At 42.9% G+C, this 115343-nt stretch carries 114 protein-coding genes (2 of these 114 cut by a window edge); 26 read left to right on the top strand and 88 right to left on the bottom strand.

Annotation, left to right across the window (positions count from 1 at the left end):
* The 17 genes from murC to mdh all read right to left on the bottom strand — a co-directional run.
* On the bottom strand, positions 1-12 hold the start of the coding sequence (murC, locus tag B6K83_RS08440) for a UDP-N-acetylmuramate--L-alanine ligase (RefSeq protein WP_085284479.1). The gene continues 1461 nt to the left of window position 1, outside the view; only the first 12 of its 1473 coding nucleotides appear in the window; it begins with the start codon at positions 10-12; its stop codon lies beyond the left edge, outside the window.
* Positions 9-1115, bottom strand: coding sequence for an undecaprenyldiphospho-muramoylpentapeptide beta-N-acetylglucosaminyltransferase (gene murG / locus B6K83_RS08435; protein WP_085284478.1), 1107 nt, complete (start codon positions 1113-1115; stop codon positions 9-11). Before murG ends, murC begins: the two co-directional genes overlap by 4 nt.
* A complete protein-coding gene (gene ftsW / locus B6K83_RS08430; protein WP_085284477.1) occupies positions 1108-2370 on the bottom strand; it encodes a cell division protein FtsW in 1263 nt (420 codons plus the stop codon). The genes murG and ftsW overlap by 8 nt, the downstream gene beginning before the upstream one ends.
* Positions 2370-3764, bottom strand: a complete 1395-nt coding sequence (gene murD, locus B6K83_RS08425; protein WP_233143863.1) for a UDP-N-acetylmuramoyl-L-alanine--D-glutamate ligase — start codon at positions 3762-3764, stop codon at positions 2370-2372. The genes ftsW and murD overlap by 1 nt, the downstream gene beginning before the upstream one ends.
* Positions 3765-3774: 10 nt before the next feature.
* Complete coding sequence (gene mraY / locus B6K83_RS08420) at positions 3775-4857, bottom strand: phospho-N-acetylmuramoyl-pentapeptide-transferase (RefSeq protein WP_085284476.1); 1083 nt, start codon at positions 4855-4857, stop codon at positions 3775-3777.
* Positions 4857-6257, bottom strand: a complete 1401-nt coding sequence (locus B6K83_RS08415) for a UDP-N-acetylmuramoyl-tripeptide--D-alanyl-D-alanine ligase (RefSeq protein WP_085284475.1) — start codon at positions 6255-6257, stop codon at positions 4857-4859. The genes mraY and B6K83_RS08415 overlap by 1 nt, the downstream gene beginning before the upstream one ends.
* Positions 6254-7843 carry a UDP-N-acetylmuramoyl-L-alanyl-D-glutamate--2,6-diaminopimelate ligase gene (locus B6K83_RS08410; RefSeq protein ID WP_085284474.1) on the bottom strand — a complete coding sequence of 530 codons (1590 nt, stop codon included), beginning with the start codon at positions 7841-7843 and terminating at the stop codon, positions 6254-6256. The genes B6K83_RS08415 and B6K83_RS08410 overlap by 4 nt, the downstream gene beginning before the upstream one ends.
* On the bottom strand, positions 7836-9590 hold the full coding sequence (locus B6K83_RS08405; protein ID WP_085284473.1) for a penicillin-binding transpeptidase domain-containing protein: 1755 nt from the start codon (positions 9588-9590) through the stop codon (positions 7836-7838). Before B6K83_RS08405 ends, B6K83_RS08410 begins: the two co-directional genes overlap by 8 nt.
* 21 nt (positions 9591-9611) lie before the next feature.
* The gene (ftsL, locus tag B6K83_RS08400) at positions 9612-9926 is read right to left on the bottom strand and encodes a cell division protein FtsL (RefSeq protein ID WP_085284472.1); all 315 of its coding nucleotides are present in this window, start codon (positions 9924-9926) and stop codon (positions 9612-9614) included.
* A gap of 15 nt (positions 9927-9941) precedes the next feature.
* The gene (gene rsmH, locus B6K83_RS08395) at positions 9942-10883 is read right to left on the bottom strand and encodes a 16S rRNA (cytosine(1402)-N(4))-methyltransferase RsmH (protein WP_085284471.1); all 942 of its coding nucleotides are present in this window, start codon (positions 10881-10883) and stop codon (positions 9942-9944) included.
* 50 nt (positions 10884-10933) lie between these two features.
* Positions 10934-11392, bottom strand: coding sequence for a division/cell wall cluster transcriptional repressor MraZ (mraZ, locus tag B6K83_RS08390; protein ID WP_085284470.1), 459 nt, complete (start codon positions 11390-11392; stop codon positions 10934-10936).
* Positions 11393-11677: 285 nt separating this feature from the next.
* The gene (locus B6K83_RS08385) at positions 11678-12790 is read right to left on the bottom strand and encodes an ABC transporter ATP-binding protein (RefSeq protein ID WP_085284469.1); all 1113 of its coding nucleotides are present in this window, start codon (positions 12788-12790) and stop codon (positions 11678-11680) included.
* Positions 12787-14334 (bottom strand): ABC transporter permease, encoded by a 1548-nt coding sequence (locus B6K83_RS08380; RefSeq protein WP_085284468.1) that lies wholly within the window; start codon positions 14332-14334, stop codon positions 12787-12789. Before B6K83_RS08380 ends, B6K83_RS08385 begins: the two co-directional genes overlap by 4 nt.
* Positions 14335-14439: 105 nt before the next feature.
* The gene (locus B6K83_RS08375; protein WP_085284467.1) at positions 14440-15453 is read right to left on the bottom strand and encodes a Fe(3+) ABC transporter substrate-binding protein; all 1014 of its coding nucleotides are present in this window, start codon (positions 15451-15453) and stop codon (positions 14440-14442) included.
* A 268-nt stretch (positions 15454-15721) separates the two neighbouring features.
* A complete protein-coding gene (locus B6K83_RS08370; RefSeq protein WP_085284466.1) occupies positions 15722-16201 on the bottom strand; it encodes a YcxB family protein in 480 nt (159 codons plus the stop codon).
* Between the two features lie 100 nt (positions 16202-16301).
* Positions 16302-17234: a collagenase gene (locus tag B6K83_RS08365; protein WP_233143860.1), complete on the bottom strand. Its 933-nt coding sequence runs from the start codon at positions 17232-17234 to the stop codon at positions 16302-16304.
* Positions 17235-17405: 171 nt separating this feature from the next.
* Positions 17406-18341: a malate dehydrogenase gene (gene mdh, locus B6K83_RS08360; RefSeq protein ID WP_085284465.1), complete on the bottom strand. Its 936-nt coding sequence runs from the start codon at positions 18339-18341 to the stop codon at positions 17406-17408.
* Between the two features lie 296 nt (positions 18342-18637).
* Between mdh and argR the strand changes: the two genes are divergently transcribed.
* Positions 18638-19111, top strand: a complete 474-nt coding sequence (gene argR, locus B6K83_RS08355) for a transcriptional regulator ArgR (RefSeq protein WP_085284464.1) — start codon at positions 18638-18640, stop codon at positions 19109-19111.
* A 19-nt stretch (positions 19112-19130) separates the two neighbouring features.
* Here argR and B6K83_RS08350 read toward each other — a convergent pair whose 3' ends face one another.
* The 5 genes from B6K83_RS08350 to B6K83_RS08330 form a co-directional block, all read right to left on the bottom strand.
* Positions 19131-20054 (bottom strand): Dyp-type peroxidase, encoded by a 924-nt coding sequence (locus tag B6K83_RS08350; protein ID WP_085284536.1) that lies wholly within the window; start codon positions 20052-20054, stop codon positions 19131-19133.
* 180 nt (positions 20055-20234) lie between these two features.
* Positions 20235-21500: an ammonium transporter gene (locus B6K83_RS08345; protein WP_085284463.1), complete on the bottom strand. Its 1266-nt coding sequence runs from the start codon at positions 21498-21500 to the stop codon at positions 20235-20237.
* Positions 21501-21510: 10 nt separating this feature from the next.
* Positions 21511-21849: a P-II family nitrogen regulator gene (locus tag B6K83_RS08340; protein WP_085284462.1), complete on the bottom strand. Its 339-nt coding sequence runs from the start codon at positions 21847-21849 to the stop codon at positions 21511-21513.
* A gap of 571 nt (positions 21850-22420) precedes the next feature.
* Positions 22421-23269 carry an HDOD domain-containing protein gene (locus tag B6K83_RS08335; protein WP_233143858.1) on the bottom strand — a complete coding sequence of 283 codons (849 nt, stop codon included), beginning with the start codon at positions 23267-23269 and terminating at the stop codon, positions 22421-22423.
* A gap of 229 nt (positions 23270-23498) precedes the next feature.
* Positions 23499-24257, bottom strand: coding sequence for a DUF2797 domain-containing protein (locus B6K83_RS08330; RefSeq protein WP_408607201.1), 759 nt, complete (start codon positions 24255-24257; stop codon positions 23499-23501).
* A gap of 176 nt (positions 24258-24433) precedes the next feature.
* Between B6K83_RS08330 and B6K83_RS08325 the strand changes: the two genes are divergently transcribed.
* Positions 24434-24739, top strand: coding sequence for a GIY-YIG nuclease family protein (locus B6K83_RS08325; protein ID WP_233143857.1), 306 nt, complete (start codon positions 24434-24436; stop codon positions 24737-24739).
* 128 nt (positions 24740-24867) lie between these two features.
* The gene (locus B6K83_RS08320; RefSeq protein WP_085284459.1) at positions 24868-25584 is read left to right on the top strand and encodes a DUF3581 family protein; all 717 of its coding nucleotides are present in this window, start codon (positions 24868-24870) and stop codon (positions 25582-25584) included.
* A gap of 146 nt (positions 25585-25730) precedes the next feature.
* Here B6K83_RS08320 and B6K83_RS08315 read toward each other — a convergent pair whose 3' ends face one another.
* Positions 25731-25985, bottom strand: coding sequence for a PGPGW domain-containing protein (locus tag B6K83_RS08315; RefSeq protein WP_085284458.1), 255 nt, complete (start codon positions 25983-25985; stop codon positions 25731-25733).
* A 189-nt stretch (positions 25986-26174) separates the two neighbouring features.
* A complete protein-coding gene (locus tag B6K83_RS08310) occupies positions 26175-26714 on the bottom strand; it encodes a hypothetical protein (RefSeq protein WP_085284457.1) in 540 nt (179 codons plus the stop codon).
* 228 nt (positions 26715-26942) lie between these two features.
* Between B6K83_RS08310 and B6K83_RS08305 the strand changes: the two genes are divergently transcribed.
* A complete protein-coding gene (locus tag B6K83_RS08305) occupies positions 26943-27812 on the top strand; it encodes a DNA ligase (RefSeq protein WP_085284456.1) in 870 nt (289 codons plus the stop codon).
* A 27-nt stretch (positions 27813-27839) separates the two neighbouring features.
* The gene (locus B6K83_RS08300; protein WP_085284455.1) at positions 27840-28454 is read left to right on the top strand and encodes a LysE family translocator; all 615 of its coding nucleotides are present in this window, start codon (positions 27840-27842) and stop codon (positions 28452-28454) included.
* A 63-nt stretch (positions 28455-28517) separates the two neighbouring features.
* On the opposite strand, the gene B6K83_RS08295 is transcribed toward B6K83_RS08300, so the two are convergent.
* The 7 genes from B6K83_RS08295 to B6K83_RS08265 all read right to left on the bottom strand — a co-directional run bounded on the left by B6K83_RS08295 (position 28518) and on the right by B6K83_RS08265 (position 37574).
* Complete coding sequence (locus B6K83_RS08295) at positions 28518-29417, bottom strand: class I SAM-dependent methyltransferase (RefSeq protein WP_085284454.1); 900 nt, start codon at positions 29415-29417, stop codon at positions 28518-28520.
* A 74-nt stretch (positions 29418-29491) separates the two neighbouring features.
* Entirely contained in the window at positions 29492-30916 is a 1425-nt protein-coding gene (locus B6K83_RS08290) for a sodium-dependent transporter (RefSeq protein WP_085284453.1), read from the bottom strand.
* Positions 30917-31132: 216 nt separating this feature from the next.
* Positions 31133-31972: an HDOD domain-containing protein gene (locus tag B6K83_RS08285; protein ID WP_085284452.1), complete on the bottom strand. Its 840-nt coding sequence runs from the start codon at positions 31970-31972 to the stop codon at positions 31133-31135.
* A gap of 72 nt (positions 31973-32044) precedes the next feature.
* A complete protein-coding gene (locus B6K83_RS08280) occupies positions 32045-33739 on the bottom strand; it encodes a M28 family metallopeptidase (RefSeq protein WP_085284451.1) in 1695 nt (564 codons plus the stop codon).
* 240 nt (positions 33740-33979) lie between these two features.
* The gene (locus B6K83_RS08275) at positions 33980-34459 is read right to left on the bottom strand and encodes a winged helix-turn-helix transcriptional regulator (RefSeq protein WP_085284450.1); all 480 of its coding nucleotides are present in this window, start codon (positions 34457-34459) and stop codon (positions 33980-33982) included.
* Between the two features lie 154 nt (positions 34460-34613).
* Positions 34614-37175 carry an EAL domain-containing protein gene (locus B6K83_RS08270; RefSeq protein ID WP_233143856.1) on the bottom strand — a complete coding sequence of 854 codons (2562 nt, stop codon included), beginning with the start codon at positions 37173-37175 and terminating at the stop codon, positions 34614-34616.
* 117 nt (positions 37176-37292) lie between these two features.
* A complete protein-coding gene (locus B6K83_RS08265) occupies positions 37293-37574 on the bottom strand; it encodes a hypothetical protein (protein WP_233143855.1) in 282 nt (93 codons plus the stop codon).
* 346 nt (positions 37575-37920) lie between these two features.
* On the opposite strand from B6K83_RS08265, the gene B6K83_RS08260 reads away from it, so the two are divergent.
* On the top strand, positions 37921-38760 hold the full coding sequence (locus B6K83_RS08260) for a 2OG-Fe(II) oxygenase family protein (RefSeq protein ID WP_085284532.1): 840 nt from the start codon (positions 37921-37923) through the stop codon (positions 38758-38760).
* Between the two features lie 91 nt (positions 38761-38851).
* Here the strand turns inward: B6K83_RS08260 and B6K83_RS08255 are convergent, their stop codons facing one another.
* Together B6K83_RS08255 and B6K83_RS08250 are read right to left on the bottom strand one after the other, a co-directional pair.
* Positions 38852-42046 (bottom strand): efflux RND transporter permease subunit, encoded by a 3195-nt coding sequence (locus B6K83_RS08255; RefSeq protein ID WP_085284449.1) that lies wholly within the window; start codon positions 42044-42046, stop codon positions 38852-38854.
* Positions 42043-43260, bottom strand: a complete 1218-nt coding sequence (locus tag B6K83_RS08250; RefSeq protein WP_092251257.1) for an efflux RND transporter periplasmic adaptor subunit — start codon at positions 43258-43260, stop codon at positions 42043-42045. Before B6K83_RS08250 ends, B6K83_RS08255 begins: the two co-directional genes overlap by 4 nt.
* 406 nt (positions 43261-43666) lie before the next feature.
* On the opposite strand from B6K83_RS08250, the gene B6K83_RS08245 reads away from it, so the two are divergent.
* Together B6K83_RS08245 and B6K83_RS08240 are read left to right on the top strand one after the other, a co-directional pair.
* Positions 43667-44113: a tellurite resistance TerB family protein gene (locus B6K83_RS08245; protein ID WP_085284448.1), complete on the top strand. Its 447-nt coding sequence runs from the start codon at positions 43667-43669 to the stop codon at positions 44111-44113.
* 82 nt (positions 44114-44195) lie between these two features.
* On the top strand, positions 44196-45026 hold the full coding sequence (locus tag B6K83_RS08240; protein WP_085284447.1) for a CvfB family protein: 831 nt from the start codon (positions 44196-44198) through the stop codon (positions 45024-45026).
* A 175-nt stretch (positions 45027-45201) separates the two neighbouring features.
* On the opposite strand, the gene tldD is transcribed toward B6K83_RS08240, so the two are convergent.
* From tldD to B6K83_RS08100, 28 genes are all read right to left on the bottom strand, one after another.
* The gene (gene tldD / locus B6K83_RS08235; RefSeq protein ID WP_085284446.1) at positions 45202-46650 is read right to left on the bottom strand and encodes a metalloprotease TldD; all 1449 of its coding nucleotides are present in this window, start codon (positions 46648-46650) and stop codon (positions 45202-45204) included.
* Positions 46643-47491 carry a carbon-nitrogen hydrolase family protein gene (locus B6K83_RS08230; protein ID WP_085284445.1) on the bottom strand — a complete coding sequence of 283 codons (849 nt, stop codon included), beginning with the start codon at positions 47489-47491 and terminating at the stop codon, positions 46643-46645. The genes tldD and B6K83_RS08230 overlap by 8 nt, the downstream gene beginning before the upstream one ends.
* The gene (locus tag B6K83_RS08225) at positions 47481-51482 is read right to left on the bottom strand and encodes a YhdP family protein (protein ID WP_085284444.1); all 4002 of its coding nucleotides are present in this window, start codon (positions 51480-51482) and stop codon (positions 47481-47483) included. The genes B6K83_RS08230 and B6K83_RS08225 overlap by 11 nt, the downstream gene beginning before the upstream one ends.
* Positions 51483-51715: 233 nt before the next feature.
* Entirely contained in the window at positions 51716-53179 is a 1464-nt protein-coding gene (gene rng / locus B6K83_RS08220; RefSeq protein WP_085284443.1) for a ribonuclease G, read from the bottom strand.
* 12 nt (positions 53180-53191) lie between these two features.
* Complete coding sequence (locus B6K83_RS08215; protein WP_085284442.1) at positions 53192-53779, bottom strand: Maf family protein; 588 nt, start codon at positions 53777-53779, stop codon at positions 53192-53194.
* A gap of 1 nt (position 53780) precedes the next feature.
* Positions 53781-54254 (bottom strand): rod shape-determining protein MreD, encoded by a 474-nt coding sequence (gene mreD, locus B6K83_RS08210; protein ID WP_085284441.1) that lies wholly within the window; start codon positions 54252-54254, stop codon positions 53781-53783.
* Positions 54251-55120, bottom strand: a complete 870-nt coding sequence (gene mreC, locus B6K83_RS08205; RefSeq protein ID WP_085284440.1) for a rod shape-determining protein MreC — start codon at positions 55118-55120, stop codon at positions 54251-54253. The genes mreD and mreC overlap by 4 nt, the downstream gene beginning before the upstream one ends.
* A gap of 15 nt (positions 55121-55135) precedes the next feature.
* A complete protein-coding gene (locus B6K83_RS08200) occupies positions 55136-56179 on the bottom strand; it encodes a rod shape-determining protein (protein ID WP_085284439.1) in 1044 nt (347 codons plus the stop codon).
* 258 nt (positions 56180-56437) lie between these two features.
* Positions 56438-61273, bottom strand: a complete 4836-nt coding sequence (locus B6K83_RS08195; protein ID WP_085284438.1) for a LamG domain-containing protein — start codon at positions 61271-61273, stop codon at positions 56438-56440.
* Between the two features lie 177 nt (positions 61274-61450).
* Entirely contained in the window at positions 61451-62008 is a 558-nt protein-coding gene (locus B6K83_RS08190) for a PEP-CTERM sorting domain-containing protein (RefSeq protein WP_085284437.1), read from the bottom strand.
* A 202-nt stretch (positions 62009-62210) separates the two neighbouring features.
* The gene (locus B6K83_RS08185) at positions 62211-62684 is read right to left on the bottom strand and encodes a PilX N-terminal domain-containing pilus assembly protein (protein ID WP_085284436.1); all 474 of its coding nucleotides are present in this window, start codon (positions 62682-62684) and stop codon (positions 62211-62213) included.
* On the bottom strand, positions 62674-63495 hold the full coding sequence (locus tag B6K83_RS08180; RefSeq protein WP_085284435.1) for a PulJ/GspJ family protein: 822 nt from the start codon (positions 63493-63495) through the stop codon (positions 62674-62676). Before B6K83_RS08180 ends, B6K83_RS08185 begins: the two co-directional genes overlap by 11 nt.
* A complete protein-coding gene (locus tag B6K83_RS08175) occupies positions 63495-64097 on the bottom strand; it encodes a prepilin-type N-terminal cleavage/methylation domain-containing protein (protein ID WP_085284434.1) in 603 nt (200 codons plus the stop codon). The genes B6K83_RS08180 and B6K83_RS08175 overlap by 1 nt, the downstream gene beginning before the upstream one ends.
* Complete coding sequence (locus tag B6K83_RS18645) at positions 64087-64557, bottom strand: type II secretion system protein (RefSeq protein WP_085284433.1); 471 nt, start codon at positions 64555-64557, stop codon at positions 64087-64089. Before B6K83_RS18645 ends, B6K83_RS08175 begins: the two co-directional genes overlap by 11 nt.
* A 43-nt stretch (positions 64558-64600) precedes the next feature.
* Positions 64601-65092, bottom strand: a complete 492-nt coding sequence (locus B6K83_RS08165; protein ID WP_085284432.1) for a type II secretion system protein — start codon at positions 65090-65092, stop codon at positions 64601-64603.
* A gap of 218 nt (positions 65093-65310) precedes the next feature.
* On the bottom strand, positions 65311-65823 hold the full coding sequence (locus tag B6K83_RS18640) for a pilus assembly FimT family protein (RefSeq protein ID WP_085284431.1): 513 nt from the start codon (positions 65821-65823) through the stop codon (positions 65311-65313).
* Between the two features lie 31 nt (positions 65824-65854).
* Positions 65855-66472 (bottom strand): type II secretion system protein, encoded by a 618-nt coding sequence (locus B6K83_RS18635; RefSeq protein ID WP_085284430.1) that lies wholly within the window; start codon positions 66470-66472, stop codon positions 65855-65857.
* 131 nt (positions 66473-66603) lie between these two features.
* Entirely contained in the window at positions 66604-67113 is a 510-nt protein-coding gene (locus B6K83_RS08150) for a hypothetical protein (protein ID WP_085284429.1), read from the bottom strand.
* A 23-nt stretch (positions 67114-67136) separates the two neighbouring features.
* Positions 67137-68375, bottom strand: coding sequence for a type II secretion system F family protein (locus B6K83_RS08145; RefSeq protein WP_085284428.1), 1239 nt, complete (start codon positions 68373-68375; stop codon positions 67137-67139).
* 11 nt (positions 68376-68386) lie between these two features.
* Positions 68387-70102, bottom strand: coding sequence for a GspE/PulE family protein (locus B6K83_RS08140; RefSeq protein WP_085284427.1), 1716 nt, complete (start codon positions 70100-70102; stop codon positions 68387-68389).
* 1 nt (position 70103) lies between these two features.
* Positions 70104-71261 (bottom strand): tetratricopeptide repeat protein, encoded by a 1158-nt coding sequence (locus B6K83_RS08135; protein ID WP_085284426.1) that lies wholly within the window; start codon positions 71259-71261, stop codon positions 70104-70106.
* Positions 71258-72166, bottom strand: a complete 909-nt coding sequence (locus B6K83_RS08130) for an ExeA family protein (RefSeq protein ID WP_085284425.1) — start codon at positions 72164-72166, stop codon at positions 71258-71260. Before B6K83_RS08130 ends, B6K83_RS08135 begins: the two co-directional genes overlap by 4 nt.
* Before the next feature lie 11 nt (positions 72167-72177).
* Positions 72178-73869 (bottom strand): pilus (MSHA type) biogenesis protein MshL, encoded by a 1692-nt coding sequence (gene mshL / locus B6K83_RS08125; RefSeq protein ID WP_233143854.1) that lies wholly within the window; start codon positions 73867-73869, stop codon positions 72178-72180.
* Between the two features lie 2 nt (positions 73870-73871).
* A complete protein-coding gene (locus tag B6K83_RS08120) occupies positions 73872-74183 on the bottom strand; it encodes a hypothetical protein (protein ID WP_085284424.1) in 312 nt (103 codons plus the stop codon).
* On the bottom strand, positions 74176-74880 hold the full coding sequence (locus tag B6K83_RS08115; protein WP_085284423.1) for a hypothetical protein: 705 nt from the start codon (positions 74878-74880) through the stop codon (positions 74176-74178). The genes B6K83_RS08120 and B6K83_RS08115 overlap by 8 nt, the downstream gene beginning before the upstream one ends.
* Before the next feature lie 3 nt (positions 74881-74883).
* Entirely contained in the window at positions 74884-75120 is a 237-nt protein-coding gene (locus tag B6K83_RS08110) for a PilN domain-containing protein (protein ID WP_085284422.1), read from the bottom strand.
* A 37-nt stretch (positions 75121-75157) separates the two neighbouring features.
* Positions 75158-75460, bottom strand: coding sequence for a hypothetical protein (locus B6K83_RS08105; RefSeq protein ID WP_085284421.1), 303 nt, complete (start codon positions 75458-75460; stop codon positions 75158-75160).
* Entirely contained in the window at positions 75453-76361 is a 909-nt protein-coding gene (locus B6K83_RS08100) for a hypothetical protein (protein WP_085284420.1), read from the bottom strand. The genes B6K83_RS08105 and B6K83_RS08100 overlap by 8 nt, the downstream gene beginning before the upstream one ends.
* A 119-nt stretch (positions 76362-76480) precedes the next feature.
* On the opposite strand from B6K83_RS08100, the gene B6K83_RS08095 reads away from it, so the two are divergent.
* Positions 76481-77440, top strand: coding sequence for a 1-aminocyclopropane-1-carboxylate deaminase/D-cysteine desulfhydrase (locus tag B6K83_RS08095; RefSeq protein WP_085284419.1), 960 nt, complete (start codon positions 76481-76483; stop codon positions 77438-77440).
* Between the two features lie 111 nt (positions 77441-77551).
* On the opposite strand, the gene rplI is transcribed toward B6K83_RS08095, so the two are convergent.
* The 8 genes from rplI to B6K83_RS08055 all read right to left on the bottom strand — a co-directional run bounded on the left by rplI (position 77552) and on the right by B6K83_RS08055 (position 84418).
* Positions 77552-78004 (bottom strand): 50S ribosomal protein L9, encoded by a 453-nt coding sequence (rplI, locus tag B6K83_RS08090; protein ID WP_085284418.1) that lies wholly within the window; start codon positions 78002-78004, stop codon positions 77552-77554.
* A 20-nt stretch (positions 78005-78024) separates the two neighbouring features.
* The gene (gene rpsR / locus B6K83_RS08085) at positions 78025-78252 is read right to left on the bottom strand and encodes a 30S ribosomal protein S18 (protein ID WP_077283912.1); all 228 of its coding nucleotides are present in this window, start codon (positions 78250-78252) and stop codon (positions 78025-78027) included.
* A 63-nt stretch (positions 78253-78315) separates the two neighbouring features.
* Positions 78316-78603: a primosomal replication protein N gene (priB, locus tag B6K83_RS08080; RefSeq protein ID WP_408607196.1), complete on the bottom strand. Its 288-nt coding sequence runs from the start codon at positions 78601-78603 to the stop codon at positions 78316-78318.
* Positions 78604-78654: 51 nt separating this feature from the next.
* On the bottom strand, positions 78655-79071 hold the full coding sequence (gene rpsF, locus B6K83_RS08075; protein ID WP_085284416.1) for a 30S ribosomal protein S6: 417 nt from the start codon (positions 79069-79071) through the stop codon (positions 78655-78657).
* Between the two features lie 263 nt (positions 79072-79334).
* Entirely contained in the window at positions 79335-80198 is an 864-nt protein-coding gene (locus B6K83_RS08070) for a universal stress protein (RefSeq protein WP_085284415.1), read from the bottom strand.
* A gap of 139 nt (positions 80199-80337) precedes the next feature.
* Positions 80338-81096: a 23S rRNA (guanosine(2251)-2'-O)-methyltransferase RlmB gene (gene rlmB / locus B6K83_RS08065; RefSeq protein ID WP_085284414.1), complete on the bottom strand. Its 759-nt coding sequence runs from the start codon at positions 81094-81096 to the stop codon at positions 80338-80340.
* Between the two features lie 170 nt (positions 81097-81266).
* Positions 81267-83687: a ribonuclease R gene (gene rnr, locus B6K83_RS08060; protein WP_085284413.1), complete on the bottom strand. Its 2421-nt coding sequence runs from the start codon at positions 83685-83687 to the stop codon at positions 81267-81269.
* Positions 83688-83800: 113 nt separating this feature from the next.
* Complete coding sequence (locus B6K83_RS08055; RefSeq protein ID WP_085284412.1) at positions 83801-84418, bottom strand: tetratricopeptide repeat protein; 618 nt, start codon at positions 84416-84418, stop codon at positions 83801-83803.
* Between the two features lie 250 nt (positions 84419-84668).
* On the opposite strand from B6K83_RS08055, the gene B6K83_RS08050 reads away from it, so the two are divergent.
* Together B6K83_RS08050 and B6K83_RS08045 are read left to right on the top strand one after the other, a co-directional pair.
* The gene (locus B6K83_RS08050; RefSeq protein ID WP_085284411.1) at positions 84669-85691 is read left to right on the top strand and encodes a sensor domain-containing diguanylate cyclase; all 1023 of its coding nucleotides are present in this window, start codon (positions 84669-84671) and stop codon (positions 85689-85691) included.
* A gap of 49 nt (positions 85692-85740) precedes the next feature.
* A complete protein-coding gene (locus B6K83_RS08045; RefSeq protein ID WP_085284410.1) occupies positions 85741-86910 on the top strand; it encodes an HD-GYP domain-containing protein in 1170 nt (389 codons plus the stop codon).
* Between the two features lie 104 nt (positions 86911-87014).
* On the opposite strand, the gene B6K83_RS08040 is transcribed toward B6K83_RS08045, so the two are convergent.
* The 4 genes from B6K83_RS08040 to B6K83_RS08025 all read right to left on the bottom strand — a co-directional run bounded on the left by B6K83_RS08040 (position 87015) and on the right by B6K83_RS08025 (position 90640).
* Positions 87015-88424: a M20/M25/M40 family metallo-hydrolase gene (locus B6K83_RS08040; protein WP_085284409.1), complete on the bottom strand. Its 1410-nt coding sequence runs from the start codon at positions 88422-88424 to the stop codon at positions 87015-87017.
* 112 nt (positions 88425-88536) lie between these two features.
* Positions 88537-89352, bottom strand: a complete 816-nt coding sequence (locus B6K83_RS08035) for a hypothetical protein (RefSeq protein ID WP_085284408.1) — start codon at positions 89350-89352, stop codon at positions 88537-88539.
* 89 nt (positions 89353-89441) lie between these two features.
* Positions 89442-89783 (bottom strand): iron-sulfur cluster insertion protein ErpA, encoded by a 342-nt coding sequence (erpA, locus tag B6K83_RS08030; RefSeq protein ID WP_085284407.1) that lies wholly within the window; start codon positions 89781-89783, stop codon positions 89442-89444.
* Between the two features lie 113 nt (positions 89784-89896).
* A complete protein-coding gene (locus B6K83_RS08025) occupies positions 89897-90640 on the bottom strand; it encodes a DUF6776 family protein (RefSeq protein ID WP_085284406.1) in 744 nt (247 codons plus the stop codon).
* Between the two features lie 56 nt (positions 90641-90696).
* Between B6K83_RS08025 and B6K83_RS08020 the strand changes: the two genes are divergently transcribed.
* The 4 genes from B6K83_RS08020 to hemL all read left to right on the top strand — a co-directional run bounded on the left by B6K83_RS08020 (position 90697) and on the right by hemL (position 95474).
* The gene (locus B6K83_RS08020; RefSeq protein ID WP_085284405.1) at positions 90697-92385 is read left to right on the top strand and encodes a chloride channel protein; all 1689 of its coding nucleotides are present in this window, start codon (positions 90697-90699) and stop codon (positions 92383-92385) included.
* Positions 92382-92813 (top strand): protoporphyrinogen oxidase HemJ, encoded by a 432-nt coding sequence (hemJ, locus tag B6K83_RS08015; RefSeq protein WP_085284404.1) that lies wholly within the window; start codon positions 92382-92384, stop codon positions 92811-92813. The genes B6K83_RS08020 and hemJ overlap by 4 nt, the downstream gene beginning before the upstream one ends.
* A 318-nt stretch (positions 92814-93131) precedes the next feature.
* Positions 93132-94142 (top strand): aspartate carbamoyltransferase, encoded by a 1011-nt coding sequence (locus B6K83_RS08010; protein WP_092251261.1) that lies wholly within the window; start codon positions 93132-93134, stop codon positions 94140-94142.
* A gap of 48 nt (positions 94143-94190) precedes the next feature.
* Entirely contained in the window at positions 94191-95474 is a 1284-nt protein-coding gene (hemL, locus tag B6K83_RS08005) for a glutamate-1-semialdehyde 2,1-aminomutase (RefSeq protein ID WP_085284403.1), read from the top strand.
* A 100-nt stretch (positions 95475-95574) separates the two neighbouring features.
* Here hemL and B6K83_RS08000 read toward each other — a convergent pair whose 3' ends face one another.
* From B6K83_RS08000 to zapE, 8 genes are all read right to left on the bottom strand, one after another.
* Positions 95575-96057, bottom strand: coding sequence for a ClpXP protease specificity-enhancing factor (locus tag B6K83_RS08000; RefSeq protein WP_233143853.1), 483 nt, complete (start codon positions 96055-96057; stop codon positions 95575-95577).
* A 9-nt stretch (positions 96058-96066) separates the two neighbouring features.
* Entirely contained in the window at positions 96067-96708 is a 642-nt protein-coding gene (gene sspA / locus B6K83_RS07995) for a stringent starvation protein SspA (protein WP_085284402.1), read from the bottom strand.
* A 93-nt stretch (positions 96709-96801) separates the two neighbouring features.
* A complete protein-coding gene (locus B6K83_RS07990) occupies positions 96802-97500 on the bottom strand; it encodes a cytochrome c1 (protein ID WP_085284401.1) in 699 nt (232 codons plus the stop codon).
* On the bottom strand, positions 97500-98765 hold the full coding sequence (locus B6K83_RS07985) for a cytochrome b (protein ID WP_085284400.1): 1266 nt from the start codon (positions 98763-98765) through the stop codon (positions 97500-97502). Before B6K83_RS07985 ends, B6K83_RS07990 begins: the two co-directional genes overlap by 1 nt.
* Entirely contained in the window at positions 98765-99355 is a 591-nt protein-coding gene (gene petA, locus B6K83_RS07980) for a ubiquinol-cytochrome c reductase iron-sulfur subunit (RefSeq protein WP_085284399.1), read from the bottom strand. Before petA ends, B6K83_RS07985 begins: the two co-directional genes overlap by 1 nt.
* Positions 99356-99736: 381 nt before the next feature.
* Positions 99737-100129, bottom strand: coding sequence for a 30S ribosomal protein S9 (gene rpsI, locus B6K83_RS07975; RefSeq protein WP_085284398.1), 393 nt, complete (start codon positions 100127-100129; stop codon positions 99737-99739).
* A 3-nt stretch (positions 100130-100132) separates the two neighbouring features.
* Positions 100133-100561, bottom strand: coding sequence for a 50S ribosomal protein L13 (rplM, locus tag B6K83_RS07970; protein WP_085284397.1), 429 nt, complete (start codon positions 100559-100561; stop codon positions 100133-100135).
* 318 nt (positions 100562-100879) lie between these two features.
* The gene (gene zapE / locus B6K83_RS07965) at positions 100880-101995 is read right to left on the bottom strand and encodes a cell division protein ZapE (RefSeq protein WP_085284396.1); all 1116 of its coding nucleotides are present in this window, start codon (positions 101993-101995) and stop codon (positions 100880-100882) included.
* 180 nt (positions 101996-102175) lie between these two features.
* On the opposite strand from zapE, the gene B6K83_RS07960 reads away from it, so the two are divergent.
* From B6K83_RS07960 to B6K83_RS07945, 4 genes are all read left to right on the top strand, one after another.
* Entirely contained in the window at positions 102176-102640 is a 465-nt protein-coding gene (locus B6K83_RS07960) for a YhcB family protein (RefSeq protein ID WP_085284395.1), read from the top strand.
* Positions 102641-102706: 66 nt separating this feature from the next.
* Positions 102707-104062: a Do family serine endopeptidase gene (locus B6K83_RS07955; protein ID WP_085284394.1), complete on the top strand. Its 1356-nt coding sequence runs from the start codon at positions 102707-102709 to the stop codon at positions 104060-104062.
* 201 nt (positions 104063-104263) lie between these two features.
* The gene (locus tag B6K83_RS07950; RefSeq protein WP_085284393.1) at positions 104264-104530 is read left to right on the top strand and encodes a DksA/TraR family C4-type zinc finger protein; all 267 of its coding nucleotides are present in this window, start codon (positions 104264-104266) and stop codon (positions 104528-104530) included.
* Between the two features lie 149 nt (positions 104531-104679).
* Entirely contained in the window at positions 104680-105741 is a 1062-nt protein-coding gene (locus tag B6K83_RS07945) for a trypsin-like peptidase domain-containing protein (RefSeq protein WP_332888833.1), read from the top strand.
* A gap of 66 nt (positions 105742-105807) precedes the next feature.
* Here B6K83_RS07945 and murA read toward each other — a convergent pair whose 3' ends face one another.
* From murA to mlaF, 7 genes are all read right to left on the bottom strand, one after another.
* The gene (gene murA, locus B6K83_RS07940) at positions 105808-107070 is read right to left on the bottom strand and encodes a UDP-N-acetylglucosamine 1-carboxyvinyltransferase (RefSeq protein ID WP_085284391.1); all 1263 of its coding nucleotides are present in this window, start codon (positions 107068-107070) and stop codon (positions 105808-105810) included.
* Between the two features lie 27 nt (positions 107071-107097).
* A complete protein-coding gene (locus B6K83_RS07935) occupies positions 107098-107355 on the bottom strand; it encodes a BolA family protein (RefSeq protein ID WP_085284390.1) in 258 nt (85 codons plus the stop codon).
* 25 nt (positions 107356-107380) lie between these two features.
* Positions 107381-107677, bottom strand: a complete 297-nt coding sequence (locus B6K83_RS07930; protein WP_085284389.1) for an STAS domain-containing protein — start codon at positions 107675-107677, stop codon at positions 107381-107383.
* 66 nt (positions 107678-107743) lie between these two features.
* Positions 107744-108388: an ABC transporter substrate-binding protein gene (locus B6K83_RS07925; RefSeq protein WP_085284388.1), complete on the bottom strand. Its 645-nt coding sequence runs from the start codon at positions 108386-108388 to the stop codon at positions 107744-107746.
* Positions 108388-108858 (bottom strand): outer membrane lipid asymmetry maintenance protein MlaD, encoded by a 471-nt coding sequence (mlaD, locus tag B6K83_RS07920; protein WP_085284387.1) that lies wholly within the window; start codon positions 108856-108858, stop codon positions 108388-108390. Before mlaD ends, B6K83_RS07925 begins: the two co-directional genes overlap by 1 nt.
* A gap of 46 nt (positions 108859-108904) precedes the next feature.
* A complete protein-coding gene (gene mlaE, locus B6K83_RS07915; protein ID WP_085284386.1) occupies positions 108905-109681 on the bottom strand; it encodes a lipid asymmetry maintenance ABC transporter permease subunit MlaE in 777 nt (258 codons plus the stop codon).
* Positions 109678-110487, bottom strand: coding sequence for a phospholipid ABC transporter ATP-binding protein MlaF (gene mlaF / locus B6K83_RS07910; RefSeq protein ID WP_085284385.1), 810 nt, complete (start codon positions 110485-110487; stop codon positions 109678-109680). Before mlaF ends, mlaE begins: the two co-directional genes overlap by 4 nt.
* A 436-nt stretch (positions 110488-110923) precedes the next feature.
* Between mlaF and B6K83_RS07905 the strand changes: the two genes are divergently transcribed.
* The 7 genes in view from B6K83_RS07905 to B6K83_RS07875 are tightly spaced (at most 60 nt apart) and all read left to right on the top strand, a layout consistent with a single transcriptional unit that may run on beyond the window.
* Complete coding sequence (locus B6K83_RS07905) at positions 110924-111904, top strand: calcium/sodium antiporter (protein ID WP_085284384.1); 981 nt, start codon at positions 110924-110926, stop codon at positions 111902-111904.
* Between the two features lie 11 nt (positions 111905-111915).
* A complete protein-coding gene (locus B6K83_RS07900; protein ID WP_408607200.1) occupies positions 111916-112887 on the top strand; it encodes a KpsF/GutQ family sugar-phosphate isomerase in 972 nt (323 codons plus the stop codon).
* 2 nt (positions 112888-112889) lie between these two features.
* The gene (kdsC, locus tag B6K83_RS07895; protein WP_085284527.1) at positions 112890-113435 is read left to right on the top strand and encodes a 3-deoxy-manno-octulosonate-8-phosphatase KdsC; all 546 of its coding nucleotides are present in this window, start codon (positions 112890-112892) and stop codon (positions 113433-113435) included.
* Positions 113432-113998, top strand: a complete 567-nt coding sequence (lptC, locus tag B6K83_RS07890; protein ID WP_085284382.1) for an LPS export ABC transporter periplasmic protein LptC — start codon at positions 113432-113434, stop codon at positions 113996-113998. The genes kdsC and lptC overlap by 4 nt, the downstream gene beginning before the upstream one ends.
* On the top strand, positions 113964-114503 hold the full coding sequence (lptA, locus tag B6K83_RS07885; RefSeq protein WP_085284381.1) for a lipopolysaccharide transport periplasmic protein LptA: 540 nt from the start codon (positions 113964-113966) through the stop codon (positions 114501-114503). The genes lptC and lptA overlap by 35 nt, the downstream gene beginning before the upstream one ends.
* A complete protein-coding gene (gene lptB, locus B6K83_RS07880) occupies positions 114504-115235 on the top strand; it encodes an LPS export ABC transporter ATP-binding protein (RefSeq protein WP_175474820.1) in 732 nt (243 codons plus the stop codon).
* A 60-nt stretch (positions 115236-115295) separates the two neighbouring features.
* A protein-coding gene (locus tag B6K83_RS07875; RefSeq protein WP_085284380.1) for an RNA polymerase factor sigma-54 crosses the window boundary here: on the top strand, positions 115296-115343 show its 5' portion. It continues 1461 nt past the right edge of the window; the window shows 48 of its 1509 coding nt (coding positions 1-48); the start codon lies at positions 115296-115298; its stop codon lies beyond the right edge, outside the window.

The following is a 115343-nucleotide window of genomic DNA, read 5'->3' as shown; positions in this document are numbered from 1 at the left end:
ATCTTTACTCATACTTGTGCCGCCTCAATACAAACCGCAGCTACACGCTTGGTGGCGTCGGCATGCGCGGCATTATGTGCCGCCTTTGACATCTGTTGCACGACTTTATCTGAAATAAAAAGGCTGTTTAGTGTTTGCCCTAAGGTGGTTCCGTTGAACTCTTGTTGGGCAATCAGTTTTGCTGCACCGCACTCAACAAGGTACATGGCATTACGGGTTTGATGGTCATCTACCGCATGAGGTAGCGGTACAAATATCGCTGGCTTTGCCGCCATGGCTAATTCAGAAACCGTTAACGCGCCGGCGCGGCAAATCACGACATCTGCCCATTGATAAGCAGAGGCCATGTCGTCAATAAACTCTGTCACTTTCACCTTGTCTTCTGGCAAACCATAATCTTGATAGCTTTTCAGCACAGCTTGCTCATTACCCGCACCGGTTTGATGCCATACATCAATACTTTGCACTTTAATTTGCTTCATGGCTTGTGGCACAACATCATTCAATATTTTCGCCCCTAAGCTACCGCCAACAACCAGCACTTTTTTACTAGTAGCCGGTTGTTCTGGAATCACATTTTTGATGGCAATAATATCACTACGCAGCGGGTTACCCACCACTTCGGGCGTTACTCTTTTGCTAAACGCACCAGGAAAGGCACTTAAGGTTTTACTGGCCAAGTGCGACAGAAATCGATTGCTCATACCCGCAACCGCATTTTGCTCATGTAACACTAAAGGAATACTCAATAACCAAGCGGCGACACCGCCTGGCGCACTAGCGTAACCGCCCATGCCTAACACCACATCCGGCTTAACCTCTCGCAGAATACGCACCGACTGCAGAATCGACTGCATGACTTTAAAAGGCGTTTTTAGCCAAGTTTGCCAACCTTTATTACGAATACCACTGATATTGATAAACGAAATTGGGTAGCCACTTTTCGGCACTATTTCGGCTTCCATGCGCTCAGCAGTGCCCAGCCAATGTATGTTCCAGCCTTGCTGGCTTAACGCATCCGCAACCGCAATACCCGGAAAGATATGACCACCTGTGCCACCCGCCATTACTAACAATGTTGGGCGCTTTACGTCATGACTTAGTTCTTCAGTCATTATCACCCTCGTTTAACTTTGTTTTTTTCACTTTACTTTTAGTCTTTTTGTTACTTTTATTCACCGCCGACAGGCGACTGGTCGCTTGCATACTTTGCAAGCGTATTTCGTGATCAATGCGAATTAAAATAACCACGGCTAGGGTCATAATAATCATTGAGCTGCCACCATAACTGATCAAGGGCATGGTTAACCCTTTGGTGGGTACAATACCGGCACTGGCGCCAATATTTACCGCGGCTTGAAAGCAAAACCAAATGCCGATGGCATAAGCAAAAAAACCTTCAAAGTACTTTTCTTGCTTAACCGCTTTTTTGCCGAGTAGTAGCGCTTTAATCACTAAAGTCATGCTGAGTATTAAAATGGCGCTAATACCAATAAAGCCCAACTCTTCAGCCAAAACTGCCATCACAAAGTCAGTATGTGCTTCTGGTAAATACTCTAATTTTTGCACACTATTACCTAGTCCTTGGCCTAAGGTTTCACCACGGCCGTATGCCATCAATGACTGCGTCAGCTGATAACCACTACCAAAGGGGTCTTTCCATGGGTCAAGAAAACTGGTAACTCGCGCCCAACGATAAGGTGATAAATAGGCCAACATCGACAATAAACTGACCCCAACACCAGCAATGGCGATAAATTGCCATAGCTTAGCGCCCGCTAAAAATAATAAGCCAAACGTGGTGACAAACATCACGATGATGGTGCCTAAGTCGGGTTGCAAAAGTAACAAGCCGCCAAGTACCGCAAAAACTACTAATGGTTTGGCAAAGCCTTTAACGTTTTCCATCACTTCGTCGCGACGTCTTACCAAATACGCTGATAAGTAACAGAAGAAAAACAATTTTGCCGGCTCAGCTGCTTGAATGGTAATAGGTCCGAGGGCAATCCAACGTGTCGAGCCATTAACATTACGACCCACAACCAATACCACCATCAGTAAAAATATACCCAACAACAATAAGGTACCGCTCGATTGATGCCATCGACTCATGGGAATATGTAAAGCAACACCAGCCACGGCAATACTCAACACGATATAGATCATATGGCGGATAATAAAATGAAACGGATTATCAAATAACCGCTCCGCTATTGGCATCGACGAACTCGCCACCATTATCAAACCTATGGTATACATACAAAGGGCGAGAATAAGGTAGCTGCGATCAAAAGTAGTGGCAGTTTTGTTTTCTATTGGTAACCAGTTCGGCCACGTCAGTTGCGATAATTGAGCAAAAGATAACGACATTAACTGTGCTCCTTTTGCAACAAGACAGATTTAATAAAGACCACGCCTCGCTCAACATAGTTGGCAAACATATCCAAACTGGCACAAGCGGGCGACAATAACACCATATCACCTGGCTGGGCACGTTTTCTGGCCCAAGTTACTGCCTCTGCCAAAGAACTCACATGGGTAGTGCACTCTACTTGGCTGGCTAAACGCAAGTCAGCTATTGCTTGTCCATCTTTTCCTAGGGTGATTAAGTAATCAACTTGCGTTTGTATCGCTTGGGCTAATGGTTGAAAGTCGGCGCCCTTGCCATCGCCACCAGCAATTAAAAACAGTTGCTTACCTTGCAAACTTGGTGCTAAACCTTGAATTGCCGCTAATGTTGCCCCAACATTTGTCGCTTTAGAGTCATTGATCCAACGAATACCATCATTACTCGCAATTAGCTCACAGCGATGCGCTAAGCCTTTAAAGCTTTTTAAAGCGCTTAACATCGCCGTTATATCCCAGCCCGCACAGTGACCTAAGGCTAAAACGGCTAAATAGTTCAAGGCATTATGAATACCCTGTAGCGGTAAGTCTGCCAACGCACATAGCACACGTTTTCCGTGCATAAGCTGCAAGTCACCATTAATAACAGCTAAACCTAAGTTTTCCGACGTTGGCTGATCAGCACCGAAACTTAACATTTGGCTGGCCTGATAGTTTGCTGTTGGCGTCGTTGCCTGATCTTGGCGGTTATAGACAGCATAGGTTGCATTTTTATAAATACGCTGCTTTATCGCGCTATAATTGGCAAGGCTCTTATGTCGATCTAAGTGATCATCGCTAACGTTCAAGACAGTTGCAGCCAGTGGTTTCATACTGCGAATGGTCTCTAGTTGAAAACTCGACAGTTCTAGTATCATCACATCTACCGCATCTTGAGCGATTTGATCCAATACCGGCAAACCAATATTGCCACCAAGTTGCACCTGATAGTTTAAGGCTTTACCTAAATAATTTAGCATCGAGACCACAGTAGACTTACCATTAGAGCCCGTGACGGCAATAATTGGCGTGTCACTTAAGCGACAAAAGAGTTCAATATCACCGATAACATCACAATCTACTGAAATAGCATCGTTAATTTCTGGTGTCGCCAAATCAATACCGGGGCTGACAATTAACACTTCTGCTTGCGCAATTAGTGCCGAATCCCAATGCCCTAACACTAAGCGATTATCAGCAAACTGTTGCTTAAAATCACCCGGAGAAATTGGCATAGCACGGCTGTCATTAACGGCAAAAGGCAGTTGATGACCATGTAAAAAGCGCGCACACGACAAGCCTGTGATACCTATGCCTAAGATCACAATACGTTTATTGGCTAATTGTGTCGTTACCGACTGTGACAGTAATGTCTTCACGCCGCTCTCTTTACCTTAACTTTAAGGTGGCTAATCCCACCAACACTAATACCAGCGAAATAATCCAAAAGCGCACGATAACCCGCGGCTCTGGCCAACCTTTTAATTCATAATGATGATGGATAGGCGCCATTCTAAAAATACGCTGACCGCGCAGTTTATAAGAGCCCACTTGTAATATTACTGACATGGTTTCCATCACAAAAACACCGCCCATAATAAATAGCACTAATTCTTGGCGCACTAAAACCGCAATCACCCCAAGCGCTGCACCTAAGGCAAGTGATCCCACATCGCCCATAAAAACCTGCGCTGGGTAGGTGTTAAACCAGAGAAAACCCAGCCCTGCGCCCACCATAGCGGTACAAACCACCACTAATTCACTGGCTAGAGCTATGTGCGGAATATGCAAATATTCTGAGAAATTAGCATTACCTGTCATATAGGCAAAAATAGCAAAAGCACCGGCGACCATAATAGTGGGCACAATTGCTAAACCGTCGAGTCCATCGGTTAAATTCACCGCGTTACTGGTACCGACAATGACAAAATAAACTAAGGCAATATAAAGTAAGCCCAACTGAGGTAACACGTTCTTAACAAAAGGAATGAGCAACGAGGTTTCAGCAGGGTTTTGTGCAAAAGCATAGAGAAAAATTGCCGTAGCCAAGCCGATCACGGTTTGCCAAAAATACTTCCAACGGGCAATTAAGCCATTGGAGTCTTTACGAATGACTTTACGATAGTCGTCAACAAATCCGATCAAACCAAAGCTAACCAAAACAAATAACACCACCCAAACATAGCTGTTACTTAAGTTCGCCCATAGCAGAACACTGGCAACAATGGCCGCTAATATCAAGATACCGCCCATGGTTGGCGTTCCTGATTTTGACAGGTGACTTTCTGGACCATCGTCTCTAACCGTCTGACCAATCTGCATTTTTTGTAACGCTCGGATCAGTTTAGGGCCAAAGTATAACGAAATAGCCAAGGCGGTTAGCGTTGAAACAATTGCCCGAAACGTTAAATAGGAAAAAACGTTGAAAAATGAATAAAACTGGGTGAGATACTCACCTAACCAAAGTAACATTATATCTGCTCCTGCAGTGTTAGACTGTTATGCCATTGAATAATATCAGCCACTACGTCTTCCATATGAGCACTGCGTGAACCTTTCACTAAAATGGTTACTTGCTGACCTTCACCCTGAAGTAAGTCTTGTAACTGTGAAACTAATTTTTCTTTACTATTGAAATGATTGCTCTGATCGCTAGTAACGGCATAAAAGCCATTAGCTGTGTGTTGACTTAACACCCCTAAAGTCAGTAAATCATCGATAGCTTTACTTTTAACATATTCGCCCACCTCTTGATGATAGCGGCGCGCTTCACTGCCTAATTCTCCCATATCACCAAGGATCAAAATCCGACGCCCAGGATAGCTTGCCAATAGGTCGGTGGCGGCTTTGATCGACTCCACATTAGCGTTATAGCTATCATCAATCACTTTAATATTGTTGCGTAATTGATGTAAGTTCAACCGCCCTTTCGCGCCGGCCATTGCTGCTAACCCTAAACGAATGTCGGCTAAACTGGCGCCAAACTCTAACGCTATAGTGGCTGCGGCAACCGCATTACAGACGTTATGTTGGCCGGGCACAGTTAATTCAATATAAGTACTGCCTTTCGGTGTTACCAACTTAAAGCTTGCGCAGCCATTATCATCTAATACTTGCTGTTGGCTGTAACAATCGGCACTGTCTTGACAAGAAAAACGGCGAATTTCTTTGTCACTCAAACGCCATTGCCACTTACTCAGCCAACGACTATTTTGCTCAAATATTGCGACACCACCAGCAACCAAGCCGGAAAAAATCTCACCTTTGGCGCGTGCAACACCAGCTAAGTCACCAAAGCCTTCTAAGTGTGCGGCGGCAATGTTGTTAATCAATGCTACATCTGGCTTTACTAGCGCAGAGGTATAGGCAATCTCACCTAAATGATTAGCACCAAGCTCAACCACAGCAAAGTCGTGATCAGCCTCGAGTCGCAATAAGGTTAGCGGTACACCTATGTCGTTGTTAAAGTTACCTTGGGTCGCTAACACCTTGCCTAAGCGCTTTAAAATCGCCGCCACCATTTCTTTTACTGTGGTTTTACCACTGCTGCCGGTGATAGCGACAGTTTTCGGCGCCACTTTTGCTTTTACATAAGCAGCGATAGTGCCTAATGCTTGATGCGTATCTGCCACTACAATTTGTGCAATATCCAGCTCAGCGCTGGCGTGTTGCACTATCACCGCACTGCAGCCTTGCGCACTTGCTTGTTTGACAAACTTATGACCATCAAAATTTGGGCCTTTAAGCGCCAAAAAAACATCGCCAGTGCTGAGTGAGCGACTATCGGTGCTAATGGCTTGAACACTTCTATCTGCACCGATCAACTCTCCGTTGATCGCGCTGGCAAGTTCGGTCAACGATAATGTGATCATAATTGTGCCTCGCCATGAAAAAACTCATTTACCAAGGCACGTTCATCATAATGATGTTTTTCATTGGCAACGATAATGTAGTCTTCGTGACCTTTACCGGCGCATAGCACCACATCATCGACATGCGCATGAGTGAGCGCTGTTAACACTGCGCTACGTCTATCTAATATTGTTTCAACCTGCGCGCTATGGCTAAAGCCTGCCATAATGTCACGGGCTATCGCCTCTGGGCTTTCGCTACGCGGGTTGTCATTGGTAATAATAATTTGATCTGCCTTAGCTTCTGCTACTTGCGCCATTAACGGGCGCTTACCAACATCACGATCACCACCACAACCAAACACCAACCATAATTTGCCCTGACAATGTAGGCGGCAAGCATCTAAAGCGCTGGCAAGTGCCTCTGGGGTATGGGCGTAATCAATTACCGCCGTGGTTTTACTCGGTGCATTAAAGGCTTCCATGCGACCCATTATTGGCTCGAGCTGTTTAATGGCTTGAGCTATGGTTGCTAGGGTAAAGCCTTCAACGATTAGTACCGCAATAGCTGCAAGCAAGTTTTCAACATTAAAATCCCCCAATAGTGCACTGCGAATATGACATTGACCCTGCTCGGTATGCAGTTGGAAACTTACGCCATTAGTATGATGCTGCACTGCTAACGCTTGAGCAAAGCGCGAGTAATGTGCAATGTCTTCGCCACGACCATAAACCACCACAGGTTGAGATTTTGGCCAGCTTTGCAGCCATTTTTGTGCTTGCTGATCATCACCATTAATCACGGCCATTTGCGTTGCTTGCGCGCTGAATATTTGTTTCTTTGCTTGCGCGTAGGCACTCATGGTTTGGTGGTAATCTAAATGGTCACGGGATAAATTGGTAAATACGGCAGTAGAAAATAATGTGCCATGAACGCGCTTTTGCGCTAACGCATGCGAAGATACTTCCATCGCAACATGGCTAATGTTTTGCTTGGCAAAGCCGCAAAACAAGTGCTGTAGCTCTGTAGCACCTGGCGTGGTGTTTTCAATGCTGTGTAAATGGCCAAGCTTGCCGGCGCCATTGGTACCAATAACGGCAGCATTTTGCTGACAATGATCCAACAAACTTGCAATAATTTGACTAGTACTGGTTTTGCCATTAGTGCCGGTAATACCAATAACCTTGATGTGTTGACTTGGCGCACCATAAAATGCGCTTGCCAGTGCGAATAAATTGTCATTCAGTTGCCAGCTCTTTATTAGCGCTATGGATTGCCCCGCGTTATTTTGCTGCCAATTCAATTGTCCATGTAGCTTTTCGTCTTTTGTTTCCTCAAAAATCAGCCCGCAATTGGCCGCTAAAGCTTGCGCAACATAAGCTCGGCCATCGCGTAGACTACCAATAACAGCACAAAAAACATCACCAGCATGAATAGCCCGGGTATCATTGACCAAAGCAACTGTTTTATTTGGCTGTAGACTAAAGTGTCGCTGAATTTTCGCTAAGTCTTCACCAGCAAGCTTAATACCAGCCGAGTGCAATGCCGCCTCAATAGCAGCAAAACTCTCAGGTTGGCTATAAACGTATAAAGCGTGATCAGACATGGTCACGCTCCTTATTGGTTAATTCAGCTGTTGTTGCTTGTACGCTTGATATCTGGGTACTCGCATCGGGTGGAATATTGAGTAGCCGTAGCGTGCCTTTCATAATGCGAGAAAACACGGGTGCTGCTACCTCGCCGCCATGATATAAATCGCCACCTGGGTCATCAATGACGACAACTACGGCAATTTCTGGATCTGAGATTGGCGCTACGCCAGCAAATAACCCGACATAATCACTACCATATCCGCCGGCAAAAGCTTTGATGGCGGTACCACTTTTGCCGCCAATTCGGTAGCCTTCAATTTTTGCAACCGTATGCTGTTTATTGACGACATGCTCAAGCAATTCAACAACATTTTGACTATGCTGCGCTGAAAATATGCGCTCATACGCTTGTTTTTGCTGTGTTTGTGGATCTTGCTTTAAAATCGTTAAGGGGACTTTAACACCGCCATTGCCCAAGATACTGTAAAAACGCGCAAGTTGAATGGGAGTTATGGCAACGCCATGCCCCCAAGATAAAGTTGCCAGTTCAAAATCAGACCAACGCGCCCGATCATGCATCATGCCGGAGCTTTCACCAATTAAGCCTGTCCCTGTCTCTTCGGAAAAGCCAGCATCAAAAAATTTGTCAATTAAATAGCTTTTCGGTACTGACAATGCCAATTTTGTCGTGCCCATATTTGACGAGTGGATCAGCAACTCAGCTAAACTGATTTTGCCTAAATAACGCGGATCAGAAACACGGCTACCTCCTAAACGCATCCAGCCTGGATAGGTGTCGATAATACTGTCTTTTTCGGCACTACCAAACTCTAATGCCGTCAGCACAGTCAGGGGCTTCATGGTTGATGCCGGCTCGTAAATATCTGTGATGGCACGATTACGAAAGCGGTGTACGGCGACACCAGCACGATTATTGGGGTTATATGATGGGCTATTAACTAATGCTAAAACCTCGCCGGTATTAACATTGGTCACCACAGCAGAGCCTGAGGTTGCTTTAAACGCTTTAACTGCCCCTTTTAGCTCTCGATATGCTAAGGCTTGAATGCGTTGATCTATACTCAGCTCAATATTTTTCGGGGGCGTAGAAGCCTTGACTGATAATATTTCAATTTTTCTACCTTTTGCGTCTTTACGGTATTTTTTTTCGCCATTCTCACCGGTAAGCAACTGATCAAAAACCCGCTCTATACCTTCAATACCTTTATCATCAACATTGGTAAAGCCAACCACATGGGCGCTTATTTCACCTGCAGGGTAAAAGCGCTTTGACTCCTTGCGTAAATAAATACCCGGGATTTTTAACTCACGAATATAACTTGCCATGGCGGGTGCAACTTTGCGTTCAATATAGACAAAGCGCTTAGTCGGGTTTTTGGTGATTCTTACCTTTAACTTTTTTACGTCTTGGCCCAGCACATCTGCCAACGCTTGCCAATGCTTTTTCATGGCTAAAGCGTTGCTTTCAAATATAATTTTCGGATCTGCCCAGACAGTTTCTACTGGCACGCTGATCGCAAGCTCATGACCGTTGCGATCCACAATTGAGCCACGTTGCACGGTTTTAGTATTGACGCGCAGCGAGCGATTATCCCCTTGCTTTTTTAGCATATCGGGTTCAAACACTTGAATATAGGCGGTACGCGCCATCAAGCCAGCATAAATGAGCACAACAGTACCTAACACAACGTAAAAACGCCATGTCACTGTGTTTGGTTTATATTGTGCGGTTTTTCTCATGGTCCTACTCGTGCTATTTCGTTATAGCAATTTAATAATAATTTCTGAGTTGGCATCAGGCCGAGTCATATCAAGCTGCTTTTCAGCATTGCTTTCGATACTGCTGTGCTCAGCTAAACTATTTTGTTCTAACAGCAAATTTAACCATTCATTCTCTAAAGCATCTCGCTCGCTCAATAGCACCTCTATGGTGCTAGTGGTTTGGCGATTTAAATGGGTAAAATAAATTACCGAAAACGCTGACACTAACACCAAACACAAAATGGCATACACCAATAAATGGCGTCGGATGTCATGCCAGATATCAAGGGTTAAAACCACTTTCTTGGTTGTCATAATGTTGCGCCAACGTTAGCGCGCTAGCCTTTGTGCCACCCTAAGCACTGAGCTACGCGAACGTACATTTTCCGCCACTTCATCTTTACTGGGTTTGAGCTTACGACCCACCAAACTTAAGCTTTTACCTTTATTCAGCTCCGCTTCACTGATGGGCATGCCGCGCGGCACTTTGACGCCCTGCGAATGCTTTTTCATAAACTGTTTGACCAAGCGATCTTCTAAAGAATGAAAGCTAATCACCACTAAGCGACCGCCAGTAGCTAGTATCTTCAGTGCTGCCGCTAGCGCTTGTTCAATTTGCTCTAACTCACTATTGATATACATGCGAATCGCTTGAAAACTGCGTGTTGCAGGATGCTTTTTTATTTCTCTTTGTGGCGCGGTTTGCTTTATTAATTGTGCTAATTGTCCGGTACGAGTTATCGGTTGTTGCTCTCGCTCCGCCACAATGGCATTTGCAATACGCCAGGCATGCTTTTCTTCGCCAAAGGTACGCAAAACCCAAGTTATATCTTCAACGTCGGCCACGGCTAACCATTCGGCAGCGGTTTGCCCACGTGTGGTATCCATGCGCATATCCAGTGGCCCATCTTTCATAAAGCTAAAGCCGCGTTCAGCTTCATCAAGTTGCGGCGAAGATACCCCTAAGTCCAACAAGATACCGTCAACTTTTTCATTTAGCTGATGTTTATCAGCAATTTTTGCCAACTCGGCAAAGCCATGGTGCTCAATAATAAAGCGCTCATCTTGGGCAAACTTTTCTGCCGCGGCAATTGCACTAGGATCACGATCAATCGCTATCAAGCGCCCCTGAGCTGACAAGTGTTGCAAAATCAACCCCGAATGCCCGCCACGCCCAAAGGTACAGTCGATATAAGTACCGTCTGGTTTTATTGCCAGGCCTGCTATCGACTCTTCCAGCAGAACAGAAATATGTGCATTATCGTGTTGCATTAGTTGTTTATCAACGCCATTTAATTGTCATTATTGTCGGTGGCGATTTATCATAAAGATAAATCGAGTAATCGTTCAGTCAGCTCTATTTCACCTGACTGGATCTGGGCAATTCCTTGTTGCATTTGTGCTTGCCAAGCACTTTCACTCCAGATCTCAAATTTCTTTAATTGCCCAACTAACATCAGGTTTTTCTCTAAACCGGCATGTTGTCGAAGTGGCCCATTAATTAATAAACGACCACTTTTATCTATGTCGCAATCTGAAGCATTCCCTAATAATACCTGCTGTAATATACGCTCTTGTGGGTTCATACTTGATAATCCACACAGCTTTAACTCTATTTCTTCCCATTCAGGGAGTGGGTATAACAATAAACACGGGTGTTGAATATCTAGCGTACACACCATTTTTCCTTGGCAATCAGCAAATAGCTCCTCGCGATACCGAGTTGGTATCGTGATTCTATTTTTACTATCGAGCGTAATTGCGCTAGTGCCTCTAAACATAATCCGTTTTATTATTTTGGGATCTTTGAAGATCCACTAATTCCCACTTTTTCCCACATTGATACAGTTTAGTGAGTAAAGCAAACTTATGTCAAGCAAAGTTTTGCTAATTTGATTGCGCTGAACGCCTATAAAATAAAGGCTTTGCGGGAAGTTAATGATATTGTGGACTTTTGTGGATCTGAGGCCCAATTGCGTGGGAAAATTTATTATTTTCTGGGTATAAAGTGGTTTGGGTGTCATAGATAAGCGACAAAGCCTGCCATGGTTAGCGATTGTCGCCCTTTACTCTGCGTTGCGAGTTTCATTAGCCGCTTGATATAACAGCAAGTGTTCTGCTGTTATCTTGATCGCTAATTCTGTGCCAAGCGCAAACAGCTCTCGACTGTTAAAGCTAAGCTGCCTAAACGCTAAGGGACTGTCTTGGATAATACTGCGCAGTAAATAATGATAACCTTGCTCGGTAACGCTAATATGTTCAACGATAACATTGTTGCTTGTTGTCGGTGACAAGCTCATTGCATTTGCTTGCACAAGTACTTGCAAGTGACGGCTGTCATCAAGCAGCGAAACATTGCCAACATTGATCAGTTGTTGTTCAAGATTGCCAAGCAAACTGGTTATACTCGGTGCTGGCCCATTGCTCAGCAACGCCACCGGCAACCAACTCCCCAATTGCAGAAAATCGGCAACTTGCCAACTATTCGGTTGTTGACAGACTTCAGCCGGCGTGCCGACTTGCAATACTTTACCGCTGTCCATCACCGCGATTTTATCGGCAAAAGTAAACACTTCATCTTTATTGTGAGTAACAAAAATGGCGGTCATGTTTAAACGTTTCAATAACTGCCGTATTTCTAGCATCAGTTCGTGACGTAAACGTGCATCAATGTTGGAAAAAGGCTCGTCGAGTAATAGCAGACTCGGCTGCGGCGCTAATGCGCGAGCAATGGCAACGCGTTGCTGCTGACCACCCGACAACTGGTGCGGGTAACGGTGGGCAAAGTCAGCTAACTCCAGCAAATTAAGCAGCTCTTGGCAGCGTTTTTCTTGCACAGTTTTAGCCAATTTTTTCAAGCCAAAGCGAATGTTGTCACTAACACTTAGATGCGGAAACAAGGCATAATCTTGAAAGATCATACCGATATTGCGTTGCTCAGCGGGCAGCATATTATCAACACTGATATTAATTGCTTTAGCATCAGTATTAATGGTTATCGTTCCTGCGTTTTGGTCAATAAAGCCAGCTAAGGTATTAAGCAGAGTTGTCTTGCCACAACCACTAGGACCAACTAAGCCTAAAATCTCTCCTTTGGCGAGCGATAAGTTCACTTGCGATAAAATCACTTTCTGTTGTAACTCAACCGCTAAATTTTTAATCTTGATCAGTGGCGTCACTGGCTGTCCTTCTGGCGATTCAGCAAAATAATAGGTAACAAACCAAACAAAACAATTAACACAGCACCGAGTGCACCTTGCTCTAATCGTTCGTCAGAAATTAATTGAAACACTTGCGTACTTAAGGTTTCAAAATTAAATGGTCGCAATAAGAGTACTGCCGGTAGCTCTTTCATGGCTTCGACAAACACCAGCAGCCAAGCCACCAAGATGGATGACTTTAGCAGCGGTAAATGCACGCGAAATATTGCTGGCACCATAGCCACACCTAAACTGGCGGGCGCAAAATCAAGCGACTTGGGTATTTGCCCTATACCCGCATTAATAGTGCCATTAGCAATCGCCGAAAAACGTACCACAAACGCAAACACTATGGCAAAGACGGTACCCGATAGCAGTAAGCCTGGAGCTTTAAGGTCTAACGCTTTTGCCAGATCATTGATCAAGTGATCAATGGGCCCAAATGTCGCCAGCATTGCCATCGCCAATACGGTACCTGGCACAGCATAACCAAAACTTGTTATTTGCAGTGGTATTTTGCGACTACGACTTTGGTGTAAGCGCTGAAACAACGCTAAAAACAAGGCAATTATAGTTGCTATCGTCGCGCTATAAAAGGCAATTTCAATACTGTTCTTGCCGGTACTAAGCAAGGCAATAAATTGTGAGTAATCTGCGTAATCTACCACCATAATCAGTAATAATACTAAGGGAAGTAAAAAGCCTGCTAGCACTAAAAACCAACAAAACAGGCTAGCCGTTAGTTGTTGCATGATAGAAAGCTGTTTACGTTGTTGCTGGTTATTGGGCCGACTTGACTGATGCCGTTGCCCGGCACGCGCCCTTTGCTCTGCCACCACCACAAAAAGAATAAACAGTAACAATACGCTGGCTAAAGCATTGGCTGCAGCAAGGTCACTATAACCGAGCCAAGTATCATATACCGCTGTTGTTAACGTATTCACGGCAAAATATTGCACTGTGGCAAAATCTGCTAACGTTTCCATGACCACTAAAGTTAACGACACCGCAATTGCTGGTCGTGCTAATGGTAAGGCTATTTGATAAAAACTTTGTCTTTGATCACACCCCAGTAATCGGCTTGCGCGCAACAAATTACGATCTTGTTGCTCAAAAGCAGTACGCGTTAACATATAAACGTAGGGAAATAAGACTAAGGCGATAACGATCGCGGCGCCGCCAATCGTTCTAATATCGAAAAAGTAATAATCATCAGGTGATTGCCAGCCAAACCATGCACGCAATGAACGTTGCACTGGACCTGCATAATCAAATAAGTCGGTATATAAATAGGCAACTAAATAGGCCGGCATCGCCAAGGGTAGCATTAATAGCCAGCGTAATTGTTTTGCCATGACAAGATTAGTTTGACTGACTAAAGCCGCTGCCGGAACACCAAAACATAAGGTTAATAGCGCAACTAGTAGGGCCAGCAACAAGGTATTAGTGATATATTCGGGCAATACCGTGGCCCACAAATGGCTAAATAGCTCATTGGAGGCATTAAGACTAGCCAATAGCATAACTACTATTGGTGTCAGTAAGACAATAGCACAGCACCAGCTGAATACTTTCCAGCTAGTGCTTTTATTTCCGCTGTTCACAAGTGCAATACTTAACGCCTATATTTAGAGATCAAACTTTGCTTTATCAAGCAGCTTTAATGCCGATTTACGATGGGCAGCTAACGCTTCCAAAGGTAAGTCATCGGCTTTAAACTCGCCCCAAGAGGCAACAAGCTTTGACGGTTGAACACCGGGACGCACAGGGTATTCCATATTGGTTTCTGCATACATATGCTGGGCTGGCTCAGACACTAAAAAGTTCATCAAGGCTAAGGCATTGGCTTTATTGGGGGCGTATTTTGCCATCGCCATGCCTGAAATATTGACATGTGCGCCGCGGTTATTTTGGTTAGGAAAATTGATATAAACCGCATCAGCCCACACTTTTTGCTTGGCATCTTTGAGCATATTACCAAAGTAATAACTATTACCTAAAGAGACATCACATAGTTGCTGATGAATCGCTTGCACTTGCGCGCGATCACTACCTTGGGGCTTACGCGCTAGATTTGCTTTTAATTGCTGTAACCAAGTTAATGTTTTCGCTTCACCATGCTCTGCAATCATAGCGGCAACCAGTGCAACATTATACGGATGCTTACCACTGCGCGTACACACTTTACCGCGCCATTTTTCATCTGCTAAATCTTCATAATTAAAATCAATTTTGCCTAAGCGCTTAGCGGAATAAATATTTCGTACGCGGGTGGTTAAGCCATACCAAGTATTGTCTGAAGCTTTAAATTGTGCAGGAATGGCTTCACTTAATTCAGGTGAACTAGCCGGTTGTAAAAGCCCCATATCGTGTAACTCAATTAATCGACTAATATCTGTGGTTAATAAAATATCAGCAGGGCTATATTCGCCTTCGCGGGCCAAGCGTTCCGCCATGCCTTTTTTAGCAAAGACAACCTGAACTTTAATGCCGGTTTGTTCTGTAAATTTATCAAACAAGGGCTGAACTAAAAACGGTTGACGATAAGAGTAAACATTAACTTCCTCAGTCGCTGCAACATTCATACTGGTGGCAAAAAGAGCCAGTAAAAGTAAGGTATAAAAGCCAATTCTATTAAACATGAAGACCGCCTAAATAATCAGTATTTAGATTAGAGATAGATTAGAAAATTTTCCGCCAGACTAATGAAGATACCGCTGGCTGTCAAGGCTTTTGAGAATTATTCTCATTTAACTTTGATCTAGCTTTAGTTTTTATGCCTGCTTCGCTAAAGCTGCATCATCAGGCACTTAGTGGTATTACAACTGCCGCTCTAGGGTCGTAATGCTAGCAACAGTAGCGGCTATTGCAGAGACATTATAAGGCTCAGAGCTAGCTTGATAAGACAGTTTAGCCATTGGCCTGAGATTGTAAAAATGCTTGCGCTTGTGCTGACAGGCAGCGATTAGCAACATAATGTTTAACGGAATTATGATAAATTAGCCAACCTCGTTTGGTGGCGTCAATTCGCTCAATATCGGCAAAACGCATCTGATGATCATGATAAAATGAGTGAATATGCAACCCGTCTTGATTGATGCTCAGCTTAACTTCTGCTTTCGCAACCTTGCTTAACATTTGCCGTGCAACCCACCATGGCTTTTGATAGTAACTACTCACTAGCTCAAGCACACCCAATGAAAAAATAAACCAAGCAGCATAAGGGTTTAACTCGGTGAATAACACCAATAGTGCACCAAGTAATAGCAAAATTGCGCCTTTAGCATAGCGGCGTTGCCAAGGCAAAACGGGCACCGACTCTTCATAACATTCAATAAAGTGGGATTTATCAAGAATAAAGCTTGTTTGATAGTTAAAAGGCTGATTCATAGCGCATGCAAAGCGGTAAACATAAGCCTAGTTTACCGCCTTCGAATCATAATTGCTATTTATAGCCAGCGTTTTAGCTATCCTTTCGCCAAACAATCCATTAAGAGGCAGTGCTATTTTTTGGCGCGTTTAAGGTCATTAACCATTGATTAAAGTCTGCATCAAATTGCTGCCCCCAAGATTTTACCAGGCGCTGATAACCCAACCAGTCACCACTGCGCGTTCGCTCAAGCATGGCGTCAATTTGTCCGCGATGGTTTTCCATCATATAGCGTACCGCTAAATATCCCCAACGATAGACGCGATCGGCACCCGTATTTTCATTACTGCTGGTATTAAATAACTCACTTAAGCTAAAGTTTTGCGTGGCAGCCAATGCCACAGCTTTAGGGTTGCTTTTCCCCCAGGCAAGATACTCGGCTAAACCTTCCGCCCACCAAACAATATGCGGATAAGGTAAGTTGGGGCTAGGGCAAAATTCAGGACCAGCATGATCATCATGTAAGCCATTACAATAGTCGCCATATTTATTAAAACGGCCATCGAGATAATGAATATATTCATGGGCTAAATTCCAAATTTTACCGTCACGCTGATAAGCGACAAACTCCGCTTGGTTGCCTGGACGATCGGGGTAGCCCTCAAGATACATGCCGCCATTATCTGTTGGCATATTAAAATGCGCACCAGCATACTTAACAAAGTCATCGCGACTTGCATAAACATTCGCACGCATTTTTAGGTTATGATCATCTGCAACCGGCTTTGCTCGAGTCGCAAATACCTGATGAAAGTTATCTTCTTGAGCGATTAATGTTTGACAGGCTTTGGCGAGTTGTTGTGCGGTTAAGGCTTGTGAACGAATAACGATTGTGGCATTACAGTCAGTAACTTGCGCTAATACTTTATCAACAGCGGCCAGTTGTGTTTGATGCGCAAATGCACTATGGCTAAATGCAGCTAGCGCAACAAATGCGGTACTTGCTTTAAGTAGTTGTTGCTTTTTATGGCGGTATAATGAAGAAATGGTCACGACAGTTCCTGTTAGTCATTAATAATTTGCATACAATATACTATAGTTTTTATTAACTCATTTAAACATTCTGGAATGCCTTTGCTAGCACGACAATTATCACAAAAAAAACCGCGAATATTTTCATATCGCGGCTTTCATGAAAAAGCAAAGATTAAAAACGACTAGCGACTAACCGTTAATAAAGTCTACACCTTCCTGAATGTCAGCATTTAAAGTGGCTAGCATGTCATTTTTTGCTTTTTCTTCAAAAGCACTTAACTCACCGTAAGGTAATACTTCGGCTATACCGTTCACGCCAAGACGTACCGGATGAGCAAAATATGGCGCATCACCGTTTTCTACATCAACGTAGGCATAGTCAACAACATCTTCACCTTGCAAACCTTTCACTAACGATAAACAAAAACGCGCTGCTGCTGCACCCATTGATAAGGTCGCCGAGCCGCCGCCAGCTTTGGCGTTAACCACTTCTGTACCGGCATTTTGAATACGCGGCGTTAAAGCAGCAACTTCTTCTTCCGAGAAAGTCACGCCTTCAACTTGTGAAAGTAACGGTAAAATTGTCGTACCTGAATGACCACCAATGACTGGCACTTTTACGCTATTAACATCAACGCCTTTTAATTCAGCAATAAAAGCTTCAGAGCGGATCACATCAAGCGTAGTTACACCAAATACACGATTTTTATCATAGGTACCCGCTTTTTTAAACACTTCAGCGACAATAGGTACAGTGCCGTTAACTGGGTTAGTAATAATGCCCACTAACGCTTTAGGGCAATTCGCTACTATGCCTTCGGCTAAGGTTTTAATAATGCCAGCATTAACGGCAAATAAATCTGCACGGTCCATGCCTGGCTTGCGTGGCATACCAGCTGGGATAATAACAATGTCGGCACCCGAAAGTGCTGCGGCTAAGTCGTCGGCACCAAAGCCTTTAACATTAACTGCCGTTGGGATATGAGATAAATCAACCGCAACGCCCGGTACTACAGGGGCAACGTCATATAAAGATAACTCAGAGCCCGCAGGTAATTGAGTTTTTAAGAGTAAAGATAACGCTTGGCCGATACCACCAGCAGCGCCTAGCACAGCAACTTTCATTTCATGTCTCCGAAAATTTGAGTAAATACGTAATTATTTGTTGTTCAAAAGATATAGTATAAGCAGCCAAAAAACAATAAATATAGCGATTCTGACGCTGAATTAATCCACTAAATCAGTGTTCGATATCGCAACTTATGATTAATCACCTGTAATGGCATATAAGGATAACGTATAATGCAATTTATGAAATAATACTTAGGTATGAGATAGTAGTGTATCGATACTAGGTGAGTAATTGCCTTGGCTATTTAACAACCTGCGCACGTGAAATATTAACGAGATAGCGAACCTTTATGAGTGGACAACAAAAACAAGCAGCCTTAGTACAGGCATTTAAAGCGTTATTAAAACAAGAGCAATTTAGCTCGCAAGGCGATATTGCAGACGCATTGAAAGCGCAAGGTTTTGACAATATTAGTCAATCCAAAGTATCACGCATGTTAAGCAAGTTTGGTGCTGTTCGTACCCGAAATGCGCGTCAAGAAATGGTGTATTGTTTGCCCGCAGAATTAGGTGTACCTACGGCGAAAAGCCCACTAAAGCAGCTGGTTTTAGATATCGAACATAACGATGTCATGGTGATCGTGCGAACTAGCCCTGGCGCGGCGCAGTTAATTGCACGCTTACTTGACAGCTTAAGCAAAAGTGATGGCGTTTTAGGGACTATCGCTGGCGACGATACTATTTTTATCGCGCCAACTGACGTACAAAATATCAAGTTTACAATAGCAAAACTTGAAGCGCTGTTTTTGAAAAATTTAAGCTAAAGAGCACAAGCTAACAACATTATTCGCCCATCTGCGCCAACACATTTAAGCTTGGCGCAAAAAATGCCGCGCCAGTTTCTGCTTGTGTGAATTTTAGCAAGTGATCGCTGTGCCCATGGGCATCACCGGCAATCATACTTTCAAGCATAAGCTCGAACGGCTCAGGAGAGTGACAATAGGCAACAAAAAGTAAGCCTTGAACTTTCATATCGCCGTAGGGCATGCTCTGTCTGAGGATCTCAATACTCTTACCTTCACTGTCTTTTAGGTTGACACGCTTAATATGTGCTGTCGCGGCTTTATTTTCTTCAGAATATTCCTCATTATTAACTTTGGTGCGAGCAAAAATATCCTCTTGATCTTTAACTTCCATAGAATTCCACAAGTTAAGGTTGTGGCGATAACGCTGAATATGTAAGTAACTGCCCGCGGAAAATTCAGGATCTTGCTGTTCGTTAACTAGAGCAACACGGCGGCGATTATGCCCTTGTGGGTTTTCTGTACCATCAACAAAACCGGTTAGGTCTCGCCCGTCAAGAAAACGAAATGCTCTTACTTGCTCAACTAACTCCACGCTATCCGCCAAGAGTTGGCAGACTTTAGTGGCCACTATGTGATTAACATCTGCGCGGTCGCTGCGAATTTCAATATAAAGATCATAACTATTGGACGGGGCGATACGGTCTTCTACCGCCATTTCTGGAAACTGTCGTAAATGTTTGGGACGCGCTTGCGGATAAATTTCATCCCAAAAGTTTGCGCCAATTGCTACAACACCGGCTAAGTTTGCCTCAGAAAAACGTTCTGCGTATTTATCAAACAACGCCGGAACTCGAGAAAGGGCTTTGCGTAAAAATAACGTATTATCGTCTAGGGCGTTAAAAAATAAAAAATATCCGTGCAGACTAGGCTCCGCGCATACGCCAAACTGTTCTCTTGCCATGTAACAACCCACTTTAAAGCTATTGACTAATAGCCTAATTTTACACATTTTATCGCGAATATCAGTAAAACTTTGACAAATATTTTTTGCGACTTTCGTGACCGCTCGGCCACGCCATTGCCACGCACTACGCACCTAGCTAATTCTATAAGCGACTAGGTGCGCATCTACGGCAACTGATCAGCCTAAGGTAAATTCAGGGTAGGCTTCCATTCCGCAATCAGATTTATCAACGCCTTCGTACTCTTCTTCGGCGCTCACACGAATCCCCACCAGTTTTTTCAACGCAAACCACACCAAGAAGCTGCTACTAAACACCCAAACAAAAATTGTACCGGCACCAATGAGCTGTCCGATCAATGTTGAACTAGAGTTCGTCAATGGCACTAATAACAAGCCTAATAGCCCAACCACGCCGTGCACAGATATAGCACCAACAGGATCGTCAATACGAAGCTTATCTAAATAGGTAATGGACAACACTACAACAACGCCGGCGAGCGCACCAAACAGAGTCGCTTGCAAGGGGGTTGGTGTTGACGGCTCAGCCGTGATCACCACTAAGCCGGCTAAGGCGCCATTTAATACCATAGTTAAGTCGGCTTTTTTAAAGCGTATTTTTGCAAAAATCAAAGCAGAAAACGCACCCGCTGCAGCCGCGGCATTGGTATTTAAAAATACCATAGCAACTGAATGTGAGCTGCTAATGTCACCTAGCTTTAATACTGAACCACCATTAAAACCAAACCAACCCATCCACAAGATAAAAGTACCTAAAGTGGCTAGCGGTAAGTTGGAACCAGGAATCGCATTAATTCTGCCATCTGCACTATATTTACCCTGCCGTGGCCCTAATAACAGCACACCGGCTAGTGCCGCTGCAGCGCCTGCCATATGCACAATACCTGAGCCAGCAAAATCAGAAAAACCTAACTCTGATAGCGTATAAAGGCCAAATACCGCATCACCACCCCACGTCCAACTGCCTTCCATCGGGTAGATAATGCCGGTTAATAGCACAGCAAAGGTTAAAAACGCCCACAACTTCATACGCTCTGCTACCGCGCCCGAAACGATTGACATAGCTGTTGCAACAAACACCACCTGAAAAAAGAAGTCAGCAGCCGCTGAATATATTGCCGCGCCGTTAAAGCCACCTTCACGCGCAGAAAAATCAGCTAACACTTGTTCGGGTGCCAAGGTTTCAATGCCAGAAAGGAAGACACCACCGTCATACATAATGTCATAACCTATAAATAAATACATCATGCAGGCAATCGCATAAAGTGCGACATTTTTGGTTAATATCTCTGTGGTGTTTTTCGCCCGAACTAAGCCGGCTTCTAACATGGAAAATCCAGCGGCCATCCACATCACTAGGGCGCCACAAATTAAAAAATAGAAAGTATCCATCGCAAACTGTAATTGAAAAATATTCTGTTCCATGCTTTTGCTCCTATATCGCTTCTGCGTCTTGCTCACCGGTTCGTATCCGCACCGCATATTCCAAGTCATATACAAAGATTTTACCGTCACCGATTTTTCCGGTATGCGCGGCTGTGCTGATCGCGTCAATTAAGCGCTGAACTAGCTCATCGTTGGTGGCAATTTCCAACTTAACTTTAGGTAAAAAGTCCACTTGATATTCAGCGCCCCGATATAACTCGGTATGACCTTTTTGACGACCAAAACCTTTGACTTCACTTACCGTCAACCCATCGACACCGACTTCAGAAATTGCCTCTCTTACACTATCGAGCTTGAACGGCTTTATTATGGCTGTGACTAGCTTCATATTGCTCTCCCTTAATTATTGATAACTAATGCAATTCAAAGCCCATGCCAAATAATAAATACATTTAAAACAAAGGGTTACGATATATAGATAACTTTTTATGCACCAAGTTTGTGCGTTAGATAAGCCATTGCGAAATTGTGGTGCAAGACATTGATTGATATCAGCTGCCGCGAGTACTGATACCTTGATGCTTAATCAGTGTCTGACTTAGAGGCTATAAAAGAAAGGCTGAGCTTGCTCTAGGGCAACTGGCACTATCATCTGGTAAGCTATTGGCCAACTCTTCGTCAATCACTAACCCAAAATAATAAGCGCTGTTTGGTTGCAATGAACTGGATTATCAGGGCTACGCTTGACTTATCTTGCATTACGCTCAGCCGATGCGCAAAGCACGGCCGCACAATAATGGCTAACACTAGCAGATGTGACATTTTAAGAAAGTGCTTTAGTGGCGACGACTAAGCAAGGTATTAGCGGCGCTAATATTAACAGCCATTAATGAACAAAAAAGCCGCCAAAGCAAGGCTTGGCGGCTATGTCTAAAACTTAAAAGTATGCAAAAATCGTTTTAATATACCATGGCGGCGCCAGGATTTAAGATAGCTAAAACCGCTAAGCGCTCAAAATCACAAAACTCATTGGCACCTTTGATCATATTATCCGTGATCGGAAACAACTGCATAACTTCAGGGCTTAACATTAATTCATCAGGGTGCGAGTTACATTCATATTGCATAAGCATGATTCGTTTCGCAATATACAACAATTTAGTTTCATCTGTGCTGTAGCTAAAGTCTGTTTCATCTTGCTGGCGAATCGGCTCGATGATATTAAAGGGCAATTGCCACTGTTTTAATAACTCTGCAGAGCACTCTGCATAGCTAAAGCCCAACTGCTGCACCTGCGCTTGCCAAGGGAGTTCTGGTGCGGCATATTTATTGGCAACATTACCTTTTTCAGGCGCAAGCTGCTGGATGACAAGCTCACCTAAATTATGCAACAAGCCAAGAATAAATAAACGTTCAGCATTGGCAACGTCAAGCTGCTCTCCGATATATTTAAGAATTAATGCACAGTCGACACTTTTGCACCAAAAATCATCGAGATAATCTGAGTCGAGTGCTAACGCTTTAAAGGCTTTTTTGGTAAAAAAAGCGATAACTAAATTATACACTTCAGTGATACCTAAAACTAACAATGCCTTAGATACCGTATCTATTTTCCCCGGGTAATTAAAAAAAGAACTATTGGCTAACTTTAAGATACTGCCGGTCAGCGCAGGGTCCAGTAGAATTATTTCGGCGATATCATCTATGGTTGAGCTTTCATCATCAATCAACTCTTTGATACGAACAAATGAGTCCGACAAAATAAATATTTCACTGGCTTGTTGCGCATAATCATTCGCATTCATCATAATGTTCCTAGAAAATTTACTGTCTATTCCCTTACTCACTAAGCGCCACCACAGTTGTGTTACAGATAAAAGCTATAAGTCAAAAGTTGGCGCTATTGGCAACAAGTGCACACCTAAAATAAGCAGTATAACAGAGTTTGCTAATGGCTTATCAGCGGCTTTCCTTTAAATTTTTGCGCTAACTATTTCTTTAGTGTAGCTTAAATTCAACAGAGAAACTTTGATCCACTTAGGCAACGTGCAAACTTACATGATACGAGGTGAATTTTCGTAAATTAATCACACCTGTTTCAAAAATCAAATACTGCCCTTTTATGCCCACTAAGATACCAGAAACTTCTGGTGTTTTATCAAAATTGAAAGATGATATTTTGCTTAAATACTGCGTTACTGGGAAATGTAAATCGATCACCTCCTCATCTAACTCAGTGACAGCATCCGTACCGTACTTTAGCCTAACGCTTGCCAGCTTTTCGGCAATTTTCGGTTTTAACGCTTGTGCCAAGGCTTTTAAATCTAACGGCTCGGCATTGCCTTTTAACATGGTTCGCCAGTTGGTTTTGTCGGCAATAAATTCTGCAAGTGCTACTTCAACCAACCCTGACTGTAAGCGAGTACTTACCTTAAATATTGGCAAGGCTTGGCTAGCGCCTTGATCAATCCAACGGGTGGGTATTTGCGTATGGCGCGTAATACCAACTTTTAAACCTGAGGTATTCGCAAGATAAACATAATGTGGGATCATGCAATGACGCTCTCCCCACTCTGGCTCACGACAAGTGCCTTGCTCAAAATGACATTTTTCAGGCTTCATAATACACATATCGCATTGCGCGAGTTTTTGCATGCAGGGAAAACAAAAGCCTTGAGCGTAGCTTTTCTTGGTTTTTCTACCACAATGCTGACAATCAATATGGCCACTATATTGTAGCGTTATCTGTTTGCCGATAAGTGTATTTAACTCCAATTCTTGCTCGCCGATCACCATGCGATAGTTAACGCTGCCATCAGCGGCTAAATCAGCACGCATTTTACGCAGCGCGCCTGTTTCTATGTCTAGCATATACCCATCCGTTATTCGTTCTTGAGGCCATCATATAAAAATCGCCTACTAGCAGCTAGTAATAATTCATTTTTCCCTCGATAAGCGGCGAGAAAATTGCGATGATAGCCCTAAAGATTCATGTAAATGCGGCTGAAAAAATGTGGTTTGTCTATTTTCTTCGTTGTGCAGATAATAGCTTGTATGCTGGCATCACAACCTCGCTCGAGCGACGTTTAGCAGAGCACAATAATTGTAATAAAAAAGCAGCGAAATACACGCGCGTGCGCCGGCCTGTAGCACTGGCTTATGCTGAGACCTTAAACAATCGTCAACAGGCAAGCCAGCGTGAGTATCAACTCAAGCAATTAAGTAAGCGCCATAAAGAGCAATTAGTGGCTGATTACTTACAACAACAAGCTCGCTAATGATTTGGCTATAGCCCTTATATTTACTGGTCTGCTTTCTAAATTATCCAACAATAAACTTCGATTTTAAGCCATCATACTGATAGAATAGCGCCGATTTTAGTAGCCACAAGTGACGACAACCATTTATGTTTTTAGAAAAATATTGCCATATTTCCAATGATAAGGTGAGTTTCACACGCCAACAGGCCAGTGACTTTGCAAAGCAAATTGCAGATGACTTTAACCCTTTACATAACATAGACGCGAAGCGCTTTTGTGTGCCCGGTGATTTACTCTTTGCGTTACTTTTAGAGCGCGTCGGATTACACCAAGAAATGAGTTTTAAGTTTTCAGGTATGGTTACCGATACCACGACTTTGACACTGCCTCGTGAAGTAAAGCAAAATACGCGTATTGTCGATGATAACCAAAAAGAATACTTATCTATGTCGGCGAGCGGTGATCACACCCAAAGTAGCCAAGCTATTGAGGCGTTAACCCGTGCTTATGTTGAGTTTTCTGGTCACACTTTTCCGCATATTTTAGTGGCGCTTATGCAAGAGCATAAGGTTATGATCAACCCAGCTCGCCCAATGATAATGTACGAAAGCATGGCAATTGAGCTCGACAGACTTGATTTTGAGGATATTTCATTACGACTCTCCTCTACTACCCTAACAATTGAAGGCAAGCGTGGTAATGCCTGTTTATCATTTGATTTAATCGCTCAAGGTGAAGTGATTGGCCATGGCAAAAAGTATATGCTATTGAGCGGTTTACGCGATTATTGCCAAGACACAATCGATAACATTGTCAGTCAATATAACGACAGCAAAGCACAGTACCTAGTTGCGCAAAGTTAAGTAGAAGTAACAGCATAAGCTTAACAAATTTACGTTAGGCTTTTTACTTAACCACACCTTACTTACCCCCTGACTAGCCATTATCATCAGAGTCCCGTTTTATTCTGTCGGTTAACAGTGTCTGTCATTAATTAACGCCACTGACCTTAACGAGTCAGCTTTTTTCTTAACCAGTAAAGGCTTTGATCGGCTTTTACGGCGGCAGCGCGAAAATAGCTTTGGCATTTCCTGAGCCATATTTTCGCCCAGTCATATTCTAAACTTAGCAGAGCTAACCCTAACGGAATAAAAATTACCGCAGGGCCAGGCAATAAAATAAATATCATACCAAGCAGTAACAGTATGCCACCAACAACTGACACTATTAAACGTTTAAACTTTTTACCTGCTAGAAGTTTCATCTCTTGTCCTTTTTCTGGTCGCTATATGAGTTTGTCATGTGCGCACAAAGCCAGCACTTTTTAATGCGCATAAAAATAAACTAACGCCAATAAAGCAAAAGATATTCCAAGTAAACTTTAAGTATACTTATCAACCACTTAGTTTTTTGTGCTTTTACTTTTGCGCCATAATATGCTTAAAAGCACCACCTATTTAGTGGTTTTTTCAAATATTGATTGTTGCCGACGCCTATCTTCAACACAACGACTAAATACGGCTAATGTTTTAGGTTTTGCACAGAATTTTTGCGGCCGATAAAACGCCAACCAAGCCTGCAATTTTTCACCTTGATACGGTGCCCGCACAACCACAGCACCTTGACTAGCAAAGGGCACTAATTTTCGCTGAGTGTTATGGGCAGTATTTGACCGTAACTTCACTGGCGCTGACTTGCGCGCTAATGCATAGGTATGCTTTTGTTTGCCATTTCGCTGCTTTTTTTGCTTGGTTTTCTGCTGAGTTTTTGCCTTCAGTTTTCCGGTTTCACAGCGCCACCAGGTATCACGGGCTTTTGACTCTCGACGCGACAAGCTATTGCTGCGTTTAAGCGAGTTTGCCTGTCGTTGCAAGGCTTGCACATTGTCCAACTTCTTGCGGTATTTTTGGCATTGTTTTTTGCCCGCCAGTGTCGAAAATGCGGTAAATAATAGCAGCATAGTTAACATTAAAAGCAAAATCCGTTTCATCATTATGTTTCCATTCACAGTCCTTTAACTGCCAAGTGTAGTCAATAGTATTGATGTTTCGCCAATAAATTCAGCGCTCGCTTTGACTTAAACTTAAGAGCTTGCACACAAAAAATTGTAAATACCGCTATACTCGAGTCATTGTCGCTTAGCTGTTCTGGCACTTGCTCGATATTTTTGCTAAGCGCGAATAATTGCCTTTTATCAATAAACACCACAAGGATGTGTTAAATGAGTAATAATAAATACGCCATTGTGCGCTACATATTATGCTGCCTTATTAGCTGTATTATCGTTCAACCTGCAAGCTATGCTACTAATGAACAAATAAAGCCCAAATTACAACATGCCAGTTTTTATCAGCAAGACATCGCTATTAACAACTACTGGGTCAGTGAGAAATTAGATGGTGTACGCGGATATTGGGATGGTACACACTTGATGACACGCCGTGGCAACATCTTATCGGCGCCTTCATGGTTTACTGAGCATTGGCCGAATTTTGCTATGGATGGTGAATTGTGGAGCAGTCAAGGTGAGTTTGATAAAATCAGTGGTTGTGTACGGCGTAAAACCGGCTCGGGCAGCTGCTGGAAAAACCTTAAACTGATGATTTTTGACCTACCACAGCATTCTGGTGACTTCACCACTCGCATACATGCTATGCAAAAGTTAGTCAGCAATAACCGCTCAACTTACCTTGAAATGGTTCCGCAACGTCGGCTATCCGATAACCAAGCGTTACAGGCATTATTAAGTGATATTGTTCATAATAACGGCGAAGGGTTAATGCTACACCTTGCCAGCGCAACGCACCAAAGTGGTCGCAGTAAAAACCTGTTAAAATTAAAACAGTATCAAGATGCCGAGGCTAAAGTTATTGCTCATACTCGGGGCAAAGGTAAATATTTAGGTTTGCTTGGCGCAATTAAAGTCGCGACACCAGAGGGCATCATTTTTAAAATAGGCACAGGGTTTTCAAAACAAGATCGCCAGCACCCGCCCGCCATTGGCAGTATAATAACCTATAAATACCTTGGCAAAACCCCACGCGGTGTGCCAAGATTTGTTAGTTTTCTGCGCAGCAAAATTGATCATTAATCAAAACTTTCTAAGGCCGTTTATTTTATGGAATTTCACTTATGGTTATCACTTGTTGTTATATGCATCTTAGGTGCGCTATCGCCTGGACCTAGTTTAGCTTTAGTGATTCAAAACAGCTTAAATGGCGGCGCTTCGCAGGGCTACGCTACTGCCATCAGTCATGGTATCGGCGTTGCTTTGTATGCAGCCATAACTGCGACCGGTATTGGTTTACTCATCATACAGTCACCTGCTTTATTTAGTATCATAAAATATGCCGGCGCAGCTTTTCTTTTGTATTTAGGTATTAAAGCATTACTGAGCAAGCAACAGCATTTACAACTTCAGCCCTCAGCCGAGCACCAAAAGCGCACTATTAATGGTTGGCGCGATGGTTTTCTTATTGCTTTTTTAAATCCTAAGTTAGCGATTTTCTTTTTGGCATTATTTAGCCAGTTTGTCGTTCCAGGTGCCGGTTGGCAACAAAAAATGATCATGACAGTGACAGTCGGCATCATTGATATGTCATGGTATCTGATCATCGCGTTTACTATCTCGCGCGGCCCTATCATAGCTAAGTTAAGACAAAATAGTCATATCGTTGATAAAGTCACCGGCAGCTTTTTAATTGTTTTAGCTGCGCGCGTGGTATTAAATTAATTGCCAACCTGTTCGCCACGCAAGTAATGAAAAGCTGTAATACGCCAATAAAGCACATTTCAATTAAGATGTGGGTTTATAAATAAAATATAAACACTTCAACCCTTTGCCTAAATGTGCCTCTTTAAAAACACTGGGTGTCTCAATTTGGTACTGAAATTCACACGCTGGACACTCTCGGGCAACTTCCGCTAACAAAAACGCGTCACTTAACTCTGGCGAATTTAAACACAGCAATATATCACCCTGATCTGACATTAACTCTGGTAAACGACGAATGATTTTTTTGTAATCCTTAGCAATATCAACACTGCCTTTTTGAAATGATGGAGGATCGGCGATTAACAGCTGATAAGGACCATGTTTTTTTAAGCGTCCATATGACTTAAATATATCTACGCCTTCAAAAGCCACTTTATTGAGATCTTGTTGGTTTAAACGATGATTTTCACGGCCCTTGCTTAGTGAGCTTTTACTCATATCAACATTCACCACTTTACTGGCACCGCCGGCAATAGCGGCAACAGAAAATGCACAGGTATAAGCAAATAAATTTAATACCCGTTTATTGTCACTGTGCGTTTGCACCCACTGGCGACCATTGCGCATATCGAGAAACAAACCAGAGTTTTGCGCCTTACCTAATTGAATATGATATTTTAAACCATGCTCAACGGCGGTTAGGTGAGTAATTTCTTTGCCCCATAACAGCTGACAAGGCGCAAACTTACGACAACGATACTGCACTTGAATGGATTGACATTTATCGGTCAGTTTTTGTAATTGTGCCACTTGCTCTGTAAGCCAGTCAGCAGAAACTTCTTGATAAAGTGTGATTAATATTACAGGCGCAAGCCAGTCAACATTAACATGGGATAACGCGGGATAGGCATGGCCGCGACCATGAAAAAGTCGTTGGCTTTCATTAAAGTCAAGGGTGTTGGTGGCAATATACTCAATCATGGGTTTAACATCGGCAAAAAAATAAGGCGAGATAATAACAAATTATCTCGCCTTAGGTATGAACGCAATCGCAGTTATCCTGCAAAAATATTATAGCCAAAAAACTTTTGCGCTACGGTATTAATGAAGATACTGAAAACAATTAATGGAATAAAGGTACTTAATGAAAAATTAATATATTTTTCCATCCACGAACCTTGATAGCTGTCATTACCTAGGGCGATTTCTTTTGACAACTGCAACCTTTTCCAACGGTAGCTAACAAAAACACAAAGTAAAAAGCCATTCAAAGGTAAAATTGTGTCGTAGAAAATATCGTACACCACATCAAAAAATGAGCGTACTCCCCCCGCGTAACTCGTAAATTCGGTAAAGAATGACACCATGCCAAATGAAAGCGTCGCGAAAACCGTTAAAATACCGGCAGTCATTAAGAGTATCGACAAGGCTTTTTTGCGACTGTGTTTTTTCTCTGTAACCAAATATGACACTGGCACTTCTAAAATAGAAACCAAGGAGGTAATAGCGGCAAAGAACACTAATAAAAAGAAGAACGCCGCCACCGCGCTCGCACCAAAATAGCCAATCGAACTCTGCAGTGCGAGAAATATCTTCGGCAAAAAGGTAAAAATTAACGATACCGAACTATCACTTAACTCAGCAGGGTTGACGTTAGGGTTAAAAGAGAACACGGCGGGTAAAATCATTAAACCGGCGGTGAATGCCACCGCAGTATCGGTTAATGCTACCAATTTGGCTGAGCCAACAATATCGGTTTTACGATTGATGTAAGAGCCATAGGTGATCAAGATACCCATGCCTAACGACAAGGAGAAAAACGCTTGCGATAAGGCGCCATTAATAACGGCTGGCGTTAACTTGGTAAAGTCGGGGATTAAGAAGAATTTCACACCGGCAAAGGCATTATCTAAAGTTAAAACATAAAACACCATGGCCAACAACATAATAAATAGCGTTGGCATCAGTATTTTTGACGCGCGTTCAATACCGTTTTTCACGCCGGCAACCAAAATAAAGTTGACGATGGCTGCAACCACTACCATACCGGCGAAAATATACGGGCTTTCTACAAAGGCGCTAAAGCCATTACTGCTAGCAAGGTAATCTAGGTTACCGGTTAGGGTTAAGGCAATATAACCAAAGATCCACACCGTCAATACCATATAAAAAACCGCAATCATAAACGGGGTCAGCACGCCAAGAAAGCCGGCGGCTCCCCATGCTCGACTGCCGCCACTTAAGGTCTTGTAGGCACCGACAGGCTCTTTAGCGGTTTTTCGTCCGACCGCCATTTCAGCAATCATCACCGGCAAACAAATAAGAAAAACAAATATGGCGTACATTAATAAAAATGCTCCACCACCATTTTTCGCGGCATTAACGGGAAAACCAACTAAATTTCCTATCCCCACTGCAGAGCCGGCAGCCGCTAATATAAACCCTAATCGGGAGCTAAAATTTTCTCTATCTGTACTCATAAACGCCCTTCGTTGTCTTTGTAATGGGACTCTTTTTATCATTGTTGTTACCGAATGAGTTGCCTACTAAGACAGCACAGGTAAACTTGCCCATTTTATTATTATAATCTCTGATAGTTCAGAGCATCGATGCTAGCAGGCTTTAAAGCCAATGTCTTCTATTGGTCGTCGACAGTGGCTAGCAAAGTGTATACTATATTGAACTGATATTAGCCATTAACCATAAAACTTCGCATTCATAATATTGAGAATATTATCACTTTCTTGACTGGCAAACTGTGCTGCGTTTTCTAGCTCAGTACTGGTAATGCCTAATGACTGACATAAGGCGCTATCAATACTGTCATCATAGTGAAATTGCTCTGGATGACATGCGACTAACGCTAATCTTGACGCTAAGTACAATACTTTTACATCTTTATTGATTTGAATATTTTCAGCATTGTTGTAATGTCGGATCGGTAAAATGATTTTCTCTGGGATCTGCCAAATTTTCAGTAACTCAGCACTAACTTCAGTATAAGTCAAACCAAGCACTTGCTGCTGTAATTGCCAAGGCAATAAGTCTTGATGGTAATTTTCGCACTGTTTTGCCAACTCAGGCGTTACTTTAGCGACAATTAGCTCACCAAAGTTTTGTAGCAAGCCGGCAACAAAAAGTCGCTCAATATCCCTAATACCAGCACTAATCGCTAAGTTTTTTGTTGCTAAACCACAAAACACACTCATTTTCCAAAAACGTTTTAAATCAATTGCTTGATTAGAAAAGTGCTTAAAAGCTGTGGCGGCAACATCCACTAACATCATATTATAAATGGCCTGCGTGCCTATGATGGTAATGGCTCGCGAAATGGTGCTTATTTCGCCTGGAAAACTATAAATAGCACTGTTGGCTATTTGCAATAAGCGTGATGTCATTGAGGGATCAACACTGATCACATTGGCAAAGTCTTCTATAGTCGAGTCGTTATCTTCCATCAAGGCTTTTACTTTAAAGCAAGCATCAGGCAGCGCGAAAGAGCCATTCGCTTGCATGGCATAGTCAAGTGCATTCATCGTTTAAACTATCCTTATTTGAAAGCTAGGTTATAGCTAAGTTTAGGTAACAGGCCTATATGATAGCCAATGTTATTGCGCAAAAGTTACACCAAAAAAATCACCTTCATGCCATTGCGGGCGCGTTGACTGATTAGCAATTTCTAAGCCTATCATCATATTCACTAAGGCAAAGCTAGCGGCGGCGTCATAATTAATCGGCAAGGTAATTTCATCGCTGTGCTGGTGATAGTGATTTTTGAGAAAATCTGCAAAGATTGCCGCACCATCTAGGCTATCATCGGTTGATTTAAAACCTGTCATTAAAAATACCGAGGGAATACCCGCTTTCACAAAGCTGTAATGATCACTACGAGTAAACAAAGCTTGCTCTGGCATGGGATCTTCACTCAGTGAAATATCGACCTTGCCAGCAGCATTTGCCACAATTTCACCTAAGGTTGAATGAGTTGAGCCAAAAGCAATGACATCGGCAAAGGGATATAAAATTAATGGCATATCTAAATTAACGTTTGCCACCAACTTTGTTGCAGGAACGGTTGGGTTATTGGCAAAATAGCTCGAACCTAGCAAACCTTTTTCTTCACCCGTTACCACTACAAACAGCACAGAGCGTTTGGGTTTAGTTGGCATCTCAGCTAATAGCCTTGCTGTTTCAAGTAAAATAGCAACACCTGAAGCATTATCGAGTGCGCCGTTATTAATGGTATCTTGTTCATCACCGTGAGCATTAACGCCAATATGGTCTAGGTGCGCACTATAAACGACATATTCATGCTTAAGTTGAGCATCGCTACCCGGTAGCGTTGCGATTATATTAGGGCTGCTAATTTCTTCGAAGCGCGCGCGGTTTTTCAAGGTCACTCGGTGAGGAAGTAAAAAGCCGGCAATAGCCGTATTATTCATGTCACTAGCATAAAGCTCTGCTAACGAGCGTTCAGCACCAGCAAACAATGACTTAGCGGCATCATGGTGCACATAGGCACTGGCAATGATGTCCGTTTGCACGCCAAACGGCAGGTCATCTTTGGTTAACCAATGTAACCGTGGTGTATCTGCATATTTAGCAGACTTAACAAAACTACGTATTTTTTCGCGTTTAGGAGTATGAATGGTGATCAGCCCAACCGCGCCGTGCTCAGCGGCATGACGTCTTTTTTCAGCGCCTGAGCCAATATGAGCGCCCTCTTCTGACGGTAAATCGTCGGGACGTCCGGTTAACACAACAACAATTTTACCCTTTACATCAATATCTTGATAATCATTGTAGCCAAACTCTTCTGATATCACCCCATAGCCAGCAAATACTGTCTCTGCGGTAATAACACTTTCATTACGAACACTGGAGGCCGACGTCAAAAATTCGCTTTTAAAAGCTAAAGCTATGTCGCCTTGGCTGCTGTGGATAATGGCTTGAGCAGAGTCTTCAACGAGGTAGCTTCTGCGAAAACGTACCGGTTGCTCAAAGCCAACCTCTAGGTTGGCAGTTTGCGCGCCTTTAGCTGTTAATCCTATTTGCTTGAAGTAAGATTTTACATAGTTGGCGGCAATTTGATAACCATGACTACCGGTATCTCTTCCTTGCAAGGTGTCATCGGCGAGAAACTCGATATGGGCTCGGATGTTTTCCGCCTTAACTTCATTAGGCATATGCGCACTATTTGCTTGAACTGACGCAGATGATTGTTGATCACAGGCGGATAAAAACAGGCTAGACAAGGCTATAAAGCTGAACGCCTTAATAACCGTAGTTGGATTTAATTTCATAACTTCTCAATAACTTATGGCAAACGCTAACATTAACCGTTAATACTTAACGAATTAAAAAAATAGCCATTAACAATTTTTTAGCTGCAAAATCAAGACACTTCATAAAGTTTCTGCGCTTGTTTTACAAATTTAAGCAACACTATATCGGCTGTCCTCGCAAAAAACTAGCCTACTGAGCCTAGCGATAATCAGCCGATCGTATTGTAAGTGTTGCATAAACTTTGCAAGCAGACTGGCTTATTCGAATATAGGGACACCAGAGTGGCGTTTGACATGCTCGGTGACAATATAAGTATGGGTTTGCGATATGCCCGGCAATTCCACAATTGTGCCTAATAACACCCGGTAAGCGGCCATATCCTTAAAGCGAATTTTTAACAAATAATCAAAGCCACCAGCAACCATATGGCATTCTGCAACTTCTTTTATTTCAATTACTTGAGCTCTAAATTTATTAAAGATATCGGCAGTGGTGCGATCTAAGGTAACTTGAATAAATGCCGTCATACCGTACTTTAATTTACTGGCATTTAAAAATGCACCATATCGCTCAATATAGCCGTCTTGCTCAAGACGTTTTACCCGTTCAAGGCAAGGACTTGCACTTAAATTAACATGTTGTGCTAAGGCATGATTGGAGATGCGACCATTTTTTTGTAATATATCTAAAATGGTTAAGTCTATGCGATCTAATACTCTAGGCTTGCTGGTTGTCATCTTGCTGTCAATTTATCGTTAATGGCTCTTGGCAAGTCTACTAAGTTTTATTACCGGCCGCGAGTATAAAACGCTAGCTATCTTTGAATTAACAGCCAAACTTAACGCAATGGCATCATAAAACAGCCAATAAATTAACGTTTCGTTAGGGCTGTTAAACGTTACTCGCTAAGATTTCGGCAACTTCTTTACTTGGCAGGGGTTTGAAGTAATAAAAGCCTTGCGCATACATACAGCCCATCGCTTCTAGTAATTGCGCATCAGCTAAGTTTTCAATGCCCTCGGCAACAGTTTCCATTTGTAAATTACTAGCTAAATCTATAATGGTTTTGATAATGGCTTGATGATTATCGCGATCGTGCACACTTTCAATAAACGAGCGGTCAATTTTCAATACATCCATTGGAAAACGATGCAAATAGCTTAAGCTTGAGTAACCTGTGCCAAAATCATCTAACAATATTTTTACACCCATTTTTTTCAAGGCATGCATATTTTTCAGCACGACATCACTATTTTCTAATAACGCCCGTTCAGTGATCTCAACCCGCACTTGCTGCGGACTCACACCTGTTTTATCAATAATGGCTTGAATATCTTGCGGTAAGCTTAAGCTAAAAAAATGATTACAATAGAAATTACAACTTACATATAAATGTTGATAACCAAAGCGTTGCTGCCAAGCTTTAAGTTGTTGGCATGATTTTTCTAAGATTTGTAAATCGATAGCCATCACTAGATTGGTTTCTTCAGCTAATGGAATAAATTCACTGGGCAATACAAAACCACGTTGCTCATTATGCCAACGCGCCAAGGCTTCAAAGCCGACCACCTTGCCGCTCGTCATGGATATAATTGGCTGAAAGTAAGGGACAAACTCTTGTTCAGCTATGGCAGTTCGAATATCGGCTTCTAACGACAGCGCGTTTTGTACTTTTTTATGCATACTGGCATCAAATACTTCATAGCAGCCTTTGCCTTTATCTTTAGCGTGGTACATAGCTGTATCAGCGTCTCTAAGCATGTTGTCAGCACTGGTATAGCGGGCATTATTAAATAATACGCCAATACTGGTACCAATAAAGATTGACTGATTATCAATATAAAAAGGTGCTGATAATAACTCAGTTATGCGACTAGCAATTTCATGTGCTACCTCATCACTTTCAAGATCTTCAACCAAGATAACAAACTCATCGCCCCCTAAGCGCGCCACGGTATCGGTATCGCGGATCACCTGCATCAGTGCAATTGCGATTTCTTTTAACAGCATATCGCCCGCATGATGACCTAGGCTGTCGTTAACAACTTTAAAACGATCTAAATCCAGAAATAACACTGCAAACTTAAATGATGGCCGGCGTTTACTGCGTGCAATGGCATGGTTTAATAAGTCAATAAATACCGCACGATTGGGTAAGCCAGTTAAAATATCATGACAGGCGGCATGCTGAAGTTTTTCTTCAGCTATTTTTCTTTGCTTAATTTCATCTTCTAGTGCTGCGGTTCTTAGCTTCACTTGGTGCTCAAGTAATTCATGCGCTTTGCGTTTATAGTCCGCGACTTCTCGGCGCTGCATGGCAGAGGCAACATGACGAGAAACAAAGCGCAATAATTCGGCGTCTTGCTCAGTAAAACGGGTAGCACTATGGTAACTTTGCAACACCATAGCCCCTACGAGCTCACCTGAATCTATCAGTGGCACACCTAACCAAGACTCTACTTCCGGCTCTGGCTTAATGGTTTTGCCTTGCTCGTGTAGCGCTAACATGTCTTGTTGACTCAATAAGACTGTTTCGCCACTGCGGATCACCAGTTCGGTAAAGCGATTTGACAATTTTCTTTTTTTAAAGAATTGATGGCTATTAACACCCTTTTGATCTTGTACATAGGCAAAATCAAGCTCGTCGTTACTGGCGTTGTACTTAGCAATATAAAAATTTTCCGCGTTAATTAATTGGCCAATAATGTTGTGCACTTGCCGATAAAAGGTGTCAATAACGAGGTCAGGATCATTGGTCAGTTCAGAGATGCGATACAAAGACTCTTGTAATAACTCAGACTTTTCACGATCGCGAATTTGCTGCATTAATTCGCGCGTGCGGGCATCTACCGCCGCTTGTAGTCGTTTTCGATCTTGCAAACGCGTGATAGCGGTGACGATATGCTGTGCGGTAAATTCTAATAAATCTCGCTCAGATTCTTGGTAGCGTGTATCAGCAGAATATCTTTGCACCACCATCACGCCAATAACAAAGCCATCATGCATTAACGGCACACCCAACCAATCAATCCCTGACGTGCCAACGGCTGTTATTTTATTAGCTTCCTCTAAAGATTTAATCACTTCAGGTGTCGCCAGTAATGCCTTACCCGTTGCAATAACATAGTTGGTCATTGAACCGGCAAATTTACTTAACGGGTATACGCCAAGTGCCATGTGATCTTTTTCATCAACATGGTAAACCAGATCTAAGGTTGACAGCGTTTGATCATAGAGCACAATATAAAAGTTATCAGCACTCATAACCGCCGCAATGGCGCGATGAACTTGTGTAAACAGTTTACTTAAATCGGCACAATCTGAGGTAAGCTGATTTAGCTTAAGTAAGGCAGTATAGCGATCTTGCAGTTGCTGATATTGATGCAATAAGGCAATGGATTCTTTTGCCAAGTCTGCGTTAGCATCTGATAATGGCTCTAATGAATCAGTCAATTTTCCACCTTACTACACATAAAAAGTTTCAACTTGGAAAGCAACTCTATTGCTCTCTGGTAATTTTGATCCGATAACGTATCAAAAAACAACCACTTTGTCACTTTAAGTTCTCGTTTATTTTTGCACTTGTTGTGCTTCAGCAAGTGCACCTTTATTCCCACAAACGCCAGCCTGCTTGTCATCGCGATAATAGCGGATATCAACACAGTCTTGTTGATACCTGCGCTCAAGTTCAGTGCGGATCAAAGGTTTGTTTTTGGCGTTGCTGATTTGTTTTTGTAGTGCTTGGCATTGCTGTATTTGCTCTGATGCTAGCCGAACGTCTTCACAGCTAACATTGCTACTACAAGCAGAAAACAATACAACACTACCTGCTATGATTAAAAGCTGCCTCATTATTTTGTACCCCATGTTAATTATAAAAATTTATCAACTGCGCCTTAAGCTTAATACTCAGCTATTTTCGGGTGTTTTTTTTTCTCACTAGCTCAATCTTAACGTTAGCACACCTTGCTGGAATAATTAGCTTTATTTCTAATACTGTCACACATTTAGCGGTAATTTTTTACCTGTAATGACCGAGAATAACTTGGCTTGCTCAGCCGATTTTTACGGTCGAAAATAATAACTCTATTGATATTTTTTACCACATCAGCGCGTGTTATCGGTGTGAATTCATCCACATCCCCTGACTTTGCGTATATACTAGCTAAAAATTAAAATGATAGTGCTAGAGGAAGCTATGCAAGTTCAAGTTGTTGACTACCGTGCTGAAGATGCCGCCAAGAAGTTTGTTGAGAGTTTGCGCCACACCGGATTTGGTGTGTTAACAAACCACCCCATTCAACAAGCGTTAGTCGAAAAAATATATCGCGATTGGTATGAATTTTTTTGTCATGGTGACACGCAAGCGTTTGCCTTCGATCCAGAAAAACAAGATGGCTATTTTGCCCCGGAAATCTCCGAAACCGCAAAAGGTCATAGCAAAAAAGACATTAAAGAATACTACCACGTCTACCCGTGGGGGCGCATTCCAGCACAACTAAAAAATGATATTTTACGCTATTATGATATGGCATCTGAATTGGCAAGCGAATTACTTGATTGGGTTGAGCAGTATAGCCCAGCAGAAGTAGCCAAACATTACGCTGAGCCACTTTCTAATATGATTAAGGATACCCCCAATACCTTATTGCGTATTCTCCATTATCCGCCTTTTACTGGCAGTGAAGAGCCCGGCGCTATTCGGGCAGCGGCGCACGAAGACATTAACTTACTCACCATATTACCCGCCGCTAATGAGCCTGGTTTACAAGTGCAAGCAAAAGATGGTGCCTGGCTAGATGTGCCTAGTGATTTTGGTCACTTGATTGTCAACATAGGTGATATGCTGCAAGAGGCTTCCCAAGGCTATTTCCCATCAACCAGTCATAGGGTGATTAACCCTACCGGCGAAAGTAGTAATAAATCACGCATCTCCTTACCGTTATTTTTACACCCGCGTAGTGAGGTGGTGTTGTCAGAAAAACATACCCAAGCCAGCTACTTATTAGAAAGGCTGAAAGAGCTTGGGGTAAAATAGCGTTCAATAACAAAAAGCCACCACAAACAAAAAGCCATCACAGTGTGATGGCTTTTATTTTTGTTATGCGTTTACCTGCACTAAGTAATTATCAGGCTTCACTATTAAGTGCTTCTTGCGGTTGTACTTGAGTCGCTAGTTTTTTTCGTGAAAACAATTGTTTGATATCTTCTATCACTAGGTACAGACAAGGAATAAGTACCAAGGTCACTATAGTAGCAAACAACACCCCAAAGGATAATGATACCGCCATGGGGATCACTATTTTAGCCTGGGCACTCACTTCAAAAAAGATAATAGGCACTAAGCCAATAAAAGTGGTGATTGACGTTAATAAAATAGCCCGAAAACGCTTGGTACCGGCATGCATTACCGCATCTTTTAAGGCTACGCCGCGTCTTCTGGCATTATTAACGTAATCCACCATAACTAATGAGTCGTTAACTACCACCCCAGCTGCCGCGAGAATCCCCATCACAGATAAGGCACTGAGATCCATACCTAGGATAAAGTGCCCAATTACTGCACCTATAATACCAAACGGTATTACTATCATGATCATAGTCGCTTGCGCGTACGACTTTAACGGTATCGCAAGTAACGAGAAGATAATTAACGAAGAAATCACAAAGTCACGTAATTGATTATCCGCATTTTCCATTTCTTCTTGAATACTGCCGGTAACTTCACTTTTGACTTGTGGGTATTTGCGTAATAGTTCAGGAATAAAGTTATCACGAATATCATTAGCGACTTTAAATGGCTCGGCTTGCTCGGCATCAACACTTGCCCAAACATTGATGGTTCGATTACCATTTTCTCGACGTATGCGTGTCACGCCGTCTTGTAGTGATATTTCGGCAAGCTCCGACAAGGGTAGCTCGGCGCCATTAGGGGCTTGGATCATCACATCTTCAACATGCCCCACTGAACTACGCTCCGCAAGCGGATAGCGAACCATCACTTTGATCTCTTCGCTGTCGCGTAAAATTCGCTGTGCCTCTAAGCCATAAAAGCTATAACTAACTTGTGAAGCTATGTCGGCTAAAGTCAGGTTTAAACTGTAAGCTAGCGGCTTTAATTCAAACTGTACTTCTTGGGCGCTGGTTTGACGACTATCATTAACGTCACCTATGCCTTTTAAAGTATTCAGTTTCGCTTTTAGCTCTTTCGCTGCGGCTAATAACTCTTGATCATTTTTACTTTCTAGACGAAAGGCAATATCGCCATCATCACGACCACCGCCAAATAAATTATCACCAATTGTAAATGACTTAACGCCAGGATAGTTAGGAATGGCTTCACGCCATAAGTCAGCTAATTCAAAGGTATTTAGCGGTCGCAACTCAGGTAACACCAACTTCACCATAATTTGACCACTGGTTCTGCTGCGTAAATCTACCTGCATATCTGAAATCATTGAGTTGCCATACTTTTCTTCAATGTCTTTATCAATACCATTAATAACACCTTGAATATTCAGCAAGGTTTCTAACGTCGCTTGTTCCGAAGCGTCAACATGCATTTCAACCACTACCCGTGGAAAATCATGCGGAATTTTCGGTTGACCAACAAAGCGAACCAAGCCACCACTAAACATACCAGCACTGATTAACATCAAACTGATAAAAAACATCAGCACGGCATAGCGATAATGAATAAAGATGGCCAATGCTGGGCGATAAACTTGCTCGATAAAGGTTTTCAGTTTGTTATCAACCCAAGCGCGTAATCTATCTATGGGGTTTTTCGGGTTAAAAGCTTTCATTTTCATTTTAACCAAGTGCGCGGGTAAAATGAGTTTTGATTCAATCAAAGAGAAAATTAAACACAGAATCACCACCGAGCCTATGGCTTTACTAAATGCAGAAGACGGACCTTCACCAAAAAGAAACGGCAAAAATACGGCGATGGTGGTCAGTACCCCAAAGGTTGCCGGCATTGCAACTCGCTTAACGCCACGAATAACATTATCGGTACTGTGTCCGTGTTGCTCGATTTCCTCATGGGCGCTTTCTCCCATAACAATAGCATCATCAACAACAATCCCTAACACCAAAATAAACGCAAATAGGCTAATGACATTGATAGTGACATTAACAAACTCAAGCGGCATGATTAATAAAGTACCTAAAAAACACACCGGCAAGCCCATCATAACCCAGAACGCTAACCGCACCCGTAAAAACAGCGCCAGCATTAAAAATACCAATACAGCACCGCTTTTCATGTTATCTATCATCATGTTTAAGCGGCCTTCAAGGTAGTAGGTCATATCAACCCAAGTTTCTAGCTTCACACCAGCTGGCAGTGCCGCTGATTTTTTCTCAACATAGTCTTTCACCACGCTAGCTATGCTAGTGATGCTTTGGTTATCTGCAGCACCAATAAACAAAGTGACCGAGTTTTTACCATTAAACTTAGAATACTGTAGACCTTCTTCGAAGCCATCAATAATAGTGGCTATTTCGCCAAGCAACACCCGCGTACCATCAGCACGCGTCATGACTGGCAGTTGCTCAAACTCATGGCCACGATAGGCTTGTTTTTCAACGCGCAAATTAATGTAGCCATTTTCCGCACGAATTTGCCCTGCCGACATATTGCGTGAATAGCTGCGCACCGCATTAGCTATGTCATTAAAGCTCAAACCATATTCGCGTAATTTGTCTTTACTGACTTCAATTGAAATTTCATAGTTTAAGCCACTGTATAGCTCAGAAATGTTAATCAGTGGCAATTGTTGAATTTCATTGTGAATCTTGCGACCTAAGTCTTTTAATTCTGCATTGCTTAAATCACCGTATAGACTGATATACATGACTTCTTGACGGAACTTATCTCGCTCAACTTTTATGCGCTCCATGCCATCGGGAAAGCTTGAGATCGAGTCAATAGCAGATTTAACTTCTTCGAGCACGACTTGTGGATCATAATCTAACTCGACTTCAAACCAACCATTAGAATAGTTACGGTTTGAATAGGTGATCACCCGTTTAAGACCTTGAACCGCCTCTAGCGCCTCTTCAATTTTAATGGTTATTCCTTCTTCCACTTCCTGTGGCGCAGCGCCGGGGTAAGGTGCGGCATATTTTATCCAGTTGATTTTAACCTGTGGAAACATTTGCTTGTTGATGGTTTGAATGGTCAAAAAACCACCGACAAGAATGAAAATCATCAACAAATTTGCTGCGACACTGTTGCGAGCAAACCAAGCAATAATGCCACTATGAGTATCAATACTGTGATCTATTTCAGCTTTTTTATCTGTGCTGTTGTGACTCATGACTTGTCCTCGGCGCCACTATCATTGAGTGCCACTTGGCTGTCTGCTTCATCAGCACTGGTATCAATAGCTTCTTCGTCCGCTTGACTATTTAACGCTAACTTCATGCCAGCGATAGGGTAGTCAAGCGCCGAAACAATGATTTGGTCGCCTTCTGCTAAGCCACTTGCAATAATAACATCGCGCCCTTGCTGACGAACAATATCTACTGAGGCATAGCGCAATGTCGAGTCACTGTTTAACAGAGCAACTCGACTATTATCAACTAAGTAGCGAGGCACTTTTGTTGCACTGGCTAACTCTTTACCTAATATTTCAGCTTTAACATATGAGCCAAAGCGAATAGGCTCTTGCTGCTTGTTTGCTAGCAAGGCATAAGGATCTTTTACTTCAGCGACTAAATAACTCATGCGACTGGTGCTATCAATCACCCCTTCACTACGAACAATTTTTGCCGACCAGACAATATCACGGCCAGCAAAATTGCCTGCCAAGTTAACCTCGGCATCTTTACCTTGCGCAATTAGAAACGCTAATTGGTTATCAGCAACCGGTAATCTTACTTCCGCAATGGCAGTACCCAGTACTTTACCCACACTTGTTCCGGTTGTTACAAAGGCGCCTAAGCCAACATTTCGGCTATCAATCATGGCATCATAGGGGGCCCTAATTTCGGTACGCTCTAAATTACGCTTTGCTCGTAAAACCGCAGCTTGCGCCGCCTTGACTCGCGCTAACTCTTGCGCTAATTGGGGTTTACGCAAGCTTAACTCTGTTGGAGAGGTATCGGTAATGCGTTGCCATTCTTGTTCAGCAACCTGTCCTTGTGCGCGCTCAGTTTCTAACGCGGCACGCGCAGAGGCCATGGTAGCTTCCGCTTCGATCAAAGCCGCTTGATAATCATTCGGGTCAACACGGGCTAATAGCTGCCCCTGTTGCACAAAACCACCACGAACAAAGGCTGGTGATAATTCAACAATTTGCCCGCTCACTTGCACAACAAGTTCAGTTTCATATTTGGGTTTCACAACACCGTATGAGTCTACCGTTAATGTTAAGGGAGCAACCGAAATGCGCTCAACCGCCACAATTGGCGTATCATCTATAACTTCTTTTTCTGCGGGTGGTTTTTTCATGCTTGAAAACAAAGCGAAAATTAAAATACCCGCGAGTAAAATGACAATAGGTATTAATATTTGTTTTTTCCGTGTCACGATATGTCCTCGTAATGCCAAAATTTGCGAATTATTAGTTTTGTTGTGTATAGGATACAGAAATCTAGCGCTACAAAAACTAACAAAGTTGTAAATGCTTGTTACAATATTTGCGCCGATTTTTAAATGCTTGCCAATTTAATTTTAACCCTTTGAATAATATTGGTTTAATTTACATTTGACGCTTAGAGCAACAGGTTTGTAACAGATAAATTGATTGACATTAGTCGTTTTCACTAACTTATTAGACGTTTACAATATTTTTTCGTCGATATCACCACCTGAACAACATAAGTTGTTAGCTCGGCTTGTGTTTAGCATGCTTGCCTTTAGCAAAAATGCGTTAAACTCAACCCTTATATGATGGCTCATGTCACTTAATAATGAATAAAGCAATGAGGTTTTTATGTTATCTAAAATAAGTACATTTTTTCAATCGCTAGGCACAGCTGCTGAGCAAAGTGAGAAGGACATCAGTTTAGAGTTAGCTTGTAGCGTATTATTGTGTGAAGTGATGCTTGCTGACGGCAAACAAGGCCCTGATGAGCAACAAAAACTTAGCGAATTACTGCAACAGCAATTTCACCTTTCCAATCAACAAACTCACGAGATCATCAGCTTAGCATTGTCCTTGTGTGAAAATGCCACTGACTTTTATCAATTCACCAAAACAATCAATGAAAACTACAGCCTGCAACAGCGCATAACAATGGTGGATTTATTATGGAAAATGGCTTATGCCGACGGGGAGCTCGCGAGTATAGAGGAGCATATTATTCGCAAAATTGCCGACTTATTACATTTACGGCACAGCGAGTTTATCCAAACAAAATTACATAACCGCGCAAAATAGCCGCCACAAACCTAAAAGTTATAGTTAACTTGCGGGTAAATCGGTTATTATACGCCTAAGTTAACTGACCTAAACGATATACATGGCAAACATCGGAACATATAACACCCTGACGGTAACAGCAGTAACAGATAGTGGCGCTTACCTAGATGCAAACGATTTAGGCGAAATATTATTGCCCAATCGTTTTGTGCCTGAAAACTGTCAGCCAGGTCAGGCTATTAAGGTATTTATCTATGTTGATAGCGCCGAAAGAGTGGTAGCAACCACAGAAAAGCCTTTCGCTGAAGTTGACCAGTTTGCATCGTTAAAAGTGACTCAGGTTAATAAAATGGGGGCATTTCTTGACTGGGGCTTACCCAAAGATCTTTTAGTACCCTACAACCAGCAACATAGCCCAATGGAAGCAGGAAAATATTACCTAGTGCGTATTTTTCTTGACCTAAAAACTAACCGTTTAGTGGCCTCAAGTAAGTTAGATAAATTTATTAATATCTGGCCGGCAGAGTACCAAAAATGGGATAAAGTCAACTTAACCATCGCCAGTAAAACCGATCTTGGCTTTAAAGCCATTATTAATGAACTGCACTGGGGCTTGCTGTACGAAAATGAAATATTTCAACCACTGCGTAGCGGCAAAAAAGTCACCGGTTATATTAAGCAAGTTCGTCAAGATGGCCGCATTGACCTATCACTTACGCGTCCCGGTGAAGGTAAGGTAAAAGATTTTAGTGACACATTGCTAGCACATATTGCTGAGCAAGGCGGCTTTAGTCCATTACATGATAAAAGTGATCCTGAGCTCATCAAGCGTACCTTAGGCGTCAGTAAAAAAACCTTCAAAGCAACGGTGGGCAACCTGCTAAAAAACGGGAAAATCGTCCTTGAAGCGAACGGCATTCGCTTAAAGTAACACTAATAACACTGGTTAGGCTAAATCACTCGTTTGAGCAACTCAATGCCACTACACTAGACATAACCTAGCGCGCAACTCAGGTGTCAATTTAAGTGTAATTAAGATATTTATTAAGAAGTGAGCATGATAATGGCCCGCCAAGCCGGCTTATCATGCTCGTTCCGTTGAACGCTTATTGGGTACCACCGACCGTCATTTCATCAATTTTTAACGTCGGTTGTCCAACACCAACCGGCACACTTTGACCATCTTTACCGCACACGCCAACGCCAGCATCAAGTTTAAGATCATTACCCACCATACTGACTTTTTGCATGGCTTCTGGGCCACTGCCAATTAAGGTTGCCCCTTTAACCGGAGCCGTAATTTCGCCATTTTCAATTAAGTAAGCTTCTGAACTGGTAAAAACAAATTTACCTGACGTAATATCTACTTGCCCACCCGCAAAATTCGGTGCGTAAATCCCTTTTTTAACGGTTTTAATAATATCGTCTGGGTTATGCTCCCCGGCCAACATATAGGTATTTGTCATACGCGGCATAGGTAAATGCGCATAAGACTCGCGGCGACCATTGCCGGTCGGTTTAACCCCCATTAGCTTGGCATTATGCTTATCTTGCATATAACCTTTTAGTACACCGTTTTCGATCAGCACATTATATTGACCGGGTGTGCCTTCGTCATCAATGCTCAGTGAGCCGCGACGATTAGCTAAGGTACCGTCATCCACTATGGTGCAAAACTCTGACGTCACCTGTTGCCCTACTTTACCGGAAAACGCTGATGCGCCTTTACGGTTAAAGTCACCTTCTAAACCATGACCTACCGCTTCGTGCAACAACACGCCAGGCCAACCCGCACCTAGTACTACCGGCAACAGCCCAGCAGGCGAGTCAATCGCCACTAAATTAACCAAGGCTTGTCGTACGGCTTCTTCTGCATAGCTCAAATAACGGGGCTTATTGTCAACAACTTCAAAAAAATAGCTATAATCGGTACGCGCACCACCACCGGCACTTGCCCGCTCGCGCTTACCATTTTCTTCAACGAGCACTGAACAATTAAGTCGCACTAGCGGCCGGATATCCGTTGCATAAGTGCCATCACTTGCCGCCACTAATATTTTTTCATAAACACCCGTCAGGTTTACTATCACTTGTTTGACACGTTTATCAACACTTCTGGCATGGGCTTCTACTTCATGCAAGAGCGTAATTTTTTGCTCTTGCGCCAAACTCATTAACGGGTCTTGCGCTTGATAAAGCGCCGCTGCTTGTTGACTATACTTGCCATCAAATACTTGCACTCGCCCTGAGCGCTCGGCTTGGGCTATGCCTTTTGCAGCATCAGCCGCTTTGCTTAAAGCGGCTGGCGAAATGTCATCAGAATAGGCAAAGCCGGTTTTTTCACCTGAAATGGCGCGTACGCCGACGCCGCGCTCTAGGTTAAAAGAGCCTTCTTTTACAATACCGTCTTCGAGCATCCAAGATTCGTGGCTACTGGCTTGAAAATATAAATCGGCTAAATCTATTTTATGCTGGTAAATACTGTCCAGCGTCGCAATTAGCAGGTCTTTATCTATCTGACTATCTGCTAACAGCACTTGTTCAACTTTATTCATTCGACATCAACTTATTTTTAAAACGATTATGAGTAGCTACCGGCATAGCGTGACGTATTTTGGCTAACACATTGGCTTGGTAATCAGCAGTAATTATGCCTTTTCCGGTATCCTGCTGAGCCAATATTTCTCCCCACGGGTTAATGATCATGCTGTGCCCCCAAGTTTCTCGACCATTGGCATGCACACCTTCTTGTCCAGCGGCAACAATATAAACTTGGTTTTCAATGGCCCGTGCTTGTAATAATGTTTGCCAATGTGCCGCGCCTGTAACTCGAGTAAAGGCACTAGGTACAGTGATAATTTTTGCACCTTGCTGGCATAATTGACGAAATAACTCTGGAAAGCGCAGATCATAACAGATTGACAAACCGACTTCGACGCCAGCAACCGAAATAACGCTAACACGATCGCCCGCTTGGGCATAGCGTGATTCACAATATTGCTTGGCATTATCCGCCACCGCAACATCAAACAAGTGCAATTTATCATAACGGCCTAACGCTTCACCGTCGGGAGAAAAAACAAAACAACTATTAGTAAATTTTTGCTGATTTGGCACCGGCACCGGAATACTGCCGGCAACGAGGAAAACATTATATTCTTGGGCTAACTTGGCTAGTCGGTGTGTTAGTGTTTGTGTGCCCTGACTTGCAAGCGCTAACGAGAGTTGCGCGTTATATTGTCCACCGAAATACAAACAGCACTCGGGTAGCAAAACCATTTGTTGCTGTGCAGGTTCTAAAGTCGCTAGTTGCGCAGCTATATCGGCAATATTCTCATCTAGGTTAATACCCGATGACATTTGAATGGCACAAAGTTGTAGTGGTTTATGACTCATTATCGTTAGCTTTCAAATTCTGCTCTATGCTTGCCGGCGGTTGTTTTGTTATCGGCTTGGCAAGGCTCGCGCCTTCTGGCACGGTTTCAACTATTTTCGGCGGTGAAGAGCGGCCAACACTGATATTTTGGTTTTTCCGACTCACTTGTTTAAATTGCGGGTCGGCTAAATTGCCGGTGACTTCAAAGTTAATTTCGGCGATCACCGTAGATGTGATAACTTCGTCCAGTGCGACCCCTGCTAAAAACGTCACTGGGTTCAAGGTCGCTATCCAAGCTAACACAGGCAAGCTGGAGGTTAAATTGGGTTTATAAGACATGCGATAATCAAGATCACCATTATTTAAGTTGGTGTTACCGACTATGCTTAAATCACCAGCCGTGCCTTTCATAAGCACATTGTCGGTATAAGCAACGCCATCTTTGACGGTAAAACTGCCCGTTAACTCTCGATAAAACATGCCATCACTAAAAATATCTCGAAAGTCAAAGCTGAGTTTGCGCACTAAAGATTGCAGGCTTAACAATGATAAGATTCGTACTCCTTTATCATCAACATCTGCCAGATAACCGTCATCAAAGGCCGCCGCGAGCTCACCGTTAAAAGTAGCGGTGCTGAAGTTGTGTGGGCCACCTTGCCACTGCACGTCGTAACTTAACTTTGCACCACTGTCCTTGATAATTGAAACATAACCTAGATTTTCAACTTCGCGCGCGACGTCGCTCGTAACTAGAGTTCCCGTTAATGTGGTTTTCGAGTCTAACTCATCAAGTTGCCATTGTCCCTGAAATGCCAAGCTATTTTTGCCTCTTTGCGCGACAAAGTCTTGCATGACTAGACGATTGTCATCCTTGCGGGTCAGTGAAAACTCCACCTGTCCAAGATCATAGTGTCCATAGCGACAACTTGCACACTGCACCTGTAAAGGCGGCATAAAAGCAAAAATTTCTGCATTTTGCCGGTGATCAATCTCACTGTTGTTTTCGGTCTCTGGGCTTTGTTGGGCTTCAGCTGTCTGCGGTTCAGCACCACGAATATCTTCGTTTAACGGTGGCGCTAAATGAATAAAGTCAGCATTAATCGCTATGCCTTGTTGATGCCAGTCATGATAAATGTTGGCCGAGCCTCTTAATTCTTTAGCATTAACATTAAGCAGCCAATGATCGGTTTGTGGACTCAGAGAAAAGTCCAGCTGTTGGATATGCTCACCATAAACATTAACCTGACCTAACTTGCCATGTATTTTATTTGGCGCGTTGAGTAAACTCGGGGTTGCTGCTTGCGCATTGTGTTGGCTAGTTTCGGCTTCATCAAGCGCTGTTAGAATATCGGCAATCAATGGCTGCCATTGCTCAAAGTTGGCTTCGGCGACATCTGCAGTTATATGAAAGCCAGTAGTTGGTAACCATAATTGCTGCTGACCTAGCACTAAGTGCGCTAACGAAAACTGCGCTTGTTGGTGATCAAGCGAACCATAAAAGTCAATATTATCGCCAATATCTCCAGTGATGGTACTGCTACTTTGATCACCAAAAGCATGAATATTGAACAATCGCGGCTCACCGGCAAGCTTACTAAAAGGCGATGGTAGCGCTAAGGCAAGCTCATTCAAGGTCGAATTAATTTGATAATCGTAGCTAAAATTTTCCGCGCTAATATTGAGCGCTAAATCTCCTTGCCAAGTCAGTGCTCCCTGACCATATTTACGCAATACTTTGGGTATTTGCGCTTGCCAAAGTTGCGGTTGCCACTGCCCGACAGTATTGATATTAACGCGATATTGCTCGCTATTTTGCTTCGCCTCAACATTAACGGTTATTGGCATGTCTCGCCAGGTTAACTTAAGGTCAGTCGCCGTGATGAGATCGTTCTCATAACTTAACCGCCCTTGAATATTACTAAAATCTAGCCTGGGCGATTGTAGCGCTAGGTTATTATTTTTAAAGTCGACAAAACCTTTGGCTAACACAGCGTCAGGGTTGTTTAAGGGCAGTATCAAGCTAAACTTACCGTCAATAGGCCCACTAACAACTGCTTTCTCGAGTGTAACACCTACCGTGCTTTGCATCGGGCTAGCCGCCATTAATTGACTAACTAATGGTGGTGATAAATGATTAAAATTGGCGTCAACTTTCAGCACTTGTTTATCGGCCAAGTCATCTATTGTTGCAATCACACCGGTGACATCGATACCCGAAAGCAACCCAGCACGACCAGTAATACGCATACTATTGTTAGTGAAATTTAAGTTTGCCGCAAAGTGATCTATCGCTGGCCACTGCGCATCAAACTTAAAGCGACTGTTTGTTAGCTCAGCATCTACAACAAAAACCCCTTCGTCTTGATGAAAGGGAAAAGCATTGAATGGGCCATTAAACAAGACTAATGCTTGTTCAACATCACCTTTAATTATCGCGCCATTTAAATAGTTTACTAAGTCTTCCCCCATTAATAAGTGCGGATAAAAATACTCGGCAAATTGAGCATCGCCTTGCTTAACACTGGCCAGCAAAGCCATGCTAGGCGCTTGAGCTTTGTTACTAGCAACACTTAAATCTGCATTTAGCTGCAGCTGTGGCGATGTTAAGGCTATGTTTTCAGCCGAGAATTGCCAAGCATCTGCAGAAAACCTTGCATTAACCAAAGCACTTAAGTGCGTATACGGGATCGGGAATTTAAAGTGCTTGTCAAAGTTAAGTGCGCCATCATTAGCGGTTAACGCGATTTGTAATTGATTATTTAGGTAGATTAACTCGCCACTGACCTGATCAATACCCGGTATGCCATGGCTAAAGTGACTGTTCACATTATTAAACTTTGCCGTCACTGCCTGTTGATTTGGCTTGACGCGAAAATGTATATCTTCAATGCGCCCAGTTGCGTCTAAGTCCAGTAATAAGTTCTCTAATGCGGTATTATCCAGCAGTAGTGGCGATATGCCCTCAAAACTGGCCAATTCTAGGCCGTCTATATAACCCTCAATGGTGTCTCCAAGGGTATGCATTGCCAACGATAAGCGATTGGTTTCTGCGTTATTTCGCTTAATGGTTAAGGGTGAAGTCGCCAAGGTGTAAGCTAATTGATTTTCAGCTTTAATGACAATATCGCCGCCATTGATCTCAAAACTTTGCGTTTGCCCTAAGTGCTGCCAAGTAATTTCATTATTGCCCAGTGCCAATTGGATATATTCAGCATGGCCTGAGGTAATGGTTAACCAAGCATTAAAATTAATGGCTGAGTGAGTTTTGGCATCTTTAATGGCTAACACACGCCCTAACCAAGGAGTGATATCGATTTCATTGGCTTGCAAATACGCTTGCCCACTGAGATCTTTGAATGACTTGCCTTGAAAATCTAATAATAGCTTTAAATTATTCGAGCTTAAGCCATCAACAATAACGCTACCATTGGCTTGGTGGCGATCGTCTGCATTAAGCCAAAACATTTCACTGATGGTAAAGGCACGCACCCCAGTGGCGGTGTGATACAGTACATGACTATCGCGTATTGAAAAGCGCGAAATTTGCTCTAGCAGTATGGTGGACAAGGTTTGTATCAAATTGCTGCTTTTATCTTCTGGCGCTTTCACTTCATCGGCAGAGTTTGCCAATGTCGCTTGTTCAAACTCTAATTCTGCCCCTGTGATGACAAAATCTTTGGTCACTATTTGTCCGGTTTGTAAGCTACGCCAAAAATCCAACTCGACTTCTAAACGATCAAGATAAATTTTATTGTCGGTGCTTGATAACAGTTTAACCTGCTCTGTGATTAGCGTTGGTCCAGACTTGCTCCAGCCCATACTAAGACTACCAATAGAAATATTGCTATGGTATTGGCCATTGAGGTAGTCTTCGACATCTTGACGATAATTATGGGCATAGGGTAAAAACAGCCGTAACGTACTAATGAGAACAGCAAAAACCACTAGCAGTATTGCTAGTAATTTATACAGACGCTTCAGCCATCTATTTAATACTGTGGAGACACTCATTGCTACTTTACCAAGACTCGCTAGGGTCTGTTATGCTTTCCGTTATTGACGCCGATTGGTTTAGGGTTTTGCTCAGCACTAGGCTAACTCATGCTGTTATTAAACGAGGCAACAGTTTATAACACCGCAAGTTAAGGGCTACTATCAAAGTTTGACCGAGCTTTATTGACAAAGTTCGCGCGACTAGCGCTAACACCTTGTACATGGACATGGCAAAATTTGCCATGAGCCTGCTACATCATCACCACGTCAAACTGCTCTTGATTATACATGATTTCAGTTTGCACTTTAATTTGTTTACCAATGAAAACCTCGAGTTCGGCAAGGTTGTGATACTCATCATTAAGCAAGGACTCACTGACTGACGATGAGGTATAGACAATAAATTTATCGGCATCATAGGCACGGTTGACGCGCACAATCTCGCGTAATATTTCAAAACAAACGGTTTCTACGGTTTTGACATAACCTCGGCCATGACATACGGCGCATTCATCACAGAGGATATGCTCAAGGCTTTCACGGGTGCGTTTACGAGTCATTTCCACTAAACCTAGCGCAGAAAACCCCGATAAACTGTATTTAACATTATCGCGGGCCATTGCAGCATCTAAGCTGTGTAATACACGACGTTGATGGTCTTTATTACTCATATCGATAAAATCGACAATAATAATGCCACCTAGGTTACGCAGCCTGAGTTGTCGGGCAATCGCTTGTGTTGCTTCTATGTTGGTATTAAAAATGGTTTCTTCTAAGTTTCTGTGCCCAACAAAGGCCCCGGTATTGATGTCTATGGTAGTCATCGCCTCAGTTTGATCTATGATCAAGCTGCCGCCAGACTTCAGCTCAATTTTACGATGCAGCGCGCGCTGTATTTCATTTTCCACATCAAATAAATCAAAAATGGGCCGTTCACCAGGATAATACTCCAGCACTGGCGCTAAATTGGGGACAAATTCACTGGTAAATTCCACCAGCTGTTCATAAGTTAATTTTGAGTCAATTCGTATGCGCTCAAGTGAAATTCCGACAAAGTCACGCAGTACCCGAAATGCTAACGATAAATCTTGATAGATAGGATCTTTGGTTTGTCTTCGCGCTTTGCGCTCTAGCACTTTTGCCCAAACGCGGCGTAAAAACTCGGCATCATGTTGCAGCTCTTCAATGCCGGCACCTTCTGCCGCCGTGCGGACAATAAAGCCGTGCTCTTCGCCACAATAGGGCGTAACAATAGATTTTAGCCGATTACGCTCTTGTGGGTCTTCTATGCGTTGTGAAATACCCGCGTGATTGGCATCTGGCATTAACACCAAATAACGTGCTGCTATGGTAATGTCGGTTGTCAGCCTTGCGCCTTTGGTCCCCATTGGGTCTTTGACCACTTGCACAACAATATATTGTCCTTCATGCACTAAATTGCGAATATCCGGTACTTGATCACCGGTATTTTCTTCATTTAAGATCAGTCGCGAGTTGATATCTGATGCGTGTAAAAATGCGGCTTTGCCCAAGTTGATATCAACAAACGCGGCTTGCATCCCCGGTAAAACTCGAATAATTTTACCCAAATAAATATTACCAACTAACCCGCGCCGAGCCTCGCGCTCTACATGCACTTCTTGCAACGAACCATTTTCAATTAAAGCAACCCGAGTTTCACTCGGGGTAACATTGATCAGTAACTCACCGCTCATATCGACTCCTGTTTAATCCATTGTCATTGATGATGTTACACCAAATGCCGTTAATAAGCGGGCGGTTTCATAAAGCGGTAAGCCTACTACCGCTGAGTAACTGCCCTGTATTTGAGTTACAAACTGACCGCCAATGCCTTGAATGCCATAAGCACCTGCTTTATCTTGTGGTTCGCCCGTTTGCCAATAACGCGTTATTTCTTGCTCACTTAGCGGTTTAAAGTCTACTGCTGTTTTCACTAAAACCACTTCACTTTGCTGATCTTTGACCGCAGCAATCGCCGTGATCACCTGATGAGTGTTGCCCGACAGCATAGTTAACATACGCTGACAATCAACAAAAGAGTCGGGTTTACCTAAAATATGTTCGGCAAACACAACACTGGTATCTGAGCCAAGCACAACCGTATTTACAGGGCTTTGTTTGGCAACGGCTTGAGCTTTGGCGAGCGCAAGGCGCGCAACATAAGGCTCAGGGCATTCGCCCGCCAGCACGCTTTCATCTATATCGGCTGGCATGCAAGTAAAGTTATAGCCAAGCTGCTGTAGTAGCGCTTTTCGGCGTGGCGATTGTGACGCCAATATCAAAGTATGAGACATATTAGCTTATGCGAAAATTTCGTCTTATTTTTCGTAACAGTAAGAAAGCCCATGGCCACAAGATAATCGTGGTAAACACTGGGTATAAATAGCTAGGGAGAAAGACCGCATCGGTTAAAAAGCGTTGTAACCAAAATACAATCAAGTGATACAAGGCAGAGAGTACGCCTACAATCAGCGCTTGTTGCCAGACTGAAAAGTTGCGTATTTTCTGGTAATTACCAGCGACAATATACACGGCAACCGCCATCGCACCAGCATGCACCCCTAAGGTTGAGCCAAGCAGCACATCAAGGATAAAACCTAGCACACCGGCTGAAATCACATTCACACGCGCCGGCAAAGCTAAGCACCAGTATAAAAGTACCACTAAAACCCAGTCAGGGCGAAAGGCGTCAACACTCAAAGGCAACGGCATAATGCTGGCCATTAACGCCACTAAAAAGGTTAACAAAATAATTAAACGACTAGTCATTCATTAACCGCCTTGTTATCAAGTTTGGCAGTTGCTGGGGCACGCTCTTGCTCTGGCCATAGCAATAACACATACCGTAAACGGTCAATTTTCGCCACAGGTTGGCTTTGTATTTGTGAAAATGCTCGCGATTCATCTTGGCGCACAACACTGACTTTCGCCACGGGATAGCCTTCGGGAAACTTTCCGCCTAAGCCAGAGCTAACCAGGGTATCACCGACGCGTATATCCGTGCTATGCGGCACATGGTTATGGGTTAAGGTGTCAATCACACCAACCCCACTGGCAATTAGCCTAACGCCATTTCGGCTAATTCGTACCGGTACCGCATGTGTGACATCTGTGATCAATAACACACGACTACTGGTGGTGCCAACATGTAAGATTTGTCCAACAATGCCCTCATCGTCGATCACCGCTTGACCTTCATATACACCGTCATTGGCGCCACGATTGATCACCACTTGATGGGTATAAGGGTCACTGTCTACCGCCAAAATTTCTGCCACCATTTTTTTCGCATCGGCGCGTAACGGTGATGCCAATAAGGCTCTTAACCTGTCATTTTCACGTTTAATGATGGCTAATTGCAGTGCTTGTTCATGAAAAGTAAGTTCATTGATTTTATATTGCTCATTATCGGCGATCAGTTGTCGACGAGTTACCATATTTTCCGCCGCCCAGTTCATTAATTGTTTGGGCGCGGTCGCTAAATATTGTAATGGGCTCACCATAGACTGAAGAAAGCCTCGCGCTGACTCGAAGCTATTCATTTTATGGTCAAAAAATATTAACAATGCAGAACAAAACAGCACCAAAATTAATCGGTGCTGTGGAGAAGGGCCATGCTTAAATATCGGATTCATTGCCTGAGCTAGCCGTTATTCGTATGAAAACAGATCGCCACCGTGCATATCAATCATTTCAATGGCTTTGCCGCCACCGCGCGCTACACAAGTTAGCGGGTCGTCAGCAACTACGACAGGAATACCGGTTTCTTCCATCAGTAAACGGTCTAAGTCTTTGAGTAACGCGCCACCACCCGTTAAGATCATGCCACGCTCAGAAATATCGGCTGCCAACTCCGGCGGTGATTGTTCAAGTGCCACCATAATAGCACTGACAATACCTGTTAACGGCTCTTGTAATGCTTCTAAAATCTCATTGCTGTTTAAGGTAAAGCTTCGTGGGACACCTTCTGCTAAATTACGGCCGCGTACTTCAATTTCAACCAACTCTTCACCAGGGTATGCTGAGCCGATTTCATGCTTAATGCGTTCTGCGGTTGCTTCACCAATTAAACTGCCAAAATTGCGACGAACATAGTTAATAATGGCGTCATCAAATTTATCGCCACCAATACGCACTGAAGACGAGTAAACCACACCATTTAAAGAAATAATGCCAACTTCCGTGGTACCCCCCCCAATATCAACCACCATTGAACCGGTTGCTTCAGATACTGGCATGCCAGCGCCAATCGCCGCAGCCATGGGCTCATCAATTAAATAAACTTCACGCGCACCTGCACCCAATGCCGATTCACGAATGGCACGACGCTCAACTTGTGTTGAACCACAAGGGACACACACCAGTACTCTTGGGCTAGGGCGCAAAAAGTTGTTACTGTGCACTTGCTTAATAAAATACTGCAGCATTTTTTCGGTCACAAAAAAGTTGGCTATAACGCCATCTTTCATGGGTCGGATCGCTTCAATATTACCAGGTGTTCTCCCTAACATTTGTTTCGCTGCAGTACCGACGGCGGCAACACTTTTTGATCCGCCAGATCTGTCTTGTCGAATGGCAACAACTGATGGCTCGTTTAACACTATGCCTTGGTCTTTGACATAAATCAGGGTATTTGCTGTTCCTAAATCAATGGATAAATCATTAGAAAACATGCCGCGTAATTTCTTAAACATAGGGTAGAAATGTCCTTTAAACATCAGCTAGGCAACAAGGTGCCAGAATTTTAGGGTCTAAATTTGCGAGCTTGAACTTAGCTGACAAATGCACTCAGGTTTTATTAACACGCTATCATACCGTAGACTTTGGCAATTGTGTTGCTTCTTTGGTAAAAAAATTAACAAAAATTGCCATTCTTTTTCGTAATTAAGCCAAGCTCAGGTGTACAGCGCGCTATCATTTTATAGCTAACGCTTGCTCAGCAAAAAATCTATTTAATTACTGACTTCGCGCCATGAAATAATACGATCATTTCCACGGTAAACGCCAAAATTTAGCAGGGCACTTGGGTTGTCATCGTAATAGTTGCCATCACTATTGTTATCTATGGTATCCCACTTAAACTTTAACCAACTCGGCACTTCATATTCCCATTCGAGCAGCCCTTGTTTTCCAGGCGCACTAAACAACAAGCGATTTTGAATGCCGGCCTTAAAAGTACCCGCGACGCTTGCTTGTGTATCGCCCACTTGTATAGCGTCACTATTAATATCAATTAACCGATACTCCCAAAGATTCATATTGCCCGAGTATTTTGCCCCTGATTTTTTTGCCCCCATTTGCGGCGTTAAACAGCTTTCTTGGTCATGAACCGTAAAGTTCGTGCCATCAAAAACCTCAATCGCGGCTTGGGCACGTAACTGCGCATTTTCTGAGCCATAAGAGTTCGCTAACACCATACGGCCAAAATGTATTTTAACGCCTTCGGTGACCAACTTTTCAGTGGCCTCTGGCAAGACAAGGCTAGTTACAGCATCGGCTTGTAAACTAATGCCATCTTGGTCAGTAATTTGTTTGGTTAAAAATGGAATATTTGCAGCAAACGGGGCTAATAAAGCCGTGTCATCATGGACATAGCTAAAATGATCGTCGGCGTCAAACGTATATAGCCACTCGCCTGCTAACAAGCTATTATCTGCTGCTCGACTCTCGCTTAAGCTGCCTGTGGACATGGTCGCGGTTAACGCAACAAAGTCACCGGCGACATTACCGACTTGTAATTGCACATCATCATGGCTTGGCAAGGTAATTTCCACACCACTGGCCTGCAACTTCATAAAGCCCTCTGGCTCACCTAAGGTATAATTTTTCGTGATTTGACCTTGTGTGTTATATGAGGTTATGGTGATTTTCGGCTCAAGACTATAGCTAATGGCACCTTTGCCACCGGTTGTAAGCTGTCCACTATAAGCCCAATCAGCTATGGCACAACTGGCCACCGCGCTATGGTATGCATCTAGTCGCCCTTGGTGTTCGGCCTTTACCGTTTGCTTAAAGTACGCAGGGGTAAAGCGGCCTATGGTTAAATCTGCTGCCGACACTAGCCCCTTGTTAGCTCCCAAACCACCATAATTGATATCTTGTACATCAACTTGTATTACCCCGACCTCATTATACTGAGCCTGGCCATAGCTTGACTTGCCTTTTTCAGCAGCACTAAAGCTACTTAAACTGACATCTTGAAAAGCCGCCGCCGTTGACGTGGTTAGCGTTTGACCGCTAGCAAAGTTAAATTGGCCATCAATGGCATTACCTAACGGCGCGACACGCGCAACTTTTAACTGTAATTGACCATCACTTTGACGATAGTTTTGCGTTATGTCGCCATGAGCATTCACAGCGCTGACGCTAAAGTTAAAGTCTGCTCCAGCTTTATGGGTAACCGCACTTAACGCATTACTGCCAGTTAAGTCACCACTCGCATTGCTTGCTTGCATGATAAAACGCTCCGGTTTGACCCAGAAGTCATTCGAGCTACCGACAAGATTAATATTAGCATTGGCATATTTGGCGTGTAAGCGAATTTGCCCCGCATCTAAATAGCTTATATTCGGGATCACTGCCGTGCTGTCTTGGGAAAACGTCAAATTGATATTGTCGGTAAATGCCGGATATTTTGCGATATTAGTACCACTTGCTTGCAGTGCTAAGCCAGCATTATAGGCGAGGTTAGGACTGACATTCTGCTGTGCTAAACTGACCGAAACACTCCCCGCAAATATACCTTCACAAACGCCATTATTATTTTTCACCGCCTGCAATTTAACAACCTCAGCAAATACCTTACCGGCGCTTTGATGATCGATAGTTTCACTGTTGTTATCCCCATAAAGAAACCTAAAACCGGCATCGGTAAATGTCATATCACAGCTTGCACCCGCGCCTGTGCATTTTATTGGATGGGTTGCGGTAATTGTCGCGCCGTTAATGGATAAAGAGACCAGTTCAGCGGTACTATGATTAAAGCTAACATTGGTACTGCCGGTAAATGTTGGCGATGCTTTAATGACATTCCCTGCGGTAGCACTGCTGAGCGTGAAGTCTAAGCTAACAGGTTCCGTGCTTAGGGTGGAGCAGCTACTATTTGTACACGCTTTTATGGTAATAGGCTCAGCCGCACAAGTTAGGCCATTACCATCATGCACTATTTCATAATGATGAATGGCAGGCTCTGCACATGCATGGCGCTTGTTGTAGATGTCGTTTACTTCACTTGCGCTAAGCGCACCATCATAGATATGCACTTCATCTATAAAGCCTGCAAAAAATCGTGATGCTATACCTTGATCTTGTCCTATTTGTAAAGGGTCATCATTTAAGATTAACTCACCGGTAAAATTTCTCGTGCCTTTAGCCACGCCATTAACATAAATAACTTGTCGACCATTTTCATAGGTTATGGCAATGTGATACCAGTTGCCGGCGGTGATATTTGCGCCTGAGGTTGAAAACGAATGTGTTTGCCACCACCAATGTATTTCACCAGACTGCAGTAGGTGAAATTCGTAGTTTTCATCTTTTGAAATGATGGTTTTCAGTCCGGAACTTGGTAAAGCGGTTGGATTTATCCAAACACTGACCGACAGTGCCTTGGGTAAATCTAACAGAAAGTTATTGGCACCGGTATCGGGCACTTCAATATAATCATCAACACCATCAAAGCTACCATAACGGCAAGTCCCAGGATTGCCGGTTAAGGCTGGAGTTGTATTGGCGGTAACAGCACTCAATGCTTGACCGTTAAAGCGACCGGTCTCATCAATAACTTCGCCTTGGCTACCTTGCCATAAAACTGACTCCATGGAGTATTGTGCAACTAAGGCACTGGGACAGGAAATTTGTTCGCCATTGAGCCCTAGCCCATTGTTTTGATAATTATAAATTTGGTTTATTTTATCTTGGTCAATAACCCCGTCAAAAATCACTAATTCATCGAGTAAGCCATTAAATGCTTGCGAGGCATCAAATCGATTGCCGACACTATCTTGCTCTTGCCCAAGTATCAGGCTTTGTATGTCCAATAGGTTTGTTGCTTGATTCAAGCACCCTTGCGCTACGGTATCAATAAACAAGCAGCTTTGATTATTACCCTGAGTCCACACTAAGTGACGCCAAGTGTCTCCGGCAATAGTAGTAATGGGTAGCGTACCATTTTGACTATTTTGTAGAAAAGGCCGGAACTTAGTGTGACTAGTAAACCACATAATAAGCTCGTTATGACTGCCAGCGCTTGCACCAGAGACTATGCTCTGCGCATCCGTTTTAGCGGTTTTTGCCCACAATGAAATACTAAATTCCGATTGATTATCTAACGCCCCTGCATCTAAGATGACATAATCTTTTGTGCCACTTGCAGTTAAGTCTAATGCTCGACACACTTTACCTGGCGCAGTTTGTGCATTTTTGGCCTGACCATGATATGTGCCTATGCTATCAAGCACTTCATTAGCAACATCTGCATAAGATAATTCATCAAACTTAAAATTTGCGATTGCCATGGCGCAAGAGGTTATTGCTCGCGCGCTACCATCATAATTGTTGCCACTATTTTGCTGCGCATAAATCGAAGATATTTCGGCCGCACTGAGCTCACCACTAAACACCATAAACTCATCTAAGGGTGCGCGAAATCCCTGTGGGTTAGCACTGGCTACATCATCAAATGACGTGCCGATAAATTTTAAGGTACCAGATGGCGCTAAATTAATGGTTTCGATAAAACCACCATTTATGTATAAGCTTGTGGTATTGTTGCTGTAAACCAACACCATATGGTGCCAATCGTTATTGAGGTTATTAAAGCTGTAATTACCGTTGCGCACTGTTGACGAGCTACCTTCATAAACGCCCCAACGCCAATCATTATTACGATCTAAGTACAGTAGGTCGCCACCATTTTCCATGGCACCTAAAATAAAATATCGATTACCGTTCGTATCAGTCGGTTTTTTAAACCAAGTCGATACGCTATAACTGGCGGGTAGTGGAATACGCGTTTGCACATGCTGTTGTCCGTTACTGATATTTAACGCTTTAACAATTTTGGCATTGGTTGATGTGTTGACATTATTATGGCTGCTGCCAGAGTAATTACCTGACTGATCAATCACCTCGCTTGCTGCGCCAGTATAGGCACATTCGTCAAACTGAAAATTTGCTAATATGCTTGCCGGATCACTACGGGTATGGGTTATTGTCACCCTAAAATAATCCGTGCCAATTTGGTTAGACTTTTTTCCGCTCGTTTTATCTTCGGACACTAGGTAGACAATAATTTCATTATTATTGCCGACATAATTGGCTAAATTACTGGTTAATGAATGACTTAAACTTACTTCTGCGCTTGAGCTAGCAGATGTTGCTAATTCATAACGATTGCGATCAAAATTCCAAATATACAGGCGCGCGCCATCAGTGCGCCCATTGTTAGCATTTACCGCACGGCCATTCCAAAAAATCTCTATCTCTTGGAGCTTACTGGCATTCTCATCGATGTGTACTTGAAAGCGTAATGCTGGATAGCTGTTATTACGTTTGTTATTTAGCCGATGAAAAGTATTATCGTTTGCTGCAATATCACTATAGTCTGCTGTTGAAAATAGGTTTGATGGCGTGTTATTCGTCGTGGCTAACTGTGTGCCACTAATACCGTAATAGGCAAATATGTCATGGCCTGGCGAGCGATTAGCAAAGTCATAATCTGTGCTACTGGTAGCAGCACTCACCAATAGAGGCATTAACAGAAATATCAGAAAAACGAAACGCATCATAGCTGATTGACCCACCTTGGATAGAAATAGTGCCACGCTAAAGCTTCATACTGAGTTTATTCGAAAACATAAAACACTAATAACAGCAACTAGCAAGCTATAAAGGTAACGTTAAGCAATTAAATAAGCAATAAAAAACCCCGCGTTTAGCGAGGTTTGTTCAGGCACTGGCTGTGGTTATCTATTAGCACGACGCCTAGTTATTTGACGCTGCGCTACCATGGCGAATAAGCCTAACGCTAAGATAAAAACGCTGCTTGGCTCGGGTACCGTTGTGGGTAAGTTGGCAGGGGTTGCACGCACATAAAAGGTTTCATAATAATCAAACGCTAAGGTGTCGGTGCGCTTAATACCAAATTTGAAATCAAAATCACCTTCATCAACATGGGTAAAATGCGAGTTCCAATAGGCTGCCGAGTGAATAATAGAGCCGTCAGCTCGTTTAAATAAATCAATTGTTAGCTGTGCAAATAAGGCTTCTAACTCACTGCCTTGAATAAACATCCAGCCAGCATGGGCTGTTGGATCTTGAAATTCATTTTTAACATATTCATTGTTGCTTGGGTTAACCCCTTCAAAAAAGGTAGAGTTAACAGGCGATGCCCATGTCCAATCATAATTTTGATAAGTGATATAAGTATCTTCACTAAGATCTGTGGTGATGTAACCGGCGACGGTAAACTTAGACACCAACAATAATGTGATAACAACAAATTTAAAAGCAATTCTATTCATTATAATGCCTCAACTAATGAAGAAACAGCAGCAATACAGCTAATACCAAGTTAATGCAACTTTAATGCCGAAACAAAAAAATCATTACTAATCAATAATCTTTAGACTTCAATGTTATTACGTTTTAGCTCAGTGTAAAAATATCTGACACTGAACCGGTTTTCATTGTTAACTGGCCGTAAGTCGCAACTTATCAATGGCGCTATAAACTGCGCGCTTCCACCGCTAAGGTTCTTGCGGTCACTTCACCATCAAGTACACACTCGCCAGTACTCGTAATATTATAATAACGAATATTATCATGTACAAAGTCGCTACAACTGACACTTACTCGACATTGTGCCAAGCCTTGAGTTTGTGAAAAATTCGGCGTGGCAGCGTCAATACTTGCTTGTGCTTTACAAGCTAGTGCGTCACTGCTTAGCGGGAAAACTTCAGAAAGTTGCCATTGCAAGCCGCTTTGCGCCGCAGCATAAGCACGCGTGCCCAATACTTCGTAAGCCAAGCCTTCTTGACTGGAATCGAGCATGTTAACTAAAGCCGCGCCGAGCACAGATAACACCACAATAATAAAAATCGCAATAACTAAGGCACTGCCGGATTGTTTTGATGAAGTATAACTCATCACCTGTGTGTCATTGGATTTACTGACAATTAACGCGCTATTACGGAACATTTTGCACCTGTATTTCATTCGCAAAAACAATTTCTTCTAGATTGCGTGCAAACTTAAGTTGCACCAATGCCAAAGCATTGCGCTGCAAGGTGGCAGGAAACGTTTGAAATGGCGTTAGGTTACCGGCAGCGGAGTAATTATCAAGGTACTCAGCCATCAATACTTTAGTGGCACTAGCACCAGGCACGCCGCTGGCGGCATAATCGCCATCATTATAGTCTTGATAGCGATAAATTGCTTGATTTTCAATACAGTAACTAACAGGCCCTGCAACTAAGTATAAGCGTTGAGTGGGCGACTCGGCGTTAAATAACACTGCACTAGCAAAGTTAATTTGCGACGGTGTTGATTTGCTGCCAGAGTTATTTACGCTCGAAAACGCCTCAACTACCCCAGCCGCTTTATTGTAAATATCAGCACTGTTGAGGGCATAAACCACAGCATATTGGGTGCTCGCCAACAAAGGCGCATCTAACATCACCACCTCAAGGCTATTGCTTGCTGGCTCTGGCGCTACTGGCAGTTCAAGGTAAATAACGCTGCGGTCTATAGGCACAAACTCTAGGCATTGCTCGTTATCACCTATAGTACGAATGCTATTTGGTAACGCTTGACGGACTTCTCTATTTAAACGTTCAATAACAAACCTAGCACTGGCAATTAAGGCTTCTCTATCACTCGCGTCGCTATAGCTTTGGGTGCCAAAACGCAAAAAGGTGGAAATGCTGCCTGATAACACCCCTAAAATAACGATAACTGTGACTAGCTCTACCAGTGTAAAACCTTGCTGACGTTTCGCTAAAAACTGCATTAGAAATTCGCCCGATATACGGAAAAAACAAAATCAAAATCTTGTGGTGTGGTGACAGTCACCGTGATCAATTTAGCGGTATAATTATTATCGCTTCCGTCACTTACGCCATCATAGTTGCTATCGTTAACCACTTGTACGTTAATTTGGTAGCCAAGATAAATATTGGCAAGTCCATCGCCTAACGAGTTTGCAATTACAGTTAAGCCATTGTAATCATCTACATCATCAAATAACGCTCGATCACCGGCTTCTTCATTGCTCAGCACTTGAGAGCATGGTGACTCGCCAGCTGCAGCAGTGATGACACCGTCACGATTCACGTCTTCGCCACAACGCACTAAGCTACCTGACATATCTGAATTTTCATCAAACGCTTTACCCAATATTTCATTTATCATTGACTGGGCTAACTCTGCCGCTTTGATTTGGTGTACCTGCTCAGCACTTTGATTAGCTAACGGGTAGATTAAGCGGGTGAATATTGCAAAGGCGATGGCTAACACCACAATACCGACAATGGTTTCGATTAAGGTAAAGCCTTGCACTTGATGGCGGCTAAATTTCGCTGTTTTTACACTGACAATGAAGTTAGAGCGCATGGATATAGCCCTCTGATTCAATTTTTATCTGCAAAGTTTGTTCGCCATTAACGCTAATAATACAAGTACCACAGGAGGGTCGGCCCATACTATCAAAGGTGAAGCTGTTACCTGCAATGTTGCTGCTTAGGGTGACGTTATCGCTGGCCGTAATAACCAACCCTGTGGCACTTGGTTGCCATGCCAAGCTAAAACTAGGATTATTATCACAATCATCGGGAGCCCCTAGCTGTGAGGCGGTGATCAACACACGGTGACAATAAGCGGTGTTGGTTTGTTGCATAGCTTTAGTTTGAATTAAGCGTAATTTCGCAATAATATCACTTTGATAACCATACTCAGCAAAGCCTTTGGCAGAGAAAAATTTTGGCGCAACTGAAACGGCTAAAATACCTAAAATGATAATAACCACCACAAGTTCAACTAATGTAAAGCCTTGTTGTTTATGCAATGCCTTCATATGATCGCCGCCTACTCAAACTCGCTACTTTACCTTGCTCGCATCAAATGCATTCATTTAAGGTAAAGGTGGGTAATTCACCTGCCGCACTTGGTTTTTCGTAATAAACCAAACATGGATCGGTTATTCTTATTGGTGCGGCTGTATCATTTCGATAGATCGCCACAACCCTGCCCGTCGTGCCACCTAAGGCACGATAACTAAAGGTATTAGCATCCACACTAATTAAGCGTTGCCACTCACTAATATTCGCTAACGGGTAGCCATAGCTAACAAATAACTCACCATTACCGCCAACACCCTGGCCATCACCGATATTAACTGAGCTATTTTGCAACTTGTGGTTGCCTTTAACGATAGATTTACTGTGCACCATAGCCGCCGCACCTTGCATGGTAGCCATCACGCCCTGTAAGGTTGCCGTTTGTGATTCGGCCTTTAAATTAATAAATTTTGGTGCCGCGGTGGCGGCCAAAATCCCCAGAATGACAATAACAACAATCAACTCTATTAAAGTAAATCCCTTTGAATGCATACCTACTACCTTTAATTTACAACCGTACCCGATAAGCTTTATCTAGAAAAACATTGTACATGGCTATTAACCGTTTTGCTAAATGCTTACACTCGACATTCCTATTTGCCGTATATTTAACAACTTACGCTCACGCATGAGTGCTCATCCATGGGCTAAGCTAAGCTAAAAAAGGAGAGCTGAGCTCTCCTTTTTTATACGATAAGATTATTGCTAACTTAACAGCCAGAGACATCTAACGCTACCGCTGCTGGTGTAACGATATTACCCGCTTTAGTGGCATCCGAGAAGGTAGCTTTACAATTATCTGGCGTGCTGCCTTGGCTGTGCTCAAAATCGCCCGTTGCCGAGTCATAAGTGATATCCGAGCCGCTTTCTAGCTCAATTAATTTATCAATACCCCAGCCTTTGCCTGTTGTGCCATCGGGTGTACCCGCACCGGCTCTTGTTGGGTAACCATAAACTACTGCGTAATACTCACCATTAACAAGAACTTCACCTGTGGCACCGGTTTGGTTGCTGACAATTGCTTTAGCGTGCACTAGGTTAATTGCACTATTTACACTGCCTTGAACACCTTGTACCACTGAGGCTTTGGCGTCACCCGTTAAATCAATAAATTTAGGCGCAGCAGTGGCCGCTAAAATACCTAAAATAACAATAACAACCACTAACTCGATGAGAGTGAAACCTTTTTGTGTTTGTAAATTTTTACTCGCTAACTTCTTCATAACGTAACCTTTTATTTAAATATTTAAAATATTAATTATTATTAATGTAAACCACAACCGCACTGTTCGCCGGTTGGTAAGTGAAGCTATTACCGGTAGCCGTTGACACGCCGGGATCGGTAAAGTTGTTGTTGCCATCTTTATTTAGTGTTTCTTTTAAATAGAAGTGACATAAAGTCGTTGCCCCTGTGCCTGACTTAGAAGCAAAGTAATCCATTGAATTATCATTGTTAAGCGTAGCGATAGCATTGGTAACACGCGGCGGCTGCTGAAAAATGTTTTGCCAAATATCAACACAGTTAGCCGAAGTAAAGCCGCCACCTAAAGTAGCACCTGTATTCTGACCTGCAACAGAAGAAACCACATAGCCTGGGCGCACATCAGTTGCTTCTGTGGTAAGTACTAACTCAGTACCATCGTAATTGACTATGTTTCTATTGGTTGTATCTTTTGGCCGGCCTTCAGCTTCCCATTGTGAACGCGCTAATGAAATAGCAGTAGCGAAGCCGCCCGCCATACCTTCGATATTGGCTTGTTTGGCTTGATCAGTTAAATCAAGAAACTTAGGGATTGCCGTTACCGCCAAAAACCCTAAAATTACCACAACAATCACCAACTCTATTAGGGTGAAACCTGACTGTTTTCTCATAACAACCTCTTAACAAAAATTACTAATTTGATTCTAACAACGAATTACTAACAAAGTCACTTACTTAGTTTAAATTTTGTGAAATGATAGCACAACAATAGCTAGCTTAATTGTTTGCAAGCAAAATGCTTTTATTGATAACTGACTTTCACGCTACTCACTTTGCCATTGTATTGTGAGTAGGTAAAATATTCTCCACTTGGCAAACTGTATTGGCAGTATGCGGCACTGTCATTGTTTTGCTCAACCCATACCGCGCCTATAGGTTGCTTCATATATTGCAACGGTGTCGCCATAACATGTTGCCAGATGGCTTGACACGACAATGGGCTGTCTCCAGCATCAACCCAGCCTTTTTTGTTGACCGGTATTTTCACTTTTTCGGCGCCCGATACTTGGTCTTTTGGGCTTAAGGTATAAACAAAGCGTGGTTGATTATCCATAAACCATTGCCCTCGAATGGCGTTAACCCGGGCGGAGAAAACTTGGCTAATTGTCGAAAAACCGGCGCGGGAAAGCTGTTCTTGGTGTTTAAAAAAATAAGAAATAAAACTCGCCATAAGCAAAGCAACCAGCAACACCACAAGTATAATTTCCGCTAACGAACGCTCTTTTTTTTCTGCAGCTTGCAATGAGCTCATGTCTATTCACCGCCACCGATAATTTATTTACCCTGGAATGCTGACATCATATCCCACATCGGGCTAAAAATACCTAAGGCTAATACCAATACCATGGCCGCAACTATTGCGATCATTATAGGCTCAATACGCGCCGTTAAGGTACTTAATTCATAATCAACTTCACGCTCGTAGTAATCACCTACTTCTTCAAGTAGCTCATCAACACGCCCAGTTTCCTCACCAACGGCAATCATTTGCAAAACCAACGGGGTAAATAACGTACTATTCACACCAGCTCGCAGCAAGCTTTCACCACTTTCTATACCACTGCGCATGGCAATTATTTTTTCACGCATATAAGTGTTATCAACCGCATCTGCCACTAAGGTTAAGCCCGTGGTCATAGGCACGCCAGCGCGTAATATAATGGCAAAACTGTGGGCAAAACGTGACAATATTGAACGCTCAATAACCCCACCAACCACAACCAGCTTTAACTTGCGTTTATCCCATAAATACATGCCACTTGGCGTTTTTAAATAATGACGCAGCGACACTATGCTAACGATACTAACGATTAGCATGTAAGGCCAATAATTGAGAAAGAAATTAGAGCTGGCAATTAGCATGGTGGTAGCCCACGGCAAATCTGCGCCTAATTTACTGAACATATTCGCAAAAGTTGGGATGACAAAAATATTTAAAATAATGAGCGCGGCAACTATGGCGATTAAAACAAAACTTGGGTAACGTAAAGCAGTTTTAATGCGCTTACGAGTTTCTTGCTCTCGCTCAAAATAAACCGCTAACTTAGCAAACGCGTCGTCAAGCTTACCGGTATTTTCCCCGACATGAACTAAAGAAACAAACAAAGGTGAAAACAGTTTTGGATGCTGATGCAAGGCGGTAGATAATGGAAAACCGCCCTCGAGCTGGCTGGAAATTTCAGCCAACGCCGATTTAAGTTTCACCGATGTACTCGACTCAGCCATGCCATTAATCGCTCGTAATATAGGTACCCCGGATTTTACTAAAGCGTACATTTGACGACAAAATACAATTAAGTCGTCAAGCGTTACCTGTTCAAGCCCTAATAAATCCTTGATATTAATATCTTGGCTAGTGCTTGCTGTTGCAGCATTGTTGCTGGTTTCTATCGAAATAGGAGTAATGCGTCGTCGAGCTAATTGCTCGGCAACTTGCTCACTATTCGCTGCTTCGATTACGCCCTTTACTTGCGTACCGCTAGCATCACGTCCAATATAATCAAATGCAGGCATAAAGGTACTTCTTATCCAACAACATCAACAGTTTCCACCAAGCGCAGCACTTCTTCTATGCTCGTAATCCCTTGCCGAGCATAGTCATAGGCAGCAAGTGCTAGTGGTCTAAATTCTGGATGTTGCTTCGCGGCTTGGGTAAACCCTTCGGTATCATCGCGCTTTAACGCCGCCATCATGGCCTCATCCATTTCTAATAATTCAAAGACACCAATACGCCCTTTATAGCCTGTATATTGGCATGTTTGGCATCCTCGCCCTTGGCTAAAGGTAAGTTCGCTAACATCTTCTCCAACCAAATTCGTTAGCCACATTAACTCTTGTGCGCTAGGCTGATGATTTTGTCGGCAATTTTCACAGACTTTTCTGACTAATCGTTGGGCTATGATCGCGCGCAGTGAGCTGCCCACTAAAAATCCTGCGGCCCCCATATCAAGGAGTCTTAACGCACTGGTTATCGCGTCATTGGTATGTAAGGTTGATAATACTAAGTGACCGGTTAATGCGCCCCGCAAACCAATTTCAACGGTTTCTTGGTCACGCATCTCACCCACCATGATAATATCAGGATCTTGTCGTAAAGCGGTGCGTAATACGCTAGAAAATGTCAGGTCGATTTTGCTGTTAATTTGCACCTGATTAATGCGTGGTAAACGATACTCTACCGGGTCTTCAACGGTAATGATTTTTTTACTGGCTTGGTTCATTTCGCTTAACGCCGCATATAAGGTAGTGGTTTTACCACTACCCGTTGGTCCAGTAACTAAAACCATGCCATGTGGGCGCGATATTTGATGCCGTATACGTTGCACAAAATGCTCCGGCATACCGGTTTCGTCCAAGGATAATAAGCCTGCTGACTGGTCAAGCAAACGCATTACCACAGACTCCCCATACTGCACTGGCATGGTAGACATACGCACATCAATACTGTGGCCGTTAATTTGTAAATTAAAACGCCCGTCTTGCGGCAAGCGCTTTTCAGAAATATCTAAGCCCGCCATTAGCTTTAACCGCAACACCATCGCCGATGCGATTTTACTTTCTTTTAGTACGTTCTCTTGTAAGACACCGTCGATACGTTGACGAATTCGCAATAAATGCTCGTCCGGTTCGATATGAACATCGGATGCCCGCATTTGTACGGCATCTTCAAATACCGATTGTAATAATTTACCAACGGTGGCATCGCCACCTTCTTCCATAAAGGTACTGGATAAATCAAAATCATTGCCTTGGTGATATTCTTCTTCTAATTGACTCGCGAACGATTCTATATCGGCAGTGCGTCGATATAAGCCATCAAAAGCATCGAATAATTGCGACTCCATCACCACAGCAAGTTTTAATTGCTTTGGCGCTAGCATTTGCTCAAGTTGGTCTAGTCCACTCAAATCTGCAGGGTCGCTCATGCCGATCAAAACGGAATCACCTTGATCCTCGATAATCAGCGCGCGTAAGCGCCTTGCATGCACCTCAGGTAACAACAAAGCAACCTCTGCAGGAATGCGTCGTTGACTAATATCTAAAAAAGGCACACCAAGTTGTTGCGCTAAAAACTCCAGTAATTGCCGCTCACCGATATAGCCCAACTCAATTAAGGCATCACCTAGTTTTCTACCTGTGGATTTTTGGCTACTTAATGCTTGCATCAGTTGCTCATTGCTAATGATGTGTTCATGAACCAATAAATCGCCCAAACGCATTTTTAATTTTGGTGCTGCCATCTTATTCTCCTAACTCAACCAAACGCTGACGCGCAAACTGCGTCGCGCTTGCGGATAAATTTTCCAGCGCAATTGCTTGCTGATAGGCTGTTTTTGCCGAAGCAAACTGACCTAAACTATCCATAGAAACTGCCATACCTAACCACCAACGTCCTTGACTTGGCTGCAAGTTGGTTAACTTACCGTAGGCGGTAATTGCCTGTTGATGCTCATTTAAATCTGCGGCGATATTCGCAAGCAAGGCTTGTAATTCTGCGCGACTACTGCTTTGCACGGCAGTTAATAATGTATAGGCTTGCCTAGGCTGGCCGCGTTCATAATAAATTCGTGCCGCCATAAAGCGCATTTCTTCTGCTGGTGGCGCTAATGCAATGCCTTGTGATAACAGATTAACCGCATCTTGATAGCGTTTTTTACCATACCAAAGTGCCGCGAGTTGCTTGCGTGCACCTTCATGCGCTGGTGTCAGTAATAACACCTCTTCAAACAAGGATTCTGCTCTACTTAACTCGTTACTTTCAATGGCCTGTTCTGCTGCCGTGACTTTACGTTTGGCTAGCGCTTGCGGTGATAATTGTTTGCGCGAAATGGTTAACTTTGCTTCAGGCGCTGGCTTTGCCGTTGCAGGTGCTTGCTCTGGGTCATTAATACGCGGCGTTACGGTCTGGGTCTTTGCCAAACTTTGGCTTGCGGGCTGTGTAGCAATTTTGCGCTCACCTTCTCGCGTAACGGGTGACTCGACATCGTCTGACTCTGTCTCTGTTATTTGCTTATTAGTCCTTGCAGTATTTGCAGTATCGTTTGCAAGTTCTGGTGTTTTAACAGCGACTTGTTTCTCTACAGCGCTAGCTTTGCTGTTTAGTGCTTGCGGACTCAGGCTTGATGTCTCAGTCGGCTGTACTTTGTTTGCTGGCGTTTGCGCTATCTCAGCTGCCACCATAGACGGCGCTAAGGTTTTGGCTTTTAATTGTTGGTTTTCACGATAGAGTTGCCAAGTATAGACTGCCACTAGGCTTAGTAGCACAATAACAATAACGACCATAACCCACCCAGAAGCAGTGCTTCGCTTAACAGGGGCAACCAGGGTGTTTTGCTCGTTCGATTGCTGCTCGTGTTGCCGCTTATCTAAATCTTTCAGCATTTGATTAATGACGCTCATAACATGCCCCTTGTTTCACGCCAAAAAACGTAAGCACCAAGCAGTATGACAACCGTAATAAAGCTAAGTAGGTAATGCCAATGTCTGACGGTTCTTTGCAGGCCTTCGGTATCATCTATAGCGCTGGCTAAATGTTTTTTTGTCAATTGATAACGCCCTTCGCCATAACTCAACATTAACATTTTATGACAAATAATATTCACCAGCCTAGGTATACCTTGACTGACCTTGGCGATTTTTTTAATAACACCAGGATTAAACAAATTGCCACCTTTATAGCCTGCTACACTCAGTCTGTGCTGTATGTAGTGCTCAACTTCAAGCGCATTCATCGCGCGTAGTCGATAAGAAAATGTAATACGCTGTTTTAGTTGACGAAATGCCTGCTCAGCCAACCTTTCGTCGAGTTCAGGTTGTGCAAATAATACCACTTGTAATAACTTGCGCGTTTCTGTTTCTAAATTAGTAAATAGACGTAAAGCTTCTAAACTTTCTGCAGGCAGGGCTTGAGCTTCGTCCAGTATTAACACCACCGAATGGCCTTGATTATGCAGCTCGAGTAAACGCTGCTGAATACGTTGTGTGAGCAGCTGCAACGACATACGTTGTGCCTGTTTTACGCCTAACTCAACTGCCACCGCCCGCCGTAATTCATCTGGTTTTAAATAAGGGTTAGGAATATAAGCCGTAACAAAGTGGTCGGGTATTTCATTCAATAGTTTTCGACACATTAAGGTTTTACCCGTACCAACTTCTCCCACCACCTTGATAAAACCTTCTCCTGTTTTTAGCGCGGTCAGTAGCACTGCTAAAGCCTCATTATGCGGCTCGAGTGCCAAATAAAAGTTAGTATTTGGCGTTAAGGTAAAGGGCAACTCCCGTAAACCAAAATGGTACAAATACATTAGCGGCTCACTTAATTGCCACCGGTACTAGCGCTATCGTCCTCTGGAAACCACTGTTTCAATAACGCGCGTGCATCTTGCAATTGATTTTTCCATGTATCTTGGCCAATCACGATCGGTTTTAATAAAATGACCAGCTCTTTCTTTTGTACCGACTCACTTTTACTTTTAAATAACGCGCCCATCAAAGGTACATCACCTAAAAATGGCGTTTTAGATTCGATGTTAACTTTGCGTGTTTCGATTAAGCCACCTATAACCACTATTTCGCCAGATTTAGCACGAATAATAGTGTCAGACTCTCGAACACTACTTTGTGCCAATGGCAAAACAATATCTTCATTATTTAAGCGGATTGTTTTCGTTTGCTCATCGGTTATCGTCACTGAGGGGTGAATATGTAAAATAACTTCACCATTGACGTCTATTTGTGGTGTGACATCAAGCGCAATACCGGAGAAGAATGGCGTTAAGTCTATCTCTGGCGTGGTCGTGGTTGAGGTACCTGTCGTGGTGGTACTGGAGACATCAGTCACAAAATACTCATCTTCACCCACTTTAATGATGGCTTTTTGATTATTCGTTGCTGTGATCCTTGGGCTTGACAGTACTTGCACATTACCTTGGGTCGATAATAAATCGATAACGCCACTAAAGTCTTTATTCAAGAAACTTAGGCTGGTTGTGCCACCTATCACTGAAGAAATAGCGTTGCCAGCTATATTGCCTGAGGTCGAAAAGCCTATGTCAGTACTTTCAATATGACCCAGCACTTGATCCCATTTCACCCCTTGCTGGTAGTCGTCATTTAGTGTGACTTCCATGATCTTAGCTTCTATGATCACTTGTCGGCGTAAATGCTCTTGTGTATTGGTAATAAAGCGTCGCACCGCAGCGATTTCTGCTGGTAGGGCTTTCACTGTGACTAATCCTGCTTGTGGCGACACTATGACAGAGCGACCAGCTTCATCGCCGACTAATACGGTTAATGTCTCTTTTAACTCTTTCCAAAAATCAGATTCATTTTCGGTATAAATGTTAATACCACTGCTGCCTTGCTGGTTGCTATTATTACCTTGTCGACTACCTTGTTGATTGTTGCCGCTATTGCGATTACCACCTGAATTGCCGTTATTAGGGTCATTTTCTGAGACGCCACCCGAGTTAATACTGGTACTAGAAACACCTTTGCGTTTAACAAATAAGTAATCTAATGGGATTGTTTCAGTACGAATGCCCGCAGGATAAACTTGAATAATGCGGCCTTGGCGTCGAATATCATAGCCATAAAGCGACTCAACGACTTCAAGCGCCTCATCTAATGTCACATCTTTTAAATTTAAACTAATTTCTCCGCTGACGTCTGGGTGAATAGCAATACTATATGCAGAGCCGTCAACAATGGCGGCAAAAAACTGCTCGGCAGCAACACCGCTGGCGGCAATTTCGAGGCGTTTTTCCGCTAGTAAACCTTGACGTGCTTGTTGCACTTTCGCTTTCATTAGCTCTTGACGCACTGAGTTTGGTACCGCAGTTAGTGGTTTAGGTGCCGCAGGCTGACTCGCTTGTGCAATGGCTTGGTCTAATGCTTGGTTAACGTCCGTTGGTGGCTTTGGCGCCGATTGACAGCCGACAAGGGCTAGCATTGCAGAGTAACAAAACCATTGCATGTGCTGCTTATTTTTTTTAAATATTTTTTTCATGGTCAGTTCGCTATAACACCGGAAAATAATGATAATTCCTTTCTACCTTGTGGTGTATCTAACACCACCCCTGTTGAATTTATACTAATTAACTCAAAGTCTCTGTAGCTATCACCTAGCTTAAGTACCTGGCCATTTATAATGGCTTTGCTACTCGCTTCACTTTGAATAATAGATTGTAAAATTAATGTCGGGCTACTTTCCCCGCCTTGAGATTCTGCCACAATACCAAAGGGCCTTGTTGGGTCAAGTTGTTGACCACTGACCGAAAGCGGGAGCAATAGCAGCAATAAAACGCAATTGACTTTATACACCGATAAACTCCTGTGCTGTGCTTAAACTATAAATTTCTACTTCTAATTCACTGATTGGATAATTTTTGAGCTGATAATCAAATTCTTGCCAAAAAAACTTCCACGATAAGTTTTCAAGTTGTGCTAAATAATCGCGTAACTGAAAGTACTGCCCTTGCAATTTAATTTTTATCCCATGACGATACAGGCGCAGCTGCTGCTCTGGTGCTAATGCATTGTCGTCTGGCGCTGTATTTGTCACGACTTCTGTGTCACGGTTACTGACGTTATTTTCAGTGATCGGCCGCGCAGGTAACACTTCAAATGACAATAACTTAACACCCTTTTGTAACTTTAACAGCTTGATCAGGGCATAACGCATTTCTATCGGATCAATTAAATCAGAGGTTAAAGTCAATAATTGCTGATCTATGTCGGCAAGTTTCGCCTGATATTGCGCCAACTCTTGTTGCAGCGCAGTGTTTGGGTCATCAAGCAAGGCTTGTTGTAATAACTCAATAGAACTTTCATTATTAGCATTGCTTTGCTGGGTTTGCGTGACTTGTTGCTGTAATTTGCCGACTTGCTGAAGTTTTGTGTCTAAAAATACACTAAAGCCGATAAATAGGATCGCCACGACGCCTGTTGCAATAATTAAATACTGCTCACGAGCGCTTAGCGCAGAGAATTTTTCACTGTAAGTTTGCCACTGCGACATCAACTACTCTCCCTGTCTTGCGGAACTTACCACAAATTCCGTTAATTTGCGTTCATTTTCAGTTAATGAAAAACTGAGAAAACGCTGGCCAGATAAAAATGTCGATGATTCAAACCCGGACAACCAGTTTGGAACCGCATCAGGAGTACGCGCTATGCCCGAGAAGGTCATGCTACCCGGTCCGATATTGACCTTTTCCAAGCTAATATTTTTATTATGTAATGCCGCCAACTCTGCCATAGCACTGGAAAAACCTGCACTGTATGTTTGTTTAGGGTCAATGCTGCTTATTGGCGATCACGAGCTTAATCACATTTAACTGCGACAATAGTGCTGCATCTGTGCGATTTTCAGCAATCACTGCTTCTAGGTTTTGCAACTGTAACTGCTGACGACTATTGAGTGATTGCGCTACTTGTAACTCAGTGCTGGCGGTAGTTACTTGCCACTGTACCCACAAGATGAGCACTAGCATCAACGCCAACACCGCCCCCCACAAACCCACCACGCGGTTTAGCGTCCATAATGCTTTTGCAGGTAATAAGTCAGGCTGTAATAAGTTGATTGAATATTTAGCCATTATCATCTGGCTCCATAAAGTTTAACTGTGTTGCGCCAATTGCGGCTGCGCTTGCGCGATAGTCTTCTAAGCCATTTGGCATGGCAAATAAGGCAACATCTACATTGGTATTTTCTGCTAACTTACGCGCTAAAAACGCTTCATGCTTTAACGGCACTAAAACTTGAATCGCTTGAATTGGTGCTTGTTTTAACTGTCGCTCAAAGTAATCACTTGAACGTTGAATTTCTAAACTTAGCGCGTCTGTCACACCCATAGCTAGCTCATCTTCGCTTTTATTAGCAATTTGCGCAAAACCCCGTAACCGGCGACTAAAGAATAGTTGACCATTTTTAACGATTAACAAATTGACTTCTTCGTCGGGCTGTTGGCAAACCAATAGCACAGCTTCTGGCTGTACAGGCAGTAAGCTGGCAAACGCAAACTCTTCGGTGGTTATGCTAGCCACCTGCAAACTATCGTCTGTTAATGTGCTCACTAACTCAACCAAATCATTTTTCGCCACACAAACCACATTCACTTTTTCGTGGCCACCCGATAAAATCGGCCCATCAAAATAATCGAGCACCATATTGTCTGGAGCTATAGTCACTAAATCTTTGATTTGCCACTTTAATGCGGCGTTAACTTCTGCCTTTGGTACCTTGGGTTTATCGACTTGTACGATTTGCGAATGGGCATTAGATAGCACTAAATGACACTGTCCCGATAGAGGCGTACTTGCCAGTAGCTGTGTTAATACGCTACTGATAGGTTGTGCGTTAGCGGCAATGGTTTGGCATGAGTTCTGCTCGGAACCTTTGACAAAATAACTCACTGACTGCTGTCGTAACGCAACACCAATTAAATCCGCGGACTTGGCGCGTGAAAAAACATTTTTAATACGTGTAATAATTGACATAAAGTGAGATTATTATTTTTATTTAGCGACCACGGTATAGTCATTATCGCTGATTCAATTTTCGGTGCAAGTGTTTTAATTGCTTCATTTTATTTAGTGCAAACTGAGACGTAAAAATCATGTCAGCTGTATCGACTTTACAAACCATTAACCATTCAGTATTTAGCCAGCATAAGCTATCGGTAGCGGTGAAACGCGACGATCAAATTCATCGTATCATTTCGGGTAACAAGTGGCGAAAGCTGAAATACAACCTACAGCATGCTAAAGCCATCAAGGCCAAAGGCATTATCACTTTTGGTGGCTGCTTTTCCAATCACATTCATGCCTGCGCTTTTGCTTGTCAACAGCAAGGGCTGCCAGCTATCGGCATCATTCGCGGCGAAGCACAAAATCAAAATAACTACACCTTAGCCTGGGCTCAGCACTGGGGCATGCAACTGCATTTTGTTGATCGAAAAACCTACCGACAGCGGAATGATGATGGCTATTTGGCGCAATTACAACAGCAATATCCAGAGCATGTGATTATTCCAGAAGGTGGCAGCAACAGCTTAGCGTTAACTGGCATGGCTGAAGTTATTGACGAGCTTAATCAACAAACCACCTTTGATACACTTTTGACACCGGTTGGCAGCGGTGGCACGCTCGCCGGCTTAATCTTAGGTGATAAGAACCAACACCAACTCATTGGCATAGCGGTATTGAAGCAGCAAGCTTACCTAGCAGCACAAGTTGATGCCTTATTGCCAGCGCACGCGAAGCCGTTTGATAATTGGCAGCTTATGGCGCAGTATCACCGAGGCGGTTACGCTAAATTTAGCCAGCAAGATGCTCAGCGACTACACAACTTTAATGTTGAAACTGGCATAACGTTTGAGCCCATCTATTCAGGAAAAATGGTATTAGCTTTGTTAGATCTTATCGAGCAAGGTTATTTTTCCGCGCATCAGCGCATCGTTTTATTACACACGGGTGGCTTACAAGGCTTGGCTGGGCTGTATGCCCGCGGTTTATTGTCTTCACAGCAGTGGCCATCACTGCCCATTGCCCCTATTAATGAAAAACATCAGTTCTAGACCGGAGTCAGCCATGGGGTTTTATATCTATGCCCTAACACTGACATTAGGGCATAAAAAAACCTGAACTCATTGCTGAACTCAGGTTTTTAAGCGTGTTATCACTGGCAATTAAGCTTGTGCGATAACAACAACTTTAATGGTGGCATCTACGTCGCTGTGTAAGTGAATGACGATATCAAACTCACCAGTTTCACGAATGCTACCTAAAGGTAAACGTACTTCCGCTTTAACCACTTCAACACCCGCTTCAGTGATTGCATCAGCAATATCGCGAGTACCGATTGAACCGAATAATTTACCTTCATCACCCGCTTTAGAGGCGATAGTAACTTCAGCTAACTCAGTTAATTTTGCAGCACGAGCTTGAGCAGCAGCAAGCTGTTCAGCTAGGTTTTTCTCTAAATCAGCACGACGAGCTTCAAAGTGCTCGATGTTTGCTTTAGAGGCAAATACTGCTTTACCTTTTGGTAATAAAAAGTTACGAGCGTAACCAGATTTAACTGTTACCTTGTCACCAAGGCCGCCTAATTTGGCGATTTTATCAAGAAGTATTACTTCCATTTTCAAAACCCCTTATTAGGTTACTTATGTAAATCAGTATATGGTAATAAAGCTAAGTAGCGAGCACGCTTGATCGCACGACCAAGTTGGCGTTGATATTTAGCACTGGTACCAGTAATACGGCTAGGAACAATTTTACCACTTTCAGTGATATAGTTTTTTAGTACGGCTGTATCTTTATAATCGATTGCAGCAGCACCTTCCGCTGAGAAGCGGCAGAACTTACGGCGTCTAAAAAAACGAGACATGGATTTCTCCTAAAATGGCTGTTTTACTTAACGGTTTATCGCCGTTATATAAAATCGCCTATATTAAATCATTTCAATTTCTTGGGCATGTAACACCAAAAGCGGATTTCCGTTTCTGGACTCATGACGGTTAATAAAACCTGTCACTTTCACATTACTGCCGGCAATTAAATCACGAGTTAAGTGTTGTGACACTTTGCCTGTTGCAACAACTTGTATTCGAACAAATGCTTGTCTGTTCATGCCTGCTTCGTTTTGTATCGACTTATGGTCAATCACAAACTGACAGTGCTGAATACCCGCTGGGCTTGTTGACATTTTCGGTAGTTTTACCACTTCGCCCGTCAACATTAAGCAATTCTCTTGGCTATTTAGCATAGGAAAGAGTAGGTCACAGGTTACTTATTCTTCGCTCGCAGCTTCTTCTGCTTTTGGTGCTTCAGTTGCTGGTGCTTGAGTAACCTCTTTCTTCACTTCGCGACGCTCTTCACGACGGTCTTCTTTAGCAACAGCCATAGCTGAGGCTTCAGTTACCGCGCCTTTAGTGCGCATGATCATGTTACGAATAACAACATCGTTATAACGGAAAGAAGTTTCTAGCTCATCAATAGCTGCCTGTGGCGCTTCAATGTTCATTAAAACATAGTGTGCTTTGTGCAATTTATTGATTGGGTAAGCTAATTGGCGACGACCCCAGTCTTCTAGACGGTGGATTTTGCCTTCAACGTTAGTGACAATATCACTGTAACGCTGAATCATAGCTGGTACTTGTTCACTCTGATCAGGGTGAACCATAAATACGATTTCGTAATGACGCATTACGAGCTCCTTACGGTTGTAGCCTCATTATCTGGCTCAGCCAACACCAGTTGAGGCAAGGAACAAAAAAGTTCAGGCTGAATTAAGGACGCGTATTGTAGGGAAAGTAAGCAATAAAGGCAAGCAGATAAGGTGATTATATCGTGTCTTTGCCTAAGCATAGCCGTTATCAGTTGTTTATCGCCTTGCAGCGCGCTGTTGGCAAACAAAAAAATAGCCCGTATCAGGGCTATTATTCAAAAGGTAATTTTTATCTATCGCCGTTAAGGGTTTAACGCTAAGACATCGGTTTTGAGTAAAGATAAGGTTTTTTCTGCGGTATTACCAAACACTTTACCGCTAATACCTGAACGCCCTATCATACCAATAACCACCACGCCCGCTTGGCACTGGGCTGCAACGCTGGTGATAACTTTACCCGGATCGCCGGCTTTAATATGAAAATTGCTTTGCGCTATACCATATTGCTTGGCTAAGGCACTGATTTTATCTTTTAATTGCTGCTGTGCATTACGTTCCATTTCATCTGGGTATTGAATGCCTAAATCTTTCAGCAAGGTTGAGGTTGGTACGGTATAACAAACATGCAATTCGGTGTTAAAGCTATCGGCTAATATTTTTGCCTGCTGAAGAATTTTATCATTTAATGCTTGTTTAACTCGCTTTTTGGTACCTAAATCAATTGCCGCTAACACATTCGAAGATTTGCGCCACTTTTCTGGCGCTGAAATCAGCACAGGCACTTGGCACTCACGCAATAAATATAAATCTGTCGAGGTGTAAAATAATGACTCAGAGCGATTTCCGGTTTTAAACACCAGTGTCGGTTGCTCTTTTTCAACATAACCGATCACCCATTTATGGATGCTGTCAGCCCATACCACCTCATAACTATAATCTTCATTGGCGGTAAATGTATGGGCTAATTGCTCGGCGGCTTTTGCAGACATTTTTGCCAAGACATCTTCTTTGACTTGCATAACGTTTTCAACCGCGCCGATAACATCTTCATTGCAGAAATAGACGATATGTAACCCTGCTCCAGATGCAATTGCCAATTGACTAGCCCGTTTTATCGCTAATGGTTCTTGCGTAAACATATCTGCAATGACAAGTATCTTACTCATAAAAAACTCCTAGTGTGTTGGCAAAACATCCATGAGATTGCTGATCCTCGCGAATGCTCTTTCTATTCAGGTTAAATAATATCAAAAGTGCTGAAGTTAATCTTGATATAGCGCAAAAAATAGTACAGAAGACAGAATGTTAGCTTATGTTGCGTTGTCTGACAATTTCAAACAAACAAACCCCTGTTGCCACCGCTACGTTTAAGCTTGAGACACTTCCAGCCATAGGCAGCTTCACGAGTTGGTCACAATTTTCACGCGTTAAGCGACGCATCCCTTTGCCTTCAGCCCCCATCACCAGTGCCATAGGTCCGGTCAATTGGACATCAAAAAGACTCGTGTCAGTTTCCCCTGCTGTGCCAACAATCCAAATGCCCATTTGTTGCAAGGTTTTCATAGTGCGCGCTAAATTTGTGACCTGCACTAAAGGCACAGACTCCGCTGCACCAACCGCGACTTTGCGCACTGTCGCGGTCAAGCGGGCAGCATTATCTTTTGGCACAATAATCGCCTGTACACCGGCAGCATCAGCATTACGCAAACATGCCCCTAAATTATGCGGGTCCGTCACGCCATCTAAAATCAATAAAAATGGCGCTTGTTCTTTGCGCTCGGCTTGCACAAGTAAGTCGTCAAGATCAGCCTCGGTCAGGACTTTGCTCGGCTTAATACGCGCAACGACGCCTTGATGTTGCTCGCCATGACTTTTTTCATCTAGCACCTTACGATTGGCCATTTGTACTGAGATACCGTACTTTCGGGCCAAATTAATAATCGGCAGTAAACGCTCGTCTGCACGGCCTTTTAAGAGCCATAACTCGATAAACCTTTCTGGTGCTCTTTCGATTAGTGCTTGTATGGCATGAATGCCAAATACTAGTTCTTCTTGCTTAGCCATAAGCTTTTTAATTCTCTATTGATTAATCTGTTAACGCTAGACTTTAAACTCAAGTGCGAAATACGACTTTGCTTAGTAAGACACAACCGACTTAGTAGCCACGTGGATATATTTTTCCTAAGCTAGCTTCTGCCCTTGCGCCTTTATTTAGCCTCGGATCTGTTAAAAGTCTATGCCTTGGCTTTTCGAGCATTTTTACCCGGACGCTTTTTTTTCGCCTTACTTTTATTCGCTTTCGCGTTTGCTTTACTTTTTTTCTTAGTACTGGGCTTTGCGGATGCTTTACTGGCTTTCCCTTTGCTAGGCCGAGGCTTGTACTTTTCGTTACTTTTACTTTTACCTTTAAGCGGCTTAGCCCGCTTCAATACAGCATTGTCGCCAGCCATGGCTAAATCTATTTTTTTCTCATCAAGATTAACCGCCGCCACTTGCACTTCAACGGTATCACCAATGCGATACTTAACGCCGCTGTGCTCACCCGATAAACACATACGAACATCATCAAAATGATAATAATCATGACTAAGCGAGGTAATATGAACAAGTCCCTCAATGTGCAAATCAGCCAAACGAACAAATAAGCCAAAGTTGGTCACCGTTGAAATAACACCGGTAAAGGTGTCACCAATATGATCTTGCATATATTCACATTTTAGCCAATCAGCAACGTCGCGTGTTGCATCATCAGCGCGACGCTCGGTCATTGAACAATGCTCGCCTAGTTCAATCACGGCTTCAGGGATATAACGGTACGCGCCAGCATTCGCTTTGTTTTTCGCCTGTTGTTCTAAAATAGCCTTGATCACGCGATGCACTACCAAGTCAGGGTAGCGACGAATTGGTGAGGTAAAATGACTATAAGACGGTAACGCTAAGCCAAAGTGGCCAATATTATCACTTTGATAAACCGCTTGTCGCATTGAGCGCAGCAGCATGGTTTGGATCAGCTCTTGATCGGGGCGGTCAACAATCTTAGCCAGAATATGGCAATAGTCTTTTGGCTCAGGTTGAGCTTTGCGCTCCCCCATTGCCGACAGGTCAAGCCCCAATTCATTAACATAGCTAAGAAAGTTATTATATTTTTCTTCGCTCGGTTTATCATGGACACGAAACAAACCAGGTTGTTGGTGTTTTTCAATAAACTCAGCGGTAGCGACATTCGCTAAAATCATACATTCTTCTATGATTTTATGGGCGTCATTGCGCACTAAGGCAACAATTGAGTCTATTTTTCGTTCGCTATTAAAAAGAAATAACGACTCTGTGGTTTCAAAAGCAATGGCGCCACGCTGAGTACGCGCTGTCGTTAACACTTGATACATCTGGTTAAGATTTTCTAAATCGGGCACCAAAGCTTGATATTGGCGTCGTAATTCAGTGCGATAATCGGCATCAGTTTGCTCTGGATTCACACCCAGTATGGTGGCAACTTTACTGTAGGTAAAGCGCGCTTTCGAGCGCATAACCGCCGGGTAAAATGTTGAGTCAACTAACTCACCTGCTGCGCTAATGTCCATTTCACACACCATACAAAGGCGGTCGACATCAGGATTAAGAGAGCATAAACCATTTGAGAGCTTTTCCGGTAACATGGGAATAACTTGGCTTGGAAAGTAAACCGAATTACCTCGTGCAATGGCTTCATCATCTAACGCCGTATTGGGGCGCACATAGTAACTGACATCAGCAATCGCAACCCAAAGCGTCCAGCCACCTTGGGGATTTGGCCGGCAATAAACTGCATCGTCAAAGTCACGCGCGTCTTCACCGTCTATGGTTACTAGCGGTAAATCACGCAAGTCAACCCGTGACTCTTTTGCAGACTCTTCCACTTCATCGGCTATATTAGCTACTTCAGCTAAGACCTCTGACGAGAATTGATAAGGTAAGTCATGCTCGCGCAAGGCAATGTCTATTTCCATGCCGGGCGCCAAATGATCACCAAGCACTTCAATCACCTCACCCACGGCATTTGAACGTTTTGTTGGTCGCTGTATGACATTAACCACTACCACTTGGCCATGTCGAGCGCCATGCTTTTTATCTGGCGCTATTAAGATATCTTGTTGAATGCGCGTATCGTCGGGTACTACACAGGCAATATGATGGTCAACATAAAAACGACCAACAACCCCAGCTTTTCGTGGCTCAATCACATCGAGTATTTTAACTTCTTTGCGACCTTTACGATCGGTGCGATCCACCAAGATAGCTTCAACAATATCGCCGTGAATCACTCGCTTCATTTCATAAGAAGAAATATAAAGGTCTTTATCGCCATTATCCGGCGCGAAAAAACCAAAACCATCACGATGGCCGATCACTTTGCCGGTTAACACATCACCACGTATGGCCAGCTGGTACTGTTTAAACTTATTAAAAATAATTTGTCCGCTATTTTCCATAGCTCGTAATCTACGCTTTAGACCAATTAATAGGTCTTCATCGCTATACTGTAACTGCTTAACTAAGGCGTTAAAGGTAGGTGGGATGTTTGATTTTTCTATCAATGACAACAGCAGCTCACGGCTTGCCACAGGTTTGTCGTATTTTTTAGCTTCTCGCTGTTGGTGTGGGTCGTTTTCAGTCACATTAAGTCTGTAGTGGTTTTTTGTTTAGTATATCGTAAATTAGTACGTTACCCAAGCAAGTTAGCATTGGGCAAGACTAACAACATAAAGCCGGTTTTGCCTCGAGTTATCGGTTAATACTTGCCGTTTTTAGCGGCATTAATTACCCGCGTTGGCATCTTTTGGGCCAAGCTACTTAACTTCACGCTAATATCCTGATGGACTTTTTTATCATCAGTAACCGCTTGGTGTAATTGCGCATACAATTGCGGATAGTCTAAAGGGCTGCCGTGTCCGTCGAGATAAAGTGTTGCTAACCTTAGTTGTGCTTTTAAGTTCTTTAACGAAGCTGAGGCTTTGAGAAAGGTGATGGCTTGTTCAATATCACTTTGTACAAACTTGCCAATATGGTAGTAGCGTCCCATTTGCTCTAACGCTTCAGGCAAGCCCTGATCAGCCGCCGCTTGCATGTAATGCAAACCGAGCGGTATATCTTTTTTCACACAAACCCCATAAGCTAGCATATCACCCCATAAAAATTGATAAGAAGGCATTTTAGATTTTATCGCTCTAGCTTCAATGTCTTGCACTAACTGACAATCGTCAATCACCACTTGGCTTAAGTGTTTATTTTCCTTAATTAAACCTAGTAACATATTGTCACTGTATATTTGGACGGCCGTTAATTGCGCGCCCACCGCCTGCTTAAAAACACCTAAGATTAAAATAATCGCGATTAATATTCGTTGCATAATGCCTCTTTAACACTTCATTCGCTTATTTATTTTGCAAGCGACTTAAACTTAATATCGACCAGTTAGCACCATAACTTTAATCAATTTTGCTAGCGGCGATAAACCCTCCAAAAGACAAGTTCTAGCAAGTATAACACCAAGTTTTTTTAGCAAACTGCTTGGCAAAAAATAATGAGCTTATCTTAACTTGCACTCCTGCTCAGAAAACATCACAATGATGAAGATTTGAACAATCTAGGTGTGGTCAATGTCACAACTTCAGCAGATAATCGAAAACTCGAAAATAAATGAGGCTATCGCGCGAAAACTGTTCGAAATAGAAACAGAAATATTAGCTTGCCAATCAAGTGAAGAGTTACTGCAACGCTTATTAGATTTAATTCAAACGAAATTTAATTTGTTTGGTATTTCACTCTTGCTTGCCGATTTAACGCCATTGAGTTACTTGATCAACGGCAATTGGCAGTCGAGTTGGCATAAAAAAAATACTAAGCAAATCGCCCATGAACAATTAGCGCAACTGCATGCTAATCACAAACCGCTACTCAGTAACGATCTTAAGCAATTGGCAAAAATTATACCACCATCGTTACTGGCAGGCGCAAAGTCTGCGGCCTTAACGCCACTCTTTCTTGAAGGTAAACTATTTGCCAGCCTGTTGTTTACCGACCAAAAAGCAACACGCTTTCATCAACAATTAGGGACCTTTCATTTAGAGCAACTGGCGGTGAAGGTCAGCTTATGTTTGTCCAATGTGCTTATTAGAGAGCAATTAGCCTATATGGCACATTATGATCGACTAACCGGTGTCGCCAATCGGCGCTTAATGGAAGTGTGTATCGGTGAAGAACTGATCCGACAGCGTCGTTACGGGGTACCTTTTTCACTACTCTTTATTGATTGTAATAAATTTAAAGCCATTAATGATACATACGGCCATGACTGTGGCGATAAAGTGCTGGCCTATGTGGCGAGCCAATTACAAGAGTTAATTAGAGAAAATGACAAATGTTTTCGTTATGCCGGCGATGAATTTGTGGTCGTGCTCGCCAGTCAAACCTTGCTTGAAGCGGAGCAAGCAAGTGAGCGTTTATGTCAGTTTTTTCAGCAAAACCCTATGCCTTATCAAGGCATGCGCTTAGCGGTAAGCATTAGCTGTGGTGCAGCTGCCAGTGATGGAACACAAACCATGGAGCAATTATTAAAAACGGCTGACAAAAATTTATATGCCAATAAAAAAGCCCGCACCGGCATGGTGTTTAAGCTTTAACCGAGCATATTGTCGACTCAAAATATCGGGAGCCTAAGCCAAGCACATTATGATCATCAAAGTTAGTATCAGTGATTTAGCAAAAGGCCACTTTGTAGTGGATATTGCCGAACAATGCGGCACATATAACTTAACGCGCGCTGGCCATATCAAAAGTCATGAAATGATCAAAGACTTACAAGCAAAAGGCGTTGAGTCGGTTCTCATTGACACTAGTAAAAGCATTCATGATGCGCTAACAGTCGAACTTGCTGAGCAAGATGCTGCCGCTGCGCCTTTGACTCTTGAGGTCAACAAGGCGCAAAAACTGTTTAATCAATCAAAACAATTACAACAACAGCTATTTTTCGATCTTCAACAAGGGCGTACCATGAATATTGGTCCTTTAATAGACGCTACCCAACAAACCATAAATGCCATTTTTAAAAATCCCGACGCACTTATTTGTGTGATTAATATTCGCAATAAAAATCAATATTTACTAGAACACTCTGTTTCTGTGGCGATATTAATGTCTGTGTTTGCTCAGTTTTTAAAGATAGAAAAAAACACCATACAACAACTCGCGATCGGCGCTTTGCTGCACGATGTCGGCAAAATAAAAATCCCGGATGGCATTTTAAATAAAGCAGGAAAACTAACCCGACAAGAGTATTTGCACATTCAAGAGCATGTAAAGTTTACTATTGAAATTATTAAATCAACACCGAACATTTCACCGCTCAGCTTAGAAGTTGCGGCTCTGCATCATGAGCGACTAGACGGCTCCGGCTATCCGTTAAAGTTAAAGCAATCAGAAATTTCCAATTATGGCCTGATGATCGCAATTTGCGATACCTTTGATGCCTTGACTGCAGACCGCTGCTACAAAGATGGTTATACCCATATCAAGGCCTTTAGTATTTTAAGGAAACTCGCTCATGAAGGTAAACTGATGCCAAGAATGGTCGACTTATTTATCAAGTGTTTAGGCGTCTACCCGGTTGGCAGCTTGGTTGAGTTAAACTCGCGACATTTGGCCATCGTTGAAAGTCGCAATCAAGACGATCCCATCAACCCAAAAGTGCGTTGCTTTTATAATTTAGATAGCCGTCGATATATCATGGCAAAAGACATTAACTTAGCCAAAGAGTCTGATTTTATTATTCGTGGAGTCAAAGCCAGTGATCACAATTTAGACATGAACCGTATCATAGAGTTTTTATTATTAGCCGGATAACGAGTATACCTTGATAATAAAAACGCAACTAAAACAACAAGCCGGTATAGTAGCGCACTGAAATTAAAACAATGCGCTACCAGTTATTAAACAACTGGCAATGTTTAGTGGCGAAAGTCAGCTGACGATTGCGCGGCAAAATACGCGAACATAGTATAAATAGCGGTATTGATTTTCAACGCTTCAGGTTGCACTTTATCCAGCGTATCATTTTCAGTGTGATGATAGTCAAAGTAATGCTCACCATCGGGTGAAAAATTAATACTTGGCATACCAGCATCGCTCAATGCTCCCATATCAGACTGGGCTCTGCCATTATTTTCTGCTGATAATGCGACCCCTAATGGTGCTAAATACTGCCCCAACTCTCGAATGGCATTGAGTGACTGAGCACCAACACCAGGGGTCATTTTATATATTCGCCCAATACCAAAATCCCACTCAGCACCTAGTACATGAGTATCGAGCTCCGCCTGATGATCTTTCACATATTGTTTTGCTCCCAATAAGCCAACCTCCTCAGCAGCAAAAAGAATAACTCGAATAGTGCGCTTTGGCCGTTGCGGCAATTGCCCAATATGATGCGCGGCCGCCATCACCATGCCAATGCCTAAGCCATCATCTAATGCACCAGCCCCTACATCCCAACTATCGAGATGCGCGCCTAAAGCAACAATTTCATCGGGTTTTTCACTGCCGGTAAATTCGCCAATCACATTGGCAGATGTGGCTACAACTTCCGCATCAGTGCGAGCTGTAATATTCAAATAGAGACTCACTTCACCACCGCGCTTAAGCTGATTAAGTAATAAATCAGCATCGGGGTTGGATAACGCCGCGGCAGGTATTTTTTTTACCTTATCTTGATAACGCATAATGCCGGTATGGGCGATACGGTTATTATCGGTACCGACTGAGCGCATCACTAACGCTGAAGCACCTTTTTGCGCTGCCACCACAGCGCCATTTACCCGAGTGCCTACCGCTGGCCCATAGCCGTTACCATCAATATGGCGCGTCATTTGATAAGATACAAACGCAATTTTACCCTCTAGGCTGTTATCGGGGATCGCCTGCAAGTCGGCCAAGGTTTCAAAGTGTGCAACATTAGCCGTAATGCCAGACTCTGCCGTGGCAACACTTCCCCCCAACGCTAACACCACCAAATCATGAGGATATGGCGCGACAATGTGCGCTTTGGCTGTGCCACGCAACCAATAACTCCCGGTCACAGGTTCTGTCCACACCTTATCAAAGCCTAAGGCTTTCATCTTATTAACTGCCCAAATAATGGCTTTCTCATCACCTGCTGAGCCCATCAAACGATGACCGACTTCTGTGGTTAAAGACTCGATAAGCTGATAGGATAGCTGTGATTGCAAGGCTGTACTTTGCAGTTGCTTAAGTTGTGTTTTTTGCTCAGAGTTTAATGCTTGTCCAGCAACAAAGCTGCTCGCTATGCTCAGACATATTACTAAACTTAGCTGCATGAGTGTGGTTATTTTTGCAGTCATAATTTTCCTTTTTTACTTACTGTTACTTCGCTTTAAGTGCACTATCGATATTTTTGCTTTTGGCTCATCATAGTCGCATAAGATGCAGCCTCTCTTATTTTCTACAGGTAACTTAATTGACACGCGTTAAGTGAAAATGCCCAGTTTGTAGCGTTTGGCCTCGATGAACAGAATACATATAGCCAGAAAGTTGACGAGCACTGAGTTGATTAATGATAAGCTGGTTGGCAAAGGTTGGGTGCTCGGTGCTGATAAACGTCACATCACGCGCAACCTTGACTTGCTCAGGCAAAAAAGACGTTTCATTACTTAAGCTCTGAGCATTGAAAAACACGGTAAAATACGACTTTTTATTCGGATTAGCTTCAAAACTAACCAGCTCTGCTTTACCATCTTTGTTCAAGGTGCCAAGCCAAAAACCATAAATGCCTTGCTCTGGCACGGTCAACAAAGACGATAGCTTGTCGCGGTATTTAGCCATAAATATTTGCACCGTTGATTTCGATTTGACTGGCTCGAGCAGGTAACTCTGCGAAAAAACAGTGTGCCCTTGCTGATCAATATTAAGCTCTAATAGCTGAAATGCTTGGTCTAGGTATGGCGCTAATATCAGCCTAGTGCTCGCGCCCTGTTGCGCTATGTTAATAATACACTCAGCAACACTACAAGCGATATCTTGCTCAGTGAAATTCAGCACTCTTGCGCGCTTGAAGCCGGTAGCGATATAGCTTTTAATAAACCTGTGTTGCCCGCTTTCATTTAACTCCAGCATATTATACTGCTGCAGCTTTCCATTAATGCCTTGCCATAGCCCTACTTGTAAAGCCGGTGGCGTGAATGTTTGTGCTATTAATTTTGCGCTAATTAGAAGCCCCATAAATATTGAGGAGCTTATCATCGCGCGTACTATACGCTTATCGCTGTGCATTTACTTTATCAGTCCTTTGTTTGGAGTTAATTGTCTTTAGCGACAAAAAAACCGACATAATGTCGGTTTTTATTTATTTTCTATAATGACTAAATTGAGAATGACGAACCACAACCACAGGTTGTAGTTGCATTGGGGTTATTCACCAAAAATCGGCTACCTTCTAGTCCTTCAACGTAGTCAACTTCTCCGTCAACTAAGTATTGTAAGCTCATGGGATCTATCACCATAGTAACGCCCTTTTTGACTATGGTCATATCGCCGTCATTTACCTTCTCATCAAAGGTAAAGCCATACGAAAAACCCGAACAGCCACCACCTGTTACATAAACACGCAATTTCAAGTCTGGGTTTTCTTCTTCCGTGATCAACGACAATACTTTAGTCGCTGCCGCATCGGAAAATTTAATAGGTAATTCAGGATTTGACATAAAACTCAACTTAAAACGAATGAACTAATGCAATTATCTTAAACTTGACTGTTTTAATCAAGTATTATACTGCGCCGATTAACATTTGATGGTTGTAGCGCTTGTTAGCGCCGTTATAACGCTTGCTGCGCCATAGTATTTAAGGTTTGCAGCCAAGGGTAGCTTTGCTCAATACGATTGTATTTTTGCCACTTGCCCTTTGGCAGCGTTGCGGACACGTTAATTGATTCAGGAACAAAATTTTCTGGCAAAGTTAGCTCGCCGCTTATGATCTGAAAATATTTAAAACTAAAAGACAGGTCTTTTTTGCTCAATGTAGATAATTCCGATAAGGCTATTTTACTTGGTTTATTATCTAAACTGCCAGTGATAGATATATCTATGTACCCCTTAGCATAGCGCTTGCGCAACAGTTGCTGTACCAACACCACTTGAAAGCGATAATGATGAGGGCTTTCTGTTTTGCTTAACTCAATATGGTCAATGACCAATCCATTCGCAGCTTTTTCTGGCGCCATAACTTTTTCATAAAATGCTAACGCTTTCTTTACTTGAAAATGCTCTTGCTCTATCGACTTAAGTAACTCTTGTGTGCGCTGATTGGCAATGCGTTCTACCGCAAGCTCTACATCTAAGGTATTAATACGCTGAGTTTTTTCAGCTAACTGCTGATAAACAAAGTCTAATCGTTGTTGTTGCTGTGCTAAGGTTTGGCTTTGATAACTATGGTAGTAATTACCCATGCGGTAACCACAATATAACGCCAAAACAATCATAGTGACGAGTATAATTGCAGAACGAAATGCGCCTAATCGCGTTACCACAGTACTGAGATTTATTTTTGCTAACCAATTCATTTAAAAAGTATTATGATATTCCAAAAGGTTTATAAATCAGCTTATAAGAAAGCTATATGATGCCACTTAACCCGCTAAAAAAACGCCTAGCATTACCGCAAACGTCTTGGCAACTCTGTATACTAGCTGCTATTGGCGGTTTTGCATCTGCAATGTTAGTTGTGCTGTTTGTTTTTACCATTGAAGGTATACAGCTGCTTTTTTTGCACGAAAACGATGACTATAGCAGCTTAAGTGCCTTAAGTCGTTTGCTATTACCAATTATTGCCGCTGTACTGATCATTTTCTTTGCTTGGCTCACCGGTTATCAATATATTCGCAGCGGCATTCCATTTGTGCTGCATCGGCTGAAAATTGCCAATGGCGTATTGCCGCTGCGCAATACCCTTAATCAGTTTATTGGCAGTACCGTCGCATTGGCAGCGGGCTTTTCTGTTGGCAGAGAGGGGCCTGCGGTACACTTAGGCGCGGCCTGCAGCAGCTACTTGGGTAATAAGTTTAAGCTTCCCTATAATGCCATGCGCAGTTTAAGTGCCTGTGGCATAGCAGCGGGTATTGCCGCTTGCTTTAATACTCCAGTGGCCGCCGTACTTTTTGTTATGGAAGTGATATTACGGGAATATAAAGTCCACATTTTTATTCCCGTGATGATCGCTGCTATTGTCGGCTCTATGACCACCAGCAGCTTTTTTGGCTTGAACCATGAATTTGGCTATTTTTCCACTATCAGTTTACGTCACGGTCATTACCCCGCTCTGATTGTCTTGGGTATCACACTAGGGGTTATTGCTTTTGCCTTTAACCGCTACTTAATTTTAGTGATCAAAGCAAGTGCTCGTTTTCATATTGTGCCGCGCATTCTCACGGCCGCCATTATAACAGGTGGCCTTGGCTTTTTGCTGCCTCATGCGATGGGTACGGACATTAGTGCGATTAACTTTTCCCTACAAAGCGATGTTGAACTGCAATTGTTACTTGCTTTATTGCTGGCCAAGGTAATTATGACCGTCATGGCATTAGGTTTAGGTGTACCCGGCGGTATTATTGGTCCTATTCTTGGTATAGGTGCCATTGCCGGTACCTGTGGTTCAATTGTGGCCACGCATTTTATAACTGGTAACATCCCCGCCAGTGACTTTGCCTTAATGGGCATGGCCGGTTTTATGGCCGCCACATTGAATGCTCCACTTGCGGCATTACTCTGTGTTGTTGAATTATCAAATCAAATCGAAATTATCGTACCGGCTATGGTGGTGATCACCAGTGCCTGCATTTGCTCAGGCCAGTTTTTTGGTAATCGCTCTATTTTTATCATGCAATTAGAAGCACAAGGCTTAGCGTATCGCCGACCACCGATTGAAAAATCTTTGCAGCATATTGGCGTACTTGGCGTGATGGCTGAAAATATAACCCTGCTAACACAGCCAGATCAGAAAACGCTTGCATTAGCACTGGCCAATAAAACGCCGGATAATCACCTTATTGTTGTAGATAAACACTCAGGTCAACAAGCGCAATTTATACTTTATCAACCAATAAACACCCCCAATAGCAAGCCATTCGTTGAACAACACACGCTTATTCCGTTATGCAGCCAATCAACGCTTGCTGAAGCATACATGCTGTTGGCACAAGCAAGAGCTGGCGGGGTTTATGTGTACCAAAATAATCCAGATGATATTATAGGTATCATGACATTTGACGCTATTCGCTCATATTTATTAAAGGGGAAAACTTCGACATGACCAGTATTCTGTGGCTAAAAGCCTTTCATGTGATATTCATGGTGGCATGGTTTGCCGGCATTTTTTATTTGCCGCGCATTTTCGTTAATCATGCCGAGTCGTCTGAGCCACTCGTTCATCAGCAACTAAATGGCATGGAACGACGATTGCTATATTTTATTACGCCTTTTGCGGTGTTTACTGTGTTATTAGGTATCGCCATCATTTATCAGTATGGTTATGCTTGGTTCGCCAACGCTAAATGGCTGCACATTAAAATAGCACTGGTGCTGTTGTTAGTGATCTATCATGGTTATTGTTTCAAGCTAGTGCGGGTATTCGCGGCGGATAATAATCGCCGTTCTGGCAAGTTTTACCGCATTTTCAATGAAATTCCGGTCATCATCCTATTTATTGTGGTAATTTTAGCGTACCTAAAGCCTTTTTAAAGGCACACCTCAGTGTTACAAAAGCCAGCTCGCTGGCTTTTGGTTGCGCAGGCAGGCACCGGTTAACAAATCAATGCTGAGCTAAGCTAAATACCGTTACTCGTATGAGAATTAACCGCAGCTTAACTTTATATCTTCGCGCATTTTTCTGGCTAACTTCTCAACGACTTCCTTAATCCAAATCAAGAATACACATTCTCAATATGCAACTTTTATGCTATATTGCGCAGCAAATTTTATTCACTCAATTTAAAGTTGAGTCTATGCAACTAACCAAGCAATGGGCTTAGCCTGGTTTCGCTAATAACGGTACAATCTATGATGAAATTTGAAGGCAGCCATATCTTATCTGTTGCCCAGTTAGACCGGGAAAGTATTGCCCGCATTTTGGAAATATCAACCCGTATGGCCCCTTACGCGATGCGGAAAAAACGCTGCACTGTGCTTGAAGGTGCCATTCTCAGTAACCTATTTTTCGAACCCAGTACCCGTACACGCGTCAGCTTTGGTACCGCGTTTAATTTGCTCGGTGGCTTTGTTAGAGAAACAGTGGGTCAAGAAAACTCTTCGCTGTCTAAAGGGGAGTCGCTATTTGATACGGCCCGAGTGATCAGTGGCTATTCCGACGTGATTGCTATGCGTCATCCCACTATGCATTCAGTGACGGAATTCGCTCAAGGTAGCAGCGTGCCTGTAATTAATGGCGGTGATGGTGCTAATGAACATCCGACTCAAGCTTTACTCGACCTCTTCACAATCCAATCTGAAATGGCACGTTTTGACATGGGGCTTGACGGCTTAAACATTGTTTTAATGGGTGATTTAAAACATGGCAGAACCGTACACTCACTTTCAAAATTACTGAGTCTGTACAATAACATCAAAGTGACCATGATTGCGCCTAAGGCTTTGCAAATGCCTGACAGTGTAGTGGCTTGCTTGAGCGATGCCGGTCACCAAGTGATACAAACTGACAACATTGCCGGTCATTTAGCCTGCGATGTTATTTATCAAACTCGTATTCAGCAAGAACGTTTTGCCAGTAAAGATGAGGCTGATTTATATCGAGGGCACTTTAGTTTAAATCGGCAAGTTTACCAGCAGTATTGTCACAAACATACTGTGATCATGCATCCGTTACCACGCGACTCGCGCGCCGAAGCCAATGAACTAGACATCGATTTAAACGACTTAGATAATTTAGCCATTTTCCGCCAAGCACAAAACGGTGTGTTAGTGCGGATGGCCTTATTTGCCTTAACTTTAGGCGTTGAAAACAGGCTAAGTCACTATGAAAAGCCGGTCACTTGGCATACCAACAAATATTGATAGTAACCACGCAACGGTTCAGGTTGCGATAACTACGAGTAGCAAACTATGACAAATGTTTCACAGCAATTATTTAATCAAGCCCAAGGCGTTATCCCTGGTGGCGTCAATTCACCGGTTAGAGCTTTTAATAGCGTAGGTGGCACACCTTTGTTTATTACCAAAGCCGAAGGGGCTTATATTTATGATGCCGACGGTAAGCGCTACATTGACTATGTTGGTTCATGGGGGCCAATGATTTTAGGCCACAATCACCCAGCGATTTTAAATGCTGTGATTGAAACCGCGCAAAATGGTTTAAGTTTTGGTGCGCCAACAGAGCTAGAAATTACCTTGGCTGAAAAAGTGCGCGAAATTGTGCCATCAATGGAACAATTACGCATGGTTAGCTCAGGAACCGAAGCCACCATGAGCGCAATACGCCTTGCTCGTGGCTATACAGGCCGAGATAAAATTCTCAAGTTTGAAGGTTGCTATCATGGTCATGCCGACTCATTGCTTGTGAAGGCAGGTTCAGGCTTACTGACCATGGGAGTACCTAGCTCACCAGGTATTCCTGACGATGTCGCTAAGCATACGCTAACGGTAAGTTTTAACAACTTAGCTCAAGTTAAAGAGATTTTCAGTGAATTTGGTCATGAAATTGCCTGTATTATTGTTGAGCCTGTTGCCGGCAATATGAACTGTATTCCTCCCGTTGAAGGCTTTTTAGAAGGCCTAAGAGCGGTATGTGATGAATATGGTAGTGTGCTAATTTTTGATGAAGTCATGACTGGCTTTCGCGTCGCCTTAGGTGGCGCTCAAGCCCATTACAACATAGTGCCTGATTTAACGACATTAGGTAAAGTCATTGGCGGTGGCATGCCGGTAGGTGCGTTTGGTGGCAAAAAGGCCATTATGGATTATATCGCCCCAGTTGGCCCAGTATATCAAGCCGGCACCTTATCCGGTAACCCTATTGCCATGGCAGCAGGTTTAGCGGCACTCAATGAGCTTGCTACCGGTGATAAGCATCAACAGCTAAGTGATGCCACAGAGAAGCTTGCCATGGGCTTTAAAGCCGCAGCAGAGCGCAATGGTGTGTCACTCACTATTAACTATGTTGGCGCTATGTTTGGCTTCTTTTTTACTGAAGCAGAGCAAGTAACCAGTTTCGAACAAGCTACTGCCTGTGACGGAGAAAAGTTTAACCGCTTCTTCCATATGATGTTAGAGGAAGGTGTATATCTGGCGCCTTCAGCCTTTGAAGCAAGCTTTTTATCTACCGCACATAGTGATGAAGAAATTGACTTTACTTTAGCCGCAGCAGACCGTTGTTTTGCTAAGCTATAACGTTGACGCGTAACTTATATTTAAGTCATAAAAAAGGTAAGCATAATGCTTACCTTTTTTGTTAATGCTGACCTGCCCTAAAATAAATTGAACTGTTAATTTATTTTTTTACCACGGATAAACTCGGCTTTTTCGCTTTTGATGTTTTGCTATCCGCTTTGATTGTGGTTGGCTTTGCCGTGTCATTGCTATCTACGGCTTGCACGGCTGAGATTTTTACACTAGCGCCAGCAGGCGCTTCAGCACTTGTTGCAGGCTCAGGATGCTCAATCGGTAATGATGTTCCTGCGCCATTCTCTTTGGCATAAATTGCGGCGATGGCACCATAAGGAATGCTAATCATTTCCAGCTTACCGCCAAAGCGGGCACTGAGCTCAATTGTTTCATCACCTAGGGCGATACTGCCAACGGCAGCCGCGGAAACATTAAGCACTATTTGGCCATCACTGACATAAGCCGCAGGTACCATTACGCCATAAACACTGACATCAACCACTATGTATGGCGTTAAGTCATTATCTGAAATCCAATCATAAAAAGCCCTGACAATATATGGCTTATTTGACGTCATTTCATTGCTCATGCACGCTACCTATACGGGTGCGCCAAAGCGTAACTCACGCTCAGCTTCCGTTAACGATGCTTGAAAAGACTCACGCTCAAACACTTTTAGCATGTAAGACTTAAGTTCTTTAGCGCCTTGTCCTTCTAGCTCAATACCCATAACAGGTAGGCGCCATAATAACGGTGCTAAATAACAATCAACCAAGCTAAATTCTTCACTCATAAAGTATGGCGCTTCATTTAGAATAGGAGCTACGCTGAGCAGGCTTTCTTTTAATTCTTGTCGCGCTTTTTCTGCGGCATCAGCAGGGCCATTGTAGATGGTTTTCGCTAAACTATACCAGTCTTGCTCAATTCGATGCATCATCAAACGACTACGACCACGAGACACAGGATAAACCGGCATCAATGGCGGATGCGGAAATCGCTCATCTAAATACTCAATAATAATTGATGCTTCATAAAGTGCTAATTCACGATCAATTAAGGTTGGCACTGTACCGTATGGATTTAAGTCAAGCAGATCCTCAGGTAGATTGGCTAAGTCAACCAAATGGATGTCAACACCGACACCCTTCTCTGCCAGCACAATACGAGTTTGATGACTATACATATCATCTGCGTGCGAATATAACGTCATAACAGAGCGTTTGTTTGCGGCTATGGCCATAATGCCTCCAAAAGTTATTAATAAAAACTAACAAAGGGGGCATAAGCCCCCAGTCATAATTCAAGTTTACACTGTTTTACTAAGCATTAGTAATTAGTGTACATCTCGCCAGTATTCTTTCTTCAGTAAATAGGCAAAGAATAACAAGATAAATAGGAAACCTATCACCCAATAACCTAAGCTTTCACGCTCAAGTTTGTTTGGCTCACCGGTATATTCGAGAAAGTTGGTCAAGTCCCGAGCAAATTCATCATACTCTTCTGCTGTCATAGTACCGCCTGTGGCTTCTGACAAGTTACCGTCTTCATCCATGGTGCGAACACCTTGCAAATTTTGCAGTACATGCGGCATACCAACATCTTTAAAAACTTTATTATTAACACCAAACGGACGGCTCTCATCAACATAGAAAGAGCGTAAGTATGTGTATATCCAATCTGGGCTTCTAAAGCGTGCAGCTAAGGTTAAATCTGGTGGCGCTGTACCAAACCATTTCGCTGCTTCTTTAGCAGGCATGGTATTGGTAATATGATCACCAACTTTTTCACCTGTGTACATATAATTGGCCATGCCATCGGCATCAGAAATACCTAAGTCAGCAAAAGTACGGTTATAACGTTGGTACTTTAACTCATGACAGGCCAAGCAATTGTTGATATAAGCTTCAAATCCTCGCTTTAACGATGCTTTGTCACTTAAGTCATTATTGGCTTTATCTAAAGGCAAGCTTGGCCCTGCGGCTATTGCTAGCATAGGTAACATAGCTAAAACGGCTAATATAAATTTTTTCATTATCCTGTCACCCTCTCTGGAACTGGCTTAGTTTTTTCATTCTTACTGTAAATCCATATCGCAACGAAAAAGCCAAAGTAACCAAAGGTCGCTATAGTGCCTATCATGTTATTTAACGGCGTTGCGGGTAAGGTACCTAAAATACCTAAAATAATAAAACAAATCGCAAACTGGATTAAATTTACCGTATGAGCAGTACAACGGTAGCGTAATGATTTAACCACACCACGGTCACACCAAGGCAACATAAACAAGGCGACAATTGCGCCAAACATGGCAATTGCACCGAGTAACTTATCAGGAACAATCCGCAAAATAGTATAGAAAGGTCCAAAGTACCAAACTGGGGCAATATGCTCTGGAGTTTTCAAACCATTGGCCGGTTCGAAGTTTGGCGCTTCAATAAAGTAACCACCCCCCTCAGGCGCAAAGAACATGACTGCACAAAATAGTATTAAGAAGATCACTACCGCCACTAAATCTTTAACCGTGTAATACGGATGAAATGGAATAGCGTCAACAATATCGTATTTCTTGGTGTACTGTTCATGGAAAGTAAATTTGCTTTGCTCTTCAGGTGCAACACTACCTTTAGGCTTTTTAATGTCCGTGCCATCTGGGTTATTAGAGCCAACTTCATGTAGCGCTAAAATGTGTAAGAACACTAAAACCACTAGCACTAATGGCAATGCAATAACGTGCAAGGCAAAGAAGCGATTTAAGGTTGCGCCTGAGATAACGTAATCACCCCGTATCCATAGCGTTAAGTCATCACCAATAATCGGGATAGCACCAAAAATAGAGATAATAACCTGTGCTCCCCAATATGACATATTCCCCCAAGGTAATAAGTACCCCATAAAGGCTTCAGCCATAAGCACTAAGAAAATCAACATACCAAATAGCCACAGCAATTCACGCGGCTTCTGATAAGAGCCATACATCATGCCACGAAACATGTGTAAATAAACCACTATGAAGAAAGCAGAGGCACCCGTTGAGTGCATGTAACGAAGCAGCCAACCATAGTCAACATCACGCATGATGTACTCAACTGACGCAAAAGCACCTTCGCCTGACGGCTCATAGTTCATGGTTAACCAAATACCGGTTAGCAATTGGTTGACTAAAACCACACTGGCTAAAATGCCAAACACATACCAGAAGTTAAAGTTTTTAGGTGCAGGGTATTGCGCTGCATGTTTGTTCATCGCGTCCATTAAAGGTAAACGCTGTTCGATCCAAGCCATTAAGTTAGAAAACATTATGCTTCTCCTCCGGCCACACCGATTAATAAGGTATCTTCAGTCGGGAATGAGTGCTCAGGGATCATCAAATTCGTTGGCGCTGGAACGCTTTGAAATACGCGCCCTGCCATATCAAACTTAGAACCATGACATGGACAGAAGAAACCATCTTTTACACCATCAACATGTTGATCGAAGTCACCTTTATGGTGAGTTGGCGCACAACCTAAATGAGTACACACACCTAGCGCTACCAAAAACTCAGGTTTGATCGAGCGATATTCGTTTTTCGCGTAATCCGGCTGCTGAGGCACTTCTGACTGGGGATCTTTCAATTGCCCATCATGGGTACTTAAACCGGCAATAATTTCTTCGGTTCTTCGTACTACATATACTGGTTTACCGCGCCATTCTGCACGAATTAATTGACCAGGCTCTATCTTACTTACATTGATTTCAACCGGTGCACCTGCAGCTTTCGCACGCGCACTTGGGTTCCAAGAACCAATGAAAGGCACAGCCACACCGACAACACCAACACCACCTACTACCGAAGTAGCAGCAGTTAAAAAGCGTCGACGGCCGTTGTTAACGGGCGCATTGCTCATTCAAACTCTCCAATTATTATCTAGCTATAACAACAACACAAAACTAAGCTTAGCACCTAGTTCTTGTAAAGATTGCTGATCGACAAAATCAACGAAAAAAAAATTGCTCTGATAATAAAGAAAAGCCTCGTTTTTTACAAGGCAATTACGCGTATCAATAACGGTTTATGTCAATAAAGCTAAACTTTTAGCAACATTTCATTAATTATCAGCTACACCGCCAAATTCGTCGTTATAGAGAACCAGCAAAAGCGAATACAAAAGCGCTAGCCAAGCACCAAACTCGGTAAGGAAAAGCTTTGCATTGCAGCTAGGGAAATACGTTTTTCAGGCATAAAAAAACCGGCAAAAGCCGGCTTTTTAAAAACATAAAGATAAATATTAACGTTTTGAAAATTGTGGCTTTTTACGAGCCTTGTGTAAACCAACTTTCTTACGTTCAACTTTACGCGCATCACGAGTAACGAAACCAGCATTACGTAGCGAGCCACGTAGTGTTTCATCAAACTCCATTAATGCACGAGTAATACCGTGACGGATCGCGCCAGCTTGACCTGAAATACCACCACCAGTTACTGTGATGTTAAAGTCAAATTTTTCTAACATTTCCACTAACTCTAATGGTTGACGAACAACCATACGAGCCGTTTCACGACCAAAGTATACCGAAATGTCACGTTTATTAATTGTGATTGCACCGTTACCAGCTTTCATGAACACACGAGCCGTTGAGCTCTTGCGACGACCAGTACCGTAATATTGATTATCAGCCATTGCTTAAAGCTCCAAAAGTTGTGGTTGTTGTGCAGTATGCTTGTGTTCTGTACCCGCGTAAACTTTAAGTTTACGGAACATTTCACGACCTAAAGGACCTTTAGGTAACATACCCTTAACTGCGAATTCAATAACGCGTTCTGGCGCTTTTTCAATTAGCTGTTCAAAGCTAACTTGCTTAAGGCCACCAACATATTCTGTATGCGAGTAGTAAATTTTACCTTTCGCTTTGTTGCCAGTTACTTTTACTTTCTCAGCATTGATAACAACGATGTAATCGCCAGTATCTACATGAGGAGTATATTCTGCTTTATGCTTACCGCGTAGACGACTTGCAATTTCAGTAGCGATACGACCTAAAGTTTTATCTTCGGCGTCCACTAAGAACCATTCGCGTTGTACGCTCTCTGGTTTAGCTACAAAAGTTTTCATTAAAAAACCCAATTTTATAAATGTTACTTAAATAATAACCTAAGAAAGTCTCAAGTTATCCGTTAAAGACTACGCCATTGCCCCTTCGAGCATCGAGTCCGTTGCCTATTCTCTGGAAAAAAGAATACGCTTTGTAACGTAGGGAGCGCGGATTATACAGAATAATAAAAAAAAGATCACGCCTAATTTTTAATCTTTTTGCTGTCTTTGCAAAAAGTATTCTCCGCATAAATTGTTGCCGGCTCTGTGCCTTTTAAAAAGGCGCTCATCAATGATCTAACAAGCATTTCACATGTTAATTGAGCGACTTAGCTGACATTATGGTAAGTGCTCACTAGCTAAGTATTCATGGGATTGCATTTCTTGCAGCCGACTCAGACAGCGCTTAAACTCGAAACTCAAACGCCCGCCGCTATAGAGTTGTTCTAGCGCAACTTCTGCTGACATAATTAGTTTCACGTTACGCTCGTAGAACTCATCAACTAAAGCAATAAAACGACGAGTGCTGTCGTCATTTTCAGCCCCCATTTGGCTAACATTAGCGAGCAATACCGTATGATATAGCCGGCTCAATTCCATATAGTCACTTTGACTGCGTGCTGACTCACACAATGTAGAAAACTCAAAGTGCACCACCCCTTTTGACTCTTGTACCGTCATCAGTTGCCGGTTATTAATCTCGATCACCTTGCCCGCTTGGCCAGGTTCAATTGACAACTGTCGAAAGTAATGCTGTAAATTTTCGTCAGCTTGTTGGTCTAAAGGGAAATGATAAATCTCTGCTTGTTCGAGCGTTCGCAAGCGATAATCAACACCGCTGTCAACATTAATGACATCACAATAGCTATTGATCAATGAAATAGCAGGTAAAAATCGCTCGCGTTGCAAACCATTGCGATAAAGCTCATCTGGAATAATATTCGACGTGGCCACCAATGTGACATTATGCGCAAATAGCTCTTCAATTAACGTGCCCAAAATCATGGCATCGGTAATATCTGAAACAAAAAACTCATCAAAACAAATAACACAAGTTTCATCAGCAAAGCGTTTTGCAATAATTTTCAAAGGGTCGGCTTGACCATGCAGTGTTTTTAGCTCGGCATGTACTCGATGCATAAAACGATGAAAATGCACACGCATTTTATTATTAAAGGGCAAACAATCATAAAATGTGTCGACTAAATAGGTTTTACCACGGCCAACGCCGCCCCAAAAATAAAGCCCTCGAATAAATTTAACCTTGGGTTTAGCCACAATTCGTTTCCACCGATTGAGCACTCGTTTAAAACCCGTTACCGGCAAAGGCTGAGTCACTAAGTCTTCATAAAGGCGCTGCAAATTCTTTACGGCATTTTCTTGTGCCGCGTCAAAAAGAAAATCTTCGCGAGTTAAATCTTGCCGGTACTTTTCAATAGGGGATAAGTTAATCATTTAACAACCGTTTCAGGCCCGTTGGCTTTATTTAATTTCAACGTTTCGCCGCTCAGCGCTTGAAAAATGCTTTTTAGCAAATATATTCATTAGGCAAGTAGCGTGAAGCACGTTATATTGAATAGGATTGAAGCTTATTTTCGCTAATTTTTTCCATGAATACAATGAAGGTACAGAAATATGAATGTTGTTTTAGGGTTCGGACTATTTATCTTAGGTGCTGTCGTCGGCTATATTGCAAACAAAATGCTGTCTTCTTCAGCGCAAGCCTCGCAAAAGCTTGCTGAAAAAGCCAGCCAAACCGAATCTGAATTAGCACAGTACAAACTCGATGTCGCTGAGCACTTAGAAAGCTCAGCAAAGCTGCTCGAGCAAATGAACAACACCTGTCAAACTGCGATGGCACAAATGGCGGAAAGCACACAACTTTTACAACAAGTAACCCCTGATAATATCGAAAGCATGCCGTTTTTCTCCAAAGAAACCCAAGAGCAGCTGGCCCAAACCGTCAACTTACGACATAACAAAACAGCTCGCGTAAATGATGAAACGGCAACTGAACCGCCATTAGACTACTCTGACGCACCTAGTGGCTTGTTTGATGATAAGAAACAAAGTGTTACAAATGCAGCATCTAATAGTTAGGAACTAATTTTTTTATTCTATGTCTTTAATTGGGTATAAATACTTTAGTTAGGAGTTTTCTAATATATGAAAAAGTTATCTTTTTTTATCAATACGGTATTACTCTCTGGGACGATCGCTATCGCTAGTCTGCCTGCGCAGGCCGCGCTACCAAGAGCAGTGAATGATCAAGCTTTGCCAAGTTTGGCGCCAATGTTGGAGCAGGTAACGCCGAGTGTGGTTTTAATTTCCGTACGCGGCACCCATGAAGTACAGCAACGTGTCCCCGAAGCGTTTCGATTTTTCTTCGGCAATCCCCGCCTAGGTCAACAGCAAGAAAGACAATTTCGTGGTTTAGGGTCTGGGGTTATTATCGATGCCGATAAAGGCTATATCGTTACTAACAGCCATGTCATTAAAGATGCGGAAGAAATACAAATAACGTTAAAAGATGGCCGACAACTAGAAGCAAAGAAAATTGGTGGCGATGAAGCCAGTGATATTGCGTTGTTGCAAATTGACTCTGATGACCTAGTCGAAGTAAAAATCGCCGATTCAGATGACCTGCGCGTTGGCGACTTTGCTGTTGCGATTGGCAGCCCGTTTGGCTTAGGGCAAACCGTCACCTCTGGCATCGTAAGTGCGTTAGGCCGCAGTGGTTTAAATATTGAAAATTATGAAGACTTCATTCAAACCGATGCCGCAATTAATAGTGGTAACTCAGGTGGCGCGTTAATTAACTTGCGTGGTGAGCTGATTGGTATTAATACGGCCATTCTCGGTCCTAATGGCGGTAATGTTGGTATTGGCTTTGCTATTCCAAGTAACATGGTCAAAAACCTCGTTAACCAAATCATTGAGTTTGGTGAAGTACGCCGCGGCGTATTAGGCGTTGCAGGGCGTAGTGTCACCAGTGAAATTGCTAAAGCCATGGAGCTTAATATCAATCAAGGCGCTTTTGTTGAACAAGTTACCCCCGACTCTGCGGCTGATGAAGCTGGTATACGCGCCGGTGACGTGATCACTAAAGTCAATGGCAAAACAGTTAAAACCTTCAATGAGCTTAGAGGAAAAATTGGCTCAATTGGTGCTGGAAAAACCGTAAAAATCACGGTTATTAGAAAAGATGGCAAAGAGAAAGTCTACAAGGTTACCTTGAAGAAATCTGCCGCAGCCAAGATAGAAGCCGCCAGCTTACATCGAATGCTAGATGGCGCGAAACTGGAAAACAACGAACAGGGTAATGGCATTGTCGTCACCGATATCGCAGAAAATAGCCCGGCAGCAGCCATTGGCTTGCGTAAAGGGGATGTTATTAATGGCATCAACCGCCAACGTATTAGCAACTTAGGAGAATTACGCAGCTATTTAAATGACCATAAAGGCGTTTTTGCACTCAATATTCGACGCAACAATAGCTCACTATTCTTAATGATTCGTTAGCACACGTTAACCTAAAGTAGCTAACTATGCTCTAGGCAAAAGCCTGTCTCTTCGACAGGCTTTTTTACAAATATACTGCTGCTTGATTTCAAGCTAACAAAGTAAGCGCTAACTTTAGCCTGCTATACTAAGTAGCAGTGGCTATTTACGTTTACGTTCTTCATCCACAATGACAGAAATAGAAAATAAGGAAGGTGCACCATGGCCAGTGGTTGGGCTCCTGAAGGGGCAGTACAAGATCAAATTGATGCGAGCATTGAAGACGCCGTCTCTCTAGCGCGCAGTCATTTACAATCGGGTACCAGTGCAGAATTTTGCGAAGCCTGCGATGTTGCTATTCCAGAAGCAAGACGCAAAGCCATTGCCGGCGTTAAATTATGTGTTGGCTGCCAATCCGAAAAGGAAACTGAAAATATTCAGACCAGCGCCATCAACCGGCGCGGAAGCAAAGACAGTCAATTAAGATAAAAAGCGACGCCACTAACATTTTAGCCTTGACTAAACTGCGCTTTATCAAGGCACTAACTTAAGTGCGTTTAACGGTTATTTTTGACAAAACTTTATCACGGTGAAGGCTTTATGTTAATCTAACAAAAATCATATTAATAAAAATAACTTTGTTGAAAATTATTCAAGCGCTTAAATTCATTTTCCGTTCTGCTAGCTACGGCGTTATGTTGGCTGTTGTGCTGTTACTGTTGGTGCCTGACTTTCGGGGTAAAAATATAAGCCCTTGGCAAATATTCAACTTAACAGAGCAAAAGCCACAACCGCTGTCATATGCAAAAGCCGTTCGGCTAGCCGGCCCTGCTGTAGTGAATATTTATTCTGAAGATATCCAGGTCGACCCTATATATGGCCGGCAACCCAGAAAGGTCACCCGCTTAGGCAGTGGCGTCATTATGCATAACCAAGGTTATATCTTAACCAATTTCCATGTCGTGCAAAGTGCTGATTTAATTGTGGTTGTGTTACAACGCGGTCAAGAGCTTCATGCTGAGCTAATTGGCTATGATACTTTAACTGATCTCGCAGTGCTAAAAGTCCAGGCAAGTAATCTGCCTGTTATCCCCCAAAGCAGTACCTTAACAGCACAAGTGGGTGATGTGGTTTTAGCGATAGGTAATCCATTAAATTTAGGACAAACTGTTACCCAAGGTATCGTGAGTGCCACAGGTCAAAGTGGCCTAAGTACCAGCTACTTGCAGTTTTTACAAATGGACGCTGCCATTAATGAGGGTAACTCAGGTGGTGCCTTAATTAACTCTAATGGCGAGTTAGTCGGCATTAATTCAAGAAAATTTACTCAAGCCAATTCTAACCTTAATATTCAAGGCATCTTTTTTGCTGTACCTTACCAGCTTGCCCATAAAATTATGTTAAAAATTATAGAACATGGCCGGGTAATTCGTGGTTGGCTTGGTGTTGAAGCTAACGACTCCGTTGCCAGTTTGAAAGGTTTTGTTATTGGCGCCGTAACCCCCAACAGCCCCGCCATGAAAGCCGGTTTAAAATCAGGCGACGTGGTGTATCAAATCGATGACATTCCACTGCAAAACGTCAAACAAGGTTTAGATGTGGTGGCTGAGGCTACACCTGGTAGTGTACTAAATTTTAGGGTATCGCGAGATAATCAACAGCTAGTCATACCCGTCACCATAGCTGAAGTGCCAAACTAGCGCCAATGACAAAAAATAGCGCTAAAAAAATCCAGCGTAATGCTGGATTTTTTAATTTTACGTTAGCTAGCTCACGCTAATACGTTGAATATTGGCACCTAAGGCTTGCAATTTATCTTCAATTTTTTGATAACCGCGGTCAATATGATAAATACGGTCAACTTGCGTCTCAGTCGTTGCCACTAAGCCGGCAATAACGAGGCTAGCCGATGCACGCAAGTCAGTCGCCATCACCTGAGCACCCTTTAATTGCGCAACCCCTGTACTGATTGCGGTATTACCTTCTAAGCTGATATTAGCGCCCATTCGCTGTAACTCAGGCACATGCATAAAGCGGTTTTCAAAAATCGTTTCGGTTACTGTGGCTGTACCTTGGGCGATCACGTTTAAGGCAACAAATTGCGCTTGCATATCCGTTGGAAACGCGGGGTGCGGTGCAGTGCGTATATTCACGGCATTTGGCTTGCTCGGCATTTCAAGTGCAATCCAATCCTCACCTGTGGTAATAATGGCCCCTGCTTCTTGCAGTTTACTAATCACCGCCTCTAAGGCAGTAGGATCCGTATTTAAACACTTTATTTTACCTTGAGTTGCCGCTGCCGCCACTAAAAAGGTACCCGTTTCTATCCGATCTGGCATCACTGAGTAACGCTCACCACAAAGCGTTTCAACGCCAGTAATGGTTAAGGTATCGCTACCCGCCCCCATCACTTTTGCACCCATGCTGTTCAAGCAATTAGCTAAATCAACAATTTCAGGCTCCCGTGCCGCGTTTTCGATCACGGTCGTGCCCTGGGCAAGCGCTGCAGCCATCATTAAGTTTTCTGTGCCGGTCACGCTTACCGTATCCATAAAAATATTTGCGGCCTTTAAGCGCCCGTTATTTTTGGCAATGATATAGCCGTTTTCAACCTCAATATCGGCCCCCATAAGCTTTAAGCCCTGGATATGCAGATTAACTGGTCGTGCGCCAATTGCACAACCGCCGGGTAGCGAAACTTCAGCATGACCGAAGCGCGCTAATAATGGCCCCAAAACTAAGATTGACGCGCGCATAGTTTTTACTAACTCATACGATGCCCGACAATGCTCAATATTACTGGCATCAATTAATAAACTGTCATCACTTAGCCACTGACATTTTGCACCAAATTGCGACAACAATTTAATGCTAGTTTCGATATCATTGAGTTTCGGAACGTTGGCAAAGGTTACGGGCGTTTTAGAAAGTAATGCCGCCATTAAAATAGGCAGTGCAGCATTTTTAGCGCCTGAGATCATGACCTCGCCGTGTAGTGGTTGCCCACCGATAATTTTAAATGCGTCCAATAGTCTATTCTTTTCTGTCAGGATGAATTAAAGGGGTAAGTTAAACATTTTCTCACGTTGCCAGTCAGCGGTTGTGAAAGTTTTTATTGATACCGCATGAATTACGCCATCGTTAATTACTTGTGCTAATGGTGCGTAAATTGTTTGCTGTTTTTTGACACGGCTTAATTCACCTAAAAAGTCTGCTACCGCAATCACTTTACATTGCGAACCATCAAATGCCACATGTATTTCGTCTAATTCAACCGCATCGGTAATTAGCTTTTCTATATCTTTTACTTCCACTTTCTACTCCAAAATAGCGTTTAGGTTAGCTGTGTTCTATCGGCAGTAAGTCCGCTACCGCACTTAACTTCGCCAGCTTTAGTAAATCATCAGGTAAATTAACTAATTTAATATCACAATCTTTGCTGGCTGCCAGCTCAATCAATAATAAAATCCAAGCCAAACCAGCAGTGTCTATTTGACTAACCTTAGCCAAGTCTAAGGTGATCGCTTTTTGATCAACGAGTTTGCGATATTGCTTATCAAAGCTGCGTGTTATTGTAGCACGCGTTAGTGCGCCATTAAAAACCGCGCTCTGCTCTGTTTGTTGAACCTTTATCATCTTTTACTAACAACCTTATAGTGCGTTATGCTTGCTTAATATTGTTGAGCAACTGTCTTGCAATCGTTATTTAAAAACAATATCTCTAGCGCTTTTTTCTTCAAGCATTTTAGTAACATGTGTCAGGCCTTTTTGGCGAATAATACTACTTAACTCAGCTTGCTTGCTGTCAAGTAGACTCACACCTTCTGCCACCATATCGTACGCTTTCCACTCACCAGTTTTCTTGTGTTTGCGTACCCGAAATGAAATATTAATTGGCGGTCGTCCAGGCTCAATGACACTGGTATCTACTGAAACCACACGCTGCTTAGCAAAGTCTCTTGCTGGTGCAAATTCTACTTTTTGTTGATTATATAAGGTAAAGACTTGGGCGTACGAGGTGATCAGATACTCACGAAATGCAGGCACAAATGCGGCCCGTTCTGCTTTGGTGGTGCTTTTAAAGTTACTGCCAATCACTTTATATGCCGCGTACTGGTAATTGATATACGGCATTAATTCTTCGCGGACAATCTCTTTTAATAAATTTGGCTCAGCTCTGATCGCCGTTTGCTCTTTTGCAAAGCGTTTAAAAGTAATATCGGCTACCGTTTGGATCATCAAATAAGGGTTCTTTTTATCAACCTCTGCATTAGCACTGCCGCTTACGGATAAGAGTAAAGCAAACCCCCATAAGTAGACTATGTTAAAAAGTGAGCTTTGCATCATTAATCACCACTACCTTGGCTAAATAAAAACTGTCCGATCAGTTCTTCTAACACCAACGCTGGCTTAGTGTCTTCGATAAAGTCACCAGGCTGTAAAGTATCAACGGACACATCAATAAAGCCCGGTAATAACCCAACATACTGCTCGCCTAAAAGGCCTGCTGTTAGTATAGATACAGAAGTGGCTTCAGAAAAATTGTTATATTGTGCGTAAATATCAAGTGTAACCACCGGCGTATAGTCTTCACTGTCTAGGGCAATTTTGCTAACCCGCCCCACGACAACACCACCGACCTTAATAGGCGATCGCACTTTCAAGCCACCAATATTATCAAACTTGGCATACAGCTGATAAGTCTCTCCATTCCCTGAAATACCGCTATCAGCAACTTTAAGCGCCAACATCAATAAAGCCGCTATACCAATAGCAGCAAATAACCCGACCCATAACTCTATTTTTTTCGACACCATGTCTTCCACCAAATTGAAAAAATATTTATCTTATTAACCGCGCTTACTAATTCGTAAACATTAAAGCGGTTAACACAAAATCTAACCCTAAAACCAACAATGAAGATTGTACAACTGTCGAGGTTGTCGCTCGGCTAATACCTTCCGATGTTGGCTGACAGGCATAGCCTTTGTAAACTGCTATCCAAGTCACCACAAAAGCAAACACAACACTTTTGATAATGCCATTTAAAATGTCTTTTTCAAATGACACCTGCGCCTGCATAACTGACCAAAAAGTACCACTATCAACCCCAAGCCAATCTACGCCTACTAAGTGCGCCCCTAGAATACCAACCGCCGAGAATATTGCCGCTAATAAAGGCAAGCTGATAAAACCGGCCCAAAATCTTGGTGCAACCACACGACGCAAAGGATCAACCGCCATCATTTCCAAACTCGAAAGCTGCTCTGTGGCTTTCATTAAGCCAATTTCTGCAGTCAATGCTGAGCCTGCTCGACCGGCAAATAGTAACGCCGCAACTACCGGCCCTAATTCGCGTAATAACGACAATGCCACCATAGGCCCTAAACTCGCTTCCGCGCCATAGCCGACTAAAATAGTATAGCCTTGCAGCGCCAATACCATACCGATAAACAAGCCAGAGACAACAACAATAATTAAGGATAACACGCCCACCGAATACAATTGATTAATCAATAACGGTGCGCCTTTTCGAAAGTTAGGTACATGTAACAAGGCCGAACTTAACATCATTAAGGCGCGACCTAAGCCGGAAATTAAGGCAATAATACTGGCACCAAATGCTTGCAACTGCTTCACGACTTATTACCTCGTCCTATGAGTTCTTCTTTGTATGATGCGGCAGGATAATGAAATGGCACTGGGCCATCCGCTTCACCTTGCACAAACTGCTGCACTAACGGCGAGGTTTGTGCATGAATTTCTGCGGGTGTGCCTTGGCCAATGATTTTCTTTTCAGCAATAATGTAAATATAATCGGCAATGCTCATTACCTCAGGAACATCGTGGGACACCACGACAGAGGTTAACCCAAGGGCTTGGCCTAATTCTCGAATTAAACGTACTATTACGCCCATTGAGATCGGATCTTGGCCGGCAAATGGCTCATCATAGAGTATAAGCTCAGGATCTAAGGCAATTGCACGAGCTAACGCTGCTCTGCGCGCCATACCACCAGAGAGTTCACTGGGGTGTAAATGTCGCGCGCCACGCAAACCAACCGCCTCTAGTTTCATTAACACCATTTTTTCAATAATATCTTCCGATAGTTCAGTATGCTCGCGAATAGGGAAGGCAATATTGTCGTATACGTTCATATCGGTAAATAAAGCCCCGCTTTGAAACAGCATGCTCATGCGTTTACGCACCTCATACAGCTTATTACGCGATAATTGCTCAATATCATGACCCGCAAAATTTATCCGACCAGCATCTGGTTTTATTTGCCCGCCAATTAAGCGCAACAAGGTGGTTTTTCCGATACCACTTGGCCCCATGATGGCGGTCACTTTACCCTTTGGAATGGACAAACTGATGTCATTGTAAATAACACGCTCTTCACGACGAAAGGTCATGTTTTTAATATCGACTAAAATTTCTGACATATAGCTGGGAAAACATCACGGTTAATTATTGTCTTATAACTAACAATTCTAACGCAGCGCATCAACTCAGTCATTACAAATTAGCAAATAATTATCGCGAAAAGAGTAAGAAAAAGTGTGCAGCTTGTAACTAAGTGTCATTTTTTGTCACTCGTTCAGTAAACTCCATGCTCTTTACTTCATATTGCAGGCTAAGCTATTGTTCCGCATTCTTTGCTGTTTCTTGCCGAGATAAATCAACAACAAAGTCACAGCTAAAGGCTATTTTGTCAGATTTTATTTTGAATCTTCGTGCCAAAAATAGCAGAAAAAGCTTATACTGCCGCCGATAACACGAAAATAAGAATGAATAGGCTGTCATCCATTAACCACCATGGTTTATAATTCCCATTTTATTCAATAACACCGCTTTACCATCGCCTAACAGGAGCATTGCATGCTAATTCAAATTTTAATCTTATTACTTTCACTAGTAGCATTAGTGTGGAGTGCAGATAAATTTGTCTTTGGCGCCTCATCATTAGCGCGAAACCTTGGCGTTTCTCCCATGATCATTGGCTTAACCATAGTGGCTATGGGGTCATCTGCCCCGGAAATGATGATAGCTGCCACCGCGTCATTACAAGGCAACCCTGATACCGCAGTCGGTAATGCCATCGGCTCCAATATCACCAATATTGCCTTAGTGTTAGGATTAACGGCACTTTTTCACCCCTTATCTGTGTCCTCCTCAACTATTAAACGTGAAATTCCGTTAATTTTAATGGTAACTGCTGTCGCTACCTATATGCTTGCTAATAATCATTTTAGCTTTATAGAAGGCTTAATATTATTTGTCGGTTTTGTGCTGTATATCGCTACTCTCTTAATCGTGACCTTAAAGCGAGCCAAGCAAAATCCTATCGACGATAAAATGGTACTTGAAGCCGAGCAAGAAGTGCCGGTAGGTGTCAGCACGCAGCGCGCTGTGCTTTGGCTCGCGGTAGGTATTATCATACTGCCACTGAGTGCGCATTTTTTAGTTGACTCTTCTATCTTTATTGCCAAAGCTTTTGGTATTAGTGACTTGGTTATCGGTTTAACCGTTATTGCCATAGGCACCAGCTTACCTGAGCTAGCGGCCAGTATTATGAGTATTATTAAAAAAGAAGACGATCTCGCGCTTGGTAACATTATCGGCTCTAACATCTTTAATATTCTTGCCGTATTATCACTAGCAGGCTTAATCGCGCCTGGCGATATTGACCAAGCAGCCGCCTCTCGTGATGCTCCTTATATGCTCGCAACTACCTTTTTGCTGTTCATCCTTTGTTTTAGCCGCACAAGAAAGTTTCGCATCACGCGAGCGAAAGGGTTACTATTGCTAGCCGTATTTATTGGCTACCAAGCCTTACTATTTAGTCAAATTAACGCCTAACCATTGGGTTTATAGCAATGAAAAACTTTAAACAATTAGCACTGAACGTCATTGATATTGAGCAACAAGCCATTGCTGAATTAGCAGGCTTTATTGATGATAATTTTGCTCAAGCCTGTGAATTAATGTTTAATTGTTCGGGTCGTGTCATTGTGATTGGTATGGGCAAGTCGGGTCATATTGGTGGTAAAATAGCAGCAACGCTTGCCAGCACAGGCACACCAGCATTTTTTGTACACCCGGGCGAAGCTAGTCATGGCGACCTTGGCATGATCACCGCTAACGATGTCGTGCTCACCATTTCCAATTCAGGTGAAACTGGTGAAGTATTAGCCATTATTCCAGTATTAAAACGTATTGGTGCCAAACTGATTGCCATGACGGGCAATCCCGAATCGACACTAGCCAAACTTGCTGATACCCATATTTGTGTGCAAGTTTCACAAGAAGCGTGCCCGTTAGGGTTAGCACCAACATCCAGTACCACTGCCACGTTAGTTATGGGCGATGCCCTTGCCGTTGCGCTGCTAAATGCCCGCGGCTTTACCGCTAATGACTTCGCACTTTCGCATCCAGGTGGCAGCTTGGGCAGAAAACTTTTATTACGCCTAAACGATATTATGCACCAAGGTGAGCGCTTACCTTGTGTTGGCGAAACGGCAAAAATAAAAGATGCCTTGGTTGAAATGTCATTAAAAGGTTTAGGTATGACGGCCATAGTTGATGATCAGCGGCAGCTACGAGGCTTGTTTACCGATGGTGATTTACGACGCATTCTCGATGCAAAGGTTGATATTCACCAAGACAGTATTACCAGCGTCATGACTGAAAAGCCCTATGTGGCTAAACATGATATGCTAGCCGCAGAAGCATTGAAAATAATGGAAGATAAAAAAATCAATGGCTTAATAATTGTCAACGATAAAAATCAGCCGATTGGTGCTATGAATATGCATGACTTATTGCGCGCTGGAGTACTTTAATGATGAATAGTTTATACGGAACAATTGCTGCTGAAATTTGGCAAAAAGCGCAACAAATAAAACTCTTGGTCTGTGATATCGATGGCGTTTTTTCTGATGGTCGTATCTATTTAGGCAACCAAGGTGAAGAATTAAAAGCGTTTCACACCAAAGATGGCTACGGCATTAAGGCTTTGGTCGCTAGCGGTGTAGAGGTCGCGGTTATCACCGGCAGAAAGTCAAACATTGTCCAAACCCGCATGAATGCCTTAAATGTTAACCACATTATCCAGGGTGAAGAAAACAAGCTACCTGCACTTAAAGCGATGCTCTGCTCACTTCAACTGTCTCCCGCACAGGTGGCGTTTATTGGTGATGATATGCCTGACTTTGCTTGTCTTGAGCATGTCGGTTTCAGTATAGGCGTGCAAGATGCTCACCCTGCGATTTTACAACTTGTTGACTACACCACGCTAACACGCGGCGGTTTTGGCGCCGTGCGCGAGGCATGTGATATTATCATGCAAAGCCAAGGCACATTAGCACAGGCAACAGGCGCCAGTATATGAACCGCATTTATCTGGCGACAGGCTTTTTCTTCTTGTTAGCCATTAGTACTTATGGCTTATTAGAATGGTATAGCGCCAAAGAGCAAAGTAGCAGCATACTTAACCGTACAGATAAACCAGAATTTATTGCCGAAAACCTTAATAGTGCCATTTATCAAGCCTCAGGAGCCTTGTCCTATCACGTTGCAGCACAACGTATGGAACATTATGCACAATTAGAGGTCACACACTTTGAGTACCCTAAATACACACTGTACCCAAAAAACAAAAATGCTACTTGGCAAATTACCGCCAACGAAGGCACTTTATATAATAATAACCGAGTAAAATTGAAGAATCGCGTGCGCTTAATCGCTAATGATGATGACAGCTTAATACGGGAAGTTCACGGAAAAAACCTAGAAATGGACTTAAAAAGCAACATTATTAGCTCAGAGCAAACAATCTTAATACTAGGTAAAGGATTTACTATGTATGGCTCAGGATTAATTGTAGACTTAAACACAACACAGATGACACTGACTGAACATGTACAAACCATTTATAACCAAACGCAAAACTAACGTAACCTTGCTTGCCGCCTTACTGTTAATGGTTGGCAGCAGCAGTGCTGAAAAATTCGATGTACAGCAAGAAATTAAAATTTCTTCTTCACGTCAAGCCGCCGATCTAAAAAATAAAATCTTCAGCTACATCGATAACGTTATTATTTCTCAAGGCACGCTCACCATACATGCTGAATTGGTTCAAGTGATCAGCCAAGCGCCAAACGACGATAAAATTTATATTGCCAAAGGCTCTCCTGCGACCTTTGCACAAACCTTGCAAGATGGTAGCCCCATCAACTTACAAGCCAATGAAATTCGTTATGAGCCGAGCAAAAATATCGTGGTTATTTCAGGTAATGCTTTATTACGTCAAGAAGGCAGCGAAGTAAGCGGTAGTAAAATCACTTATAACTTCGAAACCGAATACGTCAATGCGGAAAGTTTAGATAATGCGAAGGTTGAAACCGTTTTACAACCGAAAAATAATGGCGCAGCAAAACCAAAGGACAAGCAAGAATAAATGTCAATTTCAACATTATCGGCAACTGGCCTGGCCAAAGCTTATAAAGGTAGGAAAGTGGTTAAAAACGTTAGCCTGCAAGTGTGTGCAGGCCAAATTGTTGGCTTGCTAGGGCCCAATGGCGCCGGCAAAACTACCTCCTTTTATATGATCGTCGGTTTAGTACAAAACGACAGCGGTAACATAGTACTAAACGGTGAAGACCTAACCCTATTACCTATGCATGAACGTGCGCGCAAAGGCATTGGCTATTTGCCGCAAGAAGCCTCTATTTTTCGTAAGTTATCGGTTTATGACAACATAATGGCGATATTACAAACACGGAAAAACCTCAGTGAAGTAGAAAGAGAAGAAAAACTCGAGCACTTGTTAGAAGAGTTTAATATTGGTCATATTAAAGATAATTTAGGCATGAGCTTGTCAGGCGGCGAACGTCGTCGGGTTGAAATCGCAAGAGCCTTAGCGGCCGATCCCAAATTTATTCTGCTTGATGAACCGTTTGCCGGTGTTGACCCGATCTCCGTAGGAGATATAAAAAAAATTATCCTACACTTAAAAGAACGGGGTATCGGTATTTTGATCACAGATCATAATGTTCGAGAAACGCTCGACGTCTGTGAGCATGCCTATATTGTCAGCCATGGAGAATTAATTGCCGAAGGTGATTCTAATCAAATATTATCAAATCAACAGGTAAGAGATGTATACCTTGGTGAACAATTCACGCTATAGTGAGTAAGCAACTACAGTAATATAATTATCATGTATTTGAACAGGGAAAAGAAAACGTAAATGCGCCCTACTCTGCAACTCCGTATTGGACAACAGTTAACCATGACC

Source organism: Colwellia chukchiensis, from assembly GCF_002104455.1.
In the GTDB taxonomy this organism is placed as follows: domain Bacteria; phylum Pseudomonadota; class Gammaproteobacteria; order Enterobacterales; family Alteromonadaceae; genus Cognaticolwellia; species Cognaticolwellia chukchiensis.
The sequence above is the reverse complement of the archived record's forward strand: the minus strand, read 5'-3'. Positions and strand labels throughout refer to the sequence as shown.

Excerpts from the sequence above, each read along its gene's own strand:
- B6K83_RS08315 (WP_085284458.1), bottom strand. The coding sequence starts at position 25,985 with ATGAAACTTCTAGCAGGTAAAAAGTTTAAACGTTTAATAGTGTCAGTT.
- B6K83_RS08335 (WP_233143858.1), bottom strand. The coding sequence starts at position 23,269 with ATGATGAATGCGAATGATTATGCGCAACAAGCCAGTGAAATATTTATT.
- B6K83_RS08330 (WP_408607201.1), bottom strand. The coding sequence starts at position 24,257 with ATGGTGATCGGCGAGCAAGAATTGGAGTTAAATACACTTATCGGCAAA.
- mraY (WP_085284476.1), bottom strand. The coding sequence starts at position 4,857 with ATGTTACTTTGGTTAGGTGAGTATCTCACCCAGTTTTATTCATTTTTC.
- murG (WP_085284478.1), bottom strand. The coding sequence starts at position 1,115 with ATGACTGAAGAACTAAGTCATGACGTAAAGCGCCCAACATTGTTAGTA.
- B6K83_RS08115 (WP_085284423.1), bottom strand. The coding sequence starts at position 74,880 with ATGTCGCAGTGGCAAACTTACAGTGAAAAATTCTCTGCGCTAAGCGCT.
- mreC (WP_085284440.1), bottom strand. The coding sequence starts at position 55,120 with ATGAATCCGATATTTAAGCATGGCCCTTCTCCACAGCACCGATTAATT.
- ftsW (WP_085284477.1), bottom strand. The coding sequence starts at position 2,370 with ATGTCGTTATCTTTTGCTCAATTATCGCAACTGACGTGGCCGAACTGG.
- B6K83_RS18635 (WP_085284430.1), bottom strand. The coding sequence starts at position 66,472 with ATGAGAAAACAGTCAGGTTTCACCCTAATAGAGTTGGTGATTGTTGTG.
- ftsL (WP_085284472.1), bottom strand. The coding sequence starts at position 9,926 with ATGACAACCAAGAAAGTGGTTTTAACCCTTGATATCTGGCATGACATC.
- hemL (WP_085284403.1), top strand. The coding sequence starts at position 94,191 with ATGACAAATGTTTCACAGCAATTATTTAATCAAGCCCAAGGCGTTATC.
- B6K83_RS08050 (WP_085284411.1), top strand. The coding sequence starts at position 84,669 with ATGTCACAACTTCAGCAGATAATCGAAAACTCGAAAATAAATGAGGCT.
- rplM (WP_085284397.1), bottom strand. The coding sequence starts at position 100,561 with ATGAAAACTTTTGTAGCTAAACCAGAGAGCGTACAACGCGAATGGTTC.
- B6K83_RS08255 (WP_085284449.1), bottom strand. The coding sequence starts at position 42,046 with ATGAGTCACAACAGCACAGATAAAAAAGCTGAAATAGATCACAGTATT.
- B6K83_RS07925 (WP_085284388.1), bottom strand. The coding sequence starts at position 108,388 with ATGATGCAAAGCTCACTTTTTAACATAGTCTACTTATGGGGGTTTGCT.
- lptC (WP_085284382.1), top strand. The coding sequence starts at position 113,432 with ATGAACCGCATTTATCTGGCGACAGGCTTTTTCTTCTTGTTAGCCATT.
- B6K83_RS08135 (WP_085284426.1), bottom strand. The coding sequence starts at position 71,261 with ATGAGCGTCATTAATCAAATGCTGAAAGATTTAGATAAGCGGCAACAC.
- rpsR (WP_077283912.1), bottom strand. The coding sequence starts at position 78,252 with ATGTCTCGTTTTTTTAGACGCCGTAAGTTCTGCCGCTTCTCAGCGGAA.
- zapE (WP_085284396.1), bottom strand. The coding sequence starts at position 101,995 with ATGATTAACTTATCCCCTATTGAAAAGTACCGGCAAGATTTAACTCGC.
- B6K83_RS07960 (WP_085284395.1), top strand. The coding sequence starts at position 102,176 with ATGAATGTTGTTTTAGGGTTCGGACTATTTATCTTAGGTGCTGTCGTC.
- B6K83_RS08055 (WP_085284412.1), bottom strand. The coding sequence starts at position 84,418 with ATGCAACGAATATTAATCGCGATTATTTTAATCTTAGGTGTTTTTAAG.
- B6K83_RS08320 (WP_085284459.1), top strand. The coding sequence starts at position 24,868 with ATGTTTTTAGAAAAATATTGCCATATTTCCAATGATAAGGTGAGTTTC.
- B6K83_RS08150 (WP_085284429.1), bottom strand. The coding sequence starts at position 67,113 with ATGAGCTCATTGCAAGCTGCAGAAAAAAAAGAGCGTTCGTTAGCGGAA.
- B6K83_RS08405 (WP_085284473.1), bottom strand. The coding sequence starts at position 9,590 with ATGAGAAAAACCGCACAATATAAACCAAACACAGTGACATGGCGTTTT.
- B6K83_RS08290 (WP_085284453.1), bottom strand. The coding sequence starts at position 30,916 with ATGAGTACAGATAGAGAAAATTTTAGCTCCCGATTAGGGTTTATATTA.
- B6K83_RS18645 (WP_085284433.1), bottom strand. The coding sequence starts at position 64,557 with ATGAAGGCATTGCATAAACAACAAGGCTTTACATTAGTTGAACTTGTG.
- mreD (WP_085284441.1), bottom strand. The coding sequence starts at position 54,254 with ATGACTAGTCGTTTAATTATTTTGTTAACCTTTTTAGTGGCGTTAATG.
- B6K83_RS18640 (WP_085284431.1), bottom strand. The coding sequence starts at position 65,823 with ATGAAGAAGTTAGCGAGTAAAAATTTACAAACACAAAAAGGTTTCACT.
- kdsC (WP_085284527.1), top strand. The coding sequence starts at position 112,890 with ATGAATAGTTTATACGGAACAATTGCTGCTGAAATTTGGCAAAAAGCG.
- B6K83_RS08110 (WP_085284422.1), bottom strand. The coding sequence starts at position 75,120 with ATGGCAGAGTTGGCGGCATTACATAATAAAAATATTAGCTTGGAAAAG.
- B6K83_RS08000 (WP_233143853.1), bottom strand. The coding sequence starts at position 96,057 with ATGAGCAATGAAATGACGTCAAATAAGCCATATATTGTCAGGGCTTTT.
- B6K83_RS07990 (WP_085284401.1), bottom strand. The coding sequence starts at position 97,500 with ATGAAAAAATTTATATTAGCCGTTTTAGCTATGTTACCTATGCTAGCA.
- B6K83_RS08350 (WP_085284536.1), bottom strand. The coding sequence starts at position 20,054 with ATGGCAAGAGAACAGTTTGGCGTATGCGCGGAGCCTAGTCTGCACGGA.
- B6K83_RS08035 (WP_085284408.1), bottom strand. The coding sequence starts at position 89,352 with ATGCACAGCGATAAGCGTATAGTACGCGCGATGATAAGCTCCTCAATA.
- B6K83_RS08185 (WP_085284436.1), bottom strand. The coding sequence starts at position 62,684 with ATGTTCCGTAATAGCGCGTTAATTGTCAGTAAATCCAATGACACACAG.
- B6K83_RS08380 (WP_085284468.1), bottom strand. The coding sequence starts at position 14,334 with ATGCTATTGGCTAGTCTTAATGCCTCCAATGAGCTATTTAGCCATTTG.
- B6K83_RS08265 (WP_233143855.1), bottom strand. The coding sequence starts at position 37,574 with ATGAGGCAGCTTTTAATCATAGCAGGTAGTGTTGTATTGTTTTCTGCT.
- erpA (WP_085284407.1), bottom strand. The coding sequence starts at position 89,783 with ATGTCAAATCCTGAATTACCTATTAAATTTTCCGATGCGGCAGCGACT.
- B6K83_RS08340 (WP_085284462.1), bottom strand. The coding sequence starts at position 21,849 with ATGAAGCTAGTCACAGCCATAATAAAGCCGTTCAAGCTCGATAGTGTA.
- B6K83_RS08095 (WP_085284419.1), top strand. The coding sequence starts at position 76,481 with ATGTCAGCTGTATCGACTTTACAAACCATTAACCATTCAGTATTTAGC.
- B6K83_RS08215 (WP_085284442.1), bottom strand. The coding sequence starts at position 53,779 with ATGTCTCATACTTTGATATTGGCGTCACAATCGCCACGCCGAAAAGCG.
- sspA (WP_085284402.1), bottom strand. The coding sequence starts at position 96,708 with ATGGCCATAGCCGCAAACAAACGCTCTGTTATGACGTTATATTCGCAC.
- B6K83_RS07985 (WP_085284400.1), bottom strand. The coding sequence starts at position 98,765 with ATGTTTTCTAACTTAATGGCTTGGATCGAACAGCGTTTACCTTTAATG.
- B6K83_RS07905 (WP_085284384.1), top strand. The coding sequence starts at position 110,924 with ATGCTAATTCAAATTTTAATCTTATTACTTTCACTAGTAGCATTAGTG.
- B6K83_RS08165 (WP_085284432.1), bottom strand. The coding sequence starts at position 65,092 with ATGCATTCAAAGGGATTTACTTTAATAGAGTTGATTGTTGTTATTGTC.
- tldD (WP_085284446.1), bottom strand. The coding sequence starts at position 46,650 with ATGAATAAAGTTGAACAAGTGCTGTTAGCAGATAGTCAGATAGATAAA.
- B6K83_RS08240 (WP_085284447.1), top strand. The coding sequence starts at position 44,196 with ATGGCAAACATCGGAACATATAACACCCTGACGGTAACAGCAGTAACA.
- priB (WP_408607196.1), bottom strand. The coding sequence starts at position 78,603 with ATGTTGACGGGCGAAGTGGTAAAACTACCGAAAATGTCAACAAGCCCA.
- mlaD (WP_085284387.1), bottom strand. The coding sequence starts at position 108,858 with ATGGTGTCGAAAAAAATAGAGTTATGGGTCGGGTTATTTGCTGCTATT.
- B6K83_RS08180 (WP_085284435.1), bottom strand. The coding sequence starts at position 63,495 with ATGCAGTTTTTAGCGAAACGTCAGCAAGGTTTTACACTGGTAGAGCTA.
- B6K83_RS08100 (WP_085284420.1), bottom strand. The coding sequence starts at position 76,361 with ATGTCAATTATTACACGTATTAAAAATGTTTTTTCACGCGCCAAGTCC.
- B6K83_RS08025 (WP_085284406.1), bottom strand. The coding sequence starts at position 90,640 with ATGAATTGGTTAGCAAAAATAAATCTCAGTACTGTGGTAACGCGATTA.
- rpsI (WP_085284398.1), bottom strand. The coding sequence starts at position 100,129 with ATGGCTGATAATCAATATTACGGTACTGGTCGTCGCAAGAGCTCAACG.
- B6K83_RS08325 (WP_233143857.1), top strand. The coding sequence starts at position 24,434 with ATGATAGCCCTAAAGATTCATGTAAATGCGGCTGAAAAAATGTGGTTT.
- B6K83_RS08310 (WP_085284457.1), bottom strand. The coding sequence starts at position 26,714 with ATGATGAAACGGATTTTGCTTTTAATGTTAACTATGCTGCTATTATTT.
- B6K83_RS08245 (WP_085284448.1), top strand. The coding sequence starts at position 43,667 with ATGTTATCTAAAATAAGTACATTTTTTCAATCGCTAGGCACAGCTGCT.
- B6K83_RS08020 (WP_085284405.1), top strand. The coding sequence starts at position 90,697 with ATGATGCCACTTAACCCGCTAAAAAAACGCCTAGCATTACCGCAAACG.
- rng (WP_085284443.1), bottom strand. The coding sequence starts at position 53,179 with ATGAGCGGTGAGTTACTGATCAATGTTACCCCGAGTGAAACTCGGGTT.
- B6K83_RS08275 (WP_085284450.1), bottom strand. The coding sequence starts at position 34,459 with ATGACAACCAGCAAGCCTAGAGTATTAGATCGCATAGACTTAACCATT.
- B6K83_RS08175 (WP_085284434.1), bottom strand. The coding sequence starts at position 64,097 with ATGCGCTCTAACTTCATTGTCAGTGTAAAAACAGCGAAATTTAGCCGC.
- hemJ (WP_085284404.1), top strand. The coding sequence starts at position 92,382 with ATGACCAGTATTCTGTGGCTAAAAGCCTTTCATGTGATATTCATGGTG.
- B6K83_RS08105 (WP_085284421.1), bottom strand. The coding sequence starts at position 75,460 with ATGGCTAAATATTCAATCAACTTATTACAGCCTGACTTATTACCTGCA.
- rpsF (WP_085284416.1), bottom strand. The coding sequence starts at position 79,071 with ATGCGTCATTACGAAATCGTATTTATGGTTCACCCTGATCAGAGTGAA.
- B6K83_RS08415 (WP_085284475.1), bottom strand. The coding sequence starts at position 6,257 with ATGATCACATTATCGTTGACCGAACTTGCCAGCGCGATCAACGGAGAG.
- B6K83_RS07955 (WP_085284394.1), top strand. The coding sequence starts at position 102,707 with ATGAAAAAGTTATCTTTTTTTATCAATACGGTATTACTCTCTGGGACG.
- B6K83_RS08195 (WP_085284438.1), bottom strand. The coding sequence starts at position 61,273 with ATGATGCGTTTCGTTTTTCTGATATTTCTGTTAATGCCTCTATTGGTG.
- B6K83_RS08145 (WP_085284428.1), bottom strand. The coding sequence starts at position 68,375 with ATGCCTGCATTTGATTATATTGGACGTGATGCTAGCGGTACGCAAGTA.
- B6K83_RS08295 (WP_085284454.1), bottom strand. The coding sequence starts at position 29,417 with ATGATTGAGTATATTGCCACCAACACCCTTGACTTTAATGAAAGCCAA.
- B6K83_RS08280 (WP_085284451.1), bottom strand. The coding sequence starts at position 33,739 with ATGAAATTAAATCCAACTACGGTTATTAAGGCGTTCAGCTTTATAGCC.
- mshL (WP_233143854.1), bottom strand. The coding sequence starts at position 73,869 with ATGAAAAAAATATTTAAAAAAAATAAGCAGCACATGCAATGGTTTTGT.
- mlaF (WP_085284385.1), bottom strand. The coding sequence starts at position 110,487 with ATGTCAGAAATTTTAGTCGATATTAAAAACATGACCTTTCGTCGTGAA.
- B6K83_RS08260 (WP_085284532.1), top strand. The coding sequence starts at position 37,921 with ATGCAAGTTCAAGTTGTTGACTACCGTGCTGAAGATGCCGCCAAGAAG.
- B6K83_RS08190 (WP_085284437.1), bottom strand. The coding sequence starts at position 62,008 with ATGAATAGAATTGCTTTTAAATTTGTTGTTATCACATTATTGTTGGTG.
- mraZ (WP_085284470.1), bottom strand. The coding sequence starts at position 11,392 with ATGTTTAGAGGCACTAGCGCAATTACGCTCGATAGTAAAAATAGAATC.
- B6K83_RS08230 (WP_085284445.1), bottom strand. The coding sequence starts at position 47,491 with ATGAGTCATAAACCACTACAACTTTGTGCCATTCAAATGTCATCGGGT.
- B6K83_RS08370 (WP_085284466.1), bottom strand. The coding sequence starts at position 16,201 with ATGAATCAGCCTTTTAACTATCAAACAAGCTTTATTCTTGATAAATCC.
- rplI (WP_085284418.1), bottom strand. The coding sequence starts at position 78,004 with ATGGAAGTAATACTTCTTGATAAAATCGCCAAATTAGGCGGCCTTGGT.
- B6K83_RS08040 (WP_085284409.1), bottom strand. The coding sequence starts at position 88,424 with ATGACTGCAAAAATAACCACACTCATGCAGCTAAGTTTAGTAATATGT.
- B6K83_RS08225 (WP_085284444.1), bottom strand. The coding sequence starts at position 51,482 with ATGAGTGTCTCCACAGTATTAAATAGATGGCTGAAGCGTCTGTATAAA.
- mdh (WP_085284465.1), bottom strand. The coding sequence starts at position 18,341 with ATGAAAGTTGCTGTGCTAGGCGCTGCTGGTGGTATCGGCCAAGCGTTA.
- B6K83_RS08010 (WP_092251261.1), top strand. The coding sequence starts at position 93,132 with ATGATGAAATTTGAAGGCAGCCATATCTTATCTGTTGCCCAGTTAGAC.
- B6K83_RS08130 (WP_085284425.1), bottom strand. The coding sequence starts at position 72,166 with ATGTATTTGTACCATTTTGGTTTACGGGAGTTGCCCTTTACCTTAACG.
- B6K83_RS08345 (WP_085284463.1), bottom strand. The coding sequence starts at position 21,500 with ATGGAACAGAATATTTTTCAATTACAGTTTGCGATGGATACTTTCTAT.
- B6K83_RS08305 (WP_085284456.1), top strand. The coding sequence starts at position 26,943 with ATGAGTAATAATAAATACGCCATTGTGCGCTACATATTATGCTGCCTT.
- B6K83_RS08375 (WP_085284467.1), bottom strand. The coding sequence starts at position 15,453 with ATGTTTAATAGAATTGGCTTTTATACCTTACTTTTACTGGCTCTTTTT.
- B6K83_RS07930 (WP_085284389.1), bottom strand. The coding sequence starts at position 107,677 with ATGATAAAGGTTCAACAAACAGAGCAGAGCGCGGTTTTTAATGGCGCA.
- petA (WP_085284399.1), bottom strand. The coding sequence starts at position 99,355 with ATGAGCAATGCGCCCGTTAACAACGGCCGTCGACGCTTTTTAACTGCT.
- B6K83_RS08200 (WP_085284439.1), bottom strand. The coding sequence starts at position 56,179 with ATGTTTAAGAAATTACGCGGCATGTTTTCTAATGATTTATCCATTGAT.
- lptB (WP_175474820.1), top strand. The coding sequence starts at position 114,504 with ATGTCAATTTCAACATTATCGGCAACTGGCCTGGCCAAAGCTTATAAA.
- argR (WP_085284464.1), top strand. The coding sequence starts at position 18,638 with ATGAGTGGACAACAAAAACAAGCAGCCTTAGTACAGGCATTTAAAGCG.
- rlmB (WP_085284414.1), bottom strand. The coding sequence starts at position 81,096 with ATGGCTAAGCAAGAAGAACTAGTATTTGGCATTCATGCCATACAAGCA.
- B6K83_RS08410 (WP_085284474.1), bottom strand. The coding sequence starts at position 7,843 with ATGTCTGATCACGCTTTATACGTTTATAGCCAACCTGAGAGTTTTGCT.
- B6K83_RS07950 (WP_085284393.1), top strand. The coding sequence starts at position 104,264 with ATGGCCAGTGGTTGGGCTCCTGAAGGGGCAGTACAAGATCAAATTGAT.
- B6K83_RS08285 (WP_085284452.1), bottom strand. The coding sequence starts at position 31,972 with ATGAATGCACTTGACTATGCCATGCAAGCGAATGGCTCTTTCGCGCTG.
- B6K83_RS08045 (WP_085284410.1), top strand. The coding sequence starts at position 85,741 with ATGATCATCAAAGTTAGTATCAGTGATTTAGCAAAAGGCCACTTTGTA.
- B6K83_RS08300 (WP_085284455.1), top strand. The coding sequence starts at position 27,840 with ATGGAATTTCACTTATGGTTATCACTTGTTGTTATATGCATCTTAGGT.
- B6K83_RS08070 (WP_085284415.1), bottom strand. The coding sequence starts at position 80,198 with ATGAGTAAGATACTTGTCATTGCAGATATGTTTACGCAAGAACCATTA.
- B6K83_RS08140 (WP_085284427.1), bottom strand. The coding sequence starts at position 70,102 with ATGGCAGCACCAAAATTAAAAATGCGTTTGGGCGATTTATTGGTTCAT.
- rsmH (WP_085284471.1), bottom strand. The coding sequence starts at position 10,883 with ATGCAACACGATAATGCACATATTTCTGTTCTGCTGGAAGAGTCGATA.
- lptA (WP_085284381.1), top strand. The coding sequence starts at position 113,964 with ATGTACAAACCATTTATAACCAAACGCAAAACTAACGTAACCTTGCTT.